Raw genomic sequence first — 115,343 nt, 5'->3', positions numbered from 1 at the left:
ATGAAACCGGATTTCTTGTACCACATTCAGATAGTGAATCTCTTGCAGAAAAACTCGTTTACCTGTTGCAAAATTCCGAAGAAGCCAGAAAAATTGGAGAAGCGGGGCGTATTCAAGTCGGAAAAAATTTCCGCATCGATCAATCGGTGGGTCACATTGCCGACTTATACCGCTCGACTCACGCCGATTTCGTCGGTACACTGCCCCCAAAGAAGAAGTGATGAACTTCTTGCCGAATTCGGATGTCAGATTATCTGAAGTGTGCCCAGAATTCACAAACATCAGGCGCCCGTAGCTCAGCCGGATAGAGCAACCGACTTCTAGACCATTTTCGAATGGTCTCTGCAGTCGCATGGACATAAAATGTCCTAAAAACGCTGTGTTTGCTCCTGCTGAACGCTGCAGGTAATTTTTGAAAATGGTCTAGAGCATTCCAAAAATCAATTTTCCGCGTTCTGCCCGAGCAAATGTAGCGATTTTGGGGAAATAATCGTCCATGCGAAGGCACACTGCATTTAGAAATGCCCTAATCCATTATAAGGGCAAAAGAGACAATTGGAATTTTGGACAGAATTAAGTACAGTAAATTCAAGTAAGCCTCGGTAGCTCAATTGGATAGAGCAGCCGCCTTCTAAGCGGCAGGTCACAGGTTCGAATCCTGTCCGAGGTATTTTCTTTCCATGCTTCCCATATCATTCCCCTTTTTCATCGCAACAGTATCGGATTCTGTATCCTGGCAGACGGATACAAAGCAGGTCATGACAAGGGCAAAGCGGACGCAAAAAAGCCAGTTAAGGGCCGCAATCCAACACCTCCACTGGCCAAGGGGGTAGTTCCTGGCAGTACCTACGTCAGTTATTACATCGACGGGTACAAGGAAGGCTATCGAGAAGGAAAGAATTAGGACGAATCATAGTGACATCGTTGATTGAGAGAGAGGTATTGTCGCTATTTTTCTAGCTCGTGGCTGCTTCGAAAGAGGTTTGTTGGTTGATTTTGAGTGCGTGGGGCTCGGAAGTCAGTTCGAAGAAATCACCGAAGGCGCGGAGGATTTCGCCATTGCGAGGGCATCGTCAGTGGGAAGGCAATCGCATATGTTCCTCAACTCGTTTCCTTGGAAAAGGCGATCATAATTGTGATCGTATATAGTGTGCCAGAGAGCAACCAATAGGGGATCGATCCCCCAGGCATTCCACCAGATATAAGCTTCAGTCCTGAGTACCTGCGAATTCAAAACGTCGGCCATGACTGCTCGGTCCGCAAGATGACGCTTCCAAGAAAATTGAACTTGAGTTAATTCGTCGGAGATTCGACTTACAGTTTCTGGTGACTGAGATCATAAAACGGATTTTCGCGAATCGGCTTTAGCAATCATTGCGGATGAAAGTTGTGTTCTCGAAGAAGATGTCCTGCCATGCTTCAGGCACTATCATGGCATCAATACTAAACTCTGCCAATGTGAGGGAACTGACTCCAGCCTTTCGCATGTTAAACAAAGCCAACCAATTCGGTTTACGCAAAATGGCTGGCTGCATGGTTGAATCCAACGTGACCTTTTCCGCGGGTGCACAATTATTGCCTCTGCTCGATTACGCAGATCTCGATGGCGATGTTTTGCTCGCAGAGAACCCCGCTACTGGAGTGGAAAAAAAGCAAGGTGGTTTTTCACCACCAAGCGAATTAAGCTGCGAAACACGTCTCAATCAGCAGAGAATATAACTTATTATCCAGCAGCAAAAGTACACCTTCATTTTTTTACGGAACACCAAAGAATTAATGCATTAGCCAATTTCAAAGCCGGCTCGATAGTCTCGTTTCAACCAGCTGTTGGCGTCTGCATCGTTCACAAATTCTTCCAGTTGAGGATCCCATTTGAGTGGTCGTCCCAACCGCATCGAGATGTTAGCCAGATGGCAAGTGCTCACGCTGCGATGCTGGCTTTCGATATCAGAAATCGGCTTCTTACGGGATTCGACGCAGTCAAAGAAGTTGCCCATGTGATTGACAATCGCGTCAATTTTTCCACTCCGTTGAGGACGGGTCAGATTGTCGTTGTCATAGACTGTGAAAGACTCCCTTGGAAGCGGATTAGTTTTCAATTCATCAACCGGAGCACCATATGCGCCGCCTCGGTTGACAAAAATTCGTCCTTTGTCACCTTCAAAGAGAATTCCATCGCGACCTTCATCGCTGATCACCAGTTTCACTCCATTGGCGTAATCGATATCGGCTGCAAAATCGATGGCAACATTATAGCCATTTTCAATCGTCGGCAGAGTTGCTTTCCCGGCAATATTGACGGGCAAACTGTCGATCGCCCATTGTGCGATATCGATGTGGTGGGCACCCCAGTCGGTCATTTTGCCGCCGGAGTACTCGTACCACCAGCGAAAGGTGTAGTGTGATCTCTGCGGAATGTAGGGAACATCGGGCGTTGGTCCCTGCCATAGATTCCAGTTGAAGTGCTCAGGAACCGGCATTTCCGAGAAGGGGCCACCTGTCGGATTCTTACTCGTTGTGCAGGTGACGGTATTCAATTTGCCAATACGCCCCTGCCGGACCATTTCGACCGCCAGTCGGAAATTGTGATCATGTCGCTGCCAGGTCCCAACCTGAACAACTCGGTCACTGTTGCCAACGACATTGCGAAGGATTTTTCCTTCATCAATTGTCAAAGTGAGCGGCTTCTCGCAATAGACATCTTTCCCTGCCCGGACCGCATCGACCAGCATTTTTGTATGCCAGTGGTCGGGAGTGGCGATCATGACGACATCGACATCTTTTCGAGAGAGCATCTCCTGGTAGTCTTCAAAGATTCGCGGCGTACTCCCAAAGCTGGCACGGGCCTGTTCACGAACATGGCGATCAACATCGGAAATCGCGACAACATCGGCATATTTCCGAGCCTGTTCCGTGATGACTGAACCCTGATAACGCAGTCCGATAGAGCCAATTCCCAGTCGCTCGACTTTGGCACGAGGTTTTTCATCGGCAGTGGCCATCATCGGCCAAGCGGCAGCGGCACCTGCCAGAGCAGCGGATGTCGTAAGGAAATTGCGGCGGGAAAACTGAGGTGTAGTCATCTTTGAGTCCTGTTTGGAAGGAAAGAAGTGGGCGAGGGAATGCAATTCTCCCCAACATCCATAAGGAATAGACTATATAAAACATTCGACAAATGCCAATCTGTCGGTGGATTTTATAGTTGTGGAACCCGATTCGGCCCCGGCTTGGCCGGATTGTTCTTATTAGGGTTTTTACCAGATGTCTCACCTTCATATTCTGGCAAGTCGAGTTTTTCGCAATCCGCCCCAATTCTTTTTCCAGTCGCGTTCCAGGAACTGGCTTTGCAATCTTTGAAGAGTGCAAATGAAGATGGTCGCAGATCTTTACTAACAAGGGAATTCGATTCGAGCATCACCCCTTCTGGTCCGAAAAGCGGATTTTCGACATGCCCACGTCCCCAAAACTCAGACCAGATCTGAGGCAGTGGTTTTTTCATCAACTCCTGTTGAATTGCAGTCGTGTATCCATTGCGGTCTTCCCACCACCAGACACGTTTCGGGAGTTCTGGAAGTGGAAAACTGGCAGAGAGGAGTTGCGTGTTCGGAGAGTCTTTCCCCTCCAGAGAAACAGGCTTCGTGAAGACACAATCTGTAATTTTACCAGAAACCAGTGGCCGACGATGATTTTCTGTCGCAGGAATATTAAAGTGGATGTCCCCCTGACGTGAGGAGCAGGTCGTCTGTGAAAGACTAAAGAACCCGGGTTGATTGTCTTGGACCGTTCCCGAATAATTCAGCATCAAAAGATGATTCTGCGAAACGAGCACCGAGTGATCGACAAACAGCCGAGAGGCACACAGATCAACAGCAATGACATCGCCACCATATTGCAGATAAGTGTTATCAATCAGCAATGTTTTCGCTTCTGCGGTGACATTCCCTTTTCGACGAGTGGCAATGAGTGAGGCGAGTTTGTCATTCTTCGTTGCCGGTGCTGTTACATAACAATTCCGCACGATGACATCAGCATTTTCTGCGATTAGCCAATGACTGGGCATCGGTTGATTGCTCGGAGGATCCACTCGAAAGACTCCGTTTTCAATCACCACGAAGCCACCCTGCACCGTAATCCAGGGAGTTCCATTCACTTTTTCCGGTCGAATCGTTAACGGAAATTTCCCAGCTTCGGATTGGAATTCAATTTTTATCTTTCGATTCAAAAGCTGGATCGGGCTGGATGTCCGAATCCCAAAACCTTTCGCTTCAATGATGACCGGATTGGGCAGGTTTGTCGTTGCCAGATACTTACCCAGGTCAATTTTCGGATCGTTCAAATTGACGCTAACGCGTTTCACAGAATCGTTAAACGGATCCGCTGCAGGTGTCGGAGTGGATTCCAACGCGGCTAACTCCGCACGCCAGGACTTCTTCGGAAGTTCAGGTGCAGGGATATTCGCCAGATCTTTCAGGGTATCTTCACTCGGTCTGACGACAGCCGTCACACCGATTGTCTGTAGATCTCGACCGGACTGAAACGGAAAATCGACCGTAGAATTCTCTGGTAACGATTTCTCATCCCATACACCAAACAAGCCTGAATTGCCCCAGAATTTCTGCCAGTCTTCTTCTGTTGAAACATTGAAAACCGCACGGGTTTTATTCGTCGTGGCAACGAGACGTTTCGTCCAGCCCGAGAAAGTACTCTTTTCACTGATCCAACTCACATGAGAAAGTTGGCCACTGCTTCCTGTCGACAAAACATTCTCGGGCCAGTTAGCAACATTCAGGAAGGGAGCCTCGCCATGACTTGCAGTCGCGACAAAGTGAGCACGATTCATCCGAAACTGAGTCGGCGAAGCACTGACCCGACCGCCAGAATTTGCCATATTTATTGGTGTGCCATGACAGAGGACCAGTACATCGGTCAATGTAACTTCCCGTTCGGTTTTCTCCTTGTCCTCCGAACTGACATTTCCGTTTCGCGATCCACCAAAAGACAGGTTCAAATTCAGGAGGGGATTGCCACCAATCAAAAACAGGCTGTCTTCAACTTGGAGTTCAATCCGATTCGCTGCACACTGAAACGGCTGCCAGGAGGTTCCACGAACGAGATTATTTCTCCATTGTAATTTATGACGTTGACTGGCCGAGGCTGCAAACTGGCACAACTGCACAGAATTCGCGCGGGATTCTTCCATCGTGAATGAACAGTTTCTCACACTCAAATCGGTGTCCAGCATACTGAGCAACTGCAGTTCGGTTTGCCCAGGCAAATCATAACCAAGCAGTCCAAAGTGCAGATTCTCGATCACGACCTGAGCATTTCTCCCCTGCAGCAGTCCGTTCGTCATTGCTCCAGCTGAATTCACGATAATCAATCCGGGAGACTTCTCAGCCGCTCGTAAGATCACATTCCGGTTTTCGATGGAAGCCGGTTGTTCCCAAATAAAACTATTCGTCGTAGCAATTTCAATGACGAGATCTTTTTCGTCTGTTTTACCGAGTGCATCCTGAATACTGTGTGCGGAACTGGCGTTCTCGGAAGTGGAGGCATCGACAATACGCACGACAGGCAACTGTGCAATTTCGTCTTTGGTCAGTTCTTTATCCGCAACGATTGGCTGAGCTTTCGCACCACGCTTTGGAGGAGGATCGTTCGTTTTAGGCGACTTGGAATTCGGATCGTTAGTATTTGGTTGATTTTCCGGGTTAGCTGCATTCCGCTCGGCTTCCGCCAGACGTTCTGCCTGCAACTCCTGCGCGGCTTTTCCTAAATCGACCTGCTCCTCGGATGCGGTATCGACAGCCCCGCCTAACTGCGAAATTCCATATCCGACAAGTCCAAAGATAGCAATCACGCCTATTGCCAGAATCGCATACTTCAGAATATCGAGATTGAAATTAGATGGAGATTTCCCTTCAACATCTTCCAGCTTGCGACGCTCGCGTGGTGGAAGGGCATCCACACTGGAACCTTGCGATTTTGTATTTGTCGGCGCCGGTGCAGCCCCATTTGAGGACTTGCCAGTGCGAGCAGGAATCACGTCCTCTTCGTCATCCATTTCCCGGGCGACTCGCGAAGTCCTTCGACGCGAGGGAGCAGAAGACGCTCCAGTCGAGTCCTCATCATTTTCTTCATCAGCAGCATCCTCTTCACCAGCCAAAGCCGCCAAATCTTCCGAGCGAACTTCCCGCTTCGAGGATTTCACCGCTTCGAGATCTTCCAGCAACTCGGCAACAGTCTGGTAACGGTCGATTGGCTTCTTGGCCATTAACCGCTGCAACACACCCACAATTGCCTCAGGCACCAGTTCGTTTTGAGAGCGAGGATCAGGGATTGGAGCCGTCGCATGGGCGTGCAGTTTATTGGTGACACTCCCTTCCGGGAATGGAGGAGAGCCCGTCAACATGTGATACCAAGTGCAGCCGAGCGAATACAGGTCGCTGCGGATGTCAGCAGCTTTACTGCTGCGAGCCTGTTCGGGGGACATATAGTCGACAGTCCCAACCGTTGTGCCTGCTCGTGTGATGGATGTCTCTTCGGTGTCATCCATTACCCGGGCTAAACCGAGATCCGTCAATTTGACAAGTCCGGTCTGCGTAATCAGCAAGTTGGAAGGCTTGATGTCGCGATGAACAATCGAGGCTTCAGAGGCATGTTCCAAGGCCAGTGCGACCTGTTTGATAATTTCGGTCGCTCGACGAACGGGAAGCCGAGTTCGTTTTTTGATCAGACGTTGAACATCAGTTCCTTCAACGTATTCCATCGCAATATAGTGGAGACCATCGGCTTCACCCGATTCAAAAACTCGCACAATATTATCATGGGTCAGTTGTGCCGCTGCCTGGGCCTCAGCTTTGAAACGTTTCACAAGTGTCGGATTTTCGGCTTTTTCCAGCGGAAGAACTTTGACGGCTACCATTCGCTTCAAGTTCGTATCCAACGCCAGATAAACCGCTCCCATTCCACCCGAGCCGAGCTTCTTCTGAATTTCGTAGCGACCGAGAGTTTTTAGCGCAATCACATCGTCACCACTACCTCGTTGAGTAGTTTGAGCAGATGCAGAATCGCGCTTCTTTTTCGTCGCCATGGGAAATCCATCAGCCCGGTGAGAAGTATTCAATTAATCAATCGACGTTACGAACCGATGTCGCAAACGATATCCGCCGATCATTCACAGTGGAAATGCTAAGACATGGTGACATTTTTCCCACAAATATGCAATCAGATTTCCAGTGAGATTCCCATGAACCCCGGGAACACTTCAGACAGGGCAACCGTAACAACTCTAACGATTATTCGTAAAAGAGGACTTTTGGTGGCACCTCCCAGAACGAAGTGATGGGCGTGGTTATCCCATCCAGGCACTGAGTAGGTGTGACTGAGTTCGAAGCGCAGCGAAGCCCCCAGATTGTCAGTTACTCGTATTTTGGCACATTCGGCTCGGGAATTTCCTTCACCAGTCGAGTCACAAGGTCATCCGTCGAATACCCCTCGGCCTGCGCCTGGAAATTCGCTGAGATTCGATGTCGCAGTACAGGAATAGCAACTTTGCGAATATCAGCCGGGCTGATGGCTGGTCGACCATCCATCGCCGCCATTGCCTTGGCTCCCATAATCAAATACTGCCCCGCACGTGGCCCGGCTCCCCAGTCAATCAGATCTTTCACAAATGCAGGGGCTGAACCATCCCCGGGCCGCGTCGCACGTACGATGCGTGTCACATAACTGATCATCAGTGGACTAGCCTCAATCGCATTGATCTGCTTCTGAAGATACAAAATCGACTTGGCAGACAAAATCTTGCGAACTTCCGCCCGTTCGCCACCAGTTGTCGCTTCCAGAATCCGCTCTTCTTCATCCTGAGACGGGTAATCGACCTTCACATTGAACATAAACCGGTCCAGCTGCGCTTCCGGCAGCGGATAAGTACCTTCCTGCTCAATCGGGTTTTGTGTCGCAATCACGAAAAAGGGATCAGGCAGGTCATAAGTCATCTGCCCGTTTGTCACTTCATGTTCCTGCATCGCCTGCAGCAAAGCCGCCTGAGTTTTCGGCGGTGTTCGGTTGATTTCATCTGCCAGCAGAATATTCGTGAAAACTGGTCCCTGCACAAAGCGAAACTCACGACGCCCCGCTTCCGACTCCTCCAGAACATTTGTGCCTGTAATATCTGATGGCATCAAATCTGGCGTGAACTGCACGCGTTTGAATTCGACATCCAGAATCTTGGCGATCGTACTGACGACCAGCGTTTTCGCCAGCCCCGGCACCCCAACCAGCAGGCAATGTCCGCCTGTAAAAATAGCAGCCATGATCTGCTCGATCACATCGTCCTGCCCGATGATCACCTTATGAAGTTCCTCCATCATCAATTGACGATGTTTGTGAAACTTTTCCAGAAAGTCGTCGAAGTCTCGTTTTTCGGCCATGATCTCTCAAGAAGTTAGGTCTGGATACTATATATGTACGGATACTGTGCAGGTCAGGCTTTGCCTGACAAAATCGACTGAATCATTTCAAACAGTGTAGTCATTTCACCCCCGAGAATCAGCCTCAAGAGAGAGAATCTCGGGGAGAGATTGCTTCCACATAGAGAGAACTCAGAAATTGGGCTCCACTCAAAACCAGACTCTGCCTACAATTTTGTTGTCAATTCAAGAAATACAAGCACGAAGCGCAAGCGAGTGTGTTTGATCCAGGTGAATTGACACACTCGCTTGCGCTTCGTGCTTGTAAAGTGGGAGCACAGACCATCCCGTCTGTGAAATATTGGAAAGGGAGAGCCATGAGAGTTTTGGGTGCCTGTTTAGTCTCAGCCATTGTCGGAGGCATTGTCGCGGGAACGGTTGTCCGCATCAGCGAACCGACGACACTCGTTGCCCAGCAGGCCTCACCGCCACGCGGCCCCGGCTTTCCGCTCGTTCCCATCTTCCCGCCCAAAAAAGATGGCTCCAAAGAAACGCCACCACCAGCTAAAGCTCCGGCTCCTGCACCGGGAAAACCACAACCGTTTCAGTGGACGAATCCAAATCCTAATCAGCCACTTCCTCAAAATACATTCACTCTGCACGATGAATGGGACGATACCGAAGAATTAACCGTCGAAGAGCAGGTCAGTGTTCGCGTTTATGAGGACACCAATCGCAGCGTCGTCAACATCACGACCCGCACCCTACGAACCGATAACTTTTTTCTGCAAGCCGTGCCCGAAGAAGGGACCGGCTCCGGCATGGTCATCGACAAATCGGGACACATCCTCACCAACTTCCATGTCATTGAAGATGTCCGCGAAGTGGCTGTCACATTATTCAATGGCGAATCGTATGATGCCACTTACGTCGGTTCCGATCCCGTCAACGATCTCGCAGTGATCCGCATTGAAGCTCCGCCCGAAGAACTGAATCCCGTGCGGATGGGCAATTCCTCGAAACTGAAAGTCGGTATGAACGTCTACGCCATCGGCAATCCCTTCGGCCTCGAACGCACACTCACAACCGGCATCATTTCCTCGCTCAATCGCTCGCTGAAAATTAATGGGGACCGCACCATCAAGTCGATCATTCAAATTGATGCAGCCGTCAATCCGGGCAACTCGGGTGGACCTCTGCTCGACTCCCACGGCCGCATGATCGGCATCAACACCGCGATTTATTCCAAGACCGGCCAAAGCTCCGGCGTCGGTTTTGCAATTCCTGTCAATCTCGCCAAACGGGTCATTCCCCAACTGATCCGCCACGGCCACGTCATCCGTCCGGAAATCGGCATCTCCCGTGTGTATGAAACGGAAGAAGGATTGCTCGTTGCCAAACTGATCCCCGGCGGCCCGGCTGAACTGGCCGGCATCCGCGGTCCCCAAACAAAACGCGAACGCCGCGGCCCCTTCGTCGTCGAACGCATCGACCGTACCGCAGCCGACACAATTATCAAAGTCGACAACGAAAAAGTCGCCACCGTCGACGACTTCCTCGGCAACATCGAATCCCGCAACCCAGGTGATACGGTAACATTGACGATTCTGAGAGAGGGTCAGGAAATCACTGTGCCATTGCGATTGGGTGGAGAAGTGCCGCCAGTGCGATGATTTGCGGCAAATATAATAATTTGAATTAGAGAGAGGTGTATTTCCAAAGTTCACCTCTCTCTGAGTATCCTGATATAACTTTCGACGCAGAAGAACGACTACTCATATACTTCCGGATAGTCACAATTTTACCAGTCAAATCACAGATTTTTGCAATTTTCCAATCTAAAAGTCTCTCTCTTTCTTTTTCAACGAAACCTCGGATGCTTGGTGCGACGTAACGAGAAAAAACAGCACCTGGCAATACCACTACTTTACCTCTTTCAAATATTCCCCAAGCAGATGCTTCCTTTCCCTTACAATCTATGTGGTAATGTCGCAGTTCAAATATTTGTTTGAGTTCTTCGAACATTTCATGCTTGATTATCACTTCTTTAGGCATTCCATTTATATCAAATCTTGCTACTGATCTTAATTTTTTAAATAGAGATTGATGACCAACCTTTTCTAGCTTCTCTAAAATATTACCATGATCCCCAGCCAGGGCAATCGCATGAGATTATGCCTGATTTCCTGTTAAATATCGCAATAAATTCTCTGAATTCCAGCTCGCGGTGAGTCGTTTCGAGCGGATGCTCATTTTTTCGTCGGTGTATCTCTTCAAAATTGTCAGTGCTAATCGGCGGAAGATCGCTGCGTTCGCAGCACCCTCGCCTTTACGGATTCGGCTTGTATCTTCTGCAAAAGTGACGTCCAATGACCAATGCATCTGGTTCTCAATCTTCCAGTGGTCCCGAACGTGCTTAGCCAGGGTTCGCACTTTGGGCGGCAGGCTGGAGATGAAGTAGATCAACTCCTGCGACGTCTTCCCGTTGACCGTTCGTTCGCGGTACACCATCCCAATTGATTTCACATCGACCCACCCGAGTTGTTTCACTTCGGCAGGGGCAGGAAAGACAGTATAGCGTCGATATTCGTCCCGACCTCCGTTTGATTCCCGTGTCGTATGACGCCGAACTTTGGGATGCTGAAAGTCGTTCTCAGAAAGCTCCTCAAACTTCTGATTGATGATCTCATACAACTTCGGTTGATTCCCCTTGACGGTCATCACGTAGTCCGCGTTTTTGCCACGCAACTGCCGGGCTACCGACTTGTTTGTATGAGCCGCATCGACAGTCACAACGGCTCCCGATAGCTCCAGTAGTTCAATCAACTTCGGCATCGCAGTCTTCTCGTTCGTGCCTTCCTCGACCGGTAACTGTCCCAGGCACAAATGCAAATCACCCGCCCAGGCCGTCACAACATTTAAAGCTCCCTTGCCAGCAGCTTTGTCGAAACTCCGCCTGAGAACTTTACCATCCAGATGCACGCCCTGGCTGGCGAGATCACTTTGCAGGGAATCCACCCACTTGATCAAGCATTCCGAGAATGCGACCGGATCGAGTCGTGAAAAGACTCGACTGAACGTATCATGTGAGGGAACTCCGTTTTTGAGCGAAACATATTTCTTGAGGAATTTGAGATGATTGCGTGCATAGATTTCAATCTCCGTCCAATGATCGCAATTGGCAACCGCCCCGCAGAGAGCCAGGAAAATCATATCGCTGAGCGAATGGGTAACTTTGTAGTCCTCTCGTGGATCAGCCAGGTCTTCAAAGAAAAGTAAAAATGACAACGGATTGGAAAACATTGCAAATACCTCGGTCGAAGTTGCAAAAGTCCCTGCGCATAACGAGACCCTCGTGGCCTCAAACACTGAAACTGGTAAGATGCATTTCCAGTGCCATTCTCATGCGATTGCCCTGGATCCCCAGCTGAAATGATTTCACCGTAGTGCCGTTTCTTACTATCGAAGCAACTAATCGATGGGAATGGGAATTTTGGGTGCATGCTTAACTCCTAGGGTAAAGACTGAATGAAAGTCGAGGCCCCAACAGCCTCAACTTTGTTACACTAAAAATACACTAAACAATACACATACTCAATAAGTAAAATGTATTTACATCGGATTACATTGGAAATCGTCAGTTTACATATGTTTACTATTAATGAGGAATAACTGTGTATTCATGGCGCTATAATATTTTTCCCAACTTTTGATTGCACAATCGGAAACCACCCGATAGTGTAATATAAATGTAGCAATAATCTACAAAGTGTAATACCGTAATCAGAACTCATTATAAGTGTACTTATGAATACATTCAATAAGGCTGCGGAAATTCGTAAAATATTGGAGGATGAAGGAATCGATCAATCTTCAAAACAAATAATAGACAAGGTTAGAAATAAAGGCATAGAAGTAACTCCACAACAAGTCAGCAATGAAAAGCGTAAAATGCGACTTAATATGCCTGTTGATGACCTTCCTATCTCTGTAATTAAGAAGGTTCAAGTTCTCGTCAGGGAACTAGGCTCTATAGTAATCGTAAGAAGAGCACTTGATGAGCTTGAAGAACTAATGGAAAATTCTGAGTGACGTCGGGAGCAGCGGGTAGCCCGGTTGATGCAAAGCAGCTACCGGGGTGACGAAGTCACAAAAGGTCAGCAGTCATTGAGTTATTCTGAGATTTAACCAAAAATCCTGTTAATCAGAATGTTTCATCCTGATGGTGCAGTGGTAAGAAGTCTGCATGTAAACTGCCCTGTGGATATTGTCTTTTCAGACCGATAATTTTCCTGTCGCCCAAAGAAGAAATTCTTCATGAAATCACTTCTCCCACTTTCGGCTATCCTCGTAGCTGCAGGCTGTTTTAGTCAGGCTAAACCGGCGAGGACTGATGCACCGAATACAGCCATCCCCACGACTGCAGTTTCCTATCAAGTCCTGACAGATGCTCCGGTGGAAATACTGGATGAACTGGCATCCAAATATACAGGGGATCTTGAGCAATGGCGTGGCGAATGGATCCAAAGCAACTCTACGACAATGCTGGATGGACAAAGCACGATCAGACTTCTTGAAATTGCCTGCTATGCGGATGTCATGTGTCACCCCATTGAATACCCGCTACGTGTTGTGACTCACGACTTTATCCGAGAGCATATGGAACTGCCCGAAGTCCGAAGCTCACTCGAATGGATCCGTTCGTCATATAACAGCGGTTTACCTTTCAAAAAGCCCGGAGACGCGATTGGCAATTTCGACGGCATGCTGGTCGAATCCATGAATTCACGAATGAGGGAGTACGCCAACCAACTCCTGAAATCTTCCGATTCGATATCTGTGAAGTAAAGTTCAATTTTGAGTAGGTCAGCGGGCAGCCCCGCAGGGTGGCCCGGCCGACTTTGTCGGCTGGGTGCTGAAAGCACAAGATGCTACATCGTTCGCGTGCTAAGTTTATTGAACTGCGTATTCATATTACGTAACAAGTCTGGATAGCATTATTCCGTATTATTCACGCAGTATCCAATGGCTGTAGCGGTTAGCCTCGGTTGATAATAATACAGGTAGCCCACACGGCAAAGTCGGTCGTGCAGTCCTGCTCAGGGCAATCGCATGAGAATGGCACTGGAAATGCATTTTACCAGTCTCGGTGTTTGAGGCCACGAGGGTCTCGTTGTGTGCAGGGACTTTTGCAACTTCGACCAAGGTATTGCAATGTTTTCCGATCCGCTGTCGTTTTGACTTTTCTTTGAAGACCTGTCTGATCCACGAGAGGACTACAAAGTTACCCATTCGCTCAGCGATATGATTTTCCTGGCTCTGTGCGGAGCGGTTGCTAATTGCGATCACTGGACTGAAATCGAAATTTATGCTCGCAATCATCTCAAGTTCCTCAAGAAATTTGTTTCGCTCAGCGGTATTCTCTGCCTGTGCTGTTGCCAGATGGAATTCCCTCGCACGATACGTTCAGTCGAGTCTTCTCACGACTCGATCCGGTCGCATTCTCGGAATGCTTGATCAAGTGGGTGGATTCCCTGCAAGGTGATCTTCATTTGTACCTAGGACAGTTACTGGTCGAGGAAGGCACTAACGAGAAGACAGTGATGCCGAAATTGATTGAACTGCTGGAACTCTCGGGAGCCGTTGTGACTGTCGATGCGGCTCATACAAACAAGTCGATTGCCCGACAGTTGCGTGGCAAGAACACGGACTACGTGATGACCGTCCGGTTTTCTTTGCATACCTGAGGTACGACAAGACCAACTGAAGTTGTATGAGATCATCAATCAGAACTTTAAGGAGCTTTCTGAGAACGACTTTCAGCATCCCAAGGTTCGGCGTCATACGACACGGGAATCAAACGGAGGGCGGGACGAATACCGACGCGATACCGTCTTTCCTGCCTCTGCCGAAGTGAAACAACTCGGGTGGGTCGATGTGGCAGTATGCTTTGCGAACTAAAAGTTCGACCGGATCGGCATGGTGTACCGCGAACGAACGGTCAACGGGAAGACGTCGCAGGAGTTGACCTGTTGACTCACGAGCAGTCAACGAATCAAACCGTTTCATCAGCTCGCTCGAACCGAAGGTGCGAACCCTGGCTAAGCACGTTCGGGACCATTGGAAGATTGAGAACCAGATGCATTGGTCATTGGACGTTACTTTTGCAGAAGATACAAGCCGAATCCGCAAAGGTGAGGGTGCAGCGAACGCAGCGATCTTCCGCCGATTAGCACTGACAATTTTGAAGCGATACACCGATGAAAAAATGAGCATCCGCTCGAAACGACTCAGCGCGAGCTGGAATTCGGAGAACTTATTGCGATATTTGACAGGAAATCAGGCATAATCTTATGCGATTGCCCTGTGAGATTCTGTTATATCCACCAGTTTTCGTGAAGATTATCAAATGCCATTGCGACCTGGTGGTTGTCGCAGTAGGAATTGCACAATGTGGCGAACTGCGTAGTTAATGCGTTCAATTCGTCACATTCTTTCAGGCCATCGTCCTTCAATTGTTCAAGTACAGAACGATCTTGCAACTCAATCAGTCGTCCACGCAAAGTTTGGGTTATTTCTTGGTACTCGACCTTCGTGATAATGCTCTTCGACTCGTTGCCATCTGAGTCAGTTGTGACGTGCCACCATTCAGTATCACCATCGGTTCCAGACTGCATGCCGACACGACCGGGGTAGTCTGTTTCAGTCGAGAAAGGCGTGACCGTAAGTGTCTGATTTGTATCAACATGGATTCCGACTTGACGGCCGCGGTGGTCAATTTCCACCAGAGGTGCAATATAGGCATTACTACGGGCACTGGCTTCTCGGTATCTACGTTGTGCTTTCATTGCGACAGACTCGGTTTCGTGGATCAGTCTGGTTGTGTAGCGGATTAAGTTTGTGATAGTGAAGGAAAGTTTCTGGAAGTCTTCATTTGTGAACTTTGCCCATTTCTCGTACGGCGTTCCAATTGACGAGTTTTGAAGGAAGTGTTCGTCGAGGGTCAGTGGAAGGTAGTGCGTGACCGCATATCGATAGTGATTGACTACGTCTTGCTGCATGAGAAAAACAGTTGCAGGAATCGCCGGTATTTTGAGCTGTGATTCATAGCCAGAGAGGACGTCGATTGCATCTTGAAAGATGGTTCGCAAGTTTAGCATGACGTGACGGACTTATGGATATAATATGTATTCGACCGCCAAATTACGGTAAAGTTTTATCGCATTTTTGCAGTCGAGTATGGGGCAATTAATTCAACTATGGAAGAATGCCAAGGCACTTTGTCACAGAACACTGATGATCCAATAAGATTCTACAACGATCTTCACAATACCAATAAGCGTACATGCATGAATCAGGCTGTTCAAGAACGATGACATGAATTTAAGTTCGCCGCGATAACTTCATGCGTGAGATTATCGCCAAAGTCGCTCCTGCCTCTTCCCAATCCTCCACCCCAACAACCTTCCTTAACTCCCTCTCCGTCACAGAATCACCTCCCTGCTCCACCCGTGGCGAGCTATCCCCGCTATATACCGTGATCATTCGCCCTTAGTGGGTGAGCGTTCATGTACGATGCCGCTGTTATCCGCGACATTTCCACCGCGCATCGGGCTGTAACCGACAAGCCAGTAGTTTATCAAATCGCCTGGACGAATGTCGGCATCAGGTGACGCAGGAAACAGGATCGAAAATCGCATTGTTTCGTGCTTTTTCGCTAGATTCAAAGAGTCGGTTGTGATCTTGCCATAGTACCGTTCGACTTCGAGCTTAAGTAGTAGTGTATCGTCCGTTTTCTGTATCGGCGTTACGGCAACGATGCGAACAAGAATGTTGTGCGCATGCGAAGCCTGAACTGGAACCCCTGGAATAATTCTCTGAGTGGACTCGGAGCTCGCTTGCTTAGGCGGTGCGGACCAAGCAGGGAAAGTGGCGATCTCGTAAAGGATTGCAATCGAAAGCGCAGTAAGCAGGAAGCATTTTGGAGAGGTCATTGCGTTCCCTCATTCGAATAATGGGATTAAAATGTTTTCTGAGCCTCAGGCGTGCATTCACCACACCATGAAGCGTCATTGACGACGATGCCTGTATTCGATCCGCCATCAAAAATTGCACCGCGTGTCTTTTTGCCGTATCCAAGAAATAGAACGTGAGACTTGCGGTGGGCCTTGCAGGTTGCACGCCCACAGAATTTGCACACAGCTCGAGCATCGTCGTCACATATGAAGCACTTCATCGGGTTGCCAGGCGGTTCTCAGGGGTGTGGATTTCAGTCGGATAAAAGCAAGAGTTACTGGAGTTATATAAGTTGAGTTTCATTCGCGAATACGAACCAAAGGGCCTACCACAGCATGCGATAGTTATTTGTCCTCATGGTTTAACTGCCAAGGATATAACGAGTCTGTACAATGACGCAATCTCCAAAGCATTCATGAGCATACACTGATGATTGAGGTCTTCAAGAACGATTCCCTTAATTTGAGTTCGCCACGATAACTTCATTTGCGTGATTAACGCCAGATCCGCATTTGCCCCTCCCAATCCTCCACCCCAACAACCTCCCGCAACTCTCTCTCCGTCACCTGATCACCTCCCTGCTCGACACGTGGCAAGAACAAAATCGCTTCCTGAATCTCAGGAGCCAGATTCAGCAAGTTCATGGTCTGTGTCATGCGTGCTCGGCTCACTTGGCCCAGTCGTGCGAGTTCGGTGTAGTCGTTAACGTGGCCATCTCGGATCAGCTGTTGTGGGGAGGGCCATCAGCGATGGTGGTCCTTACCCGATTCGCCGCCCGTTTGGAGTTTCGTGTTCGCCTCGGCGAGCGCAGCAACATACTGATCAACGTTAAATTCAAACGGTCCAAGCTTGTCGTATCGCCACCACGATGCTTTACTTTCTGGGCCGCGGTGCGATTGTTCGAATTCCGACCACGTGATGACGTTCTGAAACTTTGAGATTCGGGCACGCAGCGGCCAGCATCCGAAGCAACCACATTCGCAATCGTAGAATGACATCTTTTCTTCTTGGTCGCCAGAAAGATCGGGAAGAATCGAGTCAGCGGGCAAGGCTTCATATTTTCCGGCGAGGTCGGGGTGGCCTTCCGCGGAAGCGAATGGTTCTTCACATTCGCGGACATGCTCAAGCAAGTTTCGGTCATCAACGTAAATATCGAGGGCGAAGTAGTCCTGCACCTCTGGCGATTCGGACGCGGCGTTCACACGGCGGAGGCAAAACGCTATGTGATTCATGTGCAGGTGTCTCGGCTGGCGAACAGGTATTCGACCGCCGAAGTGCGGTAAAACTTTACCGCATTTATTTGGTCGAGTATGGAAGAAAACCTAACTGTGGAAGAATGCATAGGCTCTTAGTCACGGAACACTGACGATCTAATGATGCTATATCGCAATCTTCACAATACCAATTAGCGTACATGTCTGAGTCAGACTCTTCAAGAATGATCCCATTAATTTAAGTTCGCCACGAAACTTCATGTGTGGATTAATCCCAGATCCGCTGCTGCTCTACCCAACTTTCCACCCCAACAACATCCCTCAACTCCCTCTCCGTCACAGGATCACCTCCCTGCTCCACCCGTGGCAAGAACAAGATTGCTTCTTGAATGTCTGGAGCCAGGTTCAGCAAGTTCATAATCTGCGTCATACGGGCTCGGGTCACTTGGCCGAGTCGTGCAAGCTCTGCATAGTCGTTGACGTGTCCCTCTCGGATCAGTTGATCGAAGCGTATCGCCAACGCCATCAGCTTGGTGACGCGTGGCAGGCGACCTTTCGGTTTCTCTCGGTCATTCCCTTCAGCCAGACGTTTGCGTCCCTTCTTTCCCTTCTGAAAGTGGACATTTCCAGTGATTGTCAATTGGCTCATACGCTGATCTCCTCAGTTGTTGTCTGTTGCAGAAATTCTTCCAGTCCCGTTGGTCGCAGTGTGATCGCTACCGTTCCATCCTCGCCGTTGTAGCCGACCCGTTCAATCAACAGGTTCAGGCAGCGGGATTGTTCCTTGAGGCTAATACTCGACCAGAGACGGTCAAACTGGCTCAGGGATTCAATGATCTGTTCATCCGGGATTTCCAGTCGCTGATGGTTGGTCTGTTCGTTGGTGGTCCTTCTTAAGGCAACCTCGGCTTTCTGGATCTGGTCCTGCAGTTCGGCCAGTCGATCAATGTCGGGGCCTTGGGGACGTTGCAGCTGGCGAGTCAGTTCCCGGTTGGCGGTTGTGAGCGACTGTTTGAGTTGGGATTGTTTGGCAGCGAATTTCTGGGCAATCTCATGCTGCTTCTTGCGAACCGCTTTGATCGTTTGTTTTATCAACTTGGGGACTGGCCAATCTCCCGGATCTGGTCGACCACATAGGTTTCTATCTCAGCTGCGGGGATCGATTTCGAAGAACAGTTCTGCCAGCTGCGTTTCTGGGCGGTGTGGCAGACATAGTAGCGATAGCGTTTCTTGCCCTTCTGGGTGTAGGTGGCGGGGAGAGTGCAATAACTTGCTGGTGCCCGTTTGCGTTTCGGCCAGTCACATCGCATTCACGTCTATTCGCATGGAGCCCGTTTGGATGATCCCTGGGGAATCCGCAGGCGTGGCAGCTGCCATGGCTGTCGATGCGAATATTCCTGTGCAGGACGTTCCTTATGACAAGCTCCGAAAGAAGCTTGACTCGCTGGATCAGAAACTTGAACGGGTTCAGGAGCCGATCCAAGGTCAGCAAAAGCAAGGCAAGTCGGCACAATGGAAGTCTCAGGACGAATGGAATAGGCAAAAGAAGGGATGGGAGTGGCTATTCCCTCATATCGACACTGATTCCGACGGTCAGATCTCCGCTGATGAGTACGGCGTCTTCCAGGAATTCAAAACGGAGCATGATAATTGGGGAAAACTCACTCAGAGAAAAAAGAGCCCTGACGCCAGGGAAGAAAGTAGAACGAACTCCTACCGGGCATCTGCCACGCGACAAACCCAACATCGTATTGATCTTCGCCGACGATCTGGGAATAGAAGCATTCAACGCCTGTGGAGGTCGCGGTGTCCGGACGCCACATCTCGACAAGCTGGCAACCACCAACGTCACTTTTGAAAATGCCACCAGGAAAGATCTCTTATGGGCACTCTCGCATCCGACTTCGATCATCGGCAGCGATGCGTTTCCGGCTATTTCCAAACAGGACGGATCTTTCGCCCGGGATTGGGATACACCTTTCGATTCGGGCAGAGACTCGCTAGTATTTCTCAATGGCAAACAAAGCTTTAAATCGGCGTTCTAGAAGGTATCTCAAAACGTCAAATCGTACAGTCGATTGGCCTGAAAGTTGCATGAGAATCTCTCCCGAAAGGAGGCATTCTCATGCTCATGACACTGGTTTGGTGGCCGAAACGACATCGGTCGTCCACAAGCTCAGTGTCCAAGACGGATCGAACGGTTGTGTTAACCGACAGGCAATGGAATTTGATTGCGGATTTGTTTCCTTGGATCCCCCCTGCCAAACAGGGCGGCCGTCCCAAGGTCCACCCTCGCGACTGTTTGGAGGGTGTGTTGTGGATTCTCGTCACCGGAGCCCGTTGGAAAGATTTACCAAAGGCCTACCCATCGAAAGCGACTTGCCACCGCAGGCACGCCGCGTGGTCCGGAGATGGAACGTTGATGAAGGTTTGGGAACGGTTATTGGTCACCATGGAAGAAAATGGCCAAATTGATTTGAGTGAAACCTTCGGCGATGGCACGTTTGCCTCGGCAAAAAAAGGGGTAAAAAGATTGGTCCCACCCGTCGTGGGAAAGGCACAAAGATTATGATTCTGGTGGATCGCCACGGTACTCCGCTGGCGATCGACACCGAATCGGCATCGCGAAACGAATCGATCTTGATTGAGCCGCTGTTTGTAAAAATGACCTGTAAAAACCACAAGCCCGAACGGATCATTTACGACAAAGCCGGAGATGTTGATCGCATTCGAGACAAATTTCAGGAAGCCGTAATTGATTACATTTGCCCACATCGTCGAGGCAGGACTCGAGCTATTAAGCAGGATGGTCGCAGACTGCGTCGGTACAAACGGCGGTGGATCGTCGAACGCACGATCGCCTGGCTGCACAACTACAGACGAATTGTCACACGCTGGGAACGCCATGACATTTTGTACGAAGGCTTCGTCGCACTCGGTTGTGCGCTTACACTATTAAAACGGTTTTGAGATAGCTTCTAGATCATTTTATCGTGATCAGTCCCCGACAACTCAATGTCATCGGACGAGAGTTTCAATCGTGATACAACTATGAACGACCCCATTCCTCGGTAAATCATCTGCCGTTTGCATAACACGGCTGGGCGGATTGCTCAAGAACTACTCCCGAAGAGCAGCTTAAGATTAGGCTTTCGGGAAATATAATCGCGAAGGTATTACCTCCTCCGGCACGCGATCATTCCCAAACCGATTCTAGTTCTTCTGGTCGATAGCTTGACTTGGCCATTATGGCTGACCAGGAGTAGGAACTTTCGAAATAGTTCAGGTGCGATTGACTCTGAAATTCTCGGGCGAATAGATATCACTCTTGACGAAAAAGAATACGCGTCTCGACAGGAAGAGATGGCTATCGATCCTGACGAAATCGCAGACCGACTACTAAACTCGGACAAGATTCCTGATATTGGTCATGCCTTCGCAATCAACGTGGTACTATCCAAACATATCGCATCAATTTAGTACGATCCAAGTGGAATGGCAGTGGTCAACACTTGCCTGATGGGTGCATTGGCAGACCTGTATGAGACGACCGATGAGTTTCAGCGGTCGGACGATGTTTACTCGAACCTGGAAAACACTGGTATCAAGCCGCGGCGACGCACGCGTAGAAACCTGACAGAGACTTTTGATGATGATTGTGCCGCAATTGCGTTTAAGGATTTTGCTGTCGCAGCCAAGTGATTCGACGAGTGTTTTAAGCAGCGGCTGAATTAGTGTTTACAAACCCCAAAACGCACCTTCGTAACAACGACTAAGAACTGATGAAGGACGTTTTGGGAAGCGTTCCTGGAGTTTTCAATTACCTCACTTCTACTGATTTCGATAACCACATTTTCTATCGAGGTTCATTAATTCGAAAAGTATAGTCCGCGAAGCGTTCTGGGTCTCGGCCTGCCTCTTCCCAGCTGTAGGGATAGGAGCCGATATGTCGGAGTCTGACTGTCGTGTCGGCGATGATTGAAATGTTTGCCTGTCGTGTACGCTCGCAGAAGGCGTAATCTTCAGCCAGATAGGTGTGATGAGACCCTTCGGGTATGATCATCGGTAGGAAAAATGGCTGGACAGATTCGTTGTAAATCGTATTGCAAACTGGCAGTGCAAACGTTTTCAGGATCTGGTTATAAACTTCGCGACGCGTATGTACGAAGCCAAATCCAACATGTCTCAACTCGCACAGTCCGCCGTTGGCTCCGAACTGAATCGATTCTGTTCCTGGCATTACGTTGCAGGCAAAGGCCCGTCGACCCTTTTTGGGATAGAGTCCACAACAGAATGGTAGCTCGTGGTTCCGAAGACGAGCTACATCCGTTGGCTCAAAACCGACGTCGGCATCAATCCACATGAGTTCCTGAAATCCATCTCGAAGTGCGTCGCTGGCCATTTGGTTTCGGGCCTGATCGATGGCTGCATAACCATAGGTTCGTCTCACTGGATATCCAAACTCTTCCAATTCACGCAGTGCGACTTCACAATCTGGCTCGATTCGATGGCCTACCGGAACGAGAATAACGCAATCTTTATTAGCATCCATTGAATAAACTCATCTGATATTCATTGAGGGTCAAAACACTTGTTGTGATTATCGATCGGTGGCGTGAAGGAATGGATCAAGGCTGGCGTTCTCCATGTGCTTTGTTCGATCCTTTTCCACGCGTAGCAATCGTCGAATAGCCCGTGAGTCGAGTCGCTCCTGTCGACGCTGAAGTCGTTGAAAGACGCGAAGCCACTTGAGGGGCAACTCCGAAGAGCTCTTTCCACTAATCTGTGCCAGCATGCGCTGGTATTGATCAAATGGTAAGATGCGGAAGAGTTCATCTTCCAGGCTGAGGAAGAACTGGTAACTTCCTGGATCCCCCTGGCGAGCACAGCGCCCAATCAGCTGTCGATCAATTCGTCGAGAGAGGTGCATTTCGGTGGCAATCACATGCAATCCTCCGTGCTCTTTAACGTATGTATCGAGTGGGATATCCGAACCTCGGCCAGCCATGTTGGTTGCGATAGTTACGCGATCGCGCTGGCCAGCCTGCTGCACAATTTCTGCTTCCTGATCGTGCAAAATCGCATTGAGAACACGATGAGGGATGCCAGCTTTTGTCAATTCTTCAGCCAGCGTAGCGGAGGCGTAGACTGATGGAGTGCCCACGAGGATTGCTCGTCCCAGTTTCAAGTACTCGCGGATCGACTGAAGTATGGCCGCATTTTTTAGCTGTTGAGTTGGAAAAATACGCGGCCGAGATCCGATACGTCGGCACACACGATGAGTTGGTATTTCGGAGACGTGCAGTTTATAAACACGGCGAAGATCCAGCCGAACTGGTGTCGCCGTTCCGGTCATGCCCGCGAGATGATTGTAGCGTCGAAAGTACGACTGAATCGTAATTCGAGCAGCGGAGCCTGTTTCTGAGGTAACTTCCAGATTCTCTTTCGCTTCAATCGCCTGGTGCAGACCGGCTTGCCACTTCCTTCCCTCTAACTTACGCCCGGTTCCTTCGTCGATGATTACAATCTCTCCGTCGTCGATCACGTAGTCCCGGCCAAGTTGAAAAATCAATTCAGCAGTGATTGCTTTTTCGACGGCATCAAACAGTTTTTCCGTCGAAAAGGAAGCGATTTTAATTGGCTTGATGGAGGCAATTACCGCTCGACCGCCTTGTCTGGTCAGACTGACGGAACGGGTCTTGGCGTCTATGAGATAGTCCGTTTCAGCAGTGAGTTTCGAAACTTGATTTCGTGCCCATCCAAAAAGATGATTACGCTCGGCAAGACTTCCCTGGTCAACACCAATGATCAGCGGTGTGCGTGCTTCATCGATTAGTATGCTGTCTGCTTCATCGATGAGCGCGAATTCATGAGTTCGCTGCAAAAATTGTTGATTATCGTTTGCAACCAACTCAGATGTGCGGCCTTGCAACCGATCTCGTAGAAAATCAAATCCGAACTCGCTGGCTGTTCCGTAGGTAATATCACAGCGATATTGCTGCTGCCTTTCTCCGTGAGGCAACTTTGAGTGGAGGCAACCGCAGGACATTCCCAGTGCTGCAAAGACAGGTCTCATCTGTTTGGCATCACGTTGTGCGAGATATTCATTAGCGGTAATAACGTGCACACCTTTGCCAGGAAGAGAGCGCAGAAAAACTGGCAGCACTGCTGTCAGTGTTTTTCCTTCTCCAGTTTGCATCTCCACAACCCGGCCTGCGAACAATTCGATTGCTGCCAGTATTTGGACGGGATAGTGTCGTAGTCCAAGATGACGTTCCGAGGCGACAATTCCGATTGCGTAGGCTTCTGGAAGTAGCCGTTTGAGTGCCTTTCCTGACTTCGCGGCCCACTGCAGTTGACGGGCACGTTCCAGTAATTCCGCCTCACTGGACCTGGCATAACGACCCGCCAATGCAAGGATCATCGAGGCTTGTTTTCTGAGTCGTCCGTGCCTCATGAGAGAAAAAACACCTTCCAGGAACTAATCATGGATTACTATAAATTCAACCAAATCGGAACAGCGTAACAAGAGTTCGCCACCAGGCTTTTCCTAATGGTTGGCTGCCGATATGAATTTTTGCCGTTCCCCGAAATCCGGGAAGTATTGACTCATCGCTAATTTCGAGCGGCACTCGAGCTTCGTACGTGGAGTTAAGAGGTCGTTCCAGGCCGTCGGCGTTAGTTTCCGTCTGCAACGTACCGCCTGTTTTAATTGAGGTCTCGCGTGGAGCAAATTCGATACGGTTTGTGCTCAGATCCCTAATGCGTCCACGCCACGATCGAGCAGGATATTCCGCCACGCGAATATCGACTCGTTGATCGCGACGGACTCGATCAATTTCGGTTTGATCTATTAGTAGAATTGCGGAATACTGACTGGCTTCTCCAATAAGGCAAAACAGCGTGCCCGTTTCTAACCAGGCGCCCTTGTTTTTAGGCTGGAATGGAGTCCCTGAAAATACGGGAAGATCATTTGAACGGTACTCCATCGATGGTATTGCAGGCCCGGCGATGATGATCCCCGATCGGCTGGCCGTCAATTTAAGTCGAGATTGTTCCGACTCTAACTGGGCCACTCGGTCAGTTAGCGACGTCAATGTCTCCTGAACTTGTGGCAAACTCTGGACTGCCGAGGCGTCATCAGACTGTTGCCGCTGCAAATTTTTCAGCTGTTGGCGGACTCGCTCCAATTGTCCCCGCAACCGCACCAACTCGTTTTCAATTTCCGGGTTCTTTAATTCCGCTAATACGGTGCCTCTTGCAACACGGTCCCCCGGTTCAACAGCAAGTTCGAAGATCGAACCCGGGACTGAAACGTAAACACGTTCGGCATCTCGTGGTTGCAGGACGACACTGGTGAAAATCCGCTGAGGGACCGGAATGAGTGCAATCAGCGATAAGACCAACAACGCCGAAAACGAAGCGATGGTCACACGGAACTTTCTCATGTTGGCGAACTTTCCAGGAGTACGAAAATACTGAAACACCTTCCAGGCGGGCGTCAATATCATTCCCGCAACCGACATGGAAATCAGCACATATCCAATCGACTTTAATCCCCAAGGCTCAAATAATTCTGCGAGAAACCACAGGATTACAATTACAACAAACCAGCGGTAAATCGGTGCGGCGATCGCATACGTCACAAACAATGTGCGATGCTGACGCGGAATCACCTGTTTCAGTTTGCTCGGCAGGTTGAGAAAGATGTGTTCAAGAACGCCAACCAGAACAGATTGGGCACGAGAACTGAGATTAGGAACCTCCATCAGATCCGATAAAATGTAGTAGCCATCGTATCGTAGTAATGGGTTAGAATTGAAAATGAGCGTGGAAATCGAACTGACGGTGACCATGCTCAGGCATAAATAGTGAATCAGACCGGGCTGGGTGTTCCACCATACAAACACGCATCCGGCGGCGATGATCAATTCAACATACATGCCTGCCGCACCAATGGCAGCTCGCTTCCATTTATTCGCCAGCATCCAGGAATCTGAAGTATCACAGTATAAACAGGGAGTGAAGACCAGCAGCATAATTCCAATGTTGTGACATTCACCACCGAAGTGCTTGCACGCGATTGCGTGTCCGAGTTCATGAAACACTTTGGTGATCGCGAGACCGGCCATCAGCCACAGCAAATTCCCAGCAGAAAAGAACTCTTCATAACTCGGTAGTTTTGCCTGAAAAACTGCGAAGTGATTGAGGACAAGAAATAAAGCCGCTAAAATCCAGACGAGACTGAGAACGACGGACACGGGATGAAACAGCCAGCTCAGTTTCGGAGCCAGGCGGGATAAATAATGATCAGGGTCAAACCCTGGAAGCTTGATCCACAGCAGACTCATGAATTTGGATGCCAGAATTCGGCGCTGCTGAGTTCGCTTACGTTTCAAGAGTGGATGTGCCTGACCGAAACCATCGGCCAATACCAGGCCAGAACGATGAAACATGAGACAGAGAGACTGGAGTTGATGATGTGAAATCGCGATCGCGGGAAATTGTAGCGAAAGTATCTCACGAATCTTCTCCAGAGATGTTTCTCCATCGAGCAGATTGAGTGCGGCGTATTGCTCTTCACGTAAACGAAAATACTTCAGTGAAAGCGGATCTTTGACGACCCACCAAACCTGCCCCTGCTGAGCCTGACGTTCAGACCGCAAATCAGGTCGCATCCGTAAACCCAACGGGCGGTGCTCAATTGTCGTTATGACTGCTTCCATCGCCATTTGAAGTCTAAGCCCAGGTTCCAATCAGTATGCAAACACGACTGCCTAATTGTCCGACATTATTCGATTTGATGGTTGTGTTGATTTCATCGAGGTAAGGCTCGGATTCGTCAATTGATATTCAAGTCTTCACCGAACACTCTTAGCCAGAATTCGGACTGAGATAGTTTCTAAAAGTATCGAAACCACTGCGTCTGCAAGAACTCGTAGACATCGTGAAACCAGACGTAGCCAAGTGGTCGTTGGCCACACTGAATTTTTGCGATGACTCGAGCCCCGGGACGAAGTTGTGCGATCGTTTTTTCCTCGAATGCTACTTTAATCGGCAAGCCGTAATCGGTTTGCGATTCATTAAGCATAGTCACATCACCGTATTCACGAATCGTTCCCGACCGTGTCGTTTCGGGTTCGGTGGCGAGTATGAATTCAACATTCAGGTCTTCTGAACCTGTACGACGTGCATGATCGAGATGACCAATCCGCTTGTCCGGCAAAAGTAAATCCAATTCCCATTCGCCATCGAGTCTCGCGACGGTCATTAAGATTTGCCCACGTGAAACAGGTCGCCCCGCCAGTAACTCAGCAAGATTCGCTGTGATCACCTGGCCGTTTATTTCGCTTCGCAAAGTCAGCGCTTGGAATCGTTTCTGTAGCATTTCCCGCTGCTTGATGAGACTGTCTCGCCAAGTCACAAGTTCTTCACGTTCGGCAATCATTTGATTGTAACGCGCACGCGTCAGCTCACCGCTCGAAACATCAGCGGTCGCGGCTGCGATGACCGCTATTTTTTTTATTGTCGTTTCCAGCTCGCCTTCAACTTCTTCAAGCTGAAGATTCATTTGCGCACTGCGAAGTTGCAGTAGTTCCTCATCCTCTACTACTTCACTCTGATGTGAGACGAAAAGTTGATCGACTACGCCGTTTTCTGGGGCGAAGACAAACCGCTGTTCAACCGGTTGCAGTGTTCCTTCTGCCTGAAGTTCAAATTCAGCGGGAACGCCGATCAAGGCGGCGATTGCACTCACGAGTAGCATCACAACGAGTAAGGTTTTTGGCAGCGTTCTCGCCCTGACAATCCAGCTGAGTTGCCCCAGTGCCGACCAGAGTGGCAACAAAAAGACGCCATGATGCTGATTGACATTGCGTAGTGCAGTCGTGGCATGCTGGGCAATCGCAGTCAGGCGTTCATGATCGACTAGTTTTCCGGCGAACTGTTCCGCCACGATCCCACCAATGATTATGGGAGGACGCCAATCTTTCTCCTTGCGATCGCTGTCACCACGATCGACGAGCGGTGCAACTCGAATTTGACGGGCATCTGATTCATCAATACTGGCGACAAAAGCTGCCTCCACGTGGCTTGGAAAAGAACTCGATTCATTGGGATACTCAACAGGCTCGCCGAGCGGAAGCACGATTTTAATCAGATCTTCCAGTCGACGGACACTATTGGCCCGTCGGTTGATCGAATCCAATCCACTGATTGCCGCGGCTCGATACGTTCCCCGGTGTCGAGTGAACACTGTGAGTCGATCGCAACCAACAGCTCGACGTCCCTCATTAGCGATTGTGTAGCACACTTCAGTACGATTCAGACTCGCGTGAATCGACTGACTAAACTGATCCAACGCCTGCCACCAGGCTTGTTCACGTTTGAGAGTTCTCAGCATTTGCTGACGATGATACGCGGCTGCCAAATCCGAAATGACGCGACATAATTGTTGAATGGTCGCATGATCGAACTTTGGCTCCGTCTCGCGAAATTGAATCTCAAGTACTGCATAGCATTCATCGCCGCTGGTAACACTCGAAAGTAATACTGGTGCAATCAAGTCATTTTGATTGGGATCGGGTAGAAGAAACCGTGTGTCGCCTTTGACTCGCATTTCATCTAGCTGAGCCAATTCAACACTTGATGAGTCTTCGTCAATACGAGATCCCGCTTGCGCGACAACCTCCCATCCCGAGGGCAGCAGACGCCAGGCAATTGACCGCTGCTGTGGAATGATTTCCGTCAGACGACCGAGAAGCTCCTGGTAGAATTCCTTCTCGCCAAGATCCGTTTCCGCAAGTCTGGCGATTTCATCAATCAGTAATGCGATTTGCTCGGTAGGGTTGTCTGGGGGATTTATAACAGGTTCAGTCATCGCCCTATATTCGTAACAAGACTAAGAAAGCATCCATACTCAGTAAGAGCTACGGAAATTCAGTCTAGGGAATTGCAATTCTACTTCACAATGAGATAATCGACAGCATGGCAGCAGAGACAAGAGTTTTATATTGACTTTACGCAGTAATCAAAACTCAGTTTAAGTTCTGCAAATGTCCCTACTCATTCTTACATGTTTATTAGGTAAGTCTCCATGCACTACAAACCTATGATTTATTTTGCCTTTGCTCTTTGTATTGTGACGGTTTATTCAATGGACGTCCAGTCTGATGAAATTGTTTCAACTACAAAGCCCATATTGATTAATGATGCCCTCGTTCGGCTCATCGCTGAAGTGTACGTTCCGGCGACGGAGTCCGGTCAACTGACCGAGGTGCTCGCCACGGAAGGACAGTTGCTGCAAAAAGGAGCCCCTATCGGGCGACTTAATGACGAGCTGGTGAAAATCGACGCCTATTTAGCTGGTATCGAAAAAGAAATCGCTCAAGAGAAAAGTAGTAATGATGTCGACAGACGCTTTGCAGAGAAGTCTCTAGAAGTGGCAGAATCGGAGCTGCGTCTTTCAAGGGATGCCGTTCGCCGTGTGCCGGACAGTATCTCTCAAACCGAGCTCGATCGTCTGCGTCTGGTTGTTGAAAAATCTTCGCTCTCGATTGAGCAGGCAGAGCGAGATATGCGTATCGCGAAACTGAATCAACAGCTAGATAAAAGAGAATACGAAGCGGCTGTGGTCCGAGTGGCTCGACGTCAGATTCTCGCTCCGATTGATGGACAGGTCGCGGAAGTGTTAGCTCAACCTGGCGAATGGCTCAATCCAGGGGATCCAATCGTCAAGATCATTCGAATGGATCGACTGAGAATAGAAGTTACACTCGATGGCCAAAAATATGGCCCAGAACTTCAAGGTCGTGAAGTCGAATTTGAGGTTGCTCTGCCGCCTGGAGATCGGATCGAAAAGTTTCAAGGTCTGGTTACCTATGTCAGCCCTGAAGTTCAACCGATAAATGGGACGATTCGTGTGTGGGCGGAGGTAGAAAACCCGGACCGATTACTCAGACCCGGAGTCCATGGGAAACTGACGATTCGTCCTCGATATCATGAAAAATAGTTACTCGATCGCAGGAGCCGGCAAGGGACTTTCAGCCTCTTCTTGCAAACCGATTGGTTCGGGAAGAGGGAGTATCAGCGACTCGTTTGCCCAGTCGGGTGTTGAAGAAATCTCCTCAACGGCTATGGGCAAAGGCAACTCTTCAATCAAATTTTCTTGCTCTGTTATCATCGACTCACTGGCCAATGGTGGGAGTTGCGGCTGCTCGCCTGCACTGATGAATCCAGGTTCGTTCTGCTTCAGGCGCGGCGAGGCTGGAACTCTAGTACGACTGGTTTCAGCAGCATCGTAGTAATCGGCTGCTGCCCAGGAACCTTCGCTGAAATGAACTCCATGCATGCTGAGCAAAGTTCCCGATTGAAAGTAAACCTCTTTCTTGGCGAGCTCATATTCTTTCGTCGAATTGTGGTAATCCGTTAAGGATTGAGCCAGTTCCTGTTGAGCATCCAGCACTAGGTCAATCGACACCTTATCTACCTGATAGACTTCCTGGGCGGCTGTCAGTCGCTCCTGGGCAGCAATCAACCGGTTGTAACTTGTGCTGATCGAGGCATAGGCTCGATTCACTTCCGAAATTGCATCGCCAACCTGATGCGCAATCACAAGTTCCTGTTCTCGCAGGATCGCCCGGTCACGCATCAATTTTAGCTCTGCGTGTCGCACACCAGCCTGTGCCTGTCGAAATCCGATTGGCACGGTCAACTCGACACCCACCTGCCACTCGGGATGATCACCACTCCGGGCATCTCGCATCGCTGAATTCCTGGCACCAATCAGATCATTACCAAATCCTCGCATCCGTCCGAGTGCAACCATATCAAATCTGGGCTTCAAAAAGTTTTTTGCCGCCTGCAATTGGAGTTCATCCCGTTTGACGACCCATTTCTGTTTGCGGATTTCTGAACGACGAGACAGGGCCTCACTCAGTGAATAATCCCAATCAAAACAGATCTTCGCTTGAATTGGCTCATCAACGGGCCTCAACATGCAGCCATCATTGTTCGGCAGCCCTAACAGCATCCTGAGTCGTCGTTCGCCACGATACACTCCCACAGAACGACCTTCGCGCGGATTTCCATTCAGTGCTTCCTGGACGAGATCTTCATAGATGAAATACTGCACACGAGCTCGTGCTTCACGTTCAGCCGTTCCGCCGGGCAAGCCTTGCTGAGCTTTGATGTCTTCCCAGGTTTTCCGGGCCGCATCTCGTGCCTGCTTCCAGCCATCAAGATTGCGGTAGGCAAAGTACAATTCCCAATAGGCGTCTTCGACCTGACTCGTAAAATCGCGTAGCCCGGTTTCAAGCTCGGCGATACTAATGTCAGTGTTTGTTCGCGCGACCAGAACACCATTTGAAAAATTGAATCCTGGTTGAGCGTTCGGTCCCGCGATGCGGTTAAAATCAACTCCCGCTCCCTGCATAAGAGGCTGTCTCGCTTCGAACTCGAACAGGGTGTCGTAGGCAGAAGGAAACAGATTCGTGGGCTGATTGCTGGCGTTATACAATGTGATATTACGCATTGCGAACGTCGAACCGGTAGCGGTGGTTTTGTTGAGTTCAACGGTTGCATTCGCAAGATTCTGCTCGATGTTTCGAGTCCCGCCTCCCAGAGTGATATTGTTGACGGTCCGATCATTTTTTGAGTATAGGAAACTGCTTGCCAGTTGAGCATCGAATTCACTCAATGCACCTTCGACGCCATATAATGGTTCCGATTCACGAATCGCCGGATCGTAGACCGTCTGCACAGTTTCCGGAGCGGAGAGAATTCGTCCTCCAAGATCTTTGACAATCTTCCCGTTCTCCAATGCCAGCGAGATTGCTTCGGCGAGTGTAAGATCCCAGTAGTCTAAAGGGGCCATATCTTCAAGACTTCGAGGAGCCGCACTGGCAAGTGCGGCTGAGTGAAGATTGCTCAACTCGGATTCTGCAGGGATTTCGACCGTTGCTGAAACGGGAGTGATCTGACCAGCAGTTGCAACGACATTGCGAGGTTCGGACTGTTTGGTAACCGATTTCGGTTTTGGCCCAGATGGCTTTGTAGTCTGACAACCAACAAGAGCGAGTCCCAGAAGAATGACTCCGATCTGCGTCGAAGGGTGAGGAAACTTTAATAGCCAGAGATTTGTTCTGCTGATTTGTTGTGACATCGTTCCCTCGAGTAAACAGACCGCTTTCATGCGTACCGACAACAGTTCCGTAAACTGCTGTAATCTGTTTATCGAAATTCAGAACCATACCTTCGCTAACGATATTCCATCTAACTCACATTTTCAGCAGATGCGGAAAAATCGTGAATACAATTTGCACGACTGTCGTAATGGATTTAATCGGTTTATTTTGCCTAAACCGAACTATGCTAACAACAATCAAATACAGAATTTATTTGAGGCCTGAATTGCTCTAAGTCGATCCAAAAATAATGAGTTTCATTTTATGGGATTGAGGGATATCATGGCTACAGCGAACCGTTCAAACGTATCCACTACTTATCGATACATTATTTTCGGGGCAATCGCTCTTGTTAGCAATATTGCACGATCCGATGAGCCAATAAATCGGCTAGATCTCAAGTTAGATTTAACCAAGCCATTGTCGGGAATATCGCTGGATACATCGAGTAGAAATCTGGCTGTTCCTGAGGATCGTTACGAAGTTTATATCGAGCAGCGAATCGAATGCCCTCGTGAGATTTTTTGCACCTGCTATGAATGGAAAGCCTCGCGATTACGCCATCGTCCACTCTACTTTGAAGACGTGAGTCTAGAACGCTACGGCTGGGCTAATGGACCGGCTTTGCAGCCACTTGTATCGGGAATGCGGTTTTGTGTCGATGCGTTCACCCTTCCTTATCAGATGGGAATCGATCATCCTCAAGAGATGAAAACGACGTTAGGATATGCACGCCCCGGAAGTCCGGTTGGTCCAGTCCGCAAGCGATTACCGTGGAGCTGGAAAGGGGCGACGTATCAAACTGCCGCGATGATTGGCGGAGCCGCATTGTTTCATTGATGCCCATTGTTCTGTCCTGAAAAGTTTATCGAACCATCAATCAGCTGTACCGTCGCAAGGTCTGCTCTGTTTTCTTATTTTTGCGATGCCAGGCGAGTTGTCCCAAAGCCGCAAGCCCACTGCCACTTCGTAAGAATTCCGAGTCGGCTGAGAGTAGAGTGGCGCTAGATGTTGATTTCTCTCGATTCTCATTGACCGATCTCGTTGAGACATCTTCGATGGTAGTCGAAGTTTCTGTCGCCAGAGGTTTATCAATCGCCTTGAAAGAATCGATGCCGATGACTTGCTTCAATGTCTCCGCGACATCAAATCCAAGAGCTGAGTCGAGTCTCGCGGTGAAGGCGACCGACTCTGAGTTTTGAAGTTCTGGCAACAAGTTAAATTGACTGGTCGATTCATCTTCAATAGATCGCTCAACTTCTGGGTTTGATTGTGCCTCTTCATACATTTCCTGAAGAACCTCTTCGGCCTGACGAAGAATGTCCCGCATTTGATCTAGAAACTCTTCCGCATCTGGGTCAAGCGTGATTGACATCTCTTCCTCATGACCATCCCATTTCAATGACAGTTCATATTCACCCTTTTCGAATCCCTCCAGGAACTCAAGGAATTTTTCTTCGTCGATCGACCAGCGTTCTGAATCGCGATCCAATTGGAAACTACGGGCCAACTCATCGGTTTCATCAGCCACGACGACTGTCAGTTTGCGTGCCAAACCATCATTCAGCGGAGGCTCGTAAGGTGGAGTAAATTCCTTGAGATAATACGGCATTTCCTCCAAGGCTGGTTGTGACGTCGGTAGTAACTCATCACCTTCAGTGAGACGTCCCCATTCAAACTCAAGGAATGTGAGCGGGTTATCATTTGGTGGATTGGTATTTTGGATATCCAGTGAGAAAGGATCATCTGTCAGAGTAGGAGGTATGGGATCCGTGTCGAGCGTCGGATGATAGTACGTGAGTGGCAAGAATCCCCAGCTTTGATAAGTAATAGTTCGATGAGAACTCAGGAACAGCATTTCTCCGTCCCCACTGGCATTATGCGAAATCAACAAAGGGGTGCTCGTGGCAACGTCAATCCGCAACATATCCGGATCGGCCAGTGCTCCCGGATCTGGGTTACCACCATCAAGATTGAAGAACGTTCGGGTTGTTGGGAAGACATCCGCTTGATCTCGCAATCCATCAAACGACATATTCAATGTGTAAACTTCGAAGTAGTTAATCAGATCCTGTTCCAGCAAATCTCGATGATGATCAATCGTTGAGGAATCGAGTCGAACGAAATCATTCGCGTCGGGTGAAGTCAGCTGATAGTTCCAGGTCTCGATTAAATCCATGCCTGCGACACCTCGTTGATGCCCAATTTCTCCTCCCGAGATCTGATTTCCGACGTGGGTCAAATCGTTGAAGTTGAGTGTCGGAACTTCCTCGACGACAAATCCAGAACCTGAGTTATTGTTTGTCGTCACAAATCCAACAGTTGCAGTCGTGCCAATCGGTTCCAACCGAATTCCGTGGCTTGAGTTTTGAGAGAACTGACTGGAAAGCACTTCGATTTCATTAAGATTGAGTGCATTCAATCCGTCATCTCCAGAGAATTGAACGTCCGCCTCATTTACAGTTGCGGTATCTGTCCAAGATCCGCCGTCAAGCCTTACTCCGTCAGTTCCGGCATGCTGAACTGAGATTTTGGATAGGCCGAAAATGTCGGTCTCTGAATCATCGCCACCGAAAAGAACAATCCCTTCATTGCCAGTAAACTCAACGTCAATATTTTGTATGTTCACGACATCGGATCCACTCCCGGCATTGGCGGCGAACCCAGCGAATCCGGTTTCATCAATACTCACCTCAGTAGCTGAGATCTCATCATCGCCTGAGCCGGAATTAATCTGGATTCCGACGGTGTCGGTTTTTCTAAGTGTAACTTCCTGAAGCGATACCGAATCGATACCACCAGCCGATTCCACGATGATGCCTTCGTTGCCGGTTTGCGAAATATTCAATGTTTTCAGGGAAACGTTGTCAGTATTTTCTCCACCGTTCACAGCAATACCAGATTGTCCGGTTCGCGAAATGCTGACTTCCTCAACGGTGACTTCGTTGTTTCCGTCCTTGCTTTGAAACTCAATTCCATGTCCACCGATCTGGCTGAGGGTCAGGCTCGTAATCTCGACCTGATCCTGATCCGCTCCACCCTCAACTCGGAAACCGGTATCAATCGTATCTTCGATCGTAGAATTGAGAATTTCGACAAAGCTGTCTCCAGCGCCCGTTGAGATTGATACTCCGACCCCAGCGGTATCGGCAATTGCGATCTCTTCAAGCGAAGCCGTGTCGGCGTCACTGCCGGTATCAATTTTCAGACCATCCCCTGATGTATTTGTGATTTCGACACTTACAAGTGACAGGTCATCCTGGCCACTTCCCGTGTTAAAAGTGAATGTCTCACCACCGACAATTCTATTCCCATCGACTGTGTCATCACCACCATTCGTTCGGAAGACAAACGGCGTGTCGGATCCACCTGTTAAATCTTCGAGGATCAAGATGTCATTATCGCCACGAGTTGTCACGAGAACATTATTGGCTGTAATCGTTCCCCGGATTCTCATCGTTGCTCCGAGATCATTATCCTGATCGTTGTGATCGCCGCGAATGATGATGGCACCGGACGCTGTCATCTCGGAAGTGACGGCAAGTTCCACACCATCCCCGGCCAAGATTTTAATTTCACCGTTCGGAGTGAGAATCTGCCCGTTATCAAGAAGCTGGAATTGCTCAGTCGAGCCAACTGTGTCCGGCACTTCCAATTGCACATTTCCAAAGAACGATTGGACATCAAATACGCTCATTGCATCGTTAACTTCAGTTAGTATGATGTCTGAGTTGGTGACTGCATCAATTTTCCCATTGCCGAGCAGGTCGGTATTCCCGACGATTGTGACATCGTTCGTCGCGGAATCAGCAGGATTGATGCCCGTCAATGTAATGTCACCAACTGCTTCCACCAAGCCGATCGAATATGTGGCATCGATCGCGAGGGGGTCTCTGCCATCGGTCGTAAACTCTGGACCAGCCTGGGCTCCCGTATCAGGTCGGAAGAAGGCATTGAATTCAAACCGTCCATTGCGGAACTCAGAGCCAGATTGCCCTCGTTCGATGGGAGCATCCACTGATAATGCCCCTGGCAAGGAACCAACCGGTGTTTCTCGAACGGCTTCACGGAACAACAGGTCTGCATTATTACCTGCTGAGATGCTTTGCACATTCACAGTGAATACGTTCATGTTGGGGTCACGGAGAATTCCTGTCACATCCAGGAACAGGTCGGTTCCTGCGATCGCGTTCAACTCATGTCCCAGGCCATTACTTTCTACGAGCTCGATTTCAACCCGATCGTTCGTCGTGCCGACACTACCGACAACGGCTTCCAGATTGACCGCTTGGGAACGCATCACTCCGGCTCCTGTCGTCGTAATGTCTCCTTCCTCGTTGAAGATGGTTGTCAACCCCAGTGGATTATTAATTTCACCATTCAATATCACATCCGAGCCACTTAAATTCTGGATTTCAACGATCGATTGTGTGGTAGCTCCAGCGATTTCGAAATTGAACGCTTGATTTCCCGCTTCATCGATCTGATCGACGAAGATATCCATCGTCGGGATCGTCGCTCCAGCCAACAAATCAATATCGCGAATCTCGATATCTGAGTCTGAGTTATTGATCACACGCACACGACCATCAACCCGGCTCAGGAAGATCGTTGATTCCGTCCCAATAATTCGTGACTCCTGATGGACTTTGTCGGAATCATGCATGGTGCGGAAGTTGATTTCACCAGCAGAAGCCGTTGGGTCATAAGTTACTACAATCGGATCACCGGGATTCACAGGGGGCGTGGTTGTGATGCCATTGCTATACCGCACGCTGCCATCGGCATTGAGGACGACTTCCGGACTGGATGCCAAAATGACATCGCTGTCGAAGAAGATCGAGCGATCATTGTCCGTGAACAAATCGCGTTCTTGACTGGCTCGTCCAAGTGGGACTTCTTCATCAATACAACCGACGAACGGAATGCAGAAACTGATTGTGATCGTAGCGATCGAGGCTTCCGCACGCGTATCTCTTTCGACATCGTTGAAATTGGCAATCGTGTTTACATCCAGTTTCTGAGTCGTAATCAATGCTCCTGGATCTGCAAAAACTTCGGTGTCCGTTCTTTGTTCGTTTTTCGCGTCCGCTTCGGCGTTTCCTACACCTCGTGTTTTCGAATCCGCATTTGCCTTCGTCTTTACGCGATCCATGCTCGCATCGAGCATCACGGCCTGATAACCAGTGATATCGGCCGTCTCACCAATCCGCACGTCGGTCGTGTGAAAAAGGAGCGTATCCGCATCGGATTCGGTATTTCCTCCGACGCTCTTTGCATCGGAGTCGGCGATAACATCAACGTCAATCACTCCGCCCACGCCGTCCCGTTCCAGATCACGATCTCGATCCCGTCCCCCACCGCCAGCATCAATCACAACTTGGCTGGCGACGATTTTACCATTAACTTCTGTCCGAGTATTGGCTCGATCATTGCTTGTCCCCAAACTAAATCGTGAGTCCGTCCGAGCCGTTGCACCGAGTGCAGAGGCTTCCGATTCCGATTCGAGTTCGGCTCCCATATCTGATTGACTAATGATCTCGACGACCTCGCCGGTGATTTCACTTCCCTGCCCAACAAACACATCGGTCTCGAAGTCGACATTGCTCTGAGAGTCGGCTCCCGTACCAGTGAAGAATGTGGCACTCGCTTCCGCCAAAGAAAAGAGTTTCGTGGTTTGATCCATACCAGCAAACACGAGCACATCCGAACCAGCTGCAATGAGCACATCCTCTGCAATGCGGGTTTCAGTTTGGCCATTTGCATCAGTTGTGGCTTCCGCGCCGCCGATCCCGACCAATGAACCGACAACGTTATTGTTTGCTACTGCGGATGTACCAAATGTACTTAGTGATTGAATCTCGACATTTCCGCCAGCCGTGATCGTCGCGCCAGTGTTGATATGCGTCGAAACACCCGCATCCGCTTCTGCAGTTGCTTCCGTGTTATTGCTACCGAACAACAATGAACCGCTTGAACCTGTCGCAACTGCCGTCGCAACTCCATCTCCTGACGGAGCATTCAGCAGGCCCGCAGCTCCGGTTAAGCCGATGAGCTGTTGAGTACCGGGTGATGTCGCTGGTTCCAAATCGAAATACAAAGTCTGTCGTCCAACCCCTTTAGACTGCAGATCAACAACCGGACCACCTTCCGTTTCTGTTAATTGGATCGTCGTCGCGTCAATCACTTCGACAAAATAGGTCTGCCCTTCAACCAGTCCTGTGATACCCGTTCCCAAACCAGCGGAATAAATCAGTTCATTGCCCGACTCAAGCAAATGAGTCTCTTCAAAGCGAATCAGATTGTTGCTCGTATCAACTCCTTCAGCAGTAAATGCAGCACCGATTTGAATTGAATTCGGGTCGAACAAGGGATTCCCACCGGCATCCTGACCGGTTTGAATCCGAATTGCTTTGTATTGGCGAGGCAAGTTGGATTCAATCGTAACTTCAACTCGTTCCGGCGTTACGACTGTTTCATCAACAAACCGCTCAATCAATTTTGTTTCAAATCCGCCGTTGCCATCGTCGACACTCGCTTCCTCGAAGAATCTTAACTGGATGGTTTTGCCTTCATCAAACTGTCGGGAGGACAATTCCCAATTGCCATCGGCATCGAGCACTGTTCCGATATTCTGCTCAATTTCATCCCCATTATCATCGAGAATGGGGTCACCATTGGCATCTGTGTAGATGATGGGCTTACCGTCGTCATCACGATATACGATTGGTGTTCCGTTTGTCTCAAACGCTTGGACAAAGAACGTGGGTGTGAAGTTCGGGTCATCGGTCTTCGGTGTGAATTGATTGGTTCCGGACAGCGTTCCCTCATCGACAAAGACGGTTCCGGTCACTGATTCCAGACCATCGATACTTGGATTGCCACCGTTGTCGTAAGAGACGGTCACATCGCTTGAGAGTCTGTGAGGCTCTGAGAACGTGATCGTATCGTTGTTTCCGTCAACATTGGTTTGTCCATCAAAGCTCCCGTCGGTCTGTACGATCGGCTGATTCAGGATAGCATCGATATTGACAGATCCCCCCGCGTTGATGACGGCGTTTTCTCCCACAGTCGCATCAATGTCGGGCTGAAATGTTGTCACAGCGTCCACGCGTCCGATGTCGATCCCGCCGATACTTGTCCCTTCGGCACGTGAATCAGCGTCCACACTTCCGTTCGCAAGAACTTGCACAAATCCGGTGACGTTTACGGTCGCATTTTCGCCGATCATTGCGGAAAGGCTCGGCGTGGCGATCGCTTCGGATTGATCGTAATCACCATTTTGTCCATCGACTCGCAATAAGCTGACCGAGGCCGCATCGGTATCCGAGGTCGCTTGCTCGGTCGCGACCGCTTCAACTCGTAGTGATTGGGCCGTTGTGAGCATGACATCGTCACCGAATTCGGCGAGCGAAGAACCGGCCACGATCGCTTTGGCATCGCTACCACCGGCTCCGCTGATGTTATCCCCAGCGAGCACGCCAATCGTTAAGGCATCGGCTTCTGCAAACGCTTCATTCTCGGAAGCCGTTCCAATCGACACCCCAGCACCGGCAGTCAGCACAGATTCGCCGTTGATGGAAGCTACTAATTCAGCAGCTGCATTCGCATGAGCGATGGCCCCATTTCCCGTCAATAGTCCACCGCCGGACGCATCGGCTTTAGCAAAAACTCGGCTGGTGGGCATGTGGACTGACTGGACGGTAATTCCTCCACCCGATGTGACATCAGCCGAAGTGATGGTCGCACTCACGATCGGTGAGAAGCTGGACCTCGCTTCGGAGATTCCGAGTGCAGCTGAGCCGACAACAAAGCCGACCGATCTTGCATCCGCATCCCCGGTTGAGTCAGCGAGTACTTGCACATCACCTTGAGTATCGATGGTCACACCAGAATTGACGCGAGCTGATACTTCTCTGTGAGCGTTTGTTTTGGCAAGATTAACTTGACCTGCTCCGATGAATCCCCCGGCAGCGGCCAATGTCTCGGCATCGCTTTCCTGGTCAACTTTCGAGCTGACAGTCAAAGCTCCAGTTGTGATTACCGCATTGTCGTCGATGAACGCTTCCGTAATCCCGGAAACATTTGCGATTGCATTCATGCCTCCCAACGCGACCCCCGCGGCAACAGCCCCACCGCGAGCTTTGGCATCAACATTCACTTCCGACTCCGCTGCGATCGTCGTTTGATTGGTCGCATCGATTTGAGCCCCGCGTCCCAGCCGAGCAACTGTGTTACCGGAAACATCCAAGTCAGCAACTCCGAGAGTTCCAGAGGCAAAGCCCACAGAAACACCGATGACATTCCCAGTGAGATCGCGCTGGTCTTTCGCTTGAACGGTGACGTTGTTCACGGTGCCGGCTTGTCCGACTTCAACTCGATTTCCCAGGATCGCATTAACATCTCCGGCGCTGTTCAGATCGGTGATGCTGGCCCCTGCGGCCACTGTTCCTACGGAGACCTGCACAATCTCGGCATCGATTTGAGTCGTGCTCTGTGAAGTAATGTCAACACTGTCAGCTTGCTGAACTTGGGAATCGGAACGAATCGCTGCTGTGACGTCGTTGTCTTCATTGACAACTGCGACTGCTCCTCCCAGTGCGATACCTGTCGCTGCCTGTCCAGCAAAAGCGGTCGTATCAAGCTCTTGAGAACTGAAGGCGGTCACAGAAATAATTCCTGACGTCCCCGCTGACAAAGTACTGCCGGAGAGGACTTCTGCACGCACAGTGTGATCCAGATTGACAATCCCAATGCCAACCCCGAATGCTGCTCCAACTGCTGCAGAGACTCCCCCAGCAACTTGTTCAAATGCGATATCGTTATTCGCATGAACGCTCAAATCGCCACCGGCAACGAGCATGCTGTTCGATTGGACGATCGCAGATGTTCCGCTCGTCCCACTACCAGAGTTGACGACTTCTGTCATCTGCAGATTATCACGTAGACTGCTCAGAATGTCCGTTGTCTGAGAGACTAGTCCTGTGCTGACGGAATCGAGCCGATGCCCGGTCGCTGATGCAGTCGCTGAGTCAAAGTCGATTGCAATTCCTGCTAACGCGTTCGCTTCAGATTCAGCCAGTTGAATCTGCTGTGGGTTCTCGCTGTCGACGATGACATAGTAAGTCGTCCCGACCTCAAGACCAGCAAGTGGATCGTTATCCTGCTGATAAACGACTGCCTCTCCGGTGACAAAATCATGCCCGACCAAGTGGTGGCTGGAAGATGCTCGTGGCATTAAATCGAGAGCATTGCCGTTGACAGCGGCTTCAAGAGTTTCGGCCAATTGCAAAGTATTGGCGTCGAGAACGATGACACTGTAATCGCGTGCGGCTTCCAATCCGGTCAAATTTGCTGCAAACGAATTCAATGTCACTTCGTCCCCGGTTGCGAATCCATGGTTCGCGACCGTGATCGTTTCCGATGTGGAATTGACGGAATTTGATGGCAGCTCAAACTCGACAACATTATTCGCCTCAGTGACAACTACGGTAGCCGTACCACCAATAGAAATCGCATCGCCACTAGACGCTTCCGCTGCTGATGCTGCGAGTTGAATGGAGTTCGCATCGACGACGATCACAAAGTAACGTTGCCCGTTTTCCAAACCACTGAAGAGATTGCTCTCCTCCGTGAACTTCAGGTCATCGCCAGTATTATAGCCATGACCAGGAACGGTAATGATTGAACCGGAGACATCCGCTGGTGAAAATTCCACATCCTGGCTGAGCGGTGACAATGTCGCCGTGGCCGTTGGACTGACCAAGTCGACATTCACCTGCCCGTCGACGTTTGCTCCCTCAACGCTCATGGGAGCCAACAAGGTGAGTGGCAAAGAAACACCGTTAAGTGCATCGGTCAAGGTGGTCGCCAGCTGGATCGTATTTGCATCGACTGCAATGACGAAGAACGTCTGACCGTCACTCAGGTTGGAAAAGAGGCCATCGAGATCCGTCAGACGAACTTGATCACCCGTTTCAAATCCGTGAGCGGGAACATCAATTGTCCCTGCTCCTTCATCGATGCCATTGGTCTGGAAAGCAATCGGGCCATCGGCTGGGGATAACTGTCCGGCACTTGAGGTATTCACCAGGTTGATCGCTACACCGTTATTGGCATCTGCCAAAGTCTTCGCAAACTGAAAACGATTCTCGTCGATCGCAATCACAAACAATTCACTGTCTGCAAGGTGGTCTCCGAAGATGCGTTCGGCATTATTGATCGTCACTCGATCACCGGTTCGCAAGCCGTGTGTTGGAGCAGTGATCGTATCGGTATTTTCATCGAACTGATCTGATTCCAATTCAACAGCTGATGATGACGTTTGCGTGAGCTGGGCACTAATTTCGAGATCAATCGCTGCACCGCCATTTGTCTCTGACAATTGAATTCGATCGGCTCCGACAGTGATTACGAAATAGGTTGCCCCGTCTGTCAGTCCAGAAATCGCTCCATTTTCATCGGCTCGATAGATAAACTCGTCCCCATCGCTCAAGCCGTGCCCGGCTCCCAGCAAGATGGTGTCCGCAGCGGAATCGACCATGAGGGGATCGAAACTCGTACCTCCGAGATCAATCGTATTTTCTCCAGCGTTGACGTTCGATAACTGGAACTCGGTCCCTGAAACATTGCTATCCAGGAGCGACAATAGACTGAATGGGCCACTGTCGCTCAGGAATGTTGTAAATGACGCATCGATCGCTCCAAGTACGTCTTGACCCTCAAATGCCGAGAGTACGCTGTCCCCGGCTCCCAAAGAGCCGTCGGTATCGCTGTCGACGGTATAAGAATCATTCAGGTTCCCACCGATATTGTAGACCGAAAGAGAACCTGCCAGTGCGGCTCCTCCGGCTGCACTCGCACTAACGGTTGTCGTTCTCACTACCTGATTAGATTCCGCCGTAACGGAGATATCGTCACGAGCGGTGACCCGGGCATCGCGTCCAATTAATGCGGTCGTGTCATTTCTAAGGAAGCCAAGATCGATCGCGCCGGCAACACCCGCTCCGAGTCCCACTCCAAGAGAACCGACAATTGCCTGGGGATTCAACTCATTGTTGGCGTGGACGACAACCGCCTGATCGGCTGTAGCTCCTGTATTATTCTGATTGATTTGTGCCTGCTCACCAATCACAGCGAATGTATCTGAATCAATCACCATCAGATTCATTGAGCCAGCCAGCCCAGCCACCAGTCCCCCGCTTCCGGCAACCGTGACCATGAAGACATCTTCTGCAGAATCTGCAGTCACAACGACTCCGTTGACATTGTCCGTTCCCCCACTGCCATCGGAAACGACAATTTTATCTCCTGAATTCCCCAACCCGACAACATTGGCTTGATCGGCGATCTCCGCCGTGGTTTGCTTGGTGATCTGCACCATGCCAGTAGAACCATTCGCACCACCGCCAACAGCCAGACCGGCGGCTCCGGCAATCTGTTTCGTCTCTGATAGATCGGTGGCGGCGACCAGCACATCTCCGTTGGCAAAGACGGTTGAGCCGGAGGAAATAAGCGCTGAGGTCTGGTTATCAATCGTTATTCCGGAGGCAGACCCGGTTACTTGAACGCCAATGGCTGCACCTGCAGAAGCCGCAACTGATAAAATCTCCTGTCGAGAGTTCGCAACTACTGAAACATCATCGTTGGCAAAGACATCGGCTGCTCCGATGATTGCTTCGGTCGTCATCGACACGATATTCATATCAGCAGCAGGAGCTCCTCCAACCGAGGCAGTCACATTACCAACGGTGGCAACTCCCAGATTTTCAAATTGCTGGGCAGCCGCAACCAAAACTTCCTGATCTGCGCCCGGTGTTTCTGCAGACTGATTGATCATGGCTCCGTCATGAATCTCTGCCAGAGCAGTCGTATCCTGAACGGTAATTGTTCCAGCGATTCGAGTCCCCACAGGGGCGGCTCCACCACTAATCGACAGCGATTCGATCTGATCGGCATTGAAAGCCGTTACGACGACTCCCCGTACGACCTGAGTTTCCGCATCGACAGTTGATTGTTGGAAAAGATCAGTCAGTGAAACTTGACCGCCACCTGTCAGATTAACGTCCACATTCGCCAGATCTGGCAAATCTGCATCGACAGATAAAGATGCGAGACGGAAGCTGGTTTCGATTTCATCTGGCGTTAAGGTCGTTTCTTGATTGTTGTAGGCATCCGCTAGCGATTCAGCCAATTGCAACCGATTGTTGTTGATCTTGATCACAAAATAATCCTGATCAGCATCCAACCCGACCAGCTCGGCTCCGTTACTACTGAGGCGGATTTTGTCTCCCGTGATCAGCCCATGATCAGTGATCGAAATCGTATTTCCATTCAGGCTGTCGAATATAAATTCAACAGCAAGAGGCTCTGCTTGACCGGATCGGACCAATGTTCCCGACTGACCAGAAGCACTCACCGGGATCGCAATCGGTGCCGTTGCGGAAATCGGAACCAACCGAGCGACTGTGCCCGTAAAATCAGTTTCCAGCAAGTCAATCAACTGGTTCGAGGTCGCATCTCTGAGTTGGAACGAGTCGCCGTTTTTGTTGGCCACGAGATAGCGACCACCTGGTTCCAGTTCGCCCAGATCCTCTGCGATCCCGAGGGCAAAAAATTCGTCTCCGTTATTGAGCATATTGCCGAGCAGGGTGATAGTTTCGGTATCGCCGTCGATATCTGCCCCGCTGATCGCGATAGTCTCTTCCGAGGCAGGGGTCAACTGTAGATGGTCAGCATCGATCACGATGACAAAATAACGCTCGCCTTCGATCAGCCCCTCGATGGAATCTCCTGAATTCTGCAGCACAACTTGATCACCGGTCGCGAAGCCGTGATTGCTGATTTCCAGAACTGAATCGGGATTGCCGTTTGCACCAATTCCTGTGAACGGAATATCAACGACTTGATCGACCACTTCAGCGAATGGTTGCAAGGTAAAGATTGGCACAGACTCACCCAAGTCCACAGCCGCGCCACCCAGCGTTTCTGAAAGCTGGAGTGAATTAGCCGTAGCATTGATGACGAAGTAAGTCTGCCCATCGACAAGCCCACTCATTGTGGAGTTAACACCATTCAGACTGACTGCTGTTCCATCTGTCAAGCCGTGGCCTGTTAGCTGGATGCGATCCGTGTTTTCATCAATGCTGACCGCATTGAAGTTTTGTGGCGTCCCGATGACGAGCAGCGTCAACTCGTTAATTCTCAGATCAAGTGATTGTCCATCCACTGTTTCCGCCAGTTGGAACTGATCCGCTGTGGAATTGACAACAAAATAAGTCTGGCCGGAGTCGAGCCCGCCGAGAGTCAAATCGCTGGATCGGAACACAACTTCCGTCCCATCGACCAAACCATGTCCGGCGACATTGAACGTGTCTGCACTTGCATCGATCGCACGCAAGTCGGTTGCAATCGCTCCACCTGAAAAATCGAGCAAGAGAGGATTTGAGTCCAGATCCACGATCGAGCCGGCGGGAGTTTCTCTTAACTGAATTGTATCAGCATCGACAACGTTGACGAAGAATATTGCATCAGCAGGAACGCCCAATTCCTCGGCACCTGTCAGTTGGATTTCCTGCCCACTCGTCAAGCCATGATTAGTAAACGTGAGCGTATTGGCCGTTGGATCGATTTTTCCAGCCGAACTGGTCAGTACAGTCGCTTCCCGTATCGTCGCAGAATTCAATTCGAGATCGATCGCAATTCCAGCAGAGGCGTCGGCTGCCGTTTTCGCCAATTTTATTGTGTCATCGCTGGTGACAATCACAAACAGGCGTTGACCGTTTGCCAGCTCTGGTGCACCGTTGGCATCACGCCCAGCCAACAACAAGCCATCTCCGCGTAAAACAATCTCCTGCCCTGTAATTAAACCGTGGTCGTCAACCTGTAACTCGTCTGATCCTGCAAGAATATCATCGGCTCGGAAGTTGACTTCATTGGCACTCGGCAGCACACGTTCCAATCGCCCCGCAATCCCAGACAGCTCGATATCGATCGCTGTACCAGAGACCGCATCGACTTCCGTCAACGCCAGTTGAATCGTATTCTCATCCTTCGCGATGACAAAATATTGTGTGTTATTTTCAACGCCGGTCACAGCCGCTCCCAGGTTCCCCAGGAAAACGCGATCTCCGGTCACCAGTTGATGACGAGGGAGCGTGAATGTGTCACTTGCTGAATTGATGTTCGCCAGCGTGATGGGATTTACGACAGAAAAATCGTTTGAGGCAGGATCAGGATCACTGGCAAAACGATTGATTGTCCCGACTGGATCAGCCGAACCGAGATCGATTGCGATTCCGTTTTCCGCGTCTACTTCGCTGTTCGCTAATTTGAACGTGTCGGAATCGACCGGGATCACAAAGTACTGCCCACCAATGGTGAGGCCGGGAATGACACCACTGGAGGAGGAAAAGACAACCTCATCCCCCTGTTGAAAGCCGTGATCACTCAGCGTGATCGTATCTGCGCCGGGATCGACAACGCTCGAAGTGAAGTCTTTCACCACACCGGGGCTACCCACATTAGTGACAATCTGCTCGGCTCCGAATTCTCCCGTTTTGGCTAGAACACCATCACCAAGTCCCAATCCAGTCACGACGGCGTTTTCAGAGATCCAGGCGTTTGTCTCTTTGAGTACAGTAGTGAGGGCCGCCGTTGCCCCGGCATTGACGCCCAGCGATGCATTTGCGTTTCCCGCAAGCAGATCGAAATCGCTGATATTATCGGCAGTCACATGAACCGAATCTTGAGCTTCGACCCGTGCACGCTGATCGATAAGTGCTTCCGTCGTGTTGTCAATGGTATAACTTGAAGTCGCCGCACCGAGAGAGGCTCCGGCGCCTAAAGCAACGGAAGCCGATACGGATGTCAGTTCTTCCAAAGAATCTGCAGAGACAATAATATCATTGGCAGCTTCCACCAGGCTGTCCTGTCCGATCGACGCCTGAGTTGTCTTAATCAGGACAGCGGTATCAACTCCTGCTCCAACTCCGACCAAAGCTGCCGAAGCACCGACCGCCTGCGTAAGTAGACGAGATCGATCCGCGGCCGCAATCGTGACACTCTGACGAGAATCGGCTAGCCCAAGTGTGCCCACATTCAGGTTCACGTTGTCGCCAACGATCGCTTCAGTGGTTTCATTGAGTGTCGTGACTGTCGCAGAACCGGCTCCGGCGATCCCACCGGCAGCGACTCCACCAACAGCAATGCTGATGACATTCTCATCTGAATTTGCGATGACCGCCACGCCGCGAATAGCCCCCAACGCTCCATTCTCTCCAGGAACCAGCGATTCACCCTGCAGGCCTAAGCCAGTCGTTGTCACTCCGTCTGCAATTGCTGCTCGTGTTGTATTGTTGGTAATAACGAGTGCCTCGGAGAGACCGAACCCAGCGACACCTGCAGCACTGAATGCTCCGGCTGTGGAGTTGAACTGAATATTGTCATCAGCAACAACAACGACATTCCCCTCTGCAGTGACGACCGCTCCTCCACCAAGGAACGCCTCAGTCACATTCGTTGTCGATTGTTCGACAAACGATCCGCTGACTGCAAAGCCTGCAGCGATTGCTCCACCAACCGCAGCTCCAACCAGCTCCGTTTCGGAATTCGCTCGCACATCCACATGCTGACCTGCCGTCACGACAGCATCGTCGATAAACGCTCGTGTTGTCAGCACCGTATTATTGATCGAACTCGCTGCTCCGACTCCAGTTCCTAGTGCGCCCGTTGCCCCCCCAGTCGTACTGATCAAGCGGCTCTGCTCGTCGGCAACCACTTCTACGTTTCCGCCCGAGCCAATCGTCGCTGAGTCTGAGATGCTCGCTTCCACGGTATTGATCAGGGTGTTGATTCCGAATGCTCCCGCGACTCCCAGGCCTGATGAAATCGCAGCTCCAACCGAAGCAGCCGTCAATTCCGAGTCTCCCACAGCGTTCACGACAACGCCTTGATCCGCGGTCAAATTAACACCGGCAATCGTCGCTGAAATATCATTGGTGACCGTATTCACTGCAGCACTGGCTCCGCCTGCCAGACCGACGACCGCAATACCAACAGCCGCAGATCCGCCGACGGCATTCACGTTTGATTGATCAGCGGCAGTCAGATCAACGACACCAGCCGCATTGATAGTATCGGTATCGACACCACGAATTTCTGCTGTCACATCGTTATTGATTGTATTCGAAGCCGCCGAACCGGCTCCCGCCAATGCCACGCTGCCGATTGCCACACCGACCGCAACCGAATTTGCGGAAGCAACCGCATTCAGCTCGGAGTCTGCTGTCGCAGTCAGCGAGATATCATTTCCGGCATCCAGACATGAATCCGAGACGATTGCCGCAACAGAATTATCGACGACATTCAACGTAACAACAGCTCCCAGTGCCGCCGAAACGCCGACCACGATTCCTCCCGTTCCGGCGATTGACAATGTGCCGCCGAACGCATCGATACTGGACTGGTCCAACGCATTGACTTTGATATCGCGCCCGACCTGAAGATCGCTGTTGTTGACTTCTGCAACCACAGTGTTGTTAATCACATTGACGACAGTCGAACCAGCACCAGCGACATTGATTCCACCAATCGCACCGCCACCCCCACCTGCAGCGAACCCCGTCGCCGCACCAATAATCGCATTATCTGAAGTCGCGGAAAGGATCACATCCTGAGAGGCATTGATGAGGGAATTATCGATTGTTGCCGAAACAGAGTCGGTCACTGTATTGATCGCATAAGATGCACCGGCTTGAACGGTCACACTACCGACAGCACCACCGGCTCCCGTTATTGCGATTCCACCCGCACCAACACGAATTTGCGATTGATTGTCTGCCAATACGCTGACATCGCCACTCGTTGTTGTCAGGTCACTACCGTTGATGACTTCTGCAGTCACACTATTCGTAATCGTATTGACCGAACCGGCTCCCGCCAGTGCAATTGCGACGCCGCCGATCGCTCCACCATTTCCGTTAGCGGCAAAACCAACCGTCGCGGCGACAATTTCGGCTTCCGCACCGGCATCAACTTCGATATTCGCAGCAGTGACATCGGAATTGTCAATTGTGGACCGAACATCACTCGTGATCACATTCACTGCGATTGAGCCAGCCACACCAATATCGACTCCACCAATCGCTCCGCCAGAACCGCTTCCAGTGGCGCTACCACCACCCGCGAAAATGAATGCATCATTTTCTGCAGAAACTGTTACGCCTCCACCGGCTTGCAGATCACTATTAATAATTTCTGCGGTAACCGATTGTGAAATTCCATTGCCTGCTCCCGAGCCCGCAGCCGAGACATTCACTCCGCCGACTCCACCACCGGAACCTCCCCCGGCAAAACCAATTGCCGAGCCAATCAGCACTGCCTCCGAAATCGCTTCCAGATTGGTATCCCGAGCAATCAACAAATTGGAGTCTGTCACGCGTGCTGTGACTACCCGATCAATTCCGTTCACCACGAGCGAGGCACCGCCCTGTACGTTGACTCCTCCAACTCCACCTCCACCGCCGTTGAATGTTGCCACACCGGCTGCCGCAATAACGTTTGCTCGATCAGCCGCCTCAACATTCAGGTCTCCAGAAGTCGTTGTAATCTGACTGCCATTTCGGATCTCCGCAGTCACACCACCGGCAATCACATTGACAGACCCAGAGCCTGCGCCCGCGACATTCACACCGACAATCGCACCGCCCGAACCTCCGCCAGCTGCTGCGGCTGTCGCCACGGTAATATTGCTGGCCGACTCCGCCAGTAGACCGACATCTGCCGCAGCGACCTCGGAATTATCTATCACGGCGTTGACCTGGCTATCGATCTGATTGATTGCAAATGCCGAAGTTGCACCGATGACAACGCCGCCGATCGCTCCGCCCGCTCCTCCACCGACAGCTCCTCCGGCTGTCGTAATGATATCCGATCCTTCTTCAGCAGTGACAAGGACAGATCCATCAGCCGTCACATCCGCATCATTAATGATCCCCGCATCAACAGACTGATTGATTCCACTGAAAGAAACCGAACCGGCCAACGCAACCTGCACACCACCAATTGCGCCACCTCCACCGCCACCCGTGACTGCAATCGTATTCGAGATCACTTGCCCGTCGGCATCTGCTGAAATCAGAACATTGCCAGCTGAATCAACGGATCCGCCGTCGATCGTTGCGGTCACATTATTGACGATGATATTGAATGCAAACGATGCACCCGCTTGGCCCGTCACACTACCGACACCACCACCAGCTCCTGTGACTGCACCGACACCGGCAGTCGCGATAATTGAAGACGTATCTGCAGCGACGACTTCGACATCGCCAACAGTTGTCGTAACTTCCTTCGCATCGCCGATGCTCGCAGTGACATCATTCGTGATAACATTGATTGAGCCGGATCCAGCAGCCGCCAATGCAACACCACCGACACCGCCACCATTTCCGTTGCCGGCAAACCCGACAGTTGCCACGATCACGTCACCGGCTGAAATTGCCTCCAGCGAAACCGAGCCACTATTCACAGCCGAATCGTCGATTGTCGCACTCACGGAATTCGTTACAACATTGGCGGCAATCGAGCCAGCCACACCGACATCAACTCCGCCAACTCCACCACCGGAACCACTGGCAGTCACTCCACCGGCCAGCGCTGTAATTCGGGAACGATCCGCTGCCGCAACCCTGGTCGCACCCACATTGTTGATAATGCTCCCGTTTGCAATTGTGGCAGAAACCGAATTCACAATCGTATTACTGGAACCCGATCCAGCTGCGGAGACATTGACTCCTCCGACACCACCACCCGATCCACCCCCGGCAAACCCGACCGAAGTGACAATCACATCGCTCTGACTATCAGCGAGAACTTCAATATCTCCACTTGAGTTGACAGTGGAATTATCAATCGAAGCCGAGACGTTGTTTGTGATGACATTGAATGCCATCGCTGCCCCGCCTTGCACGGTCACTCCGACTGTCGCGCCTCCTGCTGCCCCGACCGCTGCAGCACCGGTAGCAGCGATTACGGACGAATCGTCCTGGGCCAGCAGGCTAACCCCGGTGGAATCCGTTATTTCGCTGTTTGAGATTTCTGCTGAAACATCGTTGGTAATAACGTTAATCACGCTCGTCCCAACACCGGCAACAGAAACTCCAGCGATCGCACTCCCGGCAATGGAAACCGAACCGGCGACAGCACCGCCGACAATCTGAGAGGTCGCAGTCGCATGAATCTGCACATCACCGGCATCAACGGTTGAATCAGTCACATAAGCGGAGACTTCGTTACCGACTTCGTTGACTGCGAACGAAGCCCCGAAGGCAACGCCAACTCCCGCACCTGTGACCCCAGCCGCACCGGCAACCGATGCTGCTCCGCCGAAACTACGAATATCGCTACGATCTTCGGCTTCGACAATCAAATCACCATCCGCTGTAATTTCCGCATCACGAACCCCGGCTCGCGTCCGATTATTAATTCCCGCGACAGCTACCGACCCGGCGAGACTCACTGTTACTGCGACAGTCCCCACGGAAACGCCTGCAGCAAAACCGACAGCTGAGGTGATGACTTCTCCTTCAGAATTCGCCACGACCTGTACGTTACCTGTTGAATCGACTTCGCTTTCAGAAATGGTTGCTTCGACCGTATTGTTGATCACACTGGTCGCAAGCGATGCACCCGCTTGCACGGCCACTCCCACACCACCTCCACCGACAGCTGCACTGACGGCGGCTCCACCGGCTGCACTAATAATTCGTGATGAATCCGCCGCTGTCACGATCACATCATCACCGCTGATCACGCTGGATTCGTTTTCAATTGATGCGGTAACGGTATTGTCAACCACAGCGACAACGACCGCACCCGCAGCAGCGACCGAAACTCCTGCCACTCCACTGAATCCTCCCGCAGCAGCAAAACCGATCGTTCCGCCACTGATCTCTGCTTCGGAGTTGGCTGTAACCGAGACTCCATTCGCTTCAATAATGGAATTGTCGATGCTGGCTTCAACCGTATTCACAACGATGTTTGTCGCGACGGAAGCTCCTGCGGCTCCTGCTCCACTGGTTGCCGCTCCGCCTCCGATTGCGCCACTGACCCCACCGCCAAAGGCGTAAATTACAGAATGGTCTTCCGCATGCAGGCCGAGCGATCCACCAGCCGTTATGCTTGAGGAGTTGATGGAAGCTTCAACACGATTGGTGATCACGTTCGAGGCAACTGATCCTGCAACAGCGACACCAATCCCCGCGCCACCAGCCGCAGTGCCCGCACCAGTAATTCCAACCGCATTGCTGATGATCTCCGCATCGGAGGTCGCCGCTAAATCGACGCCACCGATATCAGCTCTAATCGTTGAATCCTCAATGATGGCCAGTGTATCGCCTTCGATCACATTGATCGCCATCGCTCCGCCGAGTGCGACGGCATTCGCGTTCCCAATCCCGGCTGCTACCGCAAGACTCGCCGAGCCTGAATTTGCCAAGATGCTCGCCTCGTTGCGGGCGGTCAGAGAAACATCTCCGGATGTTGTCGCTACGTCTGAATTATCGCGAATCGTCGCCGCGACTTCGTTGCTGATCACATTGACCGAAGCCGTGCCCGCCAGAGTAACTGCGGTTGATGTACCAACTCCGGCTGTCAACGCACCACTCGTTGCCACAGTTGTCCCAATGATCTCTGCTTCCGAAACGGCTGTCAGTACGATATCGCCTTCCGCCGTGAGTTGCGTCTGGCTGACAGTTGCCAGGACTTCGTTGTCGATAACATTCGTCGCCAGTGAGCCCCCAATCGCGACTCCCTGAGTCGCACCAAGTCCAGCTCCGATCGCCAGGGCAACACCACCGGCTGCTCCTGCGATAAACGACGTATCAAGAGCTTCGAGCACGACCGACTGCCCCGACTCAATAGTCGAATTCAAGGTGGCTGCCTCAATGCGATTGTTCACGACATTCGTCGTCGCAGAGCCTGCCAGACTAACCGAAGTCGCATCACCCAACGCTCCCGATAGTGAGCCTGCATAACCGATTGTCGCCGCTCCGATTTCTGCATCACCAACCGCTGATAAGCGGACGTCACCATCAGCGAATCCGAGCGAATCGGTAATACGGGCCGTCGTCGAGTTATTGATCAGGTTGAATCCGAGAGCACCACCGATGGAAATCGCCTTGGAAGTTCCCAATCCGATCGCTGCCGAATTTGTACCTGCTCCCGAAACAGCGATGATGCTCGATTGATCGTTGACATCGAGCAGGAGATCCCCAGCTGTAGTCACTTGGCTTCCGTTGCGAATCTCGGCGAGCACATCACTAGTGATGACATTTGCCGAAATAGTTCCTGCTCCCGTGAATGTGGTCGCATCGCCGATTCCTCCGGACAATGCTTGAGAAAACGCCAGCGTTGCCGAAACGATTTCAGATTCTCCGTCGGCAAGCAACGAAACACCCGCTCCGGCTGTGACTTCCGCGTCATCAATAAATGCCGCAGTCGAATTGACAATCGTATTGAGCGCCAGGGAACCACCAACTGCAACCGCATTGGACGCTCCACCTCCACCGGCCAGCCCTAGTGCAACACCCCCTGCCCCGGCTCCAATGAAACCTGCATTCGTCGCGTTCAACTCGACGAGACCGGTTGCTTCTACAGAACTGTTCGTGATTGATGCAACCACTTCGTTGGCGATATTGTTAACCGTTGCTGATCCCGCCAAAGCAAATGAAGTCGCATCACCAACCCCGCCAGAAACAGCCGAAGCATAACCAACCGTTGCTCCAGAGATGTCGCCGTCGGCCATCGCATTGAGCGTAACATTTCCTGTGACATCCAAATCCGAATTATCGATGTTAGCCGTCGTGCTGTTGACGATCACATTAATTGCGGCTGCACCCCCGATCGCAATCGATTTCGCTGCTCCCGTTCCTCCAGAAGCGGCAATCGTCCCCGCACCAGCCGCAGAGACAACCTGTGAGGAGTCAACGGCATCGACTGCAACATTTCCGCCAGTCGTTGTGATTTCAGTACCACGGATAACCGCATCCAGGTCATTGTTGATCACATTGATGGAAACTGTTCCACCACCCGTGAAGGATGTCCCATCTCCAGCACCACCATTCAGAGAACCCCCAAAGGCTAACGTAGCCGCGATTATATCCGCGTCCGAATCTGCTCCGACAATGACACCGCTGCCGGTGGCAATATCGGAATCCTCGATCAGTGCTGAGGTGCTGTTCGTAATGACATTGACCGCGATCGATGCTCCCACCGACCCGCCCGAACCAGATCCACCACCACCTGAAGCACCAATCGCAACCCCGCCAGCTCCTGCCGCAATTTGAGAATCGTCTGTCGCTATCACACTGACGATACCACCTGCCGTGATTTCTGCATTCTTTATGGATGCTTCAATCGTATTGGCGATCGCATTCCCAGTCGCCGAGCCTGCACCTGAACCTTGCGTACCATCACCAAATCCGCCCGCCATCGTACCCGCGATTCCGACGGTCGCCCCGCTAATGTCAGCTGTCGATACGGCATTGACGAACACATCTCCGTCAATATCGATCATTTCCCCAGCATCGATATCAATCGTGGCCGTGATATCGTTAGAGATGACGCTGACACTACCGGCTGCTCCAATCGCAATGCCACGACTCCCAGCTGTACCGAGTCCTCCAGCAAAACTTCCCGCACCAGCCGCATTGATCACATGTGACGAATCATCGGCATCAACGAGCAGGTTCCCACCATTTGAAATCAGTGTGGATGCTCCGAGGACAGCCGCATCTACATTGTTAACGATCACATTGACCGAAAGCGCTCCGGCCCCGGAGCCAGCCGTGCCAGACTGGGATTCGCTGGCAGCCAACGCACCGGCTCCGGCCAACGTGACCGCGGTAATTTGCGAGTTGGAATCGGCATCAATTCCAATGTCAGTGCCAGCGGTCAAATCGGAATCGACGACCGTCGCACTGATCGTACTTGTAATCACATTTGCCGACAGCGAAGCTCCAACTGCGGCTGCCTTATTACCCGACGTGCCACCGGTCGCACCTGCAATTGCCAGGCTACCCGCTCCAACGCCAATCAACGAACTGTTGTCAGCAGTTACGTTGATCGCACCATCCGCCGTGACCACACTTCCTTCAATCGTCGCTGCCGTCGAAGTCACGATAATGTTCCCCGACGCAGACCCAGTTCCAGCAAACGAGAACGAGCCTTGCTGATCGCCCTGTGTCTGAGCCGCCGATGTCGTCAACTGCCCAGCAGCCGGGCCAAACAGTCCCGTCATTCCACTGCCGGAGGCCAATTGCGTTGGGTTACTGGAACTCGGCCCTGCCGCTGAACCGGCTCCGCTGCCCGCACCACTCCCGGCACCTGTTCCCGTTCCACTGGCACCACCTGTAGAGCCTGCTCCCGACCCTGAACTGCTGCCTCCGGTATCGACACCAATTCCAAGTCCGACGGAAGTCGTGGTAATCGTTGCGGTCGATTCTGCCTCAACGGTGACCGATCCTTCAGAGTTGACTTGTGAGCGAAGGATGCCTGCGTCGATTTCATCGACGATGAAATTCGCACCGATCGCGATCCCGACCGCGTTACCATCTTTGTTGATCCCGACTCCACCCGTTAACGAACGAATCGTCGCTTCATCAGCCGCTGTCACAACGACATCGCCGGTGACGTCGATGACAGAGTCTTCGATAACCGCATCAATTTCGTTCGTAATCACGTTGATGCTCGCCGAACCAGCAACGGCTGTTCCGCCATCAGTAAAGGCTCCTGCTAGCGAGGCTGTCAGAATTTTTCCATCAAATGTGTTGAGATCATCAAAGAATGCCAGCGGAGGAGCCGATTCGGTTGATCGTGCGTTGACTTCGATTGCCCCTGTGCCTGTGATGTTCGAATTGCTGATGGTCGCCGAGATTTCATTCAATACGATATTCAATCCGACCGAACCACCAAGTGCTGCCTGCTCGCCGCCCAGCCCAATCGCACCGGCAATTGACTGGATGTTGGAATCATCGATCGCTTCGACGCGGAGATCACCACCACTCTGAATCAGCGTTGTATTCTCAAGAGTCGCTTCCACGACATTACGAATCAGATTGGTGGAAATTGTCCCGGCCGCTCCGACATCGCCCTTGGTTGCAGCCGCCGAAACCGTGATCGCCTGAATCGCGGTATCCGCATCCGCGAGTACCACTACATCTCCTGCCGCATTGATCTGCGAACGATCGAGGTCTCCTAAGATTTTTGCTGAGACGAGCGTATCAATTTCTGAATACCCAATTGCACCGCCCACGCCAACGCGCCCGCCGTACGCACCCGCTCCTCCAATCGCCACTATTTGAGAGGTGTCTTCGGCATTCAGCAGGATGTCACCAGTTGCAGTGATATTAACACTGTCGAGCCAGACTTCGGCTTCATTAACAATGCGATTGACCGACGCCGAGCCAGCAATGCCGAACGAGTTTGATTTGTCATCCTTGCCGGCATCCCCACGAGCGACAGCCAATCCAGCCGAAAACGCGAACATGAAACCGTCGTTGTTGGCAGTGACGGTGACTTCCGCATCGTCATCACCTGTTGTACGGTTTGTATTGAGAGTTGCCCCGGTGATGAATGCTTCGGTTTCCAGTTCAAGCTGATTGAAACTGAATGCGGCTCCGATCGCGACCTGGGTGTCGCTGCTTTTTGTAGGAGAGTTGGACTGTTTCGATTTTGCGATCGCGGCTCCCCCAGTCGCCGAGATCAATCCGGAACGATTGCGAGCATTGACCGACACATCGCCCACTGTAAGTGTCCCGCGATCATTGATGAAGGCCTGAGTTTGATCGATGATCAAATTTGCCGAGGCACTGGCTGCGATGGCAACTCCCGTTTTACTCGGCGTATCCGCGGGTGCGGCACTCCCTGAACCGGCTCCGCTGCCTGATCCTGTCCCAGTTCCCGTGCCCGTCCCGGTTCCAGTTCCACCGCCACTTCCAGAACCGGCTCCGGATACTGCACCCGCTCCGCTGCCGGATCCAGAACCTGACCCACTCCCTGCACCAGTTGTCGCGGTGCTGCTTCCCTGAGAATTTGTGGCTGTGTTCGCGGCTTGTTGTTGCTGAGCATTGGCGGTCGGATCTTCAGAATCGGAGGTGTCGCTCCCGTTTTCTTCTCCGGTATCGACGATCGCACCGGCTAAGGAGAACGAATACAGTGAACCGCTCGCTTCTGCTTCAATCAACAGATCATTGCCAACATTCACTAGCGTGCCAGCCATCCCCGGAGGATCGGCTTCTGAGGTTCCCAGATAGGCTTGTGTATCTCGCTCCATCACATTGATGGCCACACTGGCTCCGACAGCGATCGCTTCGCCCAATTGCACACCTCCTGCCAAGGTGATGTGAAGTGTTGAGTTGTCAGCCGTCACATAGAGATTGTCGGCGTTGATGATCGTGCCTGACTCGACAATCGCCTGCGTTCTACTATCGTGCGCGAGTAGAGCAATACTGCCGCTAAACCCGAATTGCCCCGTTGACTTGCCCGCTGATTGAGCCAGCGTGAAGTTCAGAATGTCTTCTTCCGCTGAGACCGTGACGTCGCCGCCATCAACTTTTGCTCCGGATTCAATCTTCGCCACCGTCGCGGTGTCCAGTGTTGTGACGATTCCCGCGCCACCCAACCCAATTTTTCCACTGCGATTGCCGATCGGATCGTAAATGCCATATTTGTTACGTTTACGAATCGCGTTCGTCACGCCGCGTTGATTCGTCTTGAGCGAAAAGTTGCCTGCGGTGCTGATGAGATTCATCGATGTCACGGCATCGAGCAGCACGTCACGATCGCCAGTTGCATATTTCGCATCTTTGTCCTGATTGATGTTCGCTCCTGATTCGACAATCGCGGAGACATCCCCCGAGTAGTCCACGACCACTAACTGTCCGGAAAGCGCGGCGGTTCCTTTCGTGTTCTTGACACGGCTCGTAACCCAGGTGTTGAAGATCTTGCCGCTGAAGTTGATCTTGTTGAAGAACCCAGAAACGAGCCCGCCGATTCCGTTATCAAAAATCGAAGCCGGATTGAACACTTCGCCAGGATCATTCAAAAACGGGTAATCCAAATCCGCCCGAATGGTCGTGGTATCCGCTGCATCAATTTCGGCTCCGCTTCCAACCGTCGCCGTAACATCGTTGCCATGAACTCCAATTCCCAAAGCCCCCGAAAAGGCTAAAAACGGGCTGCCATTGTTTGGCTCAGCAACCGAGGAAGTGACTCGCATTTGGACAAATTGCGTCGTCGTCGCGATCACGTCGACATCGTTTTCGGAATTCAGATCGGCAGTTCCTGTCAGCGTAGCAGAAACGTCGTGATCGAATACGTTCGCTCCGATGGAAGCCGAGAATTGGAAAAGAGTATTTTTGGTTTTTGGTGATTGAGTTTTCGTATTGAAAGGGGATGTATTTTGCTGGCTTGAACCTTGCGGTTGAGCGGTCGTGCTTGAATTCGAATTGACAGCGCGGACTTTCGGTTTTGCGCGAAACGTTGCACCGGAAGTGACTTTGTTGGTCGCGTGCAAATCGGCCGTCACTCCGATCCCGGTCGACAATCCATTATTAAAGGAGTGTTCGGTTCCTGACCCAATCCCTGTGAGATTAGTCGGGTCTGCACCGAGTGCGTCCGCAAAACTTTCAGCGAGCCGAATTGTGTTGGCATCAACAACGACCACATAATACTCGGTGCCACCATCCAACCCGCCGATGCCCGGATCATCGACTTCAAACGTATCCGATGTCAGACCAGGGTTCAGCTCATCGGGAGTCCGCTCGACGACAAATGTCTGCGTTTTCGTTGGATCCGTCTGATAAATGACGAGGTCACCCGTCGCCAAACCATGATTGGCGACCGTAATCGTGTTCTGTCCATTATCGACAGCGGTCGCCGCTTCAAATGTTGCCGCAGGGGCTTCAAAGATAAACCCGTGTGTTCCGGTTAGCGACGCGGGTGCAACCAGATCGACAGGTCGATCGCCTAAAGTATGTTCGCCCGAGATCGGGTTCCCGCTGATCGGCAGCGTCAGATCAATCGCAGGATCAGTCAGATCATCAAAGACACCCCGCAACTGAATATTATCCGCATCGACAACGATCACTTCGTAATCGTCGCCATCATCGAGACCGCCAATTTCTTCGTTCCCATTGGCGTGATACGTGATCAATTCGCCGTTGGTCAGTCCATGATCGACAACGGTGATCGTATCGTTGACTAAATCGACATTGCCCGGTGTCAGGTCGAACAGGAACTCATCAGAAAAGATCTCTTTGAGCTCGAAAGAGTTGGCATCAGCTCGCACAACGACATATTCATCCCCGTTTTCCAAGCCGCCAATGGTCTCATTCCCATCGGCGGAATAAATCAAGATGTCGCCATTCTGAAACCCGTGGCCTGGGAGCGTGAACCGATTGGTGGTGAAATCGACATTGGTTCCAGAAGCAGGATCAAACTCCAGGACATCGAGCGTGTTGAAGGAATGCTGAGAGCCTGGAACCACTTGAGAGTTGTCCAGATCGATATGTGCCGCAGGAGCGATCTGTATCGTATTGGCATCAACAACCAGGACGGTGTAAGTCTCTCCGCCAAACAATCCTCCAATATTCGTCCCCATCAAACCGGGATCGTATTTGACGGTATCCCCCGTCTTCATACCGTGGTTCGGGAGCGTGATTGTATCATTGGCAACATCAACGGCACTGGAAGGATCAAACTGCAAAGGGTCGGCGACTCCAACTGCGTTGATCGTTCCCGCCACCACCGAATCGACGTCGGAAACGTCATAGCCAAAGGCAAACGTCGTTCCAACTTTGCCATCAGCATAGGTCGTCGCAGCAGCAATTGGCGTCGTGACCGCCTTTCCGATCGCTCGCACATTCACACTTCCACCCGATGTGATGACTACATCCTGCCCGACAAATGCATCTGAATCGAGCTCTGTATTCGCGACCGCGAAAGCCGAAGAGATTTCCGTCGACTTCGCTTTCGACGTTTGTTTAACGCCATTTCTATTTCCACGCACTTTCGACTTGCCAGCAGCCGGCGTGGCTGTCGCGTTGACGATAGCAGTCGTACCGGCATCGGAAGTGACCAGCACGCTACCCATCGCAACAATGGATGTCGTTCCCTCAAGCAGCGTTTCAGCATCGGCAGTCGCCCGTCCCACACCGGCTGCAATTGCCCCTTTCGTCAGATAATTTTTCGTTTGACCAGTCCGCGAGACAAACTTCGGTCGCGCATTGGTGGCCGCAGCCGTGACAGACGCATCCGCTTTCGAGGTCGAATGAATATCAACCGTTCCAGACGAAACAATCTGGGCATTATTCAAGGAGACCAGCGCCTCCGAACCACGAATATTGACAGACGCATCGACACCTGGAAAGAGATCCGGCACCAAACCAGGAATCGTCTCCAGCAGCGTGGCAACGTTGCCAATGTACTCCTGAAGATACGGCGTCGGTTCGGCGGATGGGCTGCGATCATCGGCTGTCGCTTCGATACGAATATCGCGACCTTCAATCACCGCATCGGCGATCGTGACCTCGGCTGTGATCGATGCAAAGCTGCCAATCAACGGAGCAGTAATAGTCCGCAATTCTGTCGCTTGGGCAATCAGAGAGATATCGCCTGCATTAAATCCATTCCCACCACGTGCGAGAATCTGGACTCCGGAATCGACCTGAATTGCATCACCAGTAACACGCAAAAAACCGGAATCCGCAGTGTGGACTCCCGAAATCAGAGATTCGGTTGAAACAAGTGTGTTATCTTCGAAGTGGATGTCAGCTCCGAAGACATCGATGTTGCCTTGTGAAGTCAGTTCTCGCACGATTGTCAGATCGCGCCCACTATTAATAATCAAATTTCCGCTGCCCCCGCGGAATTCCCATTCCAGTCCCGATCCATCAATTCCCACAATTTGACTTCCAAGATTCCCCAGGAATCCAGGGAGATTCGTGTCGATCCCCTGATCGATCTCGATGGAGTCATTCCCGCCCGCGCCTTCAATTACGATTTCGTTGACACCGAAAAAGATGCCGTCTCCAGCCGTTCCGGTGACTGCGACAGCTCCAGCTACGAATTCGCCTAATGCTCCCCCAATAGAATTGACCGAGATATCATCATTTGCATCACTGCCGGTAATTGTCAGCACGTCACCGTTTTGAGACAAATCGAGCAAGCCGGCAAAGCCGACGAAATTCGCCCCGGAGAAAGCCGCACCCGCATCAACAAATCCGGTTGTGTATTCGAGTTCCCAATCACCCGACAAATTCTCGGAGCCTGTCAGATCAGACGAAGCCGCGACATCGGCTCCGACAAGCAAACTCAGATCATTAACAAACCCGATCCCCCATTCACCCGATGCGATATCACATCCATAAAGCAGCAAATCGCCACCGGAAGCCAGTGAATCTCCCCAGCCAGCAATCTCCTGTTCTCGCTCATCCAACATTTCTGCCGAGAGCAAGGAATCTCCAACCTGCAATGCCCCCGATTCACCATGGGACAAAATATGGACAGCGGAAAGATCACTCCGTCCTGAAAGCAATTTCGAGATCTGGTCAACACCATCACTCTCTTGATCAAGTAGATAAATATCAACTTCGCGGCCTTCGCCCAGGATTCCGGCCAGCAATTGCTCGTAATTGGCGACTCCGGCATCAACAAAGACTACTTCTTTCGCAGTCAATTCTGAAATCTGTGCCGCTTCTGGAATCTCATTGCCTGCTCCTCCGGCAACTTGCCCCGACGCTGCTGTGCCCCCCTGATCCGCAAGCAAATCCTGCGTCTGGACCGGCGCCAGCAAAGATACGACATCGGTCGCCTCCATGGCTTCCAAAGCGACAGCACCTGCATCGCCTGCCAGCATGGTTCGCTCTTCAAGCAAGTCGAATTGAATCGACAACTCTTCGAGCTTCTTCTTTCGTTTGACACGATCTTTTTTTCGCGACTGAGCCAGTCGTTCTGCATTTCTTTTAAACGGAAACATACTTCAATTTCTGTTAATAGATATAGCTGTCAGTTATTTGCTTGCTATTTGCTTGCTAGTCACGTTGTAAATGTCGGAGAGAAATTCGGTATTGCGAATAGTGGGCTTATCGGTCAGTATTAATAGAGTACGCATGTGATGTTGGATGAAGAGGCGGAGATAGACTTCAACCTGAGGGACGAACTGTTCAATACAGTATCCGAGCGTAAACTATACATTTTGTCATATGGCAAAGTCGAGCACAAACAGGATTTGAGGAACAAATTCGTCCCTGAGAATCCCCAAATGTCCGAAAATTTCACTCCCCCTTTATTATCTGGACGTTAAATGGGCGAATTTAGCGACATTCTTTTAGGTGAATTTACTAGTTTTCCAAATCATTTGATTTTTGCTGGGATTTGCTCAATATTTCCAGCTCGCCGTACTTTATTAACGTGAGATACAATGTCGGGCCCTCATTCTGAAGCTGATCTGACTCACTGGATCAGCACGCTGAAGATCGGTGACTCAAGAGCGACAGAGATTATCTGGACCGCCTATTTCGAGAAGGTCGTTCGACTTGCTCAGTTCAAGCTGAAAGGCTTCACGATGCGAGTGGTTGACGAAGAAGACGTTGCCATCGCAGTGATGAACAGCCTGTTTCGATCGGTCAGAGAGGGGCAGATCAGGAGACTCTCAGATCGTACTGACTTGTGGCGAATTCTCGTTTTAATGACCACTCATAAAGTGATCGATCAAATTCGCCACACGCACCGTGAACGCCGTGGCTCTGGTCTAGTACGGGGAGATTCCGCATTCGCTGGCCTGGATCACAACGGCCAAAACGGCATCAATCAGGTCATTGGAGAAGAACCTTCTCCTGAGATTATTGTGACGCTCGCAGAACAAAAGCAGCAGCTCATCGAACAGCTGGGCGATGAACGACTCAAAACAATAGCTATCGCAAAATTCGATGGTTATACAAACGAAGAACTGGCGGCCAATCAACAATGCAGCATTCGCACGATTGAACGCAAAGTCCGCCTCATTCGCTCTCTCTGGGCTCAGTATCTGCAAAACAGTTCGCAGCAGGACTGATCAACTATGGCAACAACATCATTGAACTTAAAGCGATTCAACTCCGTTCAGAGTTCTATAGTATAAATGAACTTCGTCAGCCTGATTCTCGCAGACATAATTTGCTCAGTTCTCGTGTTCGAAAGCCGTATCAGATAATTAGAGGCGATTGTTGAATATCGATATCCCCGTGGCTTAAGCAAAACACAACCAGGTCAAGACTTTCAATCTGAATTCACTGCGACCAGAATCGTGCTTGTCGGGAACCGTTGTTTCGCCATTCGTTTTGATCTTGCACCATGAAGACACCTTATCCAAAAATTGAAATCGATCGGCAAATCGATCAGATTTGTGATCATTTTGAAGAACGGCTCAAGCAGAGTCCTCAGTCTCAATGGGACGATTTGCTTCTTCAAATTGGCGAAGAACACAGAGGAGCACTTTTCTCGGAGTTACTAGCTCTCCTGATCGATTACACTGCTCCGAACGATCTTGGTGTAACCCGTGCCGAACTCCGCAAAACATATCCACAATACTCGCAGATCATCGATCAAATATTACCAGTCGTACCAGACAAAGCTGGATTGCCGAATAGCAGTGATCCATTTAAGACTCCGCAGCTCATTCCCGGAGTGATCGTTGAACAGACGTCGCTCGGGGAGCCTGGCAGACAAGTCCCTGCAAACCTGGATGGTTACCAGATCCTTGAATGCCTTGGTCGTGGAGCCATGGGCGTTGTTCACCGAGCTTACGAAAAATCTGCGGAGCGGTATGTCGCTCTGAAATTCCTCCGCTCAGAGTTGCTGGACACTGACGCCCCACAACAGAGTCGCGTTGCACGTGAACGATTTACTGCAGAAGCCCGTACGACTGCTCGACTAGATCATCCGCATATCGTCAGTCTCTATTCAGTTGGCTCGAATAGCGAAACGCCTTACCTGGTCATGCAGTATGTCGACGGGCGTAGTCTTCAGGAAGTCTTGAAAACAGGCCCCTTGCCCAGTTTACAAGCTGCGAAGTACCTCATTCCAATTGCCATGGCCATCGACTATGCCCATCAGATGGACGTGTATCATCGGGATGTTAAACCTCACAACATCCTGATTGACCGAAACGATGTCCCTTACGTAATGGATTTTGGGCTCGCCAAAGTTTTTAACCAGGATACGTTTCTGACACGCACTGGAGAAATGCTCGGAACGCCAGCTTACATGGCTCCCGAACAGATTACCGACTCAACACTGGCTGACCAGCGAACTGACGTTTATGGCCTCGGCGTCGTGCTATACCAGACATTAACCGGACGTCCTCCCTATTTGGCTGCCAGCGTTGCCGAAACGATCACTCAAATACTACACGGCGATACCGTTGCACCGACTCGACTCAATCCCGCCATCGCCACTGATCTGGAAATCATCTGTCTGAAGTGCATCGAAAAAGAACCTGAAAAGCGGTATCAGTCAAGCCGCGAACTTGCAGACGATTTACGTCGTTATCAGACCGGTGAGCCAATACTTGCACGACGTCCCAGTCTATGGGAACGGATTGGGAAGTGGCGAAAACGTCGCCCTGTAGCAGCAACTTTGCTGACTACAACATTTTTGCTGGGAATTCTAGCGTCATGCTTAGCCGCATTAAATTATCAACATCGGCAGCAGCAAGCGAAAACGACTCAAATTCGAGAAACGGCCTTCCGGCTTTCGTTATCTCTGGAACAGGAACTTCGAGACCAGTTTGCCAAGTTTCATTTACTACAGAGTTTTTTCCAATTGGATCACCCGGAAAAGCTGAAATTTGTTGAATATGCAGATACCGTCCGCAACTTCAGCCCTTCCATTCACGCTATTGAATGGGCACCACGGGTTGCCAGTAAAGACCGTATCAAGCACGAAGACAACGAACGAAAAAGTGGTTATCTGGATTACAGTATTCGCTGGAAAACCCCAGCTGGAGAACTCGTTCCAGCAGGTCAGAACAGTGTTTATTTTCCTGTTCAATATATTTCTCCGTTTACAGGCAACGAAGCGGCTCTGGGATACGACCTTTCCTCAGAAACCAGTCGATACGAGGGATTGCTGGATGCCGTCAGACGAAACGATATCTCGTTGACGGAACCTATTCAGCTCGTGCAACAGGAACATCAAGAAGTTGCTTTCCTAGCCATGTTGCCGGTCTACGAATCGGAAATACTCCAGGCACCAACTCTGGAGGATACGAACCTCGCCGGCTTCATCGTCGCAGTTTATCTCGTTTCCGACATTATCAATAATACGAGAAATCAGATCTCCGCCGACAATCTACTGCTCACCGTAACAGATATCAGCGAAGTAGAACGCGTCCTTTATCAAGACAAACTCGAAAACTCCGACCAATATACGCACACCGAGAAACTTCTAATCACCGTCGCAGATCGGAAGTGGATGTTGAAGGTCGAATCGAATGAGGCAATTTCTCTTAATCCCTGGTCTGCATTTATCATAGGAGCGGGCAGCTTGATGACACTATTTGTTTGCTGCTGCCTCTATCTATTTACGAGACTACAACCATCATGACGTCCCATCAATCGCTCCTCCCCGAAGTGACTCGAACCTACTCCCCTCTGGCTAACAGGCCGACGATGCACTCCAGGTAATCCTTCCCGCTCAATTAATCGACACTTGGGTAACGCATGTTCTTAACAAATAGGTCCAGTTCGACAAATGCGACTGTTCCGCTAAACAATTGGCAAAAACGTGTCATCATAGAATGATGGAGATCTATAACTCTTCAGTCGCAGTCTTCACTCGCGGTCAATTGAAATTTATAAACTGATTTTCCACTTTCAGTAAATCGATTCACGACCGCTGCCTGCCAAACCTGCTGTTTGGCTTCTACATGCCGGCAATCCTGCTTTCCATTCTGTCCAATGCCTTCCTTCGTGCTGAATGCATCGACCACATCACTCCGCCCTATTGAACAGAAAGGTTCTATGATTGCGTTCAACGATAACTCTCACTCTTCTTCCTCTGGCCGCCTACGCTTCCCTCCCGGCCAAATTGTGATCACGTCCAATGCTCTTGCTCAGTTGTCTCACGCTGAAGTTTTTACGGCTCTCAAACGTCATTTGACGGGCGACTGGGGGGACTGCTGTCCGGAAGGTCGGCAGGCTAACGAACTGGCTCTGGAATTGGGCGGTCGTGTCTTCTCGGTGTATCACTCTGAAGATCACCACAAATTCTGGATCATCACGGAAGCGGATCACACGCTCACGACCGTGTTGATGCAGGACGATTACTGATGCCGCTCGCCGCCATCGACTGCTTCTCGCTAACTGCCATCTTTCTGATCGTCGCCAACACACTCAACACGTACAACGACGACTCGGCTTACGTCACCCTCAAAGAGTGGTACGGCACCCCCTGTCTGGATTGTGGAACCAGTTGCAGCGATGACGACCTCATCCTCTGCAGTGGCTGTGAAGATCCCTACTGCCAGCAGTGCTGCGATTCCTGTCGGAATTGCCACGACTCGCTCTGCTGTTCCCGCCTGCAATGTTGTGAGGAGTGCTCGACACACCATTGCAGGGATTGCCTCAATACATGCAACGAATGCAATCACGACTTCTGCAGCAACTGCCTGACCGATGGCTATTGCGAAGCCTGTTACGAAACCCTTTCTGAAACTGATCCTGAACTCGAAGAAGAGGACAACCATTATGAAACGACGCACCCCCAACAAATCCCCGCTCCCTCGACGCCTGCAGAGACGGCCTCGCCGTAAACGCTTTCATCGACCGGCCTTGAAGTTCAGTCCGGCCGTTCTGAATCAAGAGAAGCAATTGATGACTCGACCAAGCATCAAATTTGACACAGTTTTGGCACAGTTTCAATTTCCGAAACTGGCCACACCGCTCAAAACCCTATTTTTACAGGAATTTGAGGCCGGGGCAGTTTGAAAAGCGGAGAGAGAGGGAATCTACTTATGTCTTTCCATAAAGTATTTCCGAATAGGCGTTTACGTCACAACTCCTAAACTCAACATGTATTTATGGAAAGTCACCTGTGGTCACAGGTCCCCAGGGTTTCTCATGAGTTGTCATGCTGATTGGCACACTGTGTCAATCGTAGGAACAAGTTGGCTCCGTAAGGAGCTTAGCGATGACTTTGAGAATTCCTCTTCTACCTAGTAACGGCGTGACTCTGCGAGTCGTTGCGGTTTGTCGAATCAGTACGGAACATCAGGATGAACGAAGTCTTGATGATCAGGAAGCGTTGGTTCATAGTTATATCTCTGAACACTACGAAGGGCCTGTAGAATGTACCGTCATTAAAAGTCAGGGCAGCGGAGAGTACCTTGACCGCGAGGAATTTCTGCGGCTCGGTGATTACATTGATTCAGGCAACTACGATCTGGTGATTGCCGAGGACCTGAGCCGGATCTGCCGTCGGCAATACGCTTATCAGGTCTGCGAAGACTGTGAAGACTCGGACACGCGATTAATCGCAATCAACGATCGCGTCGACACCTTTGATGACAACTGGCGCGACAGTGCGATGATGTTGAGTTGGCATCACGAACGCAGCAATCGTGACACATCTGACCGAATCAGGCGATCACTGAAAAATCGACGGAAGAACGGCGGTGCCTTGGAGCGGATGATCTACGGTTACATCGTGCCAGAAGGAGCCGAATCAGATCTGGACGTCAAGAAAGACCCTGAGGCTGAGCTAATTTACGACCGATGGTTTTCGATGTTGGAGGAGGGAGCCACTTTTACCGATGTGTCTGATTGGTTGAATGAGTCTGGCGTGCCGGTTGGCCCATACGCAAGGAATGGAGAATGGGATAGTCGAATGGTTGGTCGCGTGACACGCAACGCAAAGTTGAAAGGTATTCGCGAGGGCGGCCGACAGAAGTCTGTTAGGATCAACAAAACGGGCCGGCGTAAGTCTGTAAAAAACACCACCTGAAGAATGGAACGACCGATAATGTCCACATTTGGCGTTTATTGACCCCGAACGATATGACCGTGTGATCGCTCTTTTGGACGAGCGAAACGCCAAGTTTGCCAGGAATGGAAGCAATGGCCGTGACACCCGCAAAAATGTTTCCAAAAAACGGACACGGTTCCCCGGTCAAATGATTGTCTGTGGAATCTGCGGACGCAAATATGTGTTTGGTGGTCACGGCCAAAAAGATCATCTGATGTGTGATGGGGCGCGATCACACGTGTGTTGGAATGGAGCATCCGTGGATGGTCCCCTTACCGCTGAAAAAATCATGGCTGCTGTCTTTCAGGCGGTGGAAGCGTTGCCCGATTTCGATGACACCTTTATGGCTGAAGTCCGTCAAGAGATTGAAAACATCGAGTCACGCGTTCCTGATGAACGGATTCGCTGTCAGCAACAAATCGAGAAACTGGAGCGTGAACTGGATAATCTTGTGAACTTTATTCGAGAAGGGAATTCCAGTGAGACTGTTCAGCGAGAGATCCCTCGGATTGAATCCGAATTGAAAGATCAACGAAAGTGCCTGAAGCGACTGCAGAAACCTGCTCCAGTCAACCTGTCGATTCCCAGCATTGAAGAACTCAAAAGTCTGGCGATCGGTTGTCTCAAAGAGCATGCGATCGAGAGTTGGGAGTTCCGCACGCTGATTCAGAAATTGATCCCCAAAATTGCGGTCTATCCCCATCAACTCTTTGATGGAGGAGGCTTCGTATTGCGGGCCCGTTTTCGGTTGCGACTGGGTGACCTATTGGAGTCTACTATCGCCCAACAGGCCCTCAGCGAACCGCTGGAGCAGCGGCTGCAAGTTGATCTGTTCAATCCGCCGCAGCGTGAAGCATTTCGTCGCCAGATTGTTGACTTACGTAATCGCTCAGGAGATGAAAGAAAGTTGACGGAAAAAGAGATCGCTGGACAACTCGGATTGACGGTGGCAGCGACTCAGCGAGCCGCCGCACTCCAACGATCCATGGATAACATAGGCATTGAGGATCCCTATCAGCCGCTGACAGAGCCTCCGGCGGAAGGCAAGCTCAAACGACATCTTCATCCCCGTTATCGGTTTGAGCCTTTACCAACTGCTGGAGAGTATTGAGTCGAATAATTAACCATAACTTGAAGTAAAAAACGTCACCCACAATTTTGGTCGGTGACGTTTTTTTACGGACACACCAAACAGGACACACATGCAGAAATCAAACCAGCAAGCCCCCTCAAATGATCCCAATGAATCGACGCGACAATTTGTACGTCTACTGGCGAGCCTCGTCGCCCGCAAATTGAAAGAACATTCCCCGCAAAACGTCTCAGGAACGACCAATATATCACGTGGCAAATCCCATCCCACCTAAATTTCGGGCAAAAACGGGGCAAGATACTTGTGGGAAAGTTTAGCGTTCCCGCCTTGGCTTACCATTTTAGTTCTCAACCTTTCAGAAAGGCCTTACCAATCGGAACACATACACTGCTCACTTTTGTTTCCCTGTCGCTGCTGATCGCAATTATGGCGTTCCTTAAAGAACGTCGCTTGCGATTGGCGATGCAGGAAATCCTTAAACGAATTCTTTATCACTGGAGGAAGCATGATCTCCCTAAAACAGAGTCTGGTAGTGATCGTGATCGGTCTGCTGGCCGTCATGAGCGGGTGTGAAGATGAACCCGATCAGCGGATCAGCGAGCTGTCCGAGCGCTATGCCGAACGACAAGCCGAGCAGAGTCGCCAGACAGTGGCATTGCAACAAGAAATCGCGGCTGGTTCCCGTGAGTTGGTGGCAGCAGATGCTCAGGCCCGTCAGGAACTGGTCACGATTCAGCGGGAGCTCCATAACCAGCGCGAGGGACTCGATCAACAACGTGATCGGCTGGAACAGGAACGCCGTGAATTGGCTTCGTCCCGCTACTGGGAGTCGCTGGTGGGAGAGGTTATCCGCAATCTCGGATTGATCATCCTCTGTCTGTTGCCGCTGACAATCTGCTGGCTGTTGTTACGCCAGACCAGCGAACCTGTTTCTGATCAGGAAGTGGCTGAGTTATTGCTTACCGATCTAACATCGGACGAGCCACAACTTTGGCCACAGCAACGACATCTTCTTTCGGAACAAGCTCCAGAGATTCCCGCTTCAATAGAAGCTAACTCGTCTGGTCATCTCAATTCTTAACCCTTAAGGAGCCACATCTTTATGTCCCATATTGTGACCATTCAAACGGAGGTCCGCGATCTGCAGGCCTTACGCAACGCCTGTAGCCAACTCGGTCTCCCCGAGCCTGTGCACGAAACCGTCAAATTGTTCAATAGCGAAGCGACTGGCTACTCCGTCCGATTGCCGGATTGGAATTATCCCGTCGTCTGCGACCTTGAAGCGGGCCAGGTGCACTACGACAACTTCAACGGTCGCTGGGGCGAACAAAAGCATCTGCATCGCCTGTTGCAACGGTATGCCGTTGAGAAAACCGTCCTGGAAGCCCGACGACGGGGCCACTGCGTCATGGAACGTCCATTGCATGATGGCTCGATTCAGTTGACCGTGCAAATGGAGGCAGCCGTATGAAAACGATCCAGATCATCATCTCCCCCGAAGGAAAAACGGTTCTGCAAACCCTCGGCTTCCAGGGCTCAGAGTGCCAGGCTGCCAGTCGATTTCTGGAGCAGGCACTCGGCTCGACTTCGTCAGAAATTTTGACCAGTCCGTTTTATCAACACGCATCTACTTCCCAACAGCAGATTCAGACACACGAGCCTGAGTCTGGCTAATTCTTTCATTTTATTAAGGAGACTCAATGTCACTGACCGAACAATTGACGGAAACCGTCCGCTCCGGCTTTGCCGGGATCTGGATTCAAACCTGTGAACCGGACGAAGCCCTCATGGAAATGGCTCGACTCTGCCATGAGCAAGAGTGGCAACTGGCCACCTGGGATATTGATCAGGGATTTCACCTGGCAGGCGACAATGGACAAAACATCGATGCGACCGATCCGCTCAGAGCGGTTCGTTCGTTCCAGACATTGCCCGCCGCGAATGCTCCCACACTGTTGGCGTTGATGAATTTCCATCGATTTCTGGGATCGGCAGAACTTGTCCAGGCGATCTCGCATCAGCTCATGCGGGGCAAGCAGCAACAGCAGTTCCTGGTCATCCTCGCACCGGTCGTGCAATTACCGACTGAACTGGAGAAGTTGTTTCTGTGCATCGAGCATGAATTGCCGCAACGCTCTCAACTGGCTGAGATCGCTACCTCTCTGGCAACCGAACCGGGGGAACTCCCGGAGGGTACTGAACTGGATCGTGTTCTGGAAGCGGCTGACGGATTAACCCGCTATGAAGCCGAGGGTGCTTTTAGTCTCTCGCTGGTGCGACAGGGGCGACTGGAACCCGAGGCCATCTGGGAGATCAAGTCACAAACACTCACCCGGAGTGGATTGCTCTCCTTACATCGCGGGAGCGAATCGTTCGCGACACTGGGCGGACTGGACTCACTCTAATCGTTCTGTCTGCGGGCCTTGCAGCCCCGAACCAATCGCCCCGCAGTTGTCCGCTCTCGCGGCGTGATGTTACTGGGAGTGCCGGGAACCGGTAAAAGTGCCTTTGCAAAATCGCTCGGTCAGGAGACGGGTCGCCCCACGATCACGCTGGATGTGGGAGCGTTACTCGGTTCGCTGGTCGGACAAAGTGAGGAACGAACCCGCAAGGCTCTGCAAATCGTGGATGCGATGCAGCCGGCGATCCTGTTTATTGATGAAGCCGAAAAAGCTCTCGGCGGCTCCTCGGGACAATCCGACAGTGGCGTCTCGACACGCCTGCTGGGATCGTTATTAACCTGGCTCAACGATCATACTTCGGACATCTTTGTCATCTGCACCGCTAATGATGTCCGTCGACTGCCTCCTGAGTTTTTACGAGCCGAGCGATTTGATGGGCTGTTCTTTCTGGATCTGCCGGGTCAAACCCAGAAGCAGGCGATCTGGCAAATGTATCGGCAGCAGTTTGAAATGACCGAGCAGGAATTGCCAGAGGACAAGGACTGGACCGGGGCTGAGATCCGCGCCTGTTGTCGACTGGCAGCGCTGCTGGATCTCAGTCTGCTCGAAGCTGCTCAACAAATCGTGCCGGTGGCCACAACCTCAGTGGAAGCTGTCGAGCATCTGCGTCGCTGGGCCAGTGGTCGCTGCCTCTCCGCTGAACAGTCAGGCCTGTATACGCACTCCGTCACTTCAGAGCGGCGGAGCCCATCTCCCACCTCGCCCCAACACAACTGGAATTGATATTGAAATTTACTCAATCACAAGGAGACCAAAATGTCGACGACGATGTTATCTGAACCCCCGAACGAAAGCCGCGCTGCGGAGCGTTTGCAGGCGACCATGTGCGCCACACGCATTGGCTTTGTGTGGCTGGGGACCCGCAAAACTCTCTCTTCGTCTCAGAAAGCCCAGGCCGCCGAATCCTTCGGCGCTGCGGGCGAATATCTCTCGGCTGGTAAAAAGCTGCTCGATACCCGGCATCCCCGTTTTCAGGCCGTCAATGCCCTCAAAGGACAGATCCGCAAATACTGGACTTCACTCAGTCTTCCCTATCCGGAACCAGGAATCCGACTCATTCGTCGCGAGTCTGTCGATCCTTTTCAGAATCAAATGCAATACTTTGAGGAGGAGTTGCAACAGGCAGTCCGTCTGCTGGATGAGGAGTTTGCCAACCTGCAGGCGGCGGCTCAGGAACGACTCGGCGAGCTTTATAATGAGGCCGATTATCCCGACTCTCTGGTGGGGCTGTTTCATGTGGGCTGGGAGTTTCCGAATGTCGAACCGCCTCACTACCTGCGACAACTCAATCCTGAGTTGTACGAACAGGAAGCTCGACGTGTGCAGGCCCGGTTCGATGAAGCAGTCCAACTGGCTGAACAGGCCTTTGTGGAAGAGCTTGCGCAATTGGTCTCTCATCTGACCGAACGGCTGAGTGGTCACGAGGATGGCAAACGCAAAGTCTTTCGAGACACGGCGGTCGGGAATCTGCAGGAATTCTTTGAGCGTTTTCGGTTGCTCAATATCCGTTCCAATGACCAGCTCGATGACCTGGTCGATCAATGCCAGCAGATCGTGACCGGCATTGCGCCCCAGCAACTTCGCAGCAGCAGCCACTTGCGACAGCAGGTAGCGACAAAACTCTCCGGTGTGCAATCAGTCCTTGATGGCCTGCTCATTGATCGTCCTCGGCGGCAGATCATTCGTGTCCCCAAATAAATCCTATTCGTTTGCAAGGAGCAAACCATGCAATTGCTCATTCAGCAGGACGGCACGATCCGCTGCCTGTATGCCGAGAAGATCCCGCTGGCCACTCTCGGTCCCCTCGATATTACTCGTGGTTCCCATGTGGAACCCGATTGCAACGGTCAGTGGTGGGCCGATTTGTCGCCGGTGACTGGACCGAAACTGGGACCTTTCGCACAGCGGAGCCAGGCACTTCAGGCCGAAGTGCACTGGCTGGAGACCTACTGGCTGAAGGAACCACTGACTGCGTAAACATCACTGATTTTTACTTCCACATCCCGATTTGGCAGACCCACCGTCTGCTGAGTCGGGATTTTTTATTTTCCTAACCCTGAATTATTTGAAGGAGTTTCCCCCATGAAACCATCCGAACTGAATCGCAGCATTGCGCGGGTGACTGGTGAAAGCCTAACCACCATCCAACGACTTGGCTTCGAACTGATCTCAAGAGAAGACTCGGAGTCCGCAGAATCCGAATCCCGACTGCCCCAGTTTATTGACTGGGACGAAGAGGAAGGACGTGACTGGCTCACTGAGTTTGAACAGGCCATGAGTGTGCCGGCTTATGTTTAATTCATCACCCATCTCAGTGAGAACCAATAAGTTTACGTGCTCACCTTCGAAGGGGGCGAGCCTGCCTGTGCGGCAAACACTCCGGAGTGGTCAACGCCGCGGTCGACGGAGTTTCCATAAGGTCGGCTCGCGTTCTCGATACCGGCAACATCTGATTCACTCTCGCTGAATCCAACCAAGCTCCTATTTTTCTGAGATCCATTTTTTTGAAAGGCACTTTATGCAGGTTTTATTAATCAACAACGATGGCGGCGGATTCGCCGACTATATCGAAGTCCCGGACGGGGCGTCTGTTCAAGATGTCTTTACGGAAAAGGTCGGCAACCGGCCAGCCAGCGACTATCTGATCCGCGTCAACCGACAACCCTGTGCCTCCCAGCAGATTCTGCAGGAGGGAGATCGGATTTCGATCACACCAACCAAGATCGAAGGAGCCTGTTAATTTGATTTTTTATTTCCAGAGACCGTTTGGATTTATATCACGGCGGTCTCTGGATGTTTTTATATGAAAGGCATTCATGAATAAAAATCGTGCTTCTCGAAACGTCTGGCTGCGACCCGCAAGGAGACTGCAGCAGTATTTTGAGGCGACCAATACCAATGAACCTCTCACAGAACTTCCCGTTGATCTCTGGAAAAGACTCGAACAGATTCCCCATCTACAAGAAACGGCGATTGCATACGACTGGCTGCTCGCGGCTAACCGACTGAAACGAGAATTTCGTAGTCAGCTGAATCAGTTTCATGACGCCATGACTTTACTATGTGATGAATTTGATCGTCTGCAGCCCAGGCAGATCACCCCTACTCTGCGAGATTTACTTGCCGATCTGGAAGCATTGGCCGATGATTTTAGCGACGTGAAGTTTGACTCGTCGACACACGTGCTTTCCGTCACCACCGAACCGATCACGCTGCAGGAAGTCGAACTCGGCCCCTTCGAGATTCAGCTGCATTGTCGGGAACTGCAAACGGGTCAGTTATCTCCGTACCGCGTGGTGGCTCTGGAACCCAATCCCTCATCGACGAATGACGAGGTGACTCACCCGCATGTGCAGTCTGAATTGCTCTGCGAAGGGGACGGCCGGCAGGCCATTGCGACGGCCCTGGCGCAAGGACGAATCCACGACTTTTTTGTGATCGTCGCCAATCTCTTGCGAACCTACAACGAGGGAAGTCCCTACGTGGGTCTCGACGACTGGTTCGGGACGCTCTGTGATGATTGCGGCGACCTGCGGAGTTCTGATGCGATTGTCTCCTGTGGTCAGTGTGTCGGAGCAATCTGCGAAGACTGCATCGATCGCTGTGCAGGCTGTGATGAGAATACCTGCCGCGGCTGTCTCGAAGCTTGCCCGGGTTGTGATGATTACTGTTGTTCCGGGTGTCTGTCCAGGTGTGTGGACTGCGATACAGCCTGCTGCCCCTCCTGTTTAACCGATTCCGAAAGGTGTCCTGACTGTCATGAAGCTCAAGAAGAGAGTAACGAGTACGAATCGTTCCCGACAACGGAACCGCCAAACCCACAAACCGGTATTACGGTTCAGTCCGACTGCGTGGGCCAAACTGCTGTTCCTGCGTGATTACGGTGAGACGGAAGTCGGCGGCTTTGGAATCACGGCTAATGAAGATCTTTTGTTTGTCCGAGATTTGAAGCTTGTTCGACAGGTTTGTTCCTGGGCGCATGTCGCGTTTGAGGATGACTCGGTCGCAGACCTGTTTGATGAACAGGTGGATGCGGGCTTGCGACCGGAACAGTTCGGGCGGATCTGGATGCATACCCATCCGGGGAATTGTCCGCTTCCCAGCCCGATCGATGAACAAACCTTTGCCCGGGGCTTCGGCCAGGCAGAGTGGGCAGTGATGTTTATTCTGGCGCGAGGCGGAAAATCCTATGCCCGACTGCAAATGAACACCGGACCGGGAGCGAGCCTGAGAATCCCGGTGGAGATCGACTACTCACAGAGCTTTACTGGCTGTGACTATGCATCCTGGGAGAGCGAATATCTGACCCATGTTCAAAGTCATAATTCGAAAACCCTCTTCAACAATCAGGATGAGGACGCGGTTGACTTTCTGGAGAACGAATTCCGATTCGATCTCTGGGATGAGACTGATGATTTTTTATCCCAAACTCAACGACAGGAAAAACGCAATGACCATGACGACTGAGATTCCGGATCGATTTGTCAGACAACAGGAACTGGTGCCCCGTCCGCAAATCACGTCGCTCTCCGCCACAGTGATCGGCGTGGGAGCGATTGGCCGACAGGTCGCTCTGCAACTGGCGGCGATTGGGATGCCACAACTGCAGTTGATCGATTTTGATACTGTGGAAGCCAGTAATATTACCACTCAGGGGTATCACGAAAGTGATCTGGGGGTATCTAAGGTCCAGGCCACCAAAGCTGCTATTGAGCGACTTGATACAACGATTGTGGTCAATACGATTGAAGATCGCTACCGTCCGCATTATGCCGTCGGTGAGGTAGTGTTTTGTTGTGTCGATTCAATCTCGGCTCGTGCTGCGATCTGGAAATCCGCTCACCCCTCCTGCCTCTTCTGGTGTGATGGCCGGATGCAGGGAGAAGTGATTCGAGTTCTGACAGTTGCTGATCCGAGCAGTGATGAGCAGTATGCAAACTCTCTGTTCCCGCAGGCGGAAGCGCAACTGGGAACCTGCACGTCCCGCAGCACGATTTACACCGCCAGTCTGGCGGCTGGTCTGATGCTGCATCAGTTCACTCGCTGGCTAAGAAAATTGCCAATCGATGCGGACCTCTCGTTGAATCTGCTGGCCTCAGAACTCACCATATCCCCAGCTTGGAAGGAGACACATCGTCATTCCGTTGCAAATCACTGATCAGGAACGGGCCAATATCCTGGCCGCCCTGAACTTCTGGTTGGAAGAAATCGTCCCCTATGGTACAGACTTTGCTCGACCTCATTTGGAAGCAGTCGGCTGTGGTGAGCAAATACCGTTAGCCAAACCGGAGGTACAGGAATTGATGAAGCGAATCCGCCAGAGTCATTCCCGTTGAATTGATATTACAAATTGAGGCTTTAAGCCTTGATGTTTCTGAGAAAATCCCTGTCTGCGATTGACAATTACTTGTCACCGCAGACAGGTTCTTTGAGTTTGATCTGATCGATTCTGAGAACTTCTTTTTTTTAGCTATCAGTGAGATGAAGTACCTCAATAGTCCGTGCCCTTTATAACGGAACCAGATAGTCCTGACAAGATTTGCTAATGCAGAGAAAACGCAAACTTTCAGTTGCGATCACCTCACACAGATTCTGTGTGGCGTTCAATTCACTCAATGATTTATTACACTCTTCAAAGCGTTTTGTAATTCGATCACGGCTCCATCCAGGTCTATGATGTCTTGGCAGATCGACCATTCTCTGAGCCAATCGTCTAGAAATTCGTCATACTTTCTTGCTTCCACTGAGTGCGATAACAGGGGAGCAAGTAACTCTGGCTTAGGGAGGTTCTTAGCAATTTTCCGAAGTGCGTTACTCAACTGAGTCTCGTTCATCTCAATTTCCAGCGAGAACAATCCTTCTGTGACTTTCATGCTGTGGTGTTTTAGAAGTGCGAGAAGAGTTGACTGGATATGACTTCCGGTCCACGGAAACCAGATCGTTTTTGAATCGGAAAGCGGAAGCAAATCTGTTTGCTGCAAACGTTTGGAGACAAATGCCTGACGAGCAGCTTGAAGCAGTTCTTTCCCTGTCGGATTCAGATACGCATAGACGGTCTGGTCGCTGAGCACGTCACGCATTTTTTGCCTCACTCTCCGATGAATCACTCCATTTCCACCGGTAAAAAGTGGCTGTTTGCGTCCTTGGGCTGGTTTCACAGCGATTTCCCTGTGCGTGTGATCCACTTCGATGACCCGCCACCTGCGCCCCGCCAGCAAAAGATGACTCCCGACTTCCGGGACATAAATGGTCGGCAGCCGACCGAGTGGGCGACTCTGAAACACAATACGGAATTCGGGAGTCGATGAAAACGCAGCATAGAAGTCATGAGATCTTACAATTTTCTCCCCTTTCAATCCGAGAATTAAATCTCCTTCTTCTGTTTGTTCGACCAGATCCTCTTGCCCCATTTTTTTGAGGAGCCGAATAAATACCTCTTGAGGGACACAACGGAATGCCCCCGCTTTAATGAGTCGATGATATAACATCAATGCCGAAACACCTCCGGTTTCAGTGATTAGACTCAGGACCTGATGAATCAGAGTGCTGAGATCACCTACAGAAGACAAAGGAGGTTCAACCCACTTTTCCAGCATTAACTCTGTGAGGGCGATGGCTTGAATCAATTCGGGATAGTATTGCGCTTCGTTCTCACCGATAGGCAACGGTTCAACGACATATAGTTGCATTCGCTGCGGCGCACCTTCTTCCCGGCCGCTTCGTCCGAGTCGTTGCAAGAGAGAACTGACAGACCAAGGACAACCAATTTGAGCAATCGATCGCACTTTTCCAATATCGATCCCCAGTTCGAGCGTCGCACTACAAACTGTGGAATAGGGACGACGTCCGAGCATCATTTTTTCGGTATGCTGTCGGATCTCCTTACTGAGGGAACCATGATGGATCAGGAATTGACCAGGCTTTCCGATCGATTTTGCGCGCCGGTTGAGTTCGTCGGTGTAGAACTCGACTCCCGAACGTGCATTAACAAAGATCAAATTTTTGTCTTTTGAAAAAGACTGGAAAACATGGTTGATTAACGCCTGCTTCCCCGATGCTGATTTCGATTCGTCAAGCTTTGATTCTTCGCTCTGTTCCTCATGATCCTGGAAATAAGCAAACAGCCCGAAGCGGACGGACTTCTGGTTATTCTCATCTAATAGTAATTTAACACGTTCTGGCTGATCGGGACGCATCCAATGGCAGGTTTGTTCCGGGGCGCCAATTGTTGCAGACAAACCGACTAGCCGAGGTAGATTGATCGTGTAATGATCAAGGCGGGACAAGAGGCTGCGGAGGTGGGTTCCGCGTTCGGTCCCATGCATCGAATGCACTTCATCGAGTACAATATAAGATAAACTGTGAAACAGATGCCTGAGGGATTCACTGCGATTTATGAATATCGATTCCAGTGATTCCGGTGTGATCAGCAGCACTCCACCGGGACGTTTTACTAACTCCTTCTTACTTTTCGATGAGACATCACCATGCCAGCGATGCACTGGGATTTCTGCATATTGACACAAGTCTTCAAGCCGACGGAACTGATCATTAATGAGTGCTTTCAAGGGACCGACATAGATCGCCCGCACAGACTCCATCGAATTCGGTTGGATTAAAGATAATATCGGAAGAAAGGCGGCTTCCGTTTTACCTGCCGCAGTCTGCGCTGAAATGAGAAGGTCAGATTCGGTACCGCAGAGGATGTGGATAGCCTGCTCCTGCAAAGGCCGCAGGGTTTCCCATCCCTTTTTGTAAAGTGCTCTTTGTATCGAGGGAGCAAGCATCTCGTAGGCAGAGTGATTACTCACAGCCGAAATTCCGATAAGTCGTCAGAACGAGAATGATTGCCGGCGGAAGGCTTTTGAGTTTCCTGCTGATTGAATTGACCAAGTAGCGATTGCCATGATTGATCAGGATGCTGCTCCAGTATCTGCAGTAAACCGATAAAGTCCTTGACGGTTTCACGAGGTGTTTGATAGTAGCTGGCGCCCATCCTCTGTTGACAATGTTGTAGGTAAGACGCAATACCTTCATCAGGAATCAGGTATTGCTTCTCATCACCGGATGCGAATACATGCCGAATGTTGTGCAATAGAACGTAACAGTCTTCAGGTGTCAGACTCTCCAACTTGATAACAGGGCCAGTCAGGTCTCGCATCGACGTGCTGGCAAAACGATTTGAAGCGAGCCGGGTCTCTAATGCTTCGTAACTGAAAAGGCCTCTTCGTCGGTCCTCCAGGCACTCTTCAGTCCCTGCAAAAAGGAAAGCCAAGCCCTCTGTCGTTCCCTGAAGAGCATCGTTCAAAATCGTGAGGATGGTCTCGTAATTGTTGTTTCGCGCCAACGTGTGATTCAGACGGTGAGACAAAACAACTAATTCATCCAGGCAAATCAACAGCCCCCGGTAACCTGCGATCCTCACAAAAGCAGCTAGCAGCTTAAGAGAGTCATAAAAATCTGCGTCATCAATAATTGAGCGCACACCCAAGTCCTCCCGGGCTTCCGTTTTTGTACTATATTCTGCTCTCAACCACCGTAACGCGGCTTGCTGAAGATTGTCATTCTGTTGCTGAAATCCTTCATAGTATCGGCTTAGAACTTTTGCGAATTCGTAACCATTCACCAGCGAGCGGAGTTGAGAGAGTTGTTTCTCAATTTCAGTTTGCACATCGTCTTCAGTTCCGCCAGACGATTTAATTTCGTGATCGAGATCACCAACCCATCGTTCAACGAGACTAGGGAGAGCCCCGCCATCTGGACGAGCTGTTGTTGAGAGATTCTTCAACAATTCGGAATAGAGTCCGCGGGCTTTTCCGCCTGATCCATGCAGCCTGCGTTCCGTAGTGATATCGGCCCGCAAAACTGCAAATTTGCGTTTGAGAGCCACATTACTGATCAAGTTGAGAAAAAATGTTTTCCCACTCCCAAAATTCCCCATAATGAAACGGACAGATGATGTGCCATCCTCCACCTGTTTCAGGTCAGTAATGACAGCTTCCACTTCGTCTTTTCTGCCAACCTGAATGTGTTGAAGACCAACCGACGGAACAACCCCAGCCGCCAGTGATCGAATGATTGCAGTTCGCTCTTTTGATCGGATCATACCAATTTCAAACTAAGTTGATTTTTCAGACAAAAACAAATTTTGTGTAACAATAATGCGGTCTTCCTGATCATCAATCAACCAGTCGCCGCAGACCTCCAAAGACCATTCATTAATGGATTCAATCGTCCCATTCAGCATCAGCGAATGTTCCCTGGCTAACTGGTCAAGTTCTGATCGTGTCCACTCATTGCGTGTCATAATCGTGTCAAGAAATAGGTGAAAACGAGGCTGCAAGCCATCATATTTGAGAGCTTCCGCCTGTCTTACTTCCCCTTCATGAGTTTGCTCATCCTGAACATTAACCTGGTGATCAAGTTCATTTATGGTAGCCACTGCTTCAGTCTTTTTCTGCGATTCGGCAGAAATACGAGATTCGTTGCCAGTCGCTTCCATTTGATCAGATTCGGTATCAGTGCCATCTTCGAGCATGACATCTTTGAGATAATCAGAAACCTGTTTTGTCTCCTGGAGAATTTCGCGAATACGGTCCTGATCGAGCAGCAAGTCAACCGAAGAGTCTTCACTTTCTTCCGGAGCAATGTTACCGGCACTCAGTTCTTCAATCCTGCTCGGTTCCAGATCGAGGCTTTTGTATGCTTTTTTCAGCGAAGAGACTTCTTCTTCGGTCATAATGCCATCAGCGGCGGCAATGGCAATCAAATATTCTCCGATCGCTTCGCGTCGAATCTCAGGTAGTGCCTGAAGTTGCTTACCGAGCTTGGTATTTTTATCCGGATGAACGGATAGCAAATAGGCGAGATGCTCAAGCCGTATCGATTCCTGTGGAGAAAGCTCAAAGTACTGTTCCAGATGAGATGTGATTGTTTTCAATTCTGTGTCGTCAACAACACCATCGGCCGCTGCGATCGACATCCCCAGTCGTAGTAGAATTGAAGCAGCGTGATACGAATTCAAATTCCCTTCTGTTGAGTCTTCTCTCGGGAAGATACTGACATACGAATCCCAATGGTAAGTTTGGCCAGATTCCCGTGAATCTGGTTCGAGACAAAGGTCCATGCAGTCAGCAGTTTGAAGCAAATCGGAGCATTGTTTTTTAGTAAGTTTTGATCTTTTATCGATTCCTTGTAACTCGGCAAGTTCACCAACAGGAATCAGACACCATCCGCTCTCATTCGAGAATTGCTGAATCAGACTGTACCATCGATCAAATTGAGGATGATCTCCTTCCCGCAACTCCAAGGGAAGCTTTTCGTACATGTCAGCGGTAATTTCGCCCGAGTCCGCTTTTTTGTGGGCCCGATCAAATGCACGCAGGTCTTCGATGGCGGAATTCCAGATTTCAAGCAAAGTCTTGAACTGTGAAGGAATGCCCGAAATATTAGGGAGTTTGAAAGTAAACGGCGACGAGTCTCCACGGTATCCGGAAAGTGTTGCACTTGCTGGGCGATACTCCAATCTGTATTCGCGTTTCGCAGATTTGAGCGGCATTCCACTCGGATACTTCTCATTGAATCGAGTTTTGAAAAGTTCCGTGAAGCGATCATTATGTCGCCTAATGATTACGCTTCTTGGAGAGCGGGCATCGTGTTGAGCCACTATGAGTGCTGCTGATGGAGGGAGTGCTTCCCCTCGCATTGCGAAGATTGCCAGCATGGCTGCTTTGCTGTCTTCACTCCAATAAGGAGTCGATTCGATGACCTGATTCAGGACAGAAAGCGGTAGTTCTTGTAATTCTGGATGATTAATCAGGCAAGCCCACAAGAGATCCGTTGCGTATCGTTTGAATGAGTTTGAGAAGCCATAAATAGGGAGCAGTCGCAGGACTTCCTGTATCACCAGACTATGGTCTTTTTGGTCGACGAGCGCCCGTCTTTCGAGTCCGTAAAAATGTATGAACACATAGCCCAGTTCAGTATTTGGATCTTTACGCCCAGATTCCAGCCAAGCCAGATAGTTGCGTCTTTGCGAAGGAGAGCATTCCCGATAACTGGACCAGTACGGCAAATTACTAGAACCCCGTCCGGAGTTTGCAACCTTTAAATCGCTTTCAATAAGCGAGGCATCAAATGGATCTCGTGTTTTGCCCTTTATGAAATAGACGAGTGGTGAAGCAGCAATGACGCCGCAATGATCAAGATAACCATCGGTTCCCAGGAAACGGACATTGGCATCAGCACTCTTCGACCAAAGGGAGTGTTTAACCTCTGATCGTCTAATAATAAATCCAGATTGCTTCGAGTTCGAATGACTTGCCGGTTGAATCTCGACCAGGTCTTCATTGAAAGTACTTATGCGATTATCTGGGTTGAAATTCTTTTCGACTACAGGTGGCTTGTTGGCAGTTGCAGAATGAACTGTTGAGTCAATTTCCTTTTCTGGCAAACGTAACCCATTGCGAAAGTTGTTTACAATTTGAGTCGCAAAGTTTAAGCCCTGCAAAACCAAAGCTGGTTTCCAGAATGACAATGCCACAAATCCGGTGAGCAGAAATAAAGTGATTGCTGCTATTGGACCCAGCACAAAACTCAACAATAAGGTGACTGCACCTAATACGAGGATGCCGCCGAACAGATTGAGCCAGAAATTGCTCAGTTCCATACCGCTGTTATCAGCTGCTTCCTGTCTCAATTCACTTTCTTCAGATTGAACTGAGATCGAAAAAACACATTTGCATGATCGGCAGCGGACTCTCCTATTCGCGGCCGTCATCTTGATCTTCAGACTTTTCTCGCAACCAGGACACTGTACGACAGAAAGTATATCACTCATTATCTATAGCCCGCTAATATGAATCATAATCCAGATCCATCATGCCAAAATGTTCAGCAGTTAGCAATCGACTACTTTACCCCCTAAACAACTTGCAACTTGGATAGCCGTCCGTTTCAAAACTCTGAGGTCTCATTAACTTTCTTTTCTTATATTTCTCCTACTTTCTTCTTCGTAGGATTTTTCAGATGAGTCTGGAACGTCGTAAATCTCGACGGTAGCAGGAACTGTTTGTTCCAATTCAGGAGTTTCCGAAAACCCTCGGCATCGGTTTTACGAACGCTTGATCGTTTGCTTGCCGAAAATAGCTTGATTCGTTTCTTGAAGAACTCTGCTTGCCGTATTCCACGATTGCCATTGGGCGACCGGGAGTGCCTCCGGATATCGGTGTGGACTTCACAGTGATCGAAGCCAATACGGCCTTTAAGGTATTGTCCGCAATGAGACCGGAGAAGACTGGAAAGAATACCGCAAGAGATTGATGATTGAGGCTTGAGAAATCGAGCAGGATGCCGAACCGGATGATGTAGACTTGTGACGCTTTGATCGCAAACAAACCAAAAAGATAAGACGAAAGTCTCGAATACCGAAATCTCTCACGACCAAACCCTCATTACTGGACGCGGCTAATGAATGAACAGGAGCCCCCAGTCCTCGTGGTCGCGAGAAACAACGTTTACAAAGTGAGTGAGTGGAACGAAGGTTTGCCCACAGTCGCGAAAGCGGCGGAGTGAGGCAAAGTCATTTGCGAGGACGCGAAGAGATTCGCAAACGTTGCAGCATCCACGCGGTTGACTAAATATTTTGGCTAACTTTTTAGCTATCAGTGTGTTGGAGTGCCTCAAGTATCCATGCCTTCAAGACGGAATCCTTATTATACAGACAAATTTCCGTGACTTGTTCGCGGAGACAGCTTTAGTATTTGGTTTTGGTCGTAATTTCGCGAAAGGTAAATGGGCCTTGGCTGATCATCACCAACATTCCTTCCCCAGGGATTTCTTCCGAAATTCTGGTGATCATTGTACCGCTCAGTTTGGATTCCAGATCGATCTTTTCTGACACGGAACGATAGGTGAGCCCTTCAGCTGAGATTTTAACCGTCCTCGTATTGTTCTCTGAAGTCTGAGTCCCGGAGAGATCCAATTGGACCGAAATCACCGCACATAATGTTCCATTTCGTTCGATCACTTGCTCGAAGTAGGCTTTGAGTTCACCGTCAATATTCTGTATGCCACCTCCGGCTAACCGGGCTAAGGCATCGCCGGTTACCACCCAGGAGTCTCCGATGGAAACAGCATGATCGGGAGCCAGGTCGGCTGGCCAGGGATCGATGAATGCATTGAGGACCTCTGTTTGCTCAGCCGTTGGATTATTCCCTACGAGTTCCGATTTCCAGTATTTGCCGGATTTTTTACAAAGCAATGTTCTGGCCTGCAGCGGAGAAATCTCGTCCGAGATTTCCGGCTCATTGCTTGTAATTTGCAGGTTTTGTTTTTGCCAACTCTCCAGGAAAGCGATCTTCATGGAGTTCGGCTGGCCGTTTTGTGCCACATAAATGTCATATTCGAAGACCTCCCGGCTCGTTAAGGTTTGTGAACCTGTTGTCGACTCTGTTCCCTGTGAGATTTCGATGTCTGCATTTTCAAGTCTGAAGTCACTTTCGACACGATAGATTTCTCCCGCTTCAACGTTCAATTTCAAATCATACGATTTTTCGCCACAGCCTGGCAGACAACATAGGAAGAGGACGGTCAGTAGGAAATACGTGCGAGATAGAGAAATGGTCATGAAAATAGCCTGAATAAGATCCACGTCAGGAAGGAGTACGAACCGGGATGACTAGCAGATAGGCGGTGATGCGTTCAAACTCTGGAGCAGTCAATTCTCGTTTTCCGGATGTGCTTTGAAATGCTGGCCAGGGATCCCGGACAATCACTTTTCGAATCACGGGACCATTCTCAGTTGTCTGATAAATGATGGCTGTAATCACCACGGCATGTCCGACATCCATACCGGGATTCTCATACATGGCGATCAAAGGAGTGTTGCGTTCGAATTGTTCCTGCAGCAATTCTAAGGCGGGAGGCCCCAGCCCCAGCAAAGCTTCCAACTGCCACTGGTTGCCTTGCGTTGACAAACCATCGATTTGAGCGAGCATGTCGAGTGGAGAGCCGGGGCGATTTGAAACATAGCCTGCATAAACATTGGACACGATTTCTGCTTGAGAAACTTCCATCTGCTGAGCGGACAGCACCATCTGAATGCAGGCTGCCCAACACCAGTTACTCGCTTCCTGCTCGGCCGCATAAAAGTTCATGACATGACTGGGCAGGCCGATCACTTGAATCTCTGAATCCGTGGAGGATGTCGACTGAGATTTTCCACAGCACAGCCCTGTAAACAGCAGGAAGCTGCCAACGGTCATGAATACGACAATTCGAAATCGCATGGATATTTCACTACTTTATGAGGGAAATCTGGAAGATTCTGAGTTGTGTGGACTCAACCGTATTGGTCCACCAGACGTTCAATCTCAGCCTGTTCGAATTCCGACTCTCTCAGAGACTGCTCCAGACGATCCCTGCGCTGCGGGGCCAGTGCAGGATCCTGCAACTGGCGGGTGTACGAGTTCAACTCGGCCTGATTATCCTGCCATCTCCTATAAAGATTCGGATAAGCCTGGGCTGGGATTTTTGATTGCAGCGATACCAGTCGTTCCCCAAGCGTTTTAGAACGAGACAGCAGATTTGTTCCTCGGGCTGCCACCTGAACGACAACCTCTTCATTCCGAGTAAGCTGACGTGCCACTCCCTGGGTAACCGCAGGAGCGGATTTGACTTTGGAACTGCCATTTCGGAAATACTGGGCGGCCTGTTTGACATGTTTGACCGCACCGGGACGACAACCCGATAGTTCCATCACAAGCCCAATCATGAGAACACAGCAGAGTCGTTGAAGCATAACCTGGCCCCTTAGTGATTTGATTCGATCAAACTCAACAGCGATCGAATCTGTGAACAATAATGGCGAATACTATGCGTTACACGTAACTCTTAGTGTGCAGATGCATAGTATGCGCTGTCGCGAAACTGATTGCAAGTATCTCAACTTGCAAAAGGCGACACGGCGTGGCAGAGGAAGACATTCGAATCCGATTTGGAAACCGATTGCGTGCGGTTCGCAATCAAGCTGGTATCTCTCAGGAAAAACTGGGAGAACTGGCAGGTCTACACCGCACATTTATCTCCATGGTCGAGCGTGGAGAAAGAAACGTCACGATTGCCACCGTTGAAAAGCTGGCCCGTGCCCTGGATTGTGGCTTGTATCACCTGATGCCGGATTCTGTGGAGTAATTGTGATTGACGACACACTTGAAATGCGACGATCGTTGAGATCTCTATTGATGGTGTCCGAGATTCGGTTTGATTAACTTATCTAAGTTTGGTTTGGGGGGCTGAGTTCGGAGAGTTCTCTCCTATCAAATAGTGACATTAAGCTGAAGTACAACAAGTAAAAAAATCATTTCCATTCGAAGATAGAGAATGATTGATGAGCCGCTGCTGCGAAAGGTATGCAAACATTGCGTTTTATTGTATGACATTAGAGTCACCTGTTTCAGCCTTCTCTGATGTCCATTTCACTTCGTCCAAAATTATGCCCACAAACAAGCAAACCCTTCAGTTATTTCAGGCTGGTCGACTTCAGGAAGCTGAAGTTTTGATTCAAAAGATGATCGCCAGCAATCAATTTGACGCGGAAGGTTGGCATCTGGCGGCTGTGATTGCTTTGCAGCAGAAAAATTATTCAGAAGCGGGGCTTCGGATAGAGCAGTGCCTTCAGAGAGATAATGCGAAGGCGGAATTTTGGAATACTCGGGGTGCGGTTCTGTTGGAGTTGAGGGAATTTGAGCGATCTTTTGAATCGTTTGCCAAAGCTGTTGAACTGCGACCCGATTATGTAGAAGCCTGGCGGAATCGTGGTTTACCATTGCAGAGATCTGGACATCGAGAAGCTGCTCAGAATGTTTACCGAGAAGCCACAATAAAATTCCCGCGAGATTCTGAAAGCTGGTCTCTACTGGCAGACTCACTGCTCGAATCCAGGCAGATTAGTGACGCATGTGAAGCCGCTGAAGAACTCGTTGCTTTGCAGCCAAATTCACTCCGGGGCCATCTCTTACTTATTCGAAGTTATCTGACAGGTGAGTTTTTTGAAGCCGTTGAGTATGCAATCACTTTAGCCCGTCAGCAATGTGATGATGATCCCCGGCTGGATGAACTCGAAGCAATTGTTCAATTGAAGCTGGAGAATTATCCTGCCGCGATTGAGGTCTTTGAAAGAGTTGTTCAATTCCAGCCACATAATGATGCCTGTCAAATCAATCTGGCGATTGCTTATTTGCGTTCGGGACGCAGGGACAAATTTGAAGAACTTTTTTCAGTCATCCTGGGACAACAGCAAAGTCATCCCAATCTGCTGCATCGGCTTGGGCTGGAGTTGATCGACCAGACAGACTGGAAGAACGCCATCCGATTGTATGAGCCGCTTGCCGTGCAGTTTCCTGAAAACCCGGCTCTCCAATTCGGATTGATCAAGACTTTAATGGGGCTGAATCAAATCAATCAAGCTGAAAATCTTTTGGGAAAGATTTCTCCGTCCCATCATCATGTTACGGATTTTCGACTGCTTCAGGCTCATATTGCCAGATCACAAAACCAGAGTGATCACGCGATCCGTGCACTCCGACATCTCCTGGCTGAAGATCCGAATCATATTGAGGGATGTCGATTGCTGGCTGAAGAATTACTGAAGAGTTCGGCTGTAGTCGGAGCTGTCGCTGGCCTGGGGAGCCCGCGACGCCAGCGGCTCGAAGAGGCATTGCTGGTCTGTCAACGTGGGTTGAGCTATAAGGATGATGAGGAATTACTTTACCTGCAGGCAAAAGCCCTACATGCAATTCAGCGACCACTGGAAGCCATTGTCATTTTGAATCAACTTGCAGAAACGACAACTGAGGCCAAGGTTCTGCATCTGTTGGGGCAATGTCAGCTCGATTTGGGAACAATTGAGGAGAGCCGGGAATCGTTTCAGAAAGCATTGCAGTCGGATCCCAATTATGTCCCGGCTCATTACCACCTGGCATTTTCTGGTGAATTTGCAGATGTCGATCAACGCATTCTGGAGGTACAAAACCGACTCAACGATGGTCAGCTTTCTATCAGGCATCAGTCATTGCTCTGGATGGCACTTGGTCGAGCCTATGATGCGAAAAAACTATATGCAGAGGCTTTTGATGCTTATCTCCGAGGAAATCAACTCAAACCTCGTCCGGATTTTACTACGAATGAACGACACAATGTGGCAGATCACCAGCATTTCATGAGTGAAATTGCAGCGGTGTTCGATTGTGATTTTTTTAATCAGCGAAGTGAAATGGGGCATTCCAGTGAGTTGCCTGTCTTTATTGTCGGCATGCCTCGAACCGGTACAACTCTGACAGAGCAAATTCTTTCCAGCCACTCACACGTATATGCAGCCGGGGAGTTGCAGGAAGTGGGGGCCTGGCCAATACAGATTGAATGCATGATTTGCACGCGTCCGCTTAAATACCCGTCTGCGGCTCGTGAATTGAATCAAAAACAAGTCCGACACTTAGCGAGTCGTCATGCACGATTTCTTACTGGTCATGATCCGACAGCGTTACGGATCGTCGATAAAATGCCGACCAATTTTTTGCATCTTGGTATGATTGGCCTGCTGTTTCCCAATGCCAGGATTATACATTGCATTCGTGATCCTCGTGATGTTGCCATTTCCTGTATTCGTCAGAATCTGGACTGGCCGTTTTGTGATCTCGAACAGCTGGGGCCTTACATCACAGCCTATCAAAACTTAATGAAACATTGGGAAGCAACGATCCCCAATCCGATTTATCCACTCAGCTATGAAACCCTGGTGACTAACCCCGATCAGGAAATTAGAAGACTCATCGAGTTTTGCAATTTACCCTGGCAGGACCAGTGTCTGAGCTTTGATGAATCAGAGCGAGCAGTGATCACTCCGAGTAAAACACAGGTTAGGAAGCCGATGTATCAATCTTCCATCGGAGCCTGGAAACGCTATGAAACTCAACTCTTAAATTATGATTTGCCAGTCCCAGGAAATTAGAAAACGAAATAATTTCTGGTTATCACCTACGATATAGCCTGCCTTGAACAATCTAATTTAGTGAGTGATCCGTCAGTTAAATACCTCAAAAAATGCAATTGCCCTACGAATATAGTCACTTGCTCAATTCAAATTGCATTGGCCAAGTTTTAAATTATGATTTTTTAATAATAAATATATTTTGAATTGCTGTTTCGTTTGACTTGAGCAATTGTTCAGAATAAAAAGAGCTCTCCATTTCAAAGTAGCATTATTCAATGCGTCCTTGGAATTCTCCTATTATAAAATTCAATAATTCGACAATCCGTTCTACAAAAGTAGCACTATTGATCACAGCCACAGAGGGGCCACTCCATGCTGTTGCGTCACTGGTTGGAATTCTTGCCGGGTCAGCTTTCCTGGATTTCTCGTTTCAAAAAACTTCCTCGACGTCGCTTGCGACGGCGATCAAATTTTCATCACGCAACTGAAGTGCTTGAGACAAGGCAGTTGCTTTCTGCGACGGCAATCGATGATGAATTTACGATTCATTATGCACCAGGAGAATCTGGTTTCCCGTTGCCGGTTCGTCAGAATGATACCGATGCCTCTGCTGCTTCTCTGGCTCTTGTTAACGCAGTGAATGATCAATTGACGGGGAGTTTCGGCACCGTCGAGATTTCAGGGGGTATTCTGCAATACACTCCCGGCAGTACGCATGTGTCACAATTCCAATTTGAATACCAGCTGGATGGGACATCAACGGCTACAGTCACGGTAAACACCAATCGCACTCCAACACTGGGTAATGATAGTTATAGCACAGGCCCAGGAGAATCGGTCACGCTCGATCTGCTCGTCAATGATTCTGACCCCGATGGTAATTCCGTTTCCATCGTAAGTGTCGATGCTCCAGACAATGGTACGATTTCTCTGGTCCCCGATGTGTCAGAGTCGACCTGGAATTACTGGTTGTCTCAAGGACAGAATTATTACAGCAATTTCGAAGACTGGTACACCAGCTATTACAACTATTCGGGAACCAATCCGCTCAGTTATCTCTATGAGTATACGCCGGATGCGGGATTTAGTGGCAATGAGGTCTTCGACTATACCGTACAGGATCCAGAGGGAGGCACATCCTCTGCCAGCGTCACCGTGACTGTGGCTGCCAATCAGGCCCCTGATGCTGTCGATGATACTTATTCTGTCGGCCCTGGGGAATCCGTTCGCCTCGACTTGCTGGCCAATGATACGGACCCCGAAGGTCATACTATTTCTCTGCAAAGTGTGTTAACACCTGCAAATGGTACGCTTAATCTTGTGCCTGATGTCTCGGAGTCGACATGGAATTACTGGCTCAGTCAGGGGCAGAATTACTACAGCAATTTTGCGGACTGGTATAACAGCTATTATGGCTATTCAGGCAGCACACTCAATTATGTTTACGAATACACTCCGGATCAGGGTTTCAGTGGGGATGATGCTTTTGATTATGTGATTGTCGATGCCCACGGGGCGACAGCCAGTGCCGGAATCACAGTGACTGTAGCTGCCAATCAGGCTCCGACACCGGTTGATGATGCTTATTCAGTGATCCCTGGTCAGTCTGTCACGCTGAATCTCCTGGCCAACGATTCCGATCCAGAAGGACATACGGTTTCGATTGTCAATATCGCAGATCCGGCAAATGGGACGATCAGTCTGGCTCCGAATGTGTCCGCTTCAACCTGGGATTACTGGTTGTCTCAGGGACAAAATTACTACAGCAATTTTGAGGACTGGTATAACAGCTACTACAACTATTCGGGCAACAGCCCACTCAGTTACCGACATGAGTACACACCAGATCAAGGTTTTAGTGGTGATGATGTCTTCAATTATACGGTCGTGGATTCGCAGGGAGCGATCGCCGTCGCCAGTGTTACGGTTACTGTTCTGGGGAATGATGCGCCAGTTGCGAATACGGATCAGATCGCAGTCGCTGGCGGTCAATCCGTCACACTCGAACCTCTGCTCAATGACACAGATCCGGAAGGTTTGCAGCTGACCTTAATTTCAGTGAGTAACGGGAGCGAGGGAACTGCGGAAATCACTCGATATATTCCTCCCAGTTTACTGAGTGAGTATCAGAGCAACTCCAGCGGCTATGCCAGTATCGACGAGTATGTCAATTACAATTACGGCAGCTGGAGTCAGTATTTTCAATACTATGGCAATCCTACTGATGACCGTCTGGTCGTGAAATACACCAGCACCAATGCAACTTTTGACGGCGTAGATACATTCACCTACATCGTTGAAGATGCTGCAGGGGCTCAATCCACAGGAACAGTGGAGGTGACGGTCACTGGAGACCAGGCTCCTGTGACCGTGAATGATACTGTGAGTGTGGCTGGAGGGGATTCGGTCTCGATTGATCCGCTCGTCAATGACACGGATCCGGAAGGATCTGAGTTAACGCTGGTTTCTGTCACAGGTGCCATTGCAGGAACAGTAGGATTGGTCCGTGTTGTTCCGGCATCTTTACAAAATGAATACTACTCTCAGTCTCAATATGGATACTACAACTCAATTGATGAGTATGTCCAAAGTTATTACGGAAGTTGGGATTATTACTATTCAAGCTATTACTCGGGTGATCCTTCGCTGATCAATAAATTTGAAGTTCTGTATACCAGTACGGATCCGAATTTCAACGGGGATGAAACACTGACCTATGTGGTCGAAGATGCAGCCGGGATCCAGAGTACCGGTATAATTACAGTGAATGTGACCGCCAATCAGACTCCGATTGCGGTCGCCGATGGCTTTGCTGTCGATCCTGGAGAAACTGTCGTCTTGACATTGATGGCCAATGATTCAGATCCGGAAGGAGATCCGATTCAAATTGTCAGTGTCGCCGATCCGGCTAATGGGACGGTCACTCTGGTACCGGATGTTTCCACATCGATCTGGAACAACTGGATCAATAACGGGCAGAATTACTACAGCGTTTTTGCCGACTGGTACAACAGTTACTACAACTACTCGGGAAACAATCCGCTCAGTTACCAGTATGAGTATACTCCTGATGTCGGATTCAGTGGTGATGACGTATTCATCTATACAATTGAAGATGCTCAAGGGGCAACCGCCTCGGCCAGTGTGACGATCAGCGTGGCGGGAAATCAGGCCCCAGTCGCCGTCGATGATACCTACTCTACAGGCCCTGGCGAAGCGATTGTGCTAAACCTGCTGACAAATGATTCCGATCCCGAAGGGCATGAGATTTCGATCGACAGTATTGCCAGTCCAGCGAACGGCACGATTGCGATAGTCCCAAGCGTTTCAGAGTCCATCTGGAATAACTGGCTCTCTCAGGGACAAAATTACTACAGCAATTTTGAGGACTGGTATTCCAGCTATTACAACTACTCCGGTAGCAATCCGCTGACTTATCAGTACGAATACACGCCTGACGCTGGTTTCGGCGGCGACGATGTCTTTGATTACACGATCATTGACTCTCAGGGGGCAACCAATACCGCCAGCGTGACTGTTAGCGTCGCCGGGAATCAGGCTCCAGATGCGTCTCCTGACGCATACTCTGTTGGTCCTGGAGAATCGGTCGTTCTCAATTTACTAATCAATGATTCTGATCCCGAAGGACAGACGATCTCCATCCAGAGTATTGAAGATCCTGCCAACGGGACGGTGGTTCTCAAGCCTGATGTGTCTGAGTCAACCTGGAACTACTGGCTCGCTCAAGGGCAGAATTATTACAGCAATTTTGAAGACTGGTACAACAGCTATTACAATTACTCAGGCTCGAATCCGTTGGCCTACCAGTACGAGTACACACCGGATACCGGGTTCGGTGGAGATGATACGTTTTCATACACTGTTATCGATTCCCAGGGAGCGACAGCCACAGCCAGTGTGACAGTGAGTGTTACTTCAAATCAAGCACCAGTCGCCGGAAATGATACCTACTCGACAGGTCCTGGCGCAGCGGTCGTTTTAAATCTGCTGTCTAATGATTCGGATCCTGAGGGGCATACTCTATCGATTCAAAGTATTGCTGATCCCTCAGGTGGGAGTATTTCACTGCTGCCTGATGTTTCGGAATCGACCTGGAATAACTGGATCAGCAATGGCCAGTATTATTACGGCAATTTTGAAGACTGGTACAACAGTTACTACAACTATTCGGGAAACAATTCACTCAGCTATCAGTATGAATACACGCCGGATGTTGGTTTCAGTGGAGATGATGTCTTTAGCTACACTCTGGTTGACTCACAGGGAGCAACAACGACTGCCAGTGTTACGGTCAGCGTGGCACCCAATCTGCTCCCGGATGTTCAGAATGACACGCTCGTTGTCCAAGCCAATGAATCGGGAACTCTCGATCCCATTGCCAATGATAGTGATCCAGAGGGTTCTGCTCTGACACTGATCTCCGTTTCAGCAGCGACCTTGGGAACAGCTTCCGTCATTCGCTTTGTGTCAACAAGTTTACAAAGCGAATATGAAAATTATGGTGGCTACTCCTCTGTCGATGACTACGTTCAGAGCTATTACGGTAGTTGGGAATCTTACTTTCAGTATTCCGGCAACTTTGCTGATGATCGTTTTGTGATCCACTATGAACGAACCAATCCAGCGGTGGCAGGGACGGAGACGATCACCTATATAGTTCGGGATGAGCATGGTGGAGAAAGTACAGGAACGATTGATGTCGTACTGCTGGGTGACGAACCTCCCGCCTTCGATGCCGCCTCTTATCAATTTACATTAGCTGAAAATGTGGGTCAGGGAACGGTTGTTGGTCAGGTCACGGCAACAGATCCCGATCCCAATCAGACACTGGTCTACACGATCATAGCCGGCAATGATTTGGGAGCATTTTCCATTGATGGGTCGACAGGTCAACTCACCGTTAATGATGGCACTCCTCTGGATTATGAGGAAAATCCTCAATTCACATTGACCGTACAAGTGGAAAACACTTACGAAGTCTCAGCAACTACTCAGATTGTTATTGATCTGACAGATGAGCATGAGGTGGATTCAATTTTGAAATGCACGGGTTGATGGAAAAAGAGTGACATTCGTGAGATGGTTTGTTTTGACCAAACGACCATCAATCCTACTAAGAAGAAATCACGAATGTCACACACGCATCTTACTGCTGAGGAACGTGATTCCATAGCGCACATGCACGCCCTGGGACACTCTCGAATAGAAATTGCGCGCGAGTTATCCCGAGACCCCAGCACGATCTCCCGAGAACTGCGGCGGAATTCGGATGCGACCGGGAAGTATTTCGCCGGGAAAGCCGACCGCAAAGCGCGACGGCGTCGACAACTCTGCAAACTCCCCTGGAAACTCAACCACGCTCCGCTCAAAGAATTCCTGCTCGATAAGTTGTCTCTCAAGTGGTCGCCGGAACAGATTGCAGGTCAACTCTTGCGACTGCATCCTCGGGAGGCCAGAATGCGAATATCCATTGAGACGATTTACGCCTGGATCAAAGCAAACAAAAAGCAGGGCGGCAACATCTACAGGCAGCTGCGTCAATCGAGAAAGAAACGCCGCAAACGCTACGGCACAGGGATCTCCAGACGATGCGACCCGACCAAAAAGCCAATGGATCAGCGACCGGTTTCTGCACGCAATCGTTCGCGGATCGGGCACTGGGAATCGGATACCATCGAGGGTCAAAAGGGGACCGGCTACATTGTCACGCATGTCGAACGCAAGACCGGCTATCTTGTGGCGAGCTATCTGCCGGACAAGAAAGCATCGACGTTGAACGCGGCTTCGGTGTTTGCGTTTGAGGGGTTGCCATCGTCATTGATTCGAACTTTGACGACGGACAACGGGAGTGAGTTTTCGGGTCATCGAGAGTTGGAGCAAGCCCTGCATTGTGCGATCTATTTTGCTCCGGCTCGCCAGCCGTGGCAACGCGGCCAGAATGAGAACACCAACGGGCTTCTGCGGCAATACTTCCTGAAGGGGAGCGATTTCCGTAAACTGAAAGCCGAGGATATTCAAGCGGCTGTGATGGAGTTGAACAACCGGCCTCGCAAAAAGTACCAATTCAAATCACCACACGAACTGTTCGAACCCAAAACCCGTGCATTTCAAAATTGAATCCACCTGATGCAATTGCGCTGCCTGATGCCGTATTCAACTTGTCGGAACTTGCCCTCGCCGGTGAGAGTGTAGGGCAGGTTGAAGTTCCTCAACCGAATGTGGGAGTGACCTACACTTATCAAATCTTACCGGGTGTAGACGCCACATTCTTCAGTATCGATCAGAACACAGGAGAGATTACTGTCAATACAGGAGCCAGTCTTGACTATGAGGCTGTGACTTCTCACACCCTCGAAATTCAGGTGGACAGTTCTGACAGCGAGACGACAACAGCGGTCGTTACTATCAATCTCCTCGATGAAAATGAAGCCCCCGTTGCCGTAGATACTGAAGTGGCAGTCCGTTCCGGCCAGCCCTTGATCATTGAACTCCAGGGCAGTTTGTCTGATCCGGAGGGAGACGAACTCGAAATCGTTTCCTGGTCAAACCCGACCTCGGGAATCGTGTTTCAACCAGATGTCAACAATCATCCCTTGCGACTGACTTATCTCTCCGCCATCGGCTCTCTGGGCGAAGATCAATTTACCTATACCGTGACAGATTCAGCCGGAAATGAAACGACAGGGACCGTCCTGATTAGCAGCACCCTGGTGCAATCGATCGGGTTGGCATTCGGGACCGAAACGCCTGAGGGCTGGACGGCGACGAATCCGTTGTTAAGTGGTGTTGTCGCGGGTATAGAAACCGCCGGAACTGTGCTGCTGGAATTCGATCATGATGGTGATGGAGTTGCAGAAGCGACTCAATCCGTAGACGTGATTGATGCTCTCGATTTAATTCCGTTCAGTTATCAACCAGAGGGTTTATCTCCCGGACCACAAACTATACAGGTGCGATCGGTCGTCACTGATCCAGTCACGGGAGAGAATCTCACGCCGGGATGGATTTCGTTCAGTTTTGAATTGCTCCCCTATGTGGCTCCAGGCATAACGGACCTCTACCTGGGTTCAGGCTGGAGCAATCAGGAACCTTCTGGCGAGGGATATGAAACCCCAATCGATCCAGAATCGGCTCCTGCAAATCGTCTGATGGGGCGTTTAAGTGGACCAGAGACAGAAATCGCATTTGTGCAGGTCGAGTTTGATCACGACGGCGACGATCAAATCGACGGATCTGCCTGGACCGATTCACAAGGTCGATTCACTTACGATCCTGCGGGTCTCGATGGAAGCCAGGTCACGATTCGGGCACGTAGCCTTGTCGAAGATCCTCTCACGGGTAATCCCGTCACCGGGAATTGGAAAGAAGTCACATTCCAGTCCAGCGCGACACCAGTCGCCGGAATCAGTTCCGTGCAATTGGTGCACGATTTGGGTGAAAACGAAGCGAATTGGTCAACCTATCTGCCAGAAATTACGGGGCAGTTAGACGGCTATTATCAGGGAGAAATACTGTTTGGTTTGATTCCCGATGGTTCTCAATCCGGGAATTCCAGTTACAACGAGGATGCGGCGGAAATTGCCGGGATCGTCGTTGAATTTGATCATGATGGAGATGATCTCATTGATGGACGGGCCACTTCCGATGAGAACGGAAACTTCCGCTATACTGCGGCTGGTCTTGCTGCTGGACTTAACAGTTTGCGAATGCGAACCTCGGTTTGGGATGATCAGGCCGGACAGTTTGTCACCGGCTCATGGTCGACTCTCTTTTTCCAATTGGAAGCTCGGACGTTACTCACTCCGGTGATCTCGGAGTTTGGTCTGGCTGATGACAATGGTGCGGATGCAACGGACCTGGAAACATCCAATCCTCTGCTCCGTGGTGCCATCGATGCCGGTGAGCAGGCTGCGGGAATTTCTCTAGAGTTTTCTCACTTGGCAACTGGCGAAACTGTTGATGGGACGGCAGAGGTTTCTGCAACGGGATCATTCCAATATATGCCCGTCGGTATTGCCCTGGGAGCTCAGACGACTCGTGTCCGAACGGTGCAATGGAATCCGGAAACCCGGCAAGCCGTCCGAGGCGACTGGGTGTCGCTGGAGTGGACTTGGGTGGAGGAAGCCACCTTTGTGCCGACATTAGTGCCGGAGACGACTCCTGTGGATCCTCCAGAAGGGGGATCGGGAGGTGAGGGATCGGGATCGACGCTTCCGCCAGATCATGTGGCTGGAGACGATGCTGCCGCGGGAACTTATAATGGCATTATTACAACTGCATCTGCCACTCGTGACGGCATCATTGACGGTGCAAATGGCACCTATTCCTCAAATGTCGCTCAGGCACTTTCTGATTATGAAACCGAGTTAGCCGCGTCTTCGTCGACATTCCAAAGCGAGATTGGAAGTTTCACAGGCGTCACGACTACATTTAATCGCAATCAGTTCGCCCCTATCGCTCCTCCGCCGAAGATCACGCAGCCTCCTGCCCCTGCACTCACGACTCCGCTGGCCAATTCAAGTTATTTGAATGCTGGCAGCACTGCGAATTCGAGTGGTGTCATGACGGGCTCGACGAACGCTCCGGGTGTGGAAGATGACCTCGCTTTCCTATCCGCAGTCGCCCAGGCTCAGTCTTCTTTAGATTCAGAGACTCAGTCTGCTCAACTGCAATACGAAGATGCTCTCAAACAACTGGCAACTGCTTACTTACAAGCCGTCAATTCTTCGTCAAGAGGTGTGGCTCAGCAATCAGCGGCTGCACAAGCAGTGCTGGCGGCTGCAATAACAGCCGCCGAGAATCCCAGTAGTGTCAATTCCGGAAACTCTAATGGGCAGCAACAGACCAATGGCCAAATTGCCGCATTGCAGGACCAGATCAATTCGCTATTAGACCAAATAGAGAATCTGCAGGTTAATGAATCTTATTCTGAGGATACGCCTGCTTATGCCGCACTTCAACAAGCCTTTATTGATGCCTGGAATGAGAAAGAGGCCGCCATTTCAGATCTGGATAGTCAACAATATACCGAAGAAGAATACGATCTTTATATTGATGGAATGATTCAGATTGAGCAGGATTTCAATGATGCGTTAAAAGCTGCGGAACTTACTTATCGTCAAGCGAACAACGATCTCAACTACCAGAACACAGCCGCTTACTATTCGAGTCGCGAGCCTTTGCTGATCCAGTTGAGCGAACTCCGAATGGAAGTCGAAAAAGCACAAAATGCTGCAGCCGAAGCGAGTGCGAAAGCGTCCGCAGAATTCCAACATCGTAAGCTAACCGCCATCGCTCGTGCCGAAACCCAATATGCGGAAACGATGGCGGATCTCTCGAAGCAACAAACCGAAGGGATCGCCAATGCGGTCGCCGCATTTAAGTCTGGTGCTGCAAGTGCTCAAGCGGCCTATCAAACCAGCGTGGCAGGCTATCAAGTTGCTTTCGCTTCGGCTTACAACTCAGCTCTGGAAAGTGCACTCAACGCATGGGCCAGTGCCAATCCTGGGCCAGAATCGGACTATCAACTGGATCTGTTCGCTGCTGAAAAAGCCTATGTCGATACTTTAAACAGCAACTACCAATCTCGAGTTTCAGAATCCGCCAGCGCATTGGCCGGTGCGATCGCAACAGTCACCGAAGCCGACAAAACCGAAGCGATTGACAATGCAAGTGCCGCAGCCGATCTGTCAACTGCAACTGCACAGGGAGAAGAGGAAAAAACCACAAAAATTGCCGATGCCAATAAAGAGCTGGCAATCACACAAGCGACTGAAGCCAAAACGAAGAACGATGCTCTGGCAGAAGCGTTGCACGAAATGAACCAAAGTATGATCCAGGCTTCCCATGCTTCGGCTCGGGACCATCAATCGGCCTACCGTGATCATGCCAATGAGATCGCTCAAATCGATCATGATGTTTTGACGGTTCCTACAATGTCATTCTATGCCGTTATGCCAGATGGAAATGTCATTACGCATAACGAAACAGGGGCCGCTTATTCACAAATGCAAGGGGCTGAATACATCGCGGCACTGGAGACTGCTCAAGAATCCCTCGATGATGCTCAAGCCGCCGCCAGTGCGCAGTATCATGTCAGTCGCATTACGGCTCAGGCAGCCTGGTCGAGTGCCACAGACTCGGCGTACCGTGCTGAACAGGAAGCGATTACTGCGGCAAGCGTGACGAATCAACAGTCAATCATCGATGCGGAATATGCTCACGAACAAGCGATTCAAGCCGCGCAGGAAACACACGACTCGACGGTCGAACAGAATAGTAAGACAGCCTATCAGGCTGGTTGGGACGAAGGAATTGCTTTGCAGAGGAGTGAAATTGATGCGGCCAGGCAAGCCGCAATCGATCAGGCTGAGGCGGCTGGACAAAAGAGTGAAGCGTTGGCCAACGCAGCGAATGCTTATCAGCAAAATGTCGCGCAGGCCCAACTCAATCAGATCAATGCCTGGAATACAACTGTCGATTCCGCCTGGTCTCGATATCAGGCCGCTGTCGCTCAGGCAAAGTACACACGTGCCACAGCAACACCGAATAACACCAGTGCTCTTTCCACAGCCTCAATTACGCGAGCTACAAATACGGCTCAAAAACAAGCCGATTTTGCTCATGCAAAACTCGATGCTGCAATCGCTCAACAGACAACCATTAATGACGCCCAGGAACAATTGCTGGCACAAAAGAAAACTCATTTAACGCAATTCAAAAGTCAGGCTGCGACCGCTCAGAAAACTCAACTCGATCAGTCATTGCAGCAAAGAAACAGCTTACAGCAAAGTCTGATTTCAGCCAGTTCCACCTTGAGATCCACCGTCGACTCGACCTATTATCAGTCACAGGGTACTGTGGAATACGATGACGAAGGCAAACCGATTCGCGTCGTCCCTATTACAGGATTCGATGCCGCCGGGGCACAGGATCAGTCCGAATTGTCCTTTACAGAGAATGTTTCCCGGGCTCAGGAATCGAACGCTCAATCGCAGCAGAATTTGCGACTTTCTTACCAGAATGAAGTCTCGAACCTCACTCGTACCTGGGCTACCGACGTCTCGAATGCGACGTCAACTTATGTAACCGACTCCACTTCCGCTCGCAACGCCTACACAGAAACGGTCGCTGGACAACAGCAAACGTTATCCAATGGCACTCGTGCAGATTCCAATCAGTACTACGAAACGACCCGTTCAATTCGCATCTCTGAAGAAGATGCAACACAGACGGCCGATCAGATTGCTCGAGATGCGATTCGCCTGGCCTACCAGACCTATCAGGAAGAACTCGCTACGGAAAAGGCCGATCAGTTGGCCACTTGGGTCGCTACTCTCACCACTTCCGGTGAAATCGCTCCGGAAGTCGGAGCCTATCATGCAGCCATTGCTGAAGCCGACCTGGCTTATACCACTGCCGTTAACAGTGCTCAGGCAACATATGATCAAATCGTCCAGTCGGCTGCTCAAGCTCTCCGAACCAATTCTCAGGCCGCCGAGCAAACCGCCTACGAGGCTCTGCAGACCGAATGGGAAACCGTTGATGCCGCCTGGAGTACCTGGGAAGCCGATACTCAGGAGTTGACACAGAAAGCCGAAGCGGCCTATCAGCAACAAATCACCCAGGCGAATCAAACACGCTGGCAGCAGGATTTGAATGCACAAACCACAACCGAGGATTCCCTCCGTCAAACCCGGGCCTCCTACGACAACGCCACCACCACGCATTATGCCAACTGGATCAACAACATCGCCGACGATCAGGTCAGCTACCTTCGTACTGGTGGCTACAACGGTTGGTCTCAGGATCAGGCCTTCGATGACCATGTCGCCGCTTTGCAGTCCGATCAGAACGACCGCAACAATGCGATCAGCGGCTCCCTGACGACTCTCGTCACCGGCGTCGGAGATGCACTTGTCAGCAACGCGACCGCACTGAGTAACAACGCCCTCGCACAAGCCAATGCGATTAACGCCGCCGAGGCGACCTATCATTCGGCCATTTCCGCATTGCCTGCTCGTCCGAACGATTTGCTGATCACTCAGGCTGAAAACGAGGCGGTCATCTACGGAGCTCAGGATGCCACCATCCGCGATTTGGAAGAAATCTATCGACTGGCCGTTCAGAATGCCCGGGCAATTTATGAAGGAGCAATTCAGGACGCAGCAGCTCTCAAAGTGACGGCGACCACACAGGCTCTGGTCGACTATCAAATCGCCGTCGCTCAGAACGAATCCACAGCCGCGGCCGCTCAGGCCACCACTTCCGGAACAGACGAAGATCAACAGGCTGCTGCCGAAGCCGCTGCTCAGCTGGCCTACATGCAGGCTTACGCAACTTCTTATGTCGCCTATCAAACCGCTCAAACTGTGGCCGACAATAACTACGAAGAGGCCATCAATACCGCCGACAACGGCTACGCCGATGGCATCGCCGCAGCCGAAGCGATCCGCCAGGGTCAACTCGATACCGCCTGGAATATCTACAGCATGGCGACCCTCGAGTCCGATCTGACTTACCAGACAGACTACGAAACCACACAACAGGTCTTCCGCACCGATAGCAGTCTGGCTCAACAGACACAGCGAACCAATTCCTTTGAAGCAAGTCGCGATCTGGCCGTCAATCAGGCGACCGCTCAGCGGGATTACCAGAACGGTCAGCGACCCGACGCCGCGACACCCAGCACATCGACAGGCTACAATTCCCTGTTGACTCAGGAGTCCGAGACTTACGATCAAGCAGTGAATGGGTCCAGATTAGCCTACCAGGGTTCAACTGTCGATTCTCAGCAGGGTTATCACACCGGATTATCCCAGGCCAGCAGAGACGATCAGGCCCGCTATCTCGAAGCCGAACGGCTCTACGACATCGCCATTGCCGATGCCAACCTCGCCTTTGAACAGGCCCGCATTGCTGCCCAGACAACCCGTCGAGGTCTCGTTGCCGAAGCCGATGCCGACTATGCTTATGAAATTGCTCAAGCGGATGCCGCTCACATCTCGGGGGAACGAGCCGCGAATGTGGCTGCCTGGACCTCTCTCTCGACCGACCTCGGCACACCCTATGCCCAGTTCAAACTGGACGAAGCCCAGGCTCAAGCGGATACCTGGGACGCCGTCAAAACCCAGTACATCGCCCAGTACAATCCAGCTGGCTCCGATAACTTCGCCACCGCAAATCTGACCGCCTCGACCAGCCGGGATCAGGCTTGGACAACTTACGCTCTGGCTCAGGCGACGATTAATCATCAGCAGGAAGTCGATCGGCTGAATTTGAAAGCCGGGTTTGATTTGGGGATCACCGATGCCCAGCATCAGCAGACGACCAAACTGGCCGAAGTCCAGCAGCAGTTCCAGCAGGCCAAATACGGCATCGAAGGCTACTCGCAGTCCGACTACGACTATGCCGGTTTAGCGGTCGAAACCTACGAGGATGAATACGGCAATCCGATCACTTACGAACCGAGCCGAGACACCGTCTACCGCAATTCGGTCAAGCAGGCCTGGCGTGATGGCGACCAGACCCAGTCCACCGCCCGGCTCGATTATGTGACCAACCTCAGCGGAATCCATCAAACCACCGAAGCCGATCTGGCCGAAGTGAATCGGATCTACCAGCAAGCCCTGGCCGATGCCAACCGCACCGCCTCCGATACCCGAGCCCTCGTCCGCACCACCTTCAACAAACTCGAAGCCGACACCTACGCCCAGGAAACCGCAGCCTGGACAACCTCCGCTCCCACACCCTGGCACAAACAAGCCGCCCAGAATGCCGAGGCTCAGGCCGACTACATCGAAATCGAACAAACCCAACTGCTTGCGAAAAAACAAGCCGAGAACGCTGCCGAGCGGGACTATGCCCACCAGAGGGAACTGGCACGGGAGACATTAAGCAGTAGTCGAGCAATAGAATATGCCAATGAAGCCATTGACCAACAGCAGTTTCTCGAGAACGGTGGAGATGAGTATTACGACGAAACTTATGATGCCTATCAAAATGTAACGGTTGATTTGCCGACTGGCGTTTCCTACGAATCCGATTCCGATCCGCAACACTATGAGAACAGCCTGTCTGATGATAATTTTTCTGGCCAACTCAATCTCAACGGAACTTTTGGATCGCAAATAGGAAACGGAAACAATGATCCCGGCTCTTCAGAGGATGGCTACGCGAGTTATGAATTAGCCAGTCAACAGTCAGGAAACGTCCGAGGAAGCTCTTTCTCATCAAATAATGCATTGGGAAGCCTGGGTTCATCCAGCGCCCAAATCAACGGAGTTCAGAACGTCAATTGGACCGGGAATCTAGAAAACCAGCAAACGAATCAACAAGATGGCAGCCAGATTACATCAGTTGAATTTGGTGGGACAGAAGCTTGGCAATCACAAAGTAATCGTATTACAGATGGCATACCAGATGATTTGGAAGATGTTGGTGAATTTGGGAGCCAAGCAAACAATTCAGAAGGCAATTCAAATCCCACTGAATTACCACTTCCTCCACTGAATGAAGAACATGAATTCATTGGTCCCGTATTTGACTATTATCACGACACATCAGATCTTCCGGATGGGAATTACTTTGACGTTTATGGATTGTCTCCAGATGAATTTGAATTGTTTGAGGAACTAGTTGCTGAAATCAATAGTCTGCGAAAACAGATTGAACGTGTGGAAGAAGAAATTCGTAAACTTGAGGAAGAAAAATCTGATATCCTGTTCTTTAGCTGGCTAAGGAACAGTTGGTTTGATGAGCAAATCAACAAAAAAATCAATGAAAAGTTAGATTTAGAAGCAAGATTACGTGAATTGGAAGAAAAGTTTACTGAGTTGGGGTTTGGTAATTCAGCTTCGTACGGGCAGGGAAGCGATTGGACTCATGGTGGAAATTCTCGCCCCAAAGCAGGTGGACCAGGATTGGAAGGTGCTGTTGCCGCGTATGAAGCTTCAAGGATGTATCGCCATGAACAAGGCTTGATTCCAGATAATATTTATATTAAAGCAATTACAGTTTATTATGGTCTCAAAGATGCTCGCGCAATTGCAGAAGGAGGGATTAACTTAAGCAAAGGGGCTTGGGAAATATTAGAGCGAAAGCTTAAAACATCAAAAGCTCGAAGAAGCGCATTCAATGAGACAGCTGAAGAAGCATTCGAAAACGCACAAAAGAACAGAACTTTTGACGACCCAAATGACTGGCCATCTCATGGCGGTGAATACATTGATGATATGCCAAATTTTGGTAATGGACAGCCATTTGGTTCAAGGGGGCTAACGGATGACGCAGCTGAGTCTGCATTAGATGGGATGAGAAATGATGGTGGCCACGCAATGCGTCATTTAGTTGGCGACCTCATACCTAACAGCGGTACGCTAGCCAACCGTCTTGATACGTTTAAGCAAATTGCCAATGAGATTCTGAGAAACCCAGAACACGTTGCCCCTTGGCGAATTGGTGCGACTCAAGGTACTGCCTATCTCGGAACATCGGGCGGGCGGCGAGTCGTAATTGTTGTGGCAGATGAAGGGCCATATGCAGGGAAGGTCATATCCTCGTTTATCCCAGATGAAAACCAACTTCAGTTGATTCTTGGAAGGTGATTCCGATGAAGATGTCGTTTGATACAATTGTCTCTCCTGAAGGAGCCAATACATTTGTGCTTCACAGCTATTTCTCAACTAGTACTAATGTCGACTCTCTCATAGAAAAAATAAAAGTTGCTGTATCAGTACCGATCGAGTGGTTTGACTTAACAGAGCAAGAGGGAAATCTGAGACTGATACTTGTCGAGATTGCCTTTGGAACGATGCAAGAATTCGCCCAAATGGCCGCAACTTTACTTCAGTTCGCCAAGTCGTCGGCAAAAATAGAAATAATTGTGTTGATGTTTGATGGTGCGTTCTGTGGGGAAGAGCAACTACTTGGCGATGCTATTGCGGACCAAATCTATGGAATCGCAACTCCTTTTAGTGGACCATTGCTTTGCTTGGACCGAGAGATTTTACTTTCAGAGTATTGGCGATCACTGATTTGTCATTTGCGATCTGTATACTTGGAGAATGTCAACGCGGGTGGCACCGGTTGATGCGAAGCTGCTACCGCTGTGACGAAGTTACAAGAGGTATTTTTATCGGTTTCAATCTCAGAATTTGATGAGAACATGCTAAATTCCCCTCCGAACCGACCGCTCGGCTCAGCAGGCCAGTGACGCCATCACACAGCAGCAACTGCTCGAAAACGGCGGCTACGAATATGAACCGGGCGATTACGATCCGTACGAGAACGTCACCGTCGATCTCCCCAACGGAGTCAACACCAGCAATACAGGCGATCCAACCGCCTTCGAGAACGATCTCGATGACGGCAACTTCAACGGCGACCTGAACCTCGGCAACACCTTCGGCTCAGGGATCGGCAACGCAAACTATGAAGGAGGTTCCTCCGAAGAGGCCTTCTCCCCCTACGACCTCGCCTCCCAGCAGGCCGGCCAGCAGCGGGGCCAATCCTTCAACGCCAACAACCCCCTCGGCAACCTGGGCACCTCCAGTGCCCAAATCAATGGGGTTCAAAACGTTAATTGGACAGGCAACCTGAGCAACCAACAAACCAACCAGCAGGAAGCAGGCCAGATTGAAAGTGTCGATTTTGGGGATTCCGACGGTTGGGATCAGGCAACAACCGGAACGGAACCAACAGGGACTCTCGCCGCCTTTGGAAATGGCTCTCCCACATCTCCGGGCAATCCCAGCGGATTACCAACAGAAGCAGCCGGGAGGGCTCAGAATGCCTCGGGATTGAGCGAGGCTGATCGGCAACAAAAACTGAATGAACTCGAAAGCCGAAGGAATAAACTTGATCAGTGGTATAGGGAATTAGATGCGTTTAATAATGGGACAAGCAAGTTTTCTGAACTGCACATTCGAAGAGAAATCAGTACAGAAGAAAACATTATTGCAGATATTGAAGCTGAGCTGGGAGCAAGTACAGCCACCCAAGAAAACAGCAATCGCAGGCGAGCCAATGAGATTCAAGCAGAAATTCTAAAGATCGATCAAACAATTCGATTAATTAAGAAAGATATCAAGCAGGTAGAGTCAGATTTAGAATGGGCAGAAAGTTACATCCCATATTTTAACAAACCTGATCCTGGATATCTCAGAAGTATCTTGAGTAGTCTTAATGCTGATCTGGCATATTATCAATCAGTAAGACAACGGTTGGTAAACGAACTCAATCGCCTGGGCGAAGAAGCAACGAATGGTTCCACTCAAGCTCCCACTGAACAAGAAATTCTAGACGCTTATTTGAGAGGAATTGGAAAGGGCATTGGGTTGGATGGAATCAACAGTGCAATTGAATTTGGAGTAGGCGTTCAAAATGCTGTCATTAATTATGATGAAACATATTCCAGTGCTGGGGAATTCATTTATAACGCTGCAGACTTTATTTATAATAACGCGGGTTCGGTTGTAGATGTTGCACAACTCCAATCAGAACTTAGCTGGCAAATGGCTCATAATTACGATGGAGTCATGGCGATTCTTCTTAATGGAGACACTTCTGATTCTGAAGGAATGTCAGAGGATCTGAAGTCAGCTTTGCTCTCTGCACATGAAGCCTACACCAGCATCTTGAATGACATTGAGGAATACCTCGAAGGCTTGGATGAACTGGAAAAGGCGGAGCTCAAGGGGCGGATTATTGGAAATATTGTGATGGCTGTTTTAGAAGCTCTCGCATCAGGTGGCGTTGCCGCTGCAGGTAAGGCCGCCAAATCTGGCAAGTTCCTGAATAAGATTGATGATTACTTACCACAAGGAACGTTGAAAAACAAACCGATTATGGCTGATGGTTCAAGCCCATCGATTTCAGGTAACAAAACTCCAGACGGAATTGAAACAGATGGAAAAACTGCTCAAGGTGCATTTGATGAAGCGAAAACTAATGGTTTACCAATCTTTAATCAATTGCCCTCTTGCTTTGTTGCAGGAACTCCCATTCTGACACCCGCTGGCTCAATACCAATTGAACAAATTCAAATTGGTGACATCGTCTGGTCGAAAAACGAATATCATCCTAACGGAGATCTGCTTCCTCGAAAAGTCGAAAAAACGTTTGTACTGACAGCTCCAGTCATGTTAGTTTGTGCTGGCGGACAAACAATAAAAACAACACCTGAGCATCCATTTTACGTTGACGAAAAAGGCTGGGTACCCGTCAAAGATCTCATCGAAGGGGATCTACTGGTCAGTCATGATGGCTCTGTTACTCCCATATCGGCTGTCATCAATTCTGGTGAACTTAATACGGTTTACAACTTCCGAGTCGCAGAAGACCACACTTATTTCGTCGGCGATGAATTCTGGGGATTTTCGGTTTGGGTTCATAATACATATAGCATTCAACCGATACCTGGTGACATAGTCAATGGGCAGCAGGTATATGGCATATGGGATGATACACTCAATGGCGGGCAAGGTGGTTGGGTATTAAATTCAAATACAAATAAGCCAGTACGATCAACAAGCCAACAAAACTTGGGAAATGTCGCAGATAATGCTAACAAATTATCCAACTTGCCAGCTAACCCAACATTTAATTCAAACTTTCCTTCAAAGGTTAGACATAAATTATCATGGCTGGGGGGAGCAGTGAGAAAGGCAAAAGATGGAGGTATTGATGATGCTAAAGCATTAGCTGAGGCTGCTTACAGGAGTGGAAACGGACGTGTTGGTGCTCCTGTTGGACAGGGGCACTCCTATGCAGTTTACTTTGAAGATGGGCCAGTTACATGGGTGTTTTTGCCTAATGGTGAATTCATATCAATGAGGAAAAACTAAATGAATGGAAATCTTGATGTAAATGTTCCAGGCACTTGGACGAATATACGGAACCACCCCATATTCAGTGAAGAACCATTTTCCGAAGAATGGTATCAAGGAGATCACAGTGCAGACATCAGTAATCTACGTGAGATTTGTACTCAAATAATGCATATAAATAATAGTTGTAATTTTTTGCTTCGAATACTTGATGATTGCACCCTGTTTGCTGTAGTAGATTGCAAAGACGAATTTCATTTTGAAGTATTTCCTGTTTCTGCAGAAAAGAACAACTCATTTATTTACATTAATGTCATTCAACCTATCGAATATGAAGGCGAATTTAATTCGGTTAATAATGCTGTAAAATTCTTGTCCGAAAATGTTTTCAATCGGTAGTCGTGTAACGCGGGTGGCCCAACCGACGTTGTCGGTTGGGGAGCGGAGCGACAAGATGAAACCACCATGCGACTTCGGGCTTTGAATAGTCCAGTAGAGCGCGGGTGGCACGACCGACTTAGTCGGCTTGTCTTTACCCACATTTTTACAAAGTCGTGCCGGGGTGTTTTGCTTTTTCCGAAAATCTTAAGTTCTTACTTCTCAAAGACATTCATTATTTGAGCAGCATTCTGGAAGTCATTTGGTGCGAGAATTGCTCGCGGGTGGCCCGACCGACTTTTGTCGGTTGGGTTGCGGAGCAACAAGATGAAATCACCCTGCGGTTTCGGGTTTTCAAAGTCATCATACAACTCCCAACAGTCCAACCGATTACGATAGTCACGGACCTGTCACTGTCCGAAAGGTTGAAGAGACATTCCTGAGACAGGCATCGGTAGCAACACTTTCTGTGGGCGGTCAAACCGTCACCACGACTTTGGAACATCCCTTCTATGTCGACGAGAAAGGCTGGACTCCCGCGCGTGACCTCGAACACGGCGATCTCATCGTCGGTATGGACGATTCGCTAACCCCGGTCACTGCGATCCTCTCGACAGGCCAAATCGAATCCGTCTACAATATGCGAGTCGCCGAAGACCACACGTACTTCGTCGGCGACGAGCACTGGGGATTTTCGCTCTGGGTGCACAATACGTATGTTGCCGTAGAGTATAATGGAAAATACGCATTGGAAGGTCCTCAAGGGTATGTCACGCAGGAGATTTACCAACTTGATGGTACTTCACAAACAGTGGTAATTGTATTCAATACCAAAGAAGAGGCTTGGGATTATGCCAAAGGATTGCCAGCTTACGATAGTACTCACCACGCCGACTGGGAATTATTAGGACCTCGTGGAGGAAAAAATGGAAGTGGTTCTGAAACAAGTGGTGTTGATTTTGCACTGGAACCAGGTCAACGCCTCACTTTTCCAGAACAGTCACTATATGGTCATACGGAAGGCAAAATACTTGATTTCCTTATGGAATCAGCACAACTCGGTCCTGGCAAGTATCTTGAAATATCGGGTCAACGGCCTCCATGTTCCTCTTGTAAAAGAGCTATGCAAAAAACTTCAGCAGATTACAATATGACTATTGAATACATTGACTCAACTGGTGACCGATGGATTTGGATTAACGGGACTGTACAATAAGAGGAAGGATGGACATGGACCCATACAAAGTCGAAGTAGAATTAGAAGGAACAAACAGCATTGTAACAGCAACAAATATTGCAGGAAGAAAGTTAGAACTGGAGACGAGAAAGAAGTTCAATCGAATATTCTCCACTTATCTGCATAGATACGGAATTGATGGCGTTCAATCAAGAATGATAAACAAATCGATAGGAGAAATAATAGACGAATTCGACAATTCCCTGTTACTGAAACCTTCGGTAGAAGGAGAAATCGGTGGTATGAAATATCAATTGTTCGATCCCGTTGAACAGACGGACGAAGACGAATAGAGCAAGAGTGTATACATATATAGTTTTGGCGTGAATACGGCAATCCGATCACTTACGGCAGGGTGGCTGGGTCAGCAGCGCCAGCGGATGGCCCTTCCCTGAAAGAGTTTAGTCGTCCCTGAATAACCCAGATTTTGTGTTTCGATTCCTGATTTGTTCAGTGTGTAGTTAGGAACCTGTCAGAAGTGGCCAATTGTTGGGGATTTGTCTCGGAAGAATGAGTTGACATAACCGATTTATCAGCTTGTCGATGGCCAGGATGGGGAAAAATTGAGCGCAGGCCAGCCCGGCCAGGAGCTTGCGCAGGTTGTAACCGATCGCACTCACCAGAGCATTGATGCGATCTCCTTCGCGACCCTTCAAATAGTTTCGCTCCATCCGGTGATCGCTCTTGAGATGGCCAATTGTGGGCTCAATCGCGCTGCGACGTTTGAGCATTTTCCGAAACGCCCGCGTCGCCGTTTTTGGGATCCGTCCAGCCAGGTGCACCTTCCCCGATCCCTCATAATCATGGCCACGATAGCCACGATCAACCATGATGTGTGCGGGCTCAATCTCAGTGATCTTCACCACCTGATCAACCGCCTGCTGAAGTGTGTGGCCATCGAAGGGATTCCCATGCAAAGCAAGGACTCCGACGATGAAGCTGTTGGCGTTTGTGGTCGCTACACTCACTTTGCAGCCGAATTCATACTTCTTATGCGCCTTCCCTTTGGCAATGCACTCGACATGCGGTTCGTGGACGCTGTAGATTTTCGGACTGTCGGTTCGCTGTTGTTTAAAGATTTGCCTTACGATTGTCAGCAGTTGCTCGAGGGCTTCCCGGTGCGTCTGATTGGTGAGGCTGGTCACCAGAGTGTTTTCCCTGGTGCGATCGCTGAGCGATCCACTGATATTGTCGGTTCGATCCGCCGCACCGAAGTCGTCTCAATCAGGTTGACGCGGGTGGCCCAACTGACTTTGTCGGTTGGGTTGCGGAGCAACAAGATGAAACCACCATGCGTTTTCTGGCTTTAATTGACTTCCAACAACCCAAATAGCCAACCTGAACAGCAAAACTTAAAGTCTACGACGACATGAAACAGATTCCCTCCGTCACGTTCTCGTGCTACAAACGAGGGTAACCGGTTTCCATGTTCATGTTTATTGTGGACATGCTTAATCCGTCTTGAAACCCTGGCGAACTGGCCTCTTCCAGCCGTGATCAGGCCTGGACAACTTACGCTCTGGCTCAGGCGACGATTAATCATCAGCAGGAAGTCGATCGGCTGAATTTGAAAGCCGGGTTTGATTTGGGGATCACCGATGCCCAGCATCAGCAGACGACCAAACTGGCCGAAGTCCAGCAGCAGTTCCAGCAGGTCAAGTACGGCATCGAAGGCTACTCGCAGTCGGCTTACGACTATGCCGGTTTAACGGTCGAAACCTACGAGGACGAATACGGCAATCCGATCACTTACGAACCCAATCGCGATACCGTCTACCGCAATTCGGTCAAGCAGGCCTGGCGGGATAGCGACCAGACCCAGTCCACCGCCCGACTCAATTATGTGACCAACCTCAGCGGAATCCATCAAACCGCCGAAGCCGATCTGGCCGAAGTGAATCGGATCTATCAGCAAGCCCTGGCCGACGCCAACCGCACCGCCTCCGATACCCGAGCCCTCGTCCGCTCCACCTTCAACAAACTCGAAGCCGACACCTACGCCCAGGAAACCGCAGCCTGGACAACCTCCGCTCCCACCCCCTGGCACAAACAAGCCGCCCAGAACGCCGAGGCCCAGGCCGACTACATCGAAATCGAACAGACCCAACTGCTCGCGAAAAAACAGGCTGAGAACGCCGCCGAGCGGGACTATGCTGTTGAACGGGAATCCGCCTGGAAAACCCTCCGAACCGACCGCTCGGCTCAGCAGGCCAGTGAGGCCATCACTCAGCAGCAACTGCTCGAAAACGGCGACTACGAATATGAACCGGGTGATTACGATCCGTACGAGAACGTCACCGTCGACCTACCAACCGGAGTTAACTACAGCGACACCGGAGATCCGACCAAATTCGAAAACGATCTCGATGACGGCAACTTCAACGGCAACCTGAACCTCGGCAACACCTTCGGCTCAGGGATCGGCAACGCCAACTATGAGGGAGGTTCCTCCGAAGATGCCTTCTCCCCCTACGACCTCGCCTCCCAGCAAGCCGGCCAGAAACGGGGCCAATCCTTCAACGCCAACAACCCCCTCGGCAATCTGGGAACCTCGAGCGCCCAAATCAATGGGGTTCAAAACGTCAATTGGACTGGTAACCTAAGCAACCAGCAAACCAACCAACAAGACGGGAGCCAGATTGGAAGTGTTGATTTTGGAGCGGCCCAACAATGGCAGCGTTCAGCAGTCGCTGGGGGTGGCTCAAATGCCGGGACTGCTGCTGTCACAGGTTCATCAAATGGTGAACCGGATTTAGTTAAAATCTATGAACTATATGACAGCAATGGAAATTTTCTAGGAATCAGGGAAGATCGACACTATTCGATCGATCCTTTTGGTCAACCTTCTCGAACGGAATCCACTTATTACTTGAGTAACGGGGATGAAGTTGCTCCGATCGATTTTGATCAGGAAAAACTTGTCGATACACAGGACAATACAATCCCCAATGCTCCGACTCGACCGAATATCCCTGAGAATCAACCTGAAAACAATATTCCGATAAGTGACCCTCGTAACTCCAATGGGCTGACGAATGAGGAACAATATGCACTGCAATTGGAGTTACAGGACAACTATTTAGCCCAAACTTCAATCCAGAACAAGCTTGAAGAACTGTATGACGAACTTGAAGGGGCTCAGAATTCCTGGACAGGTTGGGGGCATCGGGATGTCTCAGAAATTCAAAGCGAGATTGACTATTACGAGGAGTCACTGGCGGAGAAACAAAGGCAGGAAGAAAGTCTGCGTAATCAACTGGAAAACCCGGGCAATTTCGATTGGCAGGGCGGAGACTATGTCGGCGAGATGTCACTGGAAGACAAGTTCTATAACGCTTTAGGAATTGCGATTGATGAAGGCTACATTGAGGATGAACTCGGCACACAGGGCTCAGGAATCTTCTCTGCCGAATTCATTCAGGGATTTGCTCAGGAGTTGATTCGCGACATTCTCCTGCGAGCCGCTGGCTCGGCCACAGGTGTTGGTGGTGTCGTGACTATCGGACTATCCATCAAAGACGCAGCTGAAATCTTTGCGGAAGTTCTCGAAGCCTATTACGAGATTCGAGACGCCTACACAGAAGAAATGCTCGACGAGGCTGCCAAAGTCCTCGCTGAAAAAATCGCTTCTGTCCTGATCGAAAAAGCCATGGACAAAGCAATCGACGGCGGCAGCAGACTGGGTAGCCGCCTTGGAGAAAATCTCCCCACAACCACAATCGCCAAACCAATCACCGTCGGTGAATCTACTGCCAACGTTGACACTAGCACGAATACCGCAAACAATGTTCCAGAAGCAAATGGCAATGGCGGAGAAATACCAGGCGACGCCCAAGCCAACGGAAATGGTAATGCAAACGGAGGATTTCAGGCTGGGCAGAATCAGGGTGGGAATGGAGGTAATCCTAATAATCCGTTCCTACCAACAGGAAATCAATCGAATCATAATGATTACGACGACTACGACACATTGAACATGGGAAGTGGTGGTGAACTCGATGGACCGAATGTATTGCACAATAATATCGAACCGGACGACCTCGATGGTAGTAATCTCACAGGCGGTACAAATTATGATGACGCCACCGATCTTTCCAATATTCCAGACGGTCACTTCTCTACTGTGATGTTTCATCGGATACCTGGAGACTCAAACCTTGCGAGATCTGTAATTCAAAATGGGTTTGACAAGCTAAAGTCTGGTGGTAAAGGGCAATTTTCATCAGCTTCTCTGAGAAATAGGTGGATTCAATTTTGAAATGCACGGGTTTTGGGTTCGAACAGTTCGTGTGGTGATTTGAATTGGTACTTTTTGCGAGGCCGGTTGTTCAACTCCATCACAGCCGCTTGAATATCCTCGGCTTTCAGTTTACGGAAATCGCTCCCCTTCAGGAAGTATTGCCGCAGAAGCCCGTTGGTGTTCTCATTCTGGCCGCGTTGCCACGGCTGGCGAGCCGGAGCAAAATAGATCGCACAATGCAGGGCTTGCTCCAACTCTCGATGACCCGAAAACTCACTCCCGTTGTCCGTCGTCAAAGTTCGAATCAATGACGATGGCAACCCCTCAAACGCAAACACCGAAGCCGCGTTCAACGTCGATGCTTTCTTGTCCGGCAGATAGCTCGCCACAAGATAGCCGGTCTTGCGTTCGACATGCGTGACAATGTAGCCGGTCCCCTTTTGACCCTCGATGGTATCCGATTCCCAGTGCCCGATCCGCGAACGATTGCGTGCAGAAACCGGTCGCTGATCCATTGGCTTTTTGGTCGGGTCGCATCGTCTGGAGATCCCTGTGCCGTAGCGTTTGCGGCGTTTCTTTCTCGATTGACGCAGCTGCCTGTAGATGTTGCCGCCCTGCTTTTTGTTTGCTTTGATCCAGGCGTAAATCGTCTCAATGGATATTCGCATTCTGGCCTCCCGAGGATGCAGTCGCAAGAGTTGACCTGCAATCTGTTCCGGCGACCACTTGAGAGACAACTTATCGAGCAGGAATTCTTTGAGCGGAGCGTGGTTGAGTTTCCAGGGGAGTTTGCAGAGTTGTCGACGCCGTCGCGCTTTGCGGTCGGCTTTCCCGGCGAAATACTTCCCGGTCGCATCCGAATTCCGCCGCAGTTCTCGGGAGATCGTGCTGGGGTCTCGGGATAACTCGCGCGCAATTTCTATTCGAGAGTGTCCCAGGGCGTGCATGTGCGCTATGGAATCACGTTCCTCAGCAGTAAGATGCGTGTGTGACATTCGTGATTTCTTCTTAGTAGGATTGATGGTCGTTTGGTCAAAACAAACCATCTCACGAATGTCACTCTTTTTCCATCAACCCGTGCATTTCAAAATTGAATCCACCATATTAAGCAACTCATGGAACAAGCTGGATTTATTAATGTTCGAATAATCGGCGAGTCGCCAAGAACAGAATATCAAGGTCGTCTAGGAGCTAGGGCTATTCTTT

74 protein-coding genes, 1 tRNA gene and 2 pseudogenes (1 of these 77 cut by a window edge) are annotated in these 115,343 nt (G+C 50.3%); 48 read left to right on the top strand and 29 right to left on the bottom strand.

Annotation, left to right across the window (positions count from 1 at the left end):
* The 3 genes from Pan54_RS02490 to Pan54_RS02480 form a co-directional block, all read left to right on the top strand.
* Positions 1 to 221: the end of a glycosyltransferase family 4 protein gene (locus tag Pan54_RS02490; RefSeq protein ID WP_242631200.1), read on the top strand. The gene continues 937 nt to the left of window position 1, outside the view; the window shows 221 of its 1,158 coding nt (coding positions 938-1,158); its start codon lies beyond the left edge, outside the window; it ends in the stop codon at positions 219 to 221.
* A 375-nt stretch (positions 222 to 596) separates the two neighbouring features.
* Positions 597 to 670, top strand: a tRNA-Arg gene (locus tag Pan54_RS02485).
* A gap of 761 nt (positions 671 to 1,431) precedes the next feature.
* Positions 1,432 to 1,719, top strand: coding sequence for a hypothetical protein (locus Pan54_RS02480; RefSeq protein WP_146501993.1), 288 nt, complete (start codon positions 1,432 to 1,434; stop codon positions 1,717 to 1,719).
* 62 nt (positions 1,720 to 1,781) lie between these two features.
* Here Pan54_RS02480 and Pan54_RS02475 read toward each other — a convergent pair whose 3' ends face one another.
* The 3 genes from Pan54_RS02475 to Pan54_RS02465 all read right to left on the bottom strand — a co-directional run bounded on the left by Pan54_RS02475 (position 1,782) and on the right by Pan54_RS02465 (position 8,435).
* A complete protein-coding gene (locus Pan54_RS02475) occupies positions 1,782 to 3,083 on the bottom strand; it encodes a Gfo/Idh/MocA family protein (protein WP_146501992.1) in 1,302 nt (433 codons plus the stop codon).
* A gap of 113 nt (positions 3,084 to 3,196) precedes the next feature.
* A complete protein-coding gene (locus tag Pan54_RS02470; RefSeq protein WP_146501991.1) occupies positions 3,197 to 7,093 on the bottom strand; it encodes a serine/threonine protein kinase in 3,897 nt (1,298 codons plus the stop codon).
* 328 nt (positions 7,094 to 7,421) lie between these two features.
* A complete protein-coding gene (locus Pan54_RS02465) occupies positions 7,422 to 8,435 on the bottom strand; it encodes an AAA family ATPase (protein ID WP_146501990.1) in 1,014 nt (337 codons plus the stop codon).
* 356 nt (positions 8,436 to 8,791) lie between these two features.
* Here Pan54_RS02465 and Pan54_RS02460 point away from each other — a divergent pair, with 356 nt between their 5' ends.
* Positions 8,792 to 10,087 carry a S1C family serine protease gene (locus tag Pan54_RS02460; protein WP_146501989.1) on the top strand — a complete coding sequence of 432 codons (1,296 nt, stop codon included), beginning with the start codon at positions 8,792 to 8,794 and terminating at the stop codon, positions 10,085 to 10,087.
* Between the two features lie 25 nt (positions 10,088 to 10,112).
* Here the strand turns inward: Pan54_RS02460 and Pan54_RS02455 are convergent, their stop codons facing one another.
* Positions 10,113 to 10,469, bottom strand: a complete 357-nt coding sequence (locus tag Pan54_RS02455) for a hypothetical protein (protein WP_146501988.1) — start codon at positions 10,467 to 10,469, stop codon at positions 10,113 to 10,115.
* 117 nt (positions 10,470 to 10,586) lie between these two features.
* Positions 10,587 to 11,717 carry an ISAs1 family transposase gene (locus tag Pan54_RS02450; protein ID WP_146501987.1) on the bottom strand — a complete coding sequence of 377 codons (1,131 nt, stop codon included), beginning with the start codon at positions 11,715 to 11,717 and terminating at the stop codon, positions 10,587 to 10,589.
* 504 nt (positions 11,718 to 12,221) lie between these two features.
* Here Pan54_RS02450 and Pan54_RS02445 point away from each other — a divergent pair.
* The 6 genes and pseudogenes from Pan54_RS02445 to Pan54_RS02420 form a co-directional block, all read left to right on the top strand.
* A complete protein-coding gene (locus tag Pan54_RS02445) occupies positions 12,222 to 12,506 on the top strand; it encodes a hypothetical protein (RefSeq protein WP_146501986.1) in 285 nt (94 codons plus the stop codon).
* Between the two features lie 225 nt (positions 12,507 to 12,731).
* A complete protein-coding gene (locus tag Pan54_RS02440; RefSeq protein WP_146501985.1) occupies positions 12,732 to 13,262 on the top strand; it encodes a hypothetical protein in 531 nt (176 codons plus the stop codon).
* 408 nt (positions 13,263 to 13,670) lie between these two features.
* The gene (locus Pan54_RS26710; protein WP_146506282.1) at positions 13,671 to 13,931 is read left to right on the top strand and encodes a transposase family protein; all 261 of its coding nucleotides are present in this window, start codon (positions 13,671 to 13,673) and stop codon (positions 13,929 to 13,931) included.
* Positions 13,844 to 14,161: a transposase family protein gene (locus Pan54_RS02430; protein ID WP_165441546.1), complete on the top strand. Its 318-nt coding sequence runs from the start codon at positions 13,844 to 13,846 to the stop codon at positions 14,159 to 14,161. Before Pan54_RS26710 ends, Pan54_RS02430 begins: the two co-directional genes overlap by 88 nt.
* Before the next feature lie 22 nt (positions 14,162 to 14,183).
* The gene (locus Pan54_RS02425; protein ID WP_146501983.1) at positions 14,184 to 14,375 is read left to right on the top strand and encodes a hypothetical protein; all 192 of its coding nucleotides are present in this window, start codon (positions 14,184 to 14,186) and stop codon (positions 14,373 to 14,375) included.
* 100 nt (positions 14,376 to 14,475) lie between these two features.
* Positions 14,476 to 14,763 (top strand): annotated as a pseudogene (locus Pan54_RS02420) (ISAs1 family transposase); the annotation flags it as partial.
* Between the two features lie 28 nt (positions 14,764 to 14,791).
* Here the strand turns inward: Pan54_RS02420 and Pan54_RS02415 are convergent.
* The 7 genes from Pan54_RS02415 to Pan54_RS26215 form a co-directional block, all read right to left on the bottom strand.
* The gene (locus Pan54_RS02415; protein ID WP_146501981.1) at positions 14,792 to 15,574 is read right to left on the bottom strand and encodes a hypothetical protein; all 783 of its coding nucleotides are present in this window, start codon (positions 15,572 to 15,574) and stop codon (positions 14,792 to 14,794) included.
* A gap of 381 nt (positions 15,575 to 15,955) precedes the next feature.
* Positions 15,956 to 16,408 carry a hypothetical protein gene (locus Pan54_RS02410; protein ID WP_146501980.1) on the bottom strand — a complete coding sequence of 151 codons (453 nt, stop codon included), beginning with the start codon at positions 16,406 to 16,408 and terminating at the stop codon, positions 15,956 to 15,958.
* A gap of 516 nt (positions 16,409 to 16,924) precedes the next feature.
* Positions 16,925 to 17,086 (bottom strand): hypothetical protein, encoded by a 162-nt coding sequence (locus Pan54_RS25700; protein ID WP_165441544.1) that lies wholly within the window; start codon positions 17,084 to 17,086, stop codon positions 16,925 to 16,927.
* An 87-nt stretch (positions 17,087 to 17,173) separates the two neighbouring features.
* Positions 17,174 to 17,662 carry a hypothetical protein gene (locus Pan54_RS02405; RefSeq protein WP_146501979.1) on the bottom strand — a complete coding sequence of 163 codons (489 nt, stop codon included), beginning with the start codon at positions 17,660 to 17,662 and terminating at the stop codon, positions 17,174 to 17,176.
* Between the two features lie 250 nt (positions 17,663 to 17,912).
* Positions 17,913 to 18,293, bottom strand: a complete 381-nt coding sequence (locus tag Pan54_RS02400; protein WP_146501978.1) for a hypothetical protein — start codon at positions 18,291 to 18,293, stop codon at positions 17,913 to 17,915.
* Positions 18,290 to 18,739 (bottom strand): hypothetical protein, encoded by a 450-nt coding sequence (locus tag Pan54_RS26220; RefSeq protein WP_242631199.1) that lies wholly within the window; start codon positions 18,737 to 18,739, stop codon positions 18,290 to 18,292. The genes Pan54_RS02400 and Pan54_RS26220 overlap by 4 nt, the downstream gene beginning before the upstream one ends.
* Positions 18,736 to 18,954 (bottom strand): zinc ribbon domain-containing protein, encoded by a 219-nt coding sequence (locus Pan54_RS26215; RefSeq protein ID WP_242631198.1) that lies wholly within the window; start codon positions 18,952 to 18,954, stop codon positions 18,736 to 18,738. Before Pan54_RS26215 ends, Pan54_RS26220 begins: the two co-directional genes overlap by 4 nt.
* Between Pan54_RS26215 and Pan54_RS26210 the strand changes: the two are divergent.
* The 5 genes and pseudogenes from Pan54_RS26210 to Pan54_RS02375 all read left to right on the top strand — a co-directional run.
* A pseudogene (locus tag Pan54_RS26210) lies at positions 18,921 to 19,022 on the top strand (FAD-dependent oxidoreductase); the annotation flags it as partial. The gene Pan54_RS26215 and the pseudogene Pan54_RS26210 sit on opposite strands and share 34 nt — an antisense overlap.
* A 265-nt stretch (positions 19,023 to 19,287) precedes the next feature.
* Positions 19,288 to 19,689: a sulfatase-like hydrolase/transferase gene (locus tag Pan54_RS25690; RefSeq protein WP_242631197.1), complete on the top strand. Its 402-nt coding sequence runs from the start codon at positions 19,288 to 19,290 to the stop codon at positions 19,687 to 19,689.
* A gap of 80 nt (positions 19,690 to 19,769) precedes the next feature.
* Positions 19,770 to 20,216, top strand: coding sequence for a transposase (locus Pan54_RS02385; RefSeq protein ID WP_146501976.1), 447 nt, complete (start codon positions 19,770 to 19,772; stop codon positions 20,214 to 20,216).
* On the top strand, positions 20,213 to 20,614 hold the full coding sequence (locus tag Pan54_RS02380) for a transposase (RefSeq protein ID WP_242631196.1): 402 nt from the start codon (positions 20,213 to 20,215) through the stop codon (positions 20,612 to 20,614). The genes Pan54_RS02385 and Pan54_RS02380 overlap by 4 nt, the downstream gene beginning before the upstream one ends.
* Positions 20,615 to 21,139: 525 nt before the next feature.
* Positions 21,140 to 21,346 (top strand): hypothetical protein, encoded by a 207-nt coding sequence (locus Pan54_RS02375; protein WP_146501974.1) that lies wholly within the window; start codon positions 21,140 to 21,142, stop codon positions 21,344 to 21,346.
* Between the two features lie 154 nt (positions 21,347 to 21,500).
* On the opposite strand, the gene Pan54_RS02370 is transcribed toward Pan54_RS02375, so the two are convergent.
* From Pan54_RS02370 to Pan54_RS02355, 4 genes are all read right to left on the bottom strand, one after another.
* Complete coding sequence (locus Pan54_RS02370) at positions 21,501 to 22,196, bottom strand: hypothetical protein (protein WP_146501973.1); 696 nt, start codon at positions 22,194 to 22,196, stop codon at positions 21,501 to 21,503.
* A 48-nt stretch (positions 22,197 to 22,244) separates the two neighbouring features.
* Positions 22,245 to 24,101: a preprotein translocase subunit SecA gene (locus tag Pan54_RS02365; protein ID WP_146501972.1), complete on the bottom strand. Its 1,857-nt coding sequence runs from the start codon at positions 24,099 to 24,101 to the stop codon at positions 22,245 to 22,247.
* 46 nt (positions 24,102 to 24,147) lie between these two features.
* Positions 24,148 to 26,370, bottom strand: coding sequence for a biotin/lipoyl-binding protein (locus Pan54_RS02360; protein ID WP_146501971.1), 2,223 nt, complete (start codon positions 26,368 to 26,370; stop codon positions 24,148 to 24,150).
* Between the two features lie 176 nt (positions 26,371 to 26,546).
* Complete coding sequence (locus Pan54_RS02355; RefSeq protein WP_146501970.1) at positions 26,547 to 28,523, bottom strand: efflux RND transporter periplasmic adaptor subunit; 1,977 nt, start codon at positions 28,521 to 28,523, stop codon at positions 26,547 to 26,549.
* Between the two features lie 216 nt (positions 28,524 to 28,739).
* Between Pan54_RS02355 and Pan54_RS02350 the strand changes: the two genes are divergently transcribed.
* Positions 28,740 to 29,654, top strand: a complete 915-nt coding sequence (locus tag Pan54_RS02350) for an efflux RND transporter periplasmic adaptor subunit (RefSeq protein WP_146501969.1) — start codon at positions 28,740 to 28,742, stop codon at positions 29,652 to 29,654.
* On the opposite strand, the gene Pan54_RS02345 is transcribed toward Pan54_RS02350, so the two are convergent.
* Positions 29,655 to 31,805 (bottom strand): TolC family protein, encoded by a 2,151-nt coding sequence (locus Pan54_RS02345; protein ID WP_165441540.1) that lies wholly within the window; start codon positions 31,803 to 31,805, stop codon positions 29,655 to 29,657.
* A gap of 304 nt (positions 31,806 to 32,109) precedes the next feature.
* Between Pan54_RS02345 and Pan54_RS02340 the strand changes: the two genes are divergently transcribed.
* Positions 32,110 to 32,667, top strand: coding sequence for a hypothetical protein (locus tag Pan54_RS02340; RefSeq protein ID WP_146501967.1), 558 nt, complete (start codon positions 32,110 to 32,112; stop codon positions 32,665 to 32,667).
* A 40-nt stretch (positions 32,668 to 32,707) separates the two neighbouring features.
* On the opposite strand, the gene Pan54_RS02335 is transcribed toward Pan54_RS02340, so the two are convergent.
* A complete protein-coding gene (locus tag Pan54_RS02335; RefSeq protein ID WP_146501966.1) occupies positions 32,708 to 61,864 on the bottom strand; it encodes a DUF4347 domain-containing protein in 29,157 nt (9,718 codons plus the stop codon).
* A 444-nt stretch (positions 61,865 to 62,308) separates the two neighbouring features.
* Here Pan54_RS02335 and Pan54_RS02330 point away from each other — a divergent pair, with 444 nt between their 5' ends.
* Together Pan54_RS02330 and Pan54_RS02325 are read left to right on the top strand one after the other, a co-directional pair.
* The gene (locus Pan54_RS02330; RefSeq protein WP_146501965.1) at positions 62,309 to 62,941 is read left to right on the top strand and encodes an ECF-type sigma factor; all 633 of its coding nucleotides are present in this window, start codon (positions 62,309 to 62,311) and stop codon (positions 62,939 to 62,941) included.
* Positions 62,942 to 63,219: 278 nt separating this feature from the next.
* A complete protein-coding gene (locus tag Pan54_RS02325; protein ID WP_146501964.1) occupies positions 63,220 to 65,472 on the top strand; it encodes a protein kinase domain-containing protein in 2,253 nt (750 codons plus the stop codon).
* A gap of 214 nt (positions 65,473 to 65,686) precedes the next feature.
* On the opposite strand, the gene Pan54_RS02320 is transcribed toward Pan54_RS02325, so the two are convergent.
* The gene (locus Pan54_RS02320; protein ID WP_146501963.1) at positions 65,687 to 65,902 is read right to left on the bottom strand and encodes a hypothetical protein; all 216 of its coding nucleotides are present in this window, start codon (positions 65,900 to 65,902) and stop codon (positions 65,687 to 65,689) included.
* Between Pan54_RS02320 and Pan54_RS02315 the strand changes: the two genes are divergently transcribed.
* The 18 genes from Pan54_RS02315 to Pan54_RS02240 all read left to right on the top strand — a co-directional run bounded on the left by Pan54_RS02315 (position 65,889) and on the right by Pan54_RS02240 (position 76,781).
* Positions 65,889 to 66,197: a hypothetical protein gene (locus tag Pan54_RS02315; protein WP_146501962.1), complete on the top strand. Its 309-nt coding sequence runs from the start codon at positions 65,889 to 65,891 to the stop codon at positions 66,195 to 66,197. The two genes, Pan54_RS02320 and Pan54_RS02315, sit on opposite strands and share 14 nt — an antisense overlap.
* A complete protein-coding gene (locus Pan54_RS02310) occupies positions 66,197 to 66,679 on the top strand; it encodes a hypothetical protein (RefSeq protein ID WP_146501961.1) in 483 nt (160 codons plus the stop codon). Before Pan54_RS02315 ends, Pan54_RS02310 begins: the two co-directional genes overlap by 1 nt.
* A 377-nt stretch (positions 66,680 to 67,056) precedes the next feature.
* The gene (locus tag Pan54_RS02305) at positions 67,057 to 67,869 is read left to right on the top strand and encodes a recombinase family protein (protein WP_146501960.1); all 813 of its coding nucleotides are present in this window, start codon (positions 67,057 to 67,059) and stop codon (positions 67,867 to 67,869) included.
* Positions 67,870 to 67,930: 61 nt separating this feature from the next.
* Positions 67,931 to 69,001, top strand: a complete 1,071-nt coding sequence (locus tag Pan54_RS02300; protein WP_146501959.1) for a zinc ribbon domain-containing protein — start codon at positions 67,931 to 67,933, stop codon at positions 68,999 to 69,001.
* 91 nt (positions 69,002 to 69,092) lie between these two features.
* Entirely contained in the window at positions 69,093 to 69,257 is a 165-nt protein-coding gene (locus Pan54_RS25685; protein ID WP_165441539.1) for a hypothetical protein, read from the top strand.
* A 231-nt stretch (positions 69,258 to 69,488) separates the two neighbouring features.
* Positions 69,489 to 70,064 carry a hypothetical protein gene (locus Pan54_RS02295; RefSeq protein WP_146501958.1) on the top strand — a complete coding sequence of 192 codons (576 nt, stop codon included), beginning with the start codon at positions 69,489 to 69,491 and terminating at the stop codon, positions 70,062 to 70,064.
* Between the two features lie 21 nt (positions 70,065 to 70,085).
* Positions 70,086 to 70,454 carry a DUF1257 domain-containing protein gene (locus Pan54_RS02290; RefSeq protein ID WP_146501957.1) on the top strand — a complete coding sequence of 123 codons (369 nt, stop codon included), beginning with the start codon at positions 70,086 to 70,088 and terminating at the stop codon, positions 70,452 to 70,454.
* A complete protein-coding gene (locus tag Pan54_RS02285; protein ID WP_146501956.1) occupies positions 70,451 to 70,657 on the top strand; it encodes a DUF2997 domain-containing protein in 207 nt (68 codons plus the stop codon). The genes Pan54_RS02290 and Pan54_RS02285 overlap by 4 nt, the downstream gene beginning before the upstream one ends.
* 26 nt (positions 70,658 to 70,683) lie before the next feature.
* Positions 70,684 to 71,388 carry a hypothetical protein gene (locus Pan54_RS26205; RefSeq protein ID WP_242631195.1) on the top strand — a complete coding sequence of 235 codons (705 nt, stop codon included), beginning with the start codon at positions 70,684 to 70,686 and terminating at the stop codon, positions 71,386 to 71,388.
* 18 nt (positions 71,389 to 71,406) lie between these two features.
* A complete protein-coding gene (locus tag Pan54_RS26200; RefSeq protein ID WP_242631194.1) occupies positions 71,407 to 72,168 on the top strand; it encodes an AAA family ATPase in 762 nt (253 codons plus the stop codon).
* A 33-nt stretch (positions 72,169 to 72,201) separates the two neighbouring features.
* Entirely contained in the window at positions 72,202 to 73,143 is a 942-nt protein-coding gene (locus Pan54_RS02275) for a hypothetical protein (protein WP_146501955.1), read from the top strand.
* Between the two features lie 27 nt (positions 73,144 to 73,170).
* Positions 73,171 to 73,422: a hypothetical protein gene (locus tag Pan54_RS02270; protein WP_146501954.1), complete on the top strand. Its 252-nt coding sequence runs from the start codon at positions 73,171 to 73,173 to the stop codon at positions 73,420 to 73,422.
* Positions 73,423 to 73,527: 105 nt separating this feature from the next.
* Positions 73,528 to 73,743 (top strand): hypothetical protein, encoded by a 216-nt coding sequence (locus Pan54_RS02265; RefSeq protein ID WP_146501953.1) that lies wholly within the window; start codon positions 73,528 to 73,530, stop codon positions 73,741 to 73,743.
* Between the two features lie 220 nt (positions 73,744 to 73,963).
* On the top strand, positions 73,964 to 74,185 hold the full coding sequence (locus tag Pan54_RS02260) for a MoaD/ThiS family protein (protein ID WP_146501952.1): 222 nt from the start codon (positions 73,964 to 73,966) through the stop codon (positions 74,183 to 74,185).
* Positions 74,186 to 74,261: 76 nt separating this feature from the next.
* On the top strand, positions 74,262 to 75,323 hold the full coding sequence (locus tag Pan54_RS02255; RefSeq protein WP_146501951.1) for a hypothetical protein: 1,062 nt from the start codon (positions 74,262 to 74,264) through the stop codon (positions 75,321 to 75,323).
* Positions 75,205 to 75,912, top strand: a complete 708-nt coding sequence (locus tag Pan54_RS02250; protein ID WP_146501950.1) for a hypothetical protein — start codon at positions 75,205 to 75,207, stop codon at positions 75,910 to 75,912. The genes Pan54_RS02255 and Pan54_RS02250 overlap by 119 nt, the downstream gene beginning before the upstream one ends.
* A complete protein-coding gene (locus Pan54_RS02245; RefSeq protein ID WP_146501949.1) occupies positions 75,896 to 76,603 on the top strand; it encodes a ThiF family adenylyltransferase in 708 nt (235 codons plus the stop codon). Before Pan54_RS02250 ends, Pan54_RS02245 begins: the two co-directional genes overlap by 17 nt.
* Positions 76,590 to 76,781, top strand: coding sequence for a hypothetical protein (locus Pan54_RS02240; protein ID WP_146501948.1), 192 nt, complete (start codon positions 76,590 to 76,592; stop codon positions 76,779 to 76,781). Before Pan54_RS02245 ends, Pan54_RS02240 begins: the two co-directional genes overlap by 14 nt.
* A 276-nt stretch (positions 76,782 to 77,057) precedes the next feature.
* Here Pan54_RS02240 and Pan54_RS02235 read toward each other — a convergent pair whose 3' ends face one another.
* From Pan54_RS02235 to Pan54_RS02210, 6 genes are all read right to left on the bottom strand, one after another.
* The gene (locus tag Pan54_RS02235) at positions 77,058 to 79,256 is read right to left on the bottom strand and encodes a DEAD/DEAH box helicase (protein WP_146501947.1); all 2,199 of its coding nucleotides are present in this window, start codon (positions 79,254 to 79,256) and stop codon (positions 77,058 to 77,060) included.
* Positions 79,253 to 80,557 carry an ATP-binding protein gene (locus Pan54_RS02230; protein ID WP_390621938.1) on the bottom strand — a complete coding sequence of 435 codons (1,305 nt, stop codon included), beginning with the start codon at positions 80,555 to 80,557 and terminating at the stop codon, positions 79,253 to 79,255. The genes Pan54_RS02235 and Pan54_RS02230 overlap by 4 nt, the downstream gene beginning before the upstream one ends.
* A gap of 6 nt (positions 80,558 to 80,563) precedes the next feature.
* Entirely contained in the window at positions 80,564 to 83,143 is a 2,580-nt protein-coding gene (locus Pan54_RS02225) for a tellurite resistance TerB family protein (RefSeq protein WP_165441538.1), read from the bottom strand.
* Between the two features lie 1,056 nt (positions 83,144 to 84,199).
* On the bottom strand, positions 84,200 to 85,072 hold the full coding sequence (locus tag Pan54_RS02220; RefSeq protein ID WP_146501944.1) for a hypothetical protein: 873 nt from the start codon (positions 85,070 to 85,072) through the stop codon (positions 84,200 to 84,202).
* A 25-nt stretch (positions 85,073 to 85,097) separates the two neighbouring features.
* Positions 85,098 to 85,733: a papain-like cysteine protease family protein gene (locus tag Pan54_RS02215; protein WP_146501943.1), complete on the bottom strand. Its 636-nt coding sequence runs from the start codon at positions 85,731 to 85,733 to the stop codon at positions 85,098 to 85,100.
* 53 nt (positions 85,734 to 85,786) lie between these two features.
* Positions 85,787 to 86,245, bottom strand: a complete 459-nt coding sequence (locus tag Pan54_RS02210; RefSeq protein ID WP_146501942.1) for a hypothetical protein — start codon at positions 86,243 to 86,245, stop codon at positions 85,787 to 85,789.
* Positions 86,246 to 86,412: 167 nt separating this feature from the next.
* Between Pan54_RS02210 and Pan54_RS02205 the strand changes: the two genes are divergently transcribed.
* The 6 genes from Pan54_RS02205 (at position 86,413) to Pan54_RS02180 (ending at position 105,545) form a co-directional block, all read left to right on the top strand.
* The gene (locus Pan54_RS02205; RefSeq protein ID WP_146501941.1) at positions 86,413 to 86,637 is read left to right on the top strand and encodes a helix-turn-helix domain-containing protein; all 225 of its coding nucleotides are present in this window, start codon (positions 86,413 to 86,415) and stop codon (positions 86,635 to 86,637) included.
* Between the two features lie 241 nt (positions 86,638 to 86,878).
* Positions 86,879 to 89,452: a tetratricopeptide repeat-containing sulfotransferase family protein gene (locus Pan54_RS02200; RefSeq protein WP_165441537.1), complete on the top strand. Its 2,574-nt coding sequence runs from the start codon at positions 86,879 to 86,881 to the stop codon at positions 89,450 to 89,452.
* A 354-nt stretch (positions 89,453 to 89,806) separates the two neighbouring features.
* Positions 89,807 to 94,510 carry an Ig-like domain-containing protein gene (locus tag Pan54_RS02195; RefSeq protein WP_146501939.1) on the top strand — a complete coding sequence of 1,568 codons (4,704 nt, stop codon included), beginning with the start codon at positions 89,807 to 89,809 and terminating at the stop codon, positions 94,508 to 94,510.
* Between the two features lie 75 nt (positions 94,511 to 94,585).
* Entirely contained in the window at positions 94,586 to 95,572 is a 987-nt protein-coding gene (locus tag Pan54_RS02190) for an IS30 family transposase (RefSeq protein WP_165441826.1), read from the top strand.
* Positions 95,569 to 105,060 carry an Ig-like domain-containing protein gene (locus Pan54_RS02185; RefSeq protein ID WP_146501938.1) on the top strand — a complete coding sequence of 3,164 codons (9,492 nt, stop codon included), beginning with the start codon at positions 95,569 to 95,571 and terminating at the stop codon, positions 105,058 to 105,060. The genes Pan54_RS02190 and Pan54_RS02185 overlap by 4 nt, the downstream gene beginning before the upstream one ends.
* A 5-nt stretch (positions 105,061 to 105,065) precedes the next feature.
* Positions 105,066 to 105,545, top strand: a complete 480-nt coding sequence (locus Pan54_RS02180; RefSeq protein ID WP_146501937.1) for a hypothetical protein — start codon at positions 105,066 to 105,068, stop codon at positions 105,543 to 105,545.
* A gap of 319 nt (positions 105,546 to 105,864) precedes the next feature.
* Here the strand turns inward: Pan54_RS02180 and Pan54_RS02175 are convergent, their stop codons facing one another.
* On the bottom strand, positions 105,865 to 106,062 hold the full coding sequence (locus tag Pan54_RS02175; RefSeq protein WP_146501936.1) for a hypothetical protein: 198 nt from the start codon (positions 106,060 to 106,062) through the stop codon (positions 105,865 to 105,867).
* 192 nt (positions 106,063 to 106,254) lie between these two features.
* On the opposite strand from Pan54_RS02175, the gene Pan54_RS02170 reads away from it, so the two are divergent.
* From Pan54_RS02170 to Pan54_RS02155, 4 genes are all read left to right on the top strand, one after another.
* Positions 106,255 to 108,300 carry a polymorphic toxin-type HINT domain-containing protein gene (locus tag Pan54_RS02170; RefSeq protein WP_146501935.1) on the top strand — a complete coding sequence of 682 codons (2,046 nt, stop codon included), beginning with the start codon at positions 106,255 to 106,257 and terminating at the stop codon, positions 108,298 to 108,300.
* Positions 108,301 to 108,681 (top strand): hypothetical protein, encoded by a 381-nt coding sequence (locus Pan54_RS02165; RefSeq protein ID WP_146501934.1) that lies wholly within the window; start codon positions 108,301 to 108,303, stop codon positions 108,679 to 108,681.
* A gap of 448 nt (positions 108,682 to 109,129) precedes the next feature.
* Entirely contained in the window at positions 109,130 to 109,876 is a 747-nt protein-coding gene (locus tag Pan54_RS02160) for a polymorphic toxin-type HINT domain-containing protein (protein WP_146501933.1), read from the top strand.
* A gap of 14 nt (positions 109,877 to 109,890) precedes the next feature.
* Complete coding sequence (locus tag Pan54_RS02155; protein ID WP_146501932.1) at positions 109,891 to 110,190, top strand: hypothetical protein; 300 nt, start codon at positions 109,891 to 109,893, stop codon at positions 110,188 to 110,190.
* A gap of 168 nt (positions 110,191 to 110,358) precedes the next feature.
* Here the strand turns inward: Pan54_RS02155 and Pan54_RS02150 are convergent, their stop codons facing one another.
* Together Pan54_RS02150 and Pan54_RS25680 are read right to left on the bottom strand one after the other, a co-directional pair.
* Positions 110,359 to 111,042, bottom strand: a complete 684-nt coding sequence (locus tag Pan54_RS02150) for a transposase (RefSeq protein ID WP_165441536.1) — start codon at positions 111,040 to 111,042, stop codon at positions 110,359 to 110,361.
* Positions 111,039 to 111,176: a hypothetical protein gene (locus tag Pan54_RS25680; protein WP_165441535.1), complete on the bottom strand. Its 138-nt coding sequence runs from the start codon at positions 111,174 to 111,176 to the stop codon at positions 111,039 to 111,041. The genes Pan54_RS02150 and Pan54_RS25680 overlap by 4 nt, the downstream gene beginning before the upstream one ends.
* A gap of 288 nt (positions 111,177 to 111,464) precedes the next feature.
* Here Pan54_RS25680 and Pan54_RS02145 point away from each other — a divergent pair, with 288 nt between their 5' ends.
* Positions 111,465 to 114,155, top strand: a complete 2,691-nt coding sequence (locus tag Pan54_RS02145; RefSeq protein ID WP_146501930.1) for a hypothetical protein — start codon at positions 111,465 to 111,467, stop codon at positions 114,153 to 114,155.
* Here the strand turns inward: Pan54_RS02145 and Pan54_RS02140 are convergent.
* Positions 114,146 to 115,132, bottom strand: coding sequence for an IS30 family transposase (locus Pan54_RS02140; protein WP_165441826.1), 987 nt, complete (start codon positions 115,130 to 115,132; stop codon positions 114,146 to 114,148). The genes Pan54_RS02145 and Pan54_RS02140 overlap by 10 nt on opposite strands.
* Positions 115,133 to 115,343 lie beyond the last annotated feature (211 nt).

This window comes from Rubinisphaera italica (genome assembly GCF_007859715.1).
Taxonomy (GTDB): domain Bacteria; phylum Planctomycetota; class Planctomycetia; order Planctomycetales; family Planctomycetaceae; genus Rubinisphaera; species Rubinisphaera italica.
Note: the sequence above shows the minus strand (reverse complement) of the source record. Positions and strands in the feature narration are given on the sequence as shown.

Excerpts from the sequence above, each read along its gene's own strand:
- Pan54_RS02350 (WP_146501969.1), top strand. The coding sequence starts at position 28,740 with ATGCACTACAAACCTATGATTTATTTTGCCTTTGCTCTTTGTATTGTG.
- Pan54_RS25700 (WP_165441544.1), bottom strand. The coding sequence starts at position 17,086 with ATGACACAGACCATGAACTTGCTGAATCTGGCTCCTGAGATTCAGGAA.
- Pan54_RS02250 (WP_146501950.1), top strand. The coding sequence starts at position 75,205 with ATGAAGCTCAAGAAGAGAGTAACGAGTACGAATCGTTCCCGACAACGG.
- Pan54_RS02180 (WP_146501937.1), top strand. The coding sequence starts at position 105,066 with ATGAAGATGTCGTTTGATACAATTGTCTCTCCTGAAGGAGCCAATACA.
- Pan54_RS02400 (WP_146501978.1), bottom strand. The coding sequence starts at position 18,293 with ATGAGCCAATTGACAATCACTGGAAATGTCCACTTTCAGAAGGGAAAG.
- Pan54_RS25685 (WP_165441539.1), top strand. The coding sequence starts at position 69,093 with ATGCAGAAATCAAACCAGCAAGCCCCCTCAAATGATCCCAATGAATCG.
- Pan54_RS02155 (WP_146501932.1), top strand. The coding sequence starts at position 109,891 with ATGGACCCATACAAAGTCGAAGTAGAATTAGAAGGAACAAACAGCATT.
- Pan54_RS02255 (WP_146501951.1), top strand. The coding sequence starts at position 74,262 with ATGAATAAAAATCGTGCTTCTCGAAACGTCTGGCTGCGACCCGCAAGG.
- Pan54_RS02345 (WP_165441540.1), bottom strand. The coding sequence starts at position 31,805 with ATGTCACAACAAATCAGCAGAACAAATCTCTGGCTATTAAAGTTTCCT.
- Pan54_RS02270 (WP_146501954.1), top strand. The coding sequence starts at position 73,171 with ATGCAATTGCTCATTCAGCAGGACGGCACGATCCGCTGCCTGTATGCC.
- Pan54_RS02340 (WP_146501967.1), top strand. The coding sequence starts at position 32,110 with ATGGCTACAGCGAACCGTTCAAACGTATCCACTACTTATCGATACATT.
- Pan54_RS25690 (WP_242631197.1), top strand. The coding sequence starts at position 19,288 with ATGATAATTGGGGAAAACTCACTCAGAGAAAAAAGAGCCCTGACGCCA.
- Pan54_RS02375 (WP_146501974.1), top strand. The coding sequence starts at position 21,140 with ATGGCAGTGGTCAACACTTGCCTGATGGGTGCATTGGCAGACCTGTAT.
- Pan54_RS02140 (WP_165441826.1), bottom strand. The coding sequence starts at position 115,132 with ATGTCACACACGCATCTTACTGCTGAGGAACGTGATTCCATAGCGCAC.
- Pan54_RS02200 (WP_165441537.1), top strand. The coding sequence starts at position 86,879 with ATGACATTAGAGTCACCTGTTTCAGCCTTCTCTGATGTCCATTTCACT.
- Pan54_RS02275 (WP_146501955.1), top strand. The coding sequence starts at position 72,202 with ATGTCGACGACGATGTTATCTGAACCCCCGAACGAAAGCCGCGCTGCG.
- Pan54_RS02470 (WP_146501991.1), bottom strand. The coding sequence starts at position 7,093 with ATGGCGACGAAAAAGAAGCGCGATTCTGCATCTGCTCAAACTACTCAA.
- Pan54_RS02215 (WP_146501943.1), bottom strand. The coding sequence starts at position 85,733 with ATGCGATTTCGAATTGTCGTATTCATGACCGTTGGCAGCTTCCTGCTG.
- Pan54_RS02210 (WP_146501942.1), bottom strand. The coding sequence starts at position 86,245 with ATGCTTCAACGACTCTGCTGTGTTCTCATGATTGGGCTTGTGATGGAA.
- Pan54_RS02360 (WP_146501971.1), bottom strand. The coding sequence starts at position 26,370 with ATGGAAGCAGTCATAACGACAATTGAGCACCGCCCGTTGGGTTTACGG.
- Pan54_RS02305 (WP_146501960.1), top strand. The coding sequence starts at position 67,057 with ATGACTTTGAGAATTCCTCTTCTACCTAGTAACGGCGTGACTCTGCGA.
- Pan54_RS02440 (WP_146501985.1), top strand. The coding sequence starts at position 12,732 with ATGAAATCACTTCTCCCACTTTCGGCTATCCTCGTAGCTGCAGGCTGT.
- Pan54_RS02475 (WP_146501992.1), bottom strand. The coding sequence starts at position 3,083 with ATGACTACACCTCAGTTTTCCCGCCGCAATTTCCTTACGACATCCGCT.
- Pan54_RS02415 (WP_146501981.1), bottom strand. The coding sequence starts at position 15,574 with ATGCTAAACTTGCGAACCATCTTTCAAGATGCAATCGACGTCCTCTCT.
- Pan54_RS02365 (WP_146501972.1), bottom strand. The coding sequence starts at position 24,101 with ATGAGGCACGGACGACTCAGAAAACAAGCCTCGATGATCCTTGCATTG.
- Pan54_RS02355 (WP_146501970.1), bottom strand. The coding sequence starts at position 28,523 with ATGACTGAACCTGTTATAAATCCCCCAGACAACCCTACCGAGCAAATC.
- Pan54_RS02325 (WP_146501964.1), top strand. The coding sequence starts at position 63,220 with ATGAAGACACCTTATCCAAAAATTGAAATCGATCGGCAAATCGATCAG.
- Pan54_RS26205 (WP_242631195.1), top strand. The coding sequence starts at position 70,684 with ATGTCACTGACCGAACAATTGACGGAAACCGTCCGCTCCGGCTTTGCC.
- Pan54_RS02285 (WP_146501956.1), top strand. The coding sequence starts at position 70,451 with ATGAAAACGATCCAGATCATCATCTCCCCCGAAGGAAAAACGGTTCTG.
- Pan54_RS02165 (WP_146501934.1), top strand. The coding sequence starts at position 108,301 with ATGAATGGAAATCTTGATGTAAATGTTCCAGGCACTTGGACGAATATA.
- Pan54_RS02445 (WP_146501986.1), top strand. The coding sequence starts at position 12,222 with ATGAATACATTCAATAAGGCTGCGGAAATTCGTAAAATATTGGAGGAT.
- Pan54_RS02405 (WP_146501979.1), bottom strand. The coding sequence starts at position 17,662 with ATGAATCACATAGCGTTTTGCCTCCGCCGTGTGAACGCCGCGTCCGAA.
- Pan54_RS02410 (WP_146501980.1), bottom strand. The coding sequence starts at position 16,408 with ATGACCTCTCCAAAATGCTTCCTGCTTACTGCGCTTTCGATTGCAATC.
- Pan54_RS02265 (WP_146501953.1), top strand. The coding sequence starts at position 73,528 with ATGAAACCATCCGAACTGAATCGCAGCATTGCGCGGGTGACTGGTGAA.
- Pan54_RS02310 (WP_146501961.1), top strand. The coding sequence starts at position 66,197 with ATGCCGCTCGCCGCCATCGACTGCTTCTCGCTAACTGCCATCTTTCTG.
- Pan54_RS02220 (WP_146501944.1), bottom strand. The coding sequence starts at position 85,072 with ATGACCATTTCTCTATCTCGCACGTATTTCCTACTGACCGTCCTCTTC.
- Pan54_RS02330 (WP_146501965.1), top strand. The coding sequence starts at position 62,309 with ATGTCGGGCCCTCATTCTGAAGCTGATCTGACTCACTGGATCAGCACG.
- Pan54_RS02455 (WP_146501988.1), bottom strand. The coding sequence starts at position 10,469 with ATGCCTAAAGAAGTGATAATCAAGCATGAAATGTTCGAAGAACTCAAA.
- Pan54_RS02385 (WP_146501976.1), top strand. The coding sequence starts at position 19,770 with ATGCTCATGACACTGGTTTGGTGGCCGAAACGACATCGGTCGTCCACA.
- Pan54_RS02290 (WP_146501957.1), top strand. The coding sequence starts at position 70,086 with ATGTCCCATATTGTGACCATTCAAACGGAGGTCCGCGATCTGCAGGCC.
- Pan54_RS02315 (WP_146501962.1), top strand. The coding sequence starts at position 65,889 with ATGATTGCGTTCAACGATAACTCTCACTCTTCTTCCTCTGGCCGCCTA.
- Pan54_RS02245 (WP_146501949.1), top strand. The coding sequence starts at position 75,896 with ATGACCATGACGACTGAGATTCCGGATCGATTTGTCAGACAACAGGAA.
- Pan54_RS02480 (WP_146501993.1), top strand. The coding sequence starts at position 1,432 with ATGGCATCAATACTAAACTCTGCCAATGTGAGGGAACTGACTCCAGCC.
- Pan54_RS02380 (WP_242631196.1), top strand. The coding sequence starts at position 20,213 with ATGATTCTGGTGGATCGCCACGGTACTCCGCTGGCGATCGACACCGAA.
- Pan54_RS02450 (WP_146501987.1), bottom strand. The coding sequence starts at position 11,717 with ATGTTTTCCAATCCGTTGTCATTTTTACTTTTCTTTGAAGACCTGGCT.
- Pan54_RS02460 (WP_146501989.1), top strand. The coding sequence starts at position 8,792 with ATGAGAGTTTTGGGTGCCTGTTTAGTCTCAGCCATTGTCGGAGGCATT.
- Pan54_RS02260 (WP_146501952.1), top strand. The coding sequence starts at position 73,964 with ATGCAGGTTTTATTAATCAACAACGATGGCGGCGGATTCGCCGACTAT.
- Pan54_RS02295 (WP_146501958.1), top strand. The coding sequence starts at position 69,489 with ATGATCTCCCTAAAACAGAGTCTGGTAGTGATCGTGATCGGTCTGCTG.
- Pan54_RS02370 (WP_146501973.1), bottom strand. The coding sequence starts at position 22,196 with ATGGATGCTAATAAAGATTGCGTTATTCTCGTTCCGGTAGGCCATCGA.
- Pan54_RS02465 (WP_146501990.1), bottom strand. The coding sequence starts at position 8,435 with ATGGCCGAAAAACGAGACTTCGACGACTTTCTGGAAAAGTTTCACAAA.
- Pan54_RS02335 (WP_146501966.1), bottom strand. The coding sequence starts at position 61,864 with ATGTTTCCGTTTAAAAGAAATGCAGAACGACTGGCTCAGTCGCGAAAA.
- Pan54_RS26215 (WP_242631198.1), bottom strand. The coding sequence starts at position 18,954 with ATGCGATGTGACTGGCCGAAACGCAAACGGGCACCAGCAAGTTATTGC.
- Pan54_RS02195 (WP_146501939.1), top strand. The coding sequence starts at position 89,807 with ATGCTGTTGCGTCACTGGTTGGAATTCTTGCCGGGTCAGCTTTCCTGG.
- Pan54_RS02190 (WP_165441826.1), top strand. The coding sequence starts at position 94,586 with ATGTCACACACGCATCTTACTGCTGAGGAACGTGATTCCATAGCGCAC.